Consider the following 98,397-nt stretch of genomic DNA (forward strand, 5'->3'; position numbering starts at 1 on the left):
GGGCGCCGGATCGCGCAGCAGCGCGGGATCGTGCGCGCCGTGGTGCGCGGGGTCGAGGAACGGGCCCTCCAGGTGCGAGCCCAGCACGCCCGGATCGGCGGCCGCGAGATCCGCGACGACCGCCGCGCGCGCGGCGAGCAGCTCGAGCGGGGCGGTCACGAGGGAGATCACCGCGCGCGTCGTGCCGTGCCGGCGGTGCAGGTCGCGGGCGGTGCGGATCGCGTCGGCGCCCTCGTCGAACGCCGCGCCGCCGCCGCCGTGGCCGTGCAGGTCGACGAAGCCGGGCGTCAGCACGGCGGCCGGGCCGGCCAGTGCCGCCGCGTCGACGACCTCGTCACCCGCCGCGACGATGCCGCGCCAGTCTCCCGATCCGGTCGCCGCGATGCGGTCGCCCTCCAGCCGGATCCACCCGTCCGCCGTCTCGGGCGCCCCCGTCACGAGGCGGGCGGAGTGGATCACGGTTCCCATGCGGAAAGCGTGCCACATCGGGCGGATCCGCCCCTTGGCAGCCGGCGCCGGTCCGTTATGATCGAGGGGTCGCGACTGGCGTTGAGGTGGGTCACCACCGGGGAGCGACCTGGACGGCATTCGACCGCGCGCCTGGGCCGAAGCGAACACCCGTAATCCGCCACGTCGTCTGGAGATCGCCATGACCGATCCGCTGTTCAACGCCCCCCTGTCCGAGGTCGACCCGGAGATCGCGCAGGTGCTGCAGCGCGAGCTCGACCGCCAGCGCGGCTTCCTCGAGATGATCGCGTCCGAGAACTTCGTGCCGCTGTCGGTGCTGCAGTCGCAGGGCTCCGTGCTCACGAACAAGTACGCCGAGGGCTACCCCGGCCGCCGGTACTACGGCGGCTGCGAGGAGGTCGACGTCGCCGAGGAGCTCGCCATCGCCCGCGCCAAGGAGCTGTTCGGCGCCGAGTTCGCCAACGTGCAGCCGCACTCGGGCGCGTCGGCCAACGCCGCCGTGCTGCACGCCATCGCCCGCCCCGGCGACACGATCCTGGGCCTGTCGCTCGACCACGGCGGCCACCTGACGCACGGCATGAAGATCAACTTCTCGGGCCGGCTCTACGACATCGTCCCCTACGAGGTCGATGCCGAGACCTCGATGGTCGACATGGACGAGGTGCGCCGCCTCGCGCTCGAGCACAAGCCGAAGGTCATCATCGCCGGCTGGTCGGCCTACCCCCGCCAGCTCGACTTCGCCGCCTTCCGCGCGATCGCCGACGAGGTGGGCGCGTACCTGTGGGTCGACATGGCGCACTTCGCCGGCCTCGTGGCGGCGGGCCTGCACCCCAGCCCCGTGCCGCACGCGCACGTCGTCTCTTCCACCGTGCACAAGACGATCGGCGGCCCCCGCTCGGGCTTCATCCTCACCAACGACGCCGACATCGCGAAGAAGATCAACTCGGCCGTCTTCCCCGGTCAGCAGGGCGGCCCGCTCATGCACGTCATCGCCGCCAAGGCGACGGCGTTCAAGCTCGCGGCGACCCCGGAGTTCCGGGACCGCCAGGAGCGCACGCTCCGAGGCGCGCGGATCCTCGCGGATCGCCTGACGCAGCAGGACGTGAAGGACGCGGGCATCACGATCCGCTCGGGCGGCACCGACGTGCACCTCGTGCTCGTGGACCTGCGCGACGCGGCGATCGACGGCAAGCAGGCCGAGGACCTGCTGCACGAGATCCGCATCACCGTGAACCGCAACTCGGTGCCGAACGACCCGCGCCCGCCGATGGTCACCTCGGGCCTGCGCATCGGCACGCCGGCGCTGGCCACGCGCGGCTTCGGCGACGCGGAGTTCACCGAGGTCGCCGACGTCATCGCGCTCGCGCTGCTGCCCGATCCCGACCTCGCGGCGCTGCGCGAGCGCGTGGCGACGCTCGCCGACGCGTTCCCGCTCTACCCGGGCCTCGAGCAGGCCGGCCAGGGCTACGCGGGCGTCTGATGGTCGCGCGGGTTCTCGACGGGAAGGCCGCATCGGCGGCGATCAAGGCCGAACTCGCCGAGCGGGTGGCGGCGCTCAAGGAGCGCGGTGTCGTGCCCGGCATCGCCACCGTGCTCGTCGGCGCCGACCCGGCGTCGCAGCTGTACGTGGGCATGAAGCACCGCCAGTCGGAGGCGATCGGGATGAACTCGATCCAGCGCGAGCTGCCCGCCGACGCCACGCAGGAGCAGGTCGAGGCGCTGATCGACGAGCTGAACGCCGATCCCGCCTGCCACGGCTACATCGTGCAGCTGCCGCTGCCGAAGCACCTCGACACCGACGCGATCCTCGAGCGGATCGACCCCGCCAAGGACGCCGACGGCCTGCACCCGACCAACCTCGGTCGCCTCGTGCTGAACGTGAACGCGCCGATCCACACACCGCTGCCGTGCACGCCGCGGGGCGTCATCGAGCTGCTGCTGCGCCACGACTACGACCTGAAGGGCAAGCACGTGGTCGTCGTCGGCCGCGGCGTCACGATCGGCCGCTCGATCGGGCTGCTGCTCACCCGCCGCGAGATCAACGCCACCGTCACGCAGGTGCACACGGGCACGGTCGACATGGGGCAGTACCTGCGCCAGGCCGACGTGATCGTCGCCTCGGCGGGCGTGAAGCACCTGATCAAGCCCGAGGACGTCAAGCCCGGCGCGGCCGTGCTCGACGTGGGCGTGACGCGCGAGGACGACCCCGCCACGGGCAAGCAGAAGGTCTACGGCGACGTCGACCCGGCCGTGGCGGAGGTCGCGGGCTGGCTCTCGCCCAACCCGGGCGGTGTCGGCCCCATGACCGTCGCGCTGCTCATGACGAACGTCGTCGAGGCTGCGGAGCGCGCCACCGCTTGACCCGGAATCCGGGGTGTACCCGGCGTAGGTAAGGCTCACCTATGCCGGGTGTATCCTGGGGGCGATGTCCGTTCACACGCACGAGGGCTCCGTCCGGGAGCACAGCGACGCCGCCTGCCGCGCCCCGCGGCACTCGCGCGTCCAGCACCTCATCACCGCCGACGAGTCGTCGCTTACCGAGCTCGAGACGCTGCTGGCGACCCTGCCGATCTGCTCCACCGGTCGCGTGTTCGTGGAGATCCCCGACGCGACGTGGGTCTGCGACATCCGCGTGCCCGCCCGCATGACGCTGACCTGGCTCGACCGCTCGGCCCGCACGGGGGCGCCCGGGACGGGCCGCGCGTGCCCGACCGGTCGCGCGCTCGCCCGCGCCGTCACGGCATGGGCCGACGAGATGATGTGCGACGAGGGCGATGCCACGCGCGTGCACCTGCTGGGCGGCTACCTCGGCACGGCCGACATCGTGGACCACCTCACCGAGCACCTCGGCGTGCCGGCGGACGCCATCCACGCGCCCGAGCGCTACCGGCTGCTCGCCCGCGACTGACGGGCCGGCGGGCGCTCCGCGCGCACGTAGCCGCCGTCCTCCAGCCCGGCCTCGATCTCGAAGCGATTGCGCATCGGATCGGTGCCGGCCAGCAGGTAGAGGATCGGCAGCAGCAGCCCGTAGCGGCGCCACTGCCGCACGTGCACGAGCTCGTGGGCGCGCACGCGCGCGCTCTCGGCGTCGCGGTGCGTGAGGTAGCAGCGGCCGACGCACACGCCGCCGCGCGCATGCGTCCAGCGCGGCATGCGGCGGAACACGAGCAGCTCGCCGTGGCGCTCGACCTCTCCCGTGCTCCACAGCCCGCCCCACGCGATGCCGAACGCGGTCGCGATGTGGAAGCCGGCGCGGCTGATCCACGAGTCGAGCAGGATGGACGGGATACGCCGGTCGAGCGTGCGGCCGTGCTCGAGGCGGAGCGCCGCGATCTCGCGCCAGTTGCCCGGGCGCGGCGGGGAGGGGAACGAGACGCTCACGCGAGCGCCCCCACGAGCCGCAGGATCGTGCCCATGTCGTCGACGGCGTCCGCCGGCGTCGCGGGCGCGAAGCCCGCGATCGTCGCCCCGGCCAGCGGCATCCGGGCGCGCAGCGCGCCGATCGCCGCCAGGAGCGCCACGGGCGAGAGCCCGAACGGAGCGGCCCGCGAGACGCCGGCGAGGTGGGCGGGATCGAGCACGTCCAGGTCGATGTGGACGAACACCCGCGTCGCACCCGTTGCCGCGACGGCCTCGGCGAGCGCTCCGGCGCCGGCCTCGATCTCGTCGCACGCGAGGCGCGCGAGCCCCGCCTCCGCGGCGTGATCCGCCTCCGCGGGCTCGAGATCGCGGGCGCCGGCGAGGATCACCCGCCCGGGCGCGATGCGCCCGGGCTCGAGGGCCAGGCCCGCGGCGCCGCCGCCCAGCACGGCGCGCAGCGCCATGCCCGAGAACGCACCGGACGGGCTCGTCTCGGGGGAGTGCAGGTCGCCGTGCGCGTCGAGCCAGACGACGGCGAGGTCGTCGGCGGCGAGGGCGTCGATGACGGGCACCGAGACCGAGCAGTCGCCGCCGATGACGATCGCGGGGGAGTCCTCCGCGGCCACGGCGGAGGCGATGCTCTCGCGCACCCGCAGCAGGGAGCTGGCGCGCTGCACGCCGGTCTCGAGCTGCTCGCCCGCCTCCAGCGGCACCGCCACGCGCGTGCAGGCCGCGCTCGGCAGGTCGCCGGCGATCGCCTCTGCACCGTCGACGAGCGACATCGCGCGCGTCGAGGGCGAACCCTGCCATTGCGGAACCACGACGAACCGGGCCATGGGGCCATTCTCTCCCGCGCGACGCGCGTTCGCCCCGCGTGGGCTCATCTTCGTCGCCCGGAGCCGCTTCGCGCCCGCCGCACACGCGACGGCGCCGCCCCGGATGATCCGGAGCGGCGCCGCGCGCGAGTGGGGGCGTCAGGAGGTGATGGCCTGCGTGTTCCCCGACTTGAGGGCGGCCAGGCGCGCCTCGACCTCGGTGAGCTGGCCCATGTCGTTCAGCTCATCGAACTGCGCGTCGAGCGACGACGCGGCGAGCTCGGCCTTGCCGGCGGCGAGCGCCTCCTGGCGGCGGATCTGCTCCTCGAAGCGGCCGAGGTCGCTCGTCGGGTCGAGCACGTTGATCGACTTGACGGCGTCGTGCACCTTGTTCTGGGCCTCGGCCGTCTTGGCGCGGGCGAGCAGCTCGCTGCGCTTCGACTTGAGCTCCTCGAGCTTCTGCTTCATGCCGTCGAGCCCGCCCTTGAGCTTCTCGACGACCTCGGTCTGCGCGGCGATCTGCGGGGCGACGGCCTTCGCGTCGTTCTCCTCCGCGATCTGGCGCTGCAGGGCGACCTTGGCGAGGTTGTCGAACTTCTCGGCGTCGGCGGTGTTGCCCGCCGCGCGCAGCTCGTCGGCCTTGCGGCTCGCCGCGAGGGCCTTGTTGCCCCACTCCTTCGCCGTCTCGAGGTCCTCGGCGTGGTCGCGCTCGAGCAGGCGCAGGTTGCCGATCGTCTCGGCGATCGCGGCCTCGGCGTCGGCGATGTTGTTCGTGAAGTCGCGCACGAGCTGGTCGAGCATCTTCTGCGGATCCTCGGCCTGGTCGATCAGCGCGTTCACGTTGGCGCGGATCAGGGTCGAGATGCGGCCGAAGATCGACTGCTTGGTCATGGTGGTTCCCTTCGTGGATGGTGCAGAGCGTCGAGTCGGTTCGTGAAGGTCTATGGCGAGTCTAGGAGCGCCGGCTATGGGTGCGCAGGACGAATTCGGCAGGTGGGACCGCTCGCTCGCGGAGGCGGATGTGCACCCGCGCCACGTCAGAACCTGCCGCCGCCGCGGCGCCCGCTGCGGCCGCCCGAGCGACCGCCGCCGAGGCCGCCGCCGCGCAGGCCGCCGCCGAAGCCGCCCCCGCCGAAGCCGCCGCCGAGCCCGCCGCCCCAGCCGCCCGAGCGCCGCGAGCCGCCGCCGGAGAGCAGGCCGCCGATGATGCCGCCGATGATCGCGCCGCCGATGTCGCTGCCGCCCGACGAGCGGTAGCCGCCCGATCCGCCCATCATGCCGCCGCCCATCATGCCGCCGCCCATCATGCCGCTCAGGTCGGACCGCGCCAGCTGCGAGGCCGACTCGGCCAGCTGCAGCGCGCGCTGCGCGTGCGGCAGCGCCTGCGCCGCGTCGGCGGCCTGCAGCGCCTCGGCGCGGGCGAGGGACGAGGCCGCCTCGGCCAGGCGCGTGCGCGCGTCGGCCCCGACGGCCCCGCGCCGCGCAGCGATGAAGTCCTGGGCGGCGGTCACCGCGCTGCGGGCCTGCAGGATCGTCTGGCCGAGCAGCTGCTGGGCCCGCTGGCCGTTCACGATGACGGCGTCGATCTGGTCGTTGGCGGCCTGCAGGTGCTGCAGCAGCACGCGTGGGCGCCGGGCGGAGCCCGACAGGTTCTGCCTGGCCAGCGCGATCGCCTGCTCGGTGGCGGCGATCGCGGGTGCCGCGTCGGCGGCGCCCGCGAGGTCGCGCGCCCTGGCCACGTCGCCCTCCAGCTCGGTCACGAGGGCGACGGCCTGTCGCTCGGCGGCCGTCAGCGTCGCGCCCAGCTCGGTGACGGCGCGCTCGAGGGCGACGGCCTGGTCGGCGGCCTGCTCGCCCACGACGATCGCGGCGGCCGCCTCGCCCGTGTCGCCCGCCGCCAGCAGCAGCTCGGCCTCCCTCAGCTCCGCCTCGGCCGTCGCCAGCCGGTCGCGGGCCTGCGCCGGGTTGTCCGCCACCTCCTGCAGGGCCTCCGGCGCGTACGTGGCGCGCAGCGACTCGAGGGCGGCGGCGGCGCGCTGGTCGGCGCCGGTCGCCGCGGTCAGCGCCCGCCGGGCGTTCTCGAGCGCGGCCGGCGCGTTGCGCTCCACCTCGCGCAGGGTGCGGAACGTCTCGGCCTTCTCCTCGAGCGACTGCGCGGCGGCCTCGCAGAGGCGCAGGATCTCCTCGTTCCACGCGCGGGCCTGCCTCTCGCCGTCCGGCTCGGCGTCGCCGAGGCGCTGCCGCAGCTCGAACGCCTTCGCGAGGTTGCGCTTCGCCGCCTCCAGTGCGCGACGGAACTCGCCCGTCGCGTCCTCGCCGAACTGGGCGATCGCGAAGCCCAGCTCCTGCTCGCTCGACTTGACGGCGTCGTCGGTGGCCACCAGCGCCGAGGCGGCGCGCTGCTCGAGCTCGTCGAGCGGCACGGCGCCCGGCTCCGCGTCGTCCCTGGCCCGCGATCGGCGCACGAGCCGCAGGATCAGCACCGCTCCGCCGATGAGGACGACGATCCCGATGATCCACGGGAGGGCACCCGATCCGCCCCGCGTCCGCTCCTCGACGGCGTCGGCCGCCGCATCCGCCACACCCGCCCAGTCGTCGGCGCGCAGGGGCTCCTCCACCGCGGTCTCGATGCGCGCGAGGTCGTCGTCGCTCAGGGGGCCCTCCAGGTCGGAGGAGACGTAGTACTGTCGGGCGTCCACGGCGATCGCCAGGAGGTACTGATCGGTGCCGAGCCCGTTCTCGGTCGCGACGGCGTCGGCCCAGGCGACACGGTCGCTCGGGGCGTCGAACTCGTCGACGTACACGATCCACAGGTCGATTCCCGTGTCCTCGCGCAACTGCTCGAGGCGCTCGTCCGCGGCGCGCTCCTCGGCGTCGGTGAGCGCGTCGACGGCGGGCAGGTCGAAGACGAACGAGTCGCCCAGGGTCACGGGCTCCGCCGCGCCCGCCGGCGATGCCGCCCCCATGAGCAGCGCCCCGGCCGCCACCGCCATCCACGTCGCCAGCCTGCGCATCGCGCCCCTCTCGCTCGGGGCGCGCCGGCTCTGCGCACGGCGGTCGCCCCGCCACGATCCTATTCACGGCCACGGACACGGGAAAGCGCGGCGGACGCGGCCCGGTCGGCGCCGACATCCAGGCGCGGGAACATACGCTGACAGGGATGGACGACAGGTACGGACCCGACGTGCTCGCGACCGGGTGGCGCGATCGCGGCACGAAGCAGGCCGAGCGCGTGCCCGCGCAGATCGACCTCGTGGTCGAGGTGGCGGGCGACGGCTTCACCGGCGCGATCACGCGCCGCGAGGGGCCGCACGTGGAGCTCGAGGACCGCAAGGGCCGCAGGCGGCTGTTCCCGCTCGGCAAGGGCTTCCTCATCGACGGCGAGCCGGTGGAGCTCGTCGCGCCCTCCGCCCAGCCCCAGGGGCGGCGGCGCACGGCGTCCGGCTCGTTCGCCGCGGAGGACCGGCGGGCGCGCGTCGCGCTGCCCAGCCGCATCCTCGTGGAGGGCAAGCACGACGCCGAGCTCGTGGAGCGCGTGTGGGGCGACGACCTGCGCGCCGAGGGCGTGGCGGTGGAGTTCCTCGAGGGCATCGACGTGCTGGACGACGTGCTGCGCGCCGAGCCGCCGTCGGCCACGCGCCGCTACGGCGTGCTCGTGGACCACCTCGTGCCGGGATCGAAGGAGCAGCGGATCGCGGATGCCGTGGCGCGCGGACCGCACGGAGCGCACGTGCGCATCGTCGGGCACCCGTTCGTCGACGTGTGGCAGTGCGTCAAGCCGCAGGCGCTGGGCATCGAGGCGTGGCCCGTGGTGCCGCGCGGCACCGACTGGAAGACGGGCATCTGCCGCGGCCTCGGCTGGCCGGCCGAGGACCAGGCCGACATCGGCCGCGCGTGGCAGCACATCCTCTCGCGCGTCACGACCTTCCGCGACGTCGAGCCGGAGCTGCTCGGCCGCGTCGAGGAGCTCATCGACTTCGTGACGGCGCCGTAGCGGGGATCGGGCGATGCGGACACGGCGGCAGCGGCTCGCGCTGCGCGGAGCGGGGGCGTCGTTCGCGGCGAACCTCATCGCCGCCGTCTCGCACACCCTCGGCGGCGAGGACGCGCCCGCGCCGCTCGTCGTGCTCGGCATGATGGCGCTGCTGTGGGCGCCGGCCATGGTCCTCATGGGGCACCGGCCGCGTGCCGGCCGCATCGGGGCCACCGTGATCGTCGCGCAGGCGGCGTTCCACTCGGTCTACGCCGCGCTCGGCTTCCCCACGGGCGGAGCCGCGGGGCACGCCGGCCACGCGGGGCACGGGGCGCCGCTCGAGCTGGGATCGCTTGGCCCCGGCATCGAGGTGAGTCCGCTCATGGTGGCCGCGCACGTCGCGGCCGCGGCCGTCACCTTCGCCGTGCTGATGTTCGGCGAGCGCATGCTGCGGGCGATCCTCGAGTGGACGATCGCGTCGCTGCGGGCGCGCCTCGCCGCTCCCCGGCCGCGGATCGCGCCGCGCCGCGGCATCGTCACCGGGATCGTGCGCGCGCCCCGATCCGGCCGTGCCTTCGCGCTCATCGGCCCGCGCGGGCCGCCCCTTCCTTCCCTCTGAATCCCCAACCATTCCGCGGTCCCGAGGGGACCGCGGGTTCCGCATGCTCAGAAGGAAGAACACATGAACACCCACCGCACCACCCGCCCCGTCGCCCGCCCGCTGCGCCGCCTCGGCGCCGGCGTCGCCGTCGGCGCCGCGCTCGTCCTCGGCCTGCCGCTCGCCGCCGCCGCCCACGTCACCGTCTCGCCCGAGCAGGCGACCGGCGGATCGTACGAGGTCCTCACCTTCGCGTTCAGCCACGGCTGCGACGGCTCGCCGACCACCGCGCTGCGCATCGAGATGCCCGACGGCGTCGGCGCGGTCTCGCCCACCGTGCAGGCGGGCTGGGACATCGCGCTCGAGCACGACGAGGCCGACGGGCTGCCGAGCGCCGTGACGTTCACGGCCGAGCAGCCGATCCCCAACGAGCTGCGCGCCGCCGTGCAGCTGCAGATGCAGCTCTCCGCCGACGCGGAGGGCGCCCTCGCGTTCCCCGTCGAGCAGCGCTGCGCCGAGGGATCGGTCTCGTGGAGCGAGATCGCCGAGGAGGGGCAGGATCCCCACGCCCTCGACGCGCCCGCCCCCGTCGTGGCGGCCGCGGCCGGGGACGACGCGCACGGCGCGCACGCGGAGGAGGAGGCGGCCTCGGGCGATGAGGCGGCCTCGGACGCGGCGGGCTGGGGCCTCGCGCTGGGCGCGGGCGGCGCCGTGCTCGGCGCGGCGGCGCTGGCGACGTCGATCGTGGCGCTGCGGCGTAAGTGATTTTCTGAGTCTGCGGGCGCATGAGCGCCCGCACGCTCGCTTCGCTCGCACAGTGATCGGTTTCTGTGGGAGGGCGCCCGATCGGTGACGCTCATCGGTTGCTGAGCGGAGCGGCGCAGCCGCGGAGATGAAGCGACCACCCCAACCGGTCGGCGGGCGCGGGCCGACTACCCTGGGAGGCATGCCCGACGCACCCCGATACCGCGATCAGCCCGTGTCGTTCGTGCGGCGGGGCGGGCGGATGTCGGAGGCCCAGGAGCGCGCGTGGGCCGAGCTCTCGCCCTTCTACCGCTTCGACGTGCCGCGCGATGCGGCGTCGACGTCGGTGCACCCGGACGCGGTGTTCGATCCGGCCACGGAGTTCGGGCGCGAGGCACCGCTCATCGTCGAGATCGGATCGGGCCAGGGCCACGCCATCGTGAACGCCGCGGTGAACAATCCCGGCACCGACTTCCTCGCCGTCGAGGTGTACGTGGGGGGACTCGCCCGCACCATGCTCGACGCCGACAAGGCCGGCGCGCGCAACCTGCGCGTGATCGAGGCCAACGCGCCCGAGGTGCTCGAGACGCTGCTGCCCGAGGGCTCCGCCGCCGAGGTGTGGATCTTCTTCTCGGATCCGTGGCACAAGAAGCGCCACCACAAGCGCCGCATGATCAAGGAGGGCTTCGGCGCCACCGTCGGCCGCGCCCTGCGCGACGGCGGCGTGCTGCGCCTCGCCACCGACTGGGAGGACTACGCGCTGCAGATGCGCGAGGTCATGGACGCCGCCGCCGAGTTCGAGCGCGCGTTCGACGGCGAGTGGGCCCAGCGCTTCGAGGGGCGCGCCATGACGGCCTTCGAGCGCAAGGGGATCGAGAAGGGCCGCGACATCCGCGACCTGGCCTACCGGCGCGTGCCCCGGCGCTGATGGGACACGTCGCCGCCGCGCCGCGCCCGCTCCTGTCGTGGGGCGTGCTCCCCGCGCTGCTCGTGTGCCTCGCGGCGCCGGCGATGTTCGTGCTCGAGTCGCGCCCGCTCGGCTACGCCCTGCTCGTGGCCGGGCTGGTGGCGGCCTCGACTCCATGGCTTCGCCATTCCGCTCGGCCCGTCTCGGCTCCCTTCGGTCGCTCGACGACCCGCGAGACGAACGGCTCGTCGACCGAAGCGGCGCAGCCGCGCAGCGGAGACGGGTTGAGCGACACTTCGACGTCGCTCAGTGCGGGTCTGCGCGAGTCGAAACCTCGCACGCCCTCCCTCGCGCGCGATCTGCTGCTCATCGCCCTCGGGCTCGTGTGCGCCTCGGCGATCCGCCTCGAGGCGAAGCTCGACGACCTCTCGATGCTCGCCTTCACGCTGGCGCTCGGGGGCGCGGTTGCCGTGCCGTACGTGCTCAGCCGCTTCGTCTTCCGCGATCACGCGATCCGCTTCCCGTGGCGCGGCGGCGGCCGCTGGACCGCGTGGCAGTGGACCTGGCTCGTCGCAGTGATCGCGCTGGGGTGGCTGATCCTGCCGTACTACTTCATCACGAGCGGCGTGTACCTCAACTGGCCCGTGGTGGACGACGCGAACCTCATCGCGCGGCTGTTCGTGGGCGTCGGGGCGGTGGGCATCTGGGACGAGCTGTTCTTCATCTGCACCGTCTTCGCGCTGCTGCGCCGGCACTTCCACGTCGCCACGGCGAACGTGCTGCAGGCGATCGTGTTCGTCTCGTTCCTGTGGGAGCTCGGCTACCGCGAGTGGGGCCCGGTCCTCACGATCCCCTTCGCCCTGCTGCAGGGCTTCATCTTCCTGCGCACCCGCTCGCTCGCCTACGTCGTGACGGTGCACCTGCTCTTCGACGCCGTCGTGTTCCTCGTGCTCGTGCACGCGCACAACCCCGGGGTGCTCGACCCCCTCTTCCTCGTCTGAGCCGGCCGCCCCGGCCCGCCGGATCGCGATCCGCTTCGCGCGCACCCTTTCGCCGGGCCGGATCGTCCCCCTAGAGTGACGCGCAAGGGGGCGGGACCCGCGGAACCAGGAGGACTGGGATGACGGCGGTTCAGGATCGGCGCACGACGGCGCGGCGCCATCGCGTGCCGCTGTCGAACTTCTGGGCCAAGGTCATCATGGCCGTTACCGGCTTGATCTTCACCGCCTTCGTGTTCGTGCACATGTACGGCAACCTGCACATCTTCCAGGGGCAGGAGGAGTTCGACCACTACGCGCACTGGCTGCGCGAGGTGCTCATGCCGCTGCTGCCGTACGAGGGCCTGCTGTGGATCCTGCGCGTCGTGCTGCTCGGCTGCCTCGTGCTGCACGTGGCGTGCGCGGTGCTGCTCATCGTGCGCGCGCGCCGCGCGCGCGGCCCGCACCGCCGGCGGGGGCTCTCGGGCGTCGACGCGTGGTTCGCGCGCAGCATGCCGATGACCGGCGTGATCATCCTGCTGTTCGTCGTGTTCCACATCCTCGACCTCACGCTCGGCGTGGCGCCGGCCGCCACCTCGGAGTTCGAGGCCGGATCGGCGTATGCCAACCTCGTCGCGAGCTTCCAGCGCCCGCTCGTGGCGGCGTTCTACGCGATCACGATGCTCGTCCTGTCCGTGCACGTCTTCCACGGGGTGTGGACGGCGGCGCACGATCTCGGCGCCACCGGAAAGCGGCTGCGGCAGATCGCGCTGTGGGTCGGCGGCGGGCTCGCCGTGGCGATCTGCCTCGGCAACGTCGCCATCCCGCTGCTCGTCCTGGGAGGAGTGATCGCATGACGACGACCGACACCGGCGCGCCGCGCGTGCGCCCCGCATCGGAGGCGCAGCTGCTCGACGGCCTGCGCTCCATCGGATCGGACATCGCCGGCCTCGTGCCCTCGGACGTGCCCGTGTCGGAGTACTGGACCGACCGCAAGCTGCACTACAAGCTCGTCAGCCCGCTGAACCGGCGCAAGTTCTCGGTGATCGTCGTCGGCACCGGCCTGGCGGGCGCCGGCTGCGCCGCCGCACTGGGCGAGCTCGGCTACAACGTCGAGGCCTTCACGTTCCACGACGCGCCGCGCCGCGCGCACTCCGTGGCCGCGCAGGGCGGCATCAACGCCGCGCGCGGCCGCAAGGTCGACAACGACTCGCTCGCGCGGTTCGTCAAGGACACCGTCAAGGGCGGCGACTTCCGCGGCCGCGAGCTGGACGCCTGGCGCCTGGCCGAGGAGAGCATCCGCGTCATCGACCACATGGACGCCATCGGCGCCCCGTTCGCGCGCGAGTACGGCGGGCAGCTGGCGACGCGCTCGTTCGGCGGCGTGCAGGTCTCGCGCACCTACTACACGCGCGGGCAGACCGGGCAGCAGCTGCAGGTGGCGGCCTCGCAGGCGCTGCTGCGCCAGGTGGCCCGCGGCAGCGTGACGCTGCACACCCGCACCGAGATGCTCGACCTCGTCGTGGAGGACGGCCGGGCCGCCGGCATCGTGGCGCGCAACCTCGTCACCGGCGAGATCACGGCGCACACCGCACACGCCGTCGTGCTCGCCACCGGCGGCTACGGCAACGTGTTCTTCAAGTCCACGCTCGCGAAGAACTCCAACGTCACGGCCGCGTTCCGCGCGCACCGCCGCGGCGCGTACTTCGCCAATCCCGCCTTCATCCAGTTCCACCCCACGTCGCTGCCCGTCTCGAGCGAATGGCAGTCCAAGACGATCCTCATGTCCGAGTCGCTGCGCAACGACGGGCGGATCTGGGTGCCCAAGCGCCCGGGAGACGACCGCGATCCGAACACGATCCCCGAGGACGAGCGCGACTACTACCTCGAGCGCCGCTATCCCGCGTACGGCAACCTCACGCCGCGCGACGTCGCCAGCCGCGCCGCGCGCGACGAGATCGTCGCCGGCCGCGGGGTGGGGCCGCTGCGCAACGCCGTCTACCTCGACTTCCGCGACGCGATCGGCCGGCTGGGCCGCGGCGTGATCGAGGAGCGCTACGGCAACCTTTTCGAGATGTACACCGACGCCACGGGCGAGGATCCGTACACGGTGCCGATGCGGATCGCGCCCGGCGCGCACTTCGCGATGGGCGGGCTGTGGAACGACTACGACCAGATGGCCTCGATCCCGGGGCTGTTCGTCGGCGGCGAGGCCGGGTGGGGGTATCACGGCGCCAATCGCCTGGGGGCGAACTCGCTGCTGTCGGCCTGCGTGGACGGCTGGTTCACGCTGCCGTACTCCGTGCCCAACTACCTCGCCGACATGCTCGGCGCGCCCAAGCCCGCGCTCGACGCCCCGGAGGTCACCGCCGCGGTCGACGACGCGAAGGCGGGGGTCGAGCGGCTCACGGCCATCGGCGGCACGCAGGGGCCCGACCGCTTCCACCGCCGCCTGGGCGACCTGCTCTACCAGCACTGCGGCGTGAGCCGCGACGGCGAGCTGCTCGCCGACGGCATCCGCAAGGTGCAGGCCCTGCGCGACGAGTTCTGGGGCGACCTGCGCGTGCAGGGATCGGCGGGCGGCTTCAACCAGGAGCTCGAGCGGGCCGGGCGCGTGGCCGACTACCTCGACATGGCCGAGCTGATGTGCCTTGACGCCCTCGACCGCGACGAGTCCTGCGGCGCGCACTTCCGCACCGAGCACCAGCATCCCGACGGCGAGGCCAAGCGCGACGACGACAACTGGCGGTTCGCCTCGGCGTGGGAGCGCGGCGCGGACGGCCGGTACATCCGCCATCAGGAGCCGCTCGAGTTCGCGAGTGTGCCCCTCCAGACGCGCGACTACAGGTAGGGAGCGACGGATGAGGCTGACACTGCAGATCTGGCGCCAGGACTCCCCGGCGGACGACGGGCGCTACGAGGACTACGTGCTCGAGGGCGCGGGGCCCGAGTTCACGCTGCTCGAGGCGCTCGACAAGCTCAACGACCAGCTCGTCGCCGAGGGGCGCGAGCCCGTCGCCTTCGACAGCGACTGCCGCGAGGGGATCTGCGGATCGTGCGGCATCACGGTCGACGGGCGGCCGCACGGGCCCGTCGAGAAGACCCCGTCGTGCCGCCAGCACCTGCGATCCTTCCCCGACGGATCCACGGTGCGCCTCGAGCCCTTCCGCAGCGCCGCCTACCCGGTGCTCAAGGACCTCGCGGTGGACCGCGGCGGGCTCGGCCGGGTGATCGAGGCGGGCGGCTACGCCTCGATCGACGCCGGCACCGCGCCGGACGCGGACGCCCACCAACTGACGCACGAGAAGGCGGAGTACGCGCTCGACATGGCAGCGTGCATCGCGTGCGGCGCGTGCGTGGCGGCGTGCCCGAACGGATCGGCCAACCTCTACGTCGGCGCCAAGCTGCTGCACCTGGCGACGATGCCGTCGACGAAGGCCGAGCGCTCCACCCGCGCGCGCGAGATGGTGCGCACGGCCGAGGAGGAGTTCGGCCCGTGCTCGCTCTACGGCGAGTGCGTGGACGTGTGCCCCGCCGGCATCCCCATCACCGCCATCGCGGGCGTCAACCGCGAGAAGCTCCGCCAGGTGCTCCGCGGCAAGGATGATTAGGTCTTAGGGTTGCTGATCGGTTGCACCGGACCGGTTGCTGAACGGAGCGCCGAAGGCGCGGAGATGAAGCGACCACCGCAGCCGTTCTGTGCTTGCTGTGGTCGCTTCATCTTCGTTCGCTGGCGCTCACTTCGTTCAGCAACCGACGGGGTCGCACTCCGCAACCGCGCGTACGCTTGCTCGCATGAGCGAGACGGTGGGCGCGCTGCTGGCCGAGCTGGAGGGCCTCGAGGACGCGCGCATGCGCGAGATCAACGAGCGCCACGGCGATGACCACGGCGTCAACCTGTCGAAGCTGCGCGCCGTCGCGAAGCGGGTGAAGACCGATCCCGAGCTCGCGCGCGAGCTGTGGGCCACCGGCCGCACGCCCGCGCGACTGCTGGCCCTGCTCGTCTCGCGCCCGAAGCAGTACTCGGCCGACGAGGTCGACGCCATGCTGCGCGAGGCCCGCGCGCCCAAGGTGCGCGACTGGCTCGCCAACTACATCGCCAAGAAGAGCCCGCACCTCGAGCAGCTTCGCCTGCGCTGGCTCGACGACGCCGATCCGCACGTCGCCGCGGCCGGATGGGCGCTCACGGGGTTCCGCGCGCAGAAGGACCCGGACGGCCTCGACCTGCCCGCGCTGCTCGACACCATCGAGGCCGAGATGCGCGACGCCCCCGCACCGCTGCAGTGGGAGATGAACTCCACGCTCGCGTACATCGGCATCGCGCACCCGGATCAGCGCGCCCGCGCGCTCGACATCGGCGAGCGGCTCGAGGTGCTGAAGGACTACCCGACGCCGCCGAACTGCACCTCGCCCTACGCCCCGATCTGGATCACCGAGATCGTGCGCAGGCAGGGCTGATCCCGCAACCCCCTCGCGGTCGCCGCCGCGCCCCGGCACCATGGGGGCATGGACGGCGAGCGGATGTATCGGATCCAGACCGGCGCGACCCCCGAGCGCACGTGGGCGGCCCTCACCGACCCCGTGCGGGTGCGGTCCTGGTACTACGGCACGTGGCCGCGCACGACGTGGCAGGTGGGCGAGCCCATCGAGTACGTGGACGAGGACGGCGACGTGCAGCTCGCGGGCGAGGTGCTCTCGTACGAGCCGCCGCGCTCGTTCTCGCACACCTTCGTCGCGACGTGGGACGGCGGCCGGGATGATCAGGGGATCCTGACGTGGACCGTCGAGCCCGACGACGCCGGCAGCCGCGTCACCCTCATCCACACGGGCGGTCACGGCGCTGAGACCGCGGAGGGATCGCAGCGGCTCGTCGAGGCGCTCGACGACCACCTGCGGCAGCCCGACGCCTGACCGCCGGGGTCAGGACGCGGCGCGCGCCGCGAGGATCGCGTCGAGGATCGCGTCGGCGACCTCCCGCTTCGAGCCGCCCGCGCGTGCGACGACCTCGCCACCCGCGTCGACGACGATCACCGCGTTGTCGCGCGCCTCGAAGCCGGCGGTCCAGCCCACGGCGTTCGCCGCGAGCAGGTCGGCGCCCTTGCGCTCGCGCTTGCGGCGGGCGCGCTCCACGAGCTCCTCGTCGTCGGACACCGTCTCGGCCGCGAAGCCGACGACGGTCTGGCCGGCGGCGCGATCCCGTGCGAGGCCCGCGAGGATGTCCTCGTTCTCGACGAGGCGCAGCTCGAGCCCGCCGGGGGCGGACTCCTTCGTGAGCTTCGTCTCGGCCACCTCGGCGACGCGGTAGTCGGCCACGGCCGCCGCCATCACGACCACGTCGGCGCCGTCGGCGGCCGAGCGCATCGCCTCGCCGAGCTCGGCGGCGGTCCCCGCCGTGCGCACCGTGATCCCCGGCCGCGCCTGCACGTCGGCGAGCACGGCCTCCTCGACGTGCGCCGCGACGAGCGTCACGTCGGCGCCGCGCTCGGCCGCCGCCAGGGCGAGGGCGGCGCCCTGCCGCCCGCTCGAGCGGTTGCCGATGAACCGGACCGGATCGATCGGCTCGCGCGTGCCGCCCGCCGACACGACGATCCGCAGCCCGGCCAGGTCCCGCCCTCCGGAGGACTCCGCGCCGTGCGGAGGAGCGGATCCGGCGTCGGCTGCTCCGATAGCGCCGTTCTCCTCCGCTGCGCCGCCGACCACTGCGCCCGGTGCGCCGCCGCCCGCCGGCCCGCCCGCCGCGCGCAGCAGCGCACCGAGCTCGGCGTGGATGCGCTCCGGCTCCGCCATCCGGCCGGGGCCGGTGTCGTCGCCCGTGAGTCGCCCGCTGTCGGGGCCGATGAAGCGCACGCCCCGCGACCGCAGCGTCTCGACGTTCGCCTGCGTGGCGGGGTGGCGCCACATCTCGGTGTGCATGGCGGGCGCCACCACGACGGGCGCGGTCGTGGCGAGCAGGGTCGTGCCGAGCAGGTCGTCGGCCAGGCCCGCCGCCATCTTCGCGAGCGTGTGCGCGGTCGCCGGCGCGATCACGACGAGCTCGGCCGCCTGGCCGAGGGCCACGTGCCGCACGCGCGGCACGTCGTCGTGCACGGAGATCGTGACCGGGTGGCGGCTGATGGCCTCCCACGTCGGCGCGCCCACGAAGCGCAGCGCGTTCTCGGTCGGGATCACGTGCACCTCGTGCCCGTCGGTCACGAGCAGCCGCACCAGCTGCACGGTCTTGTACGCGGCGATGCCGCCCGTCACGCCCACGACGATCCGCATGACTCCACCTTCTCGCATCCGCAGCCGCCGCGCATCGCGGCCCGCGGATCGGCGGCGTGCCTAGGCTGGGCACGTGTGCACCGTCGTGATCCGCGTCCCCGAGAGCGCCGCAGACCCCGTGCGGATGCTGGCCGTGCGCGACGAGGATCCCGCCCGCGCGTGGGATCCGCTGGGGGCGTGGTGGCCGGACCGGCCCGGCACCCTCGGCGTGCGCGACCGGCTCGCCGGCGGCGCGTGGCTCGCCGCGCGACCGGCGGACGGGCGCGTGGCCGTCATCGTGAACCGGGCGGGGGATCCGGCGCTGCCGCCGGAGCGGATCGAATCGCGCGGGGCGCTCGCGCTCGACGCCGTCGCGGGCCGGGCCGTGGAGCGGCCGCGCACGCGGGGCTTCCACCTCGTCGGGATCGACGGCGCGTCGGCGACCGTGACCACGTGGGACGGCGCCGCGCTGCGGCGCCGAGATCTCGGGCCGGGCACGCACATGATCGCGCACGACGAGCCCGACGATCCCGCCACCGCCCGCATCGCGGCGTGGCGCGGCGCCTTCGCGGCCGCGTCGACGGAGGGGGAGCGGTGGTGGGAGGGCTGGATCGGCGTGCTGGCCGAGTCCGCGGCGCTCGATCCGCGGGACGACCGGGCCATCATCCGCGACAACCGCCCGCACGGCTACCCGACGCTGTCGCTGCTCGCGTGCGTCGCGTCGGTGGCGCCGGGCGCGGCGGACGTGCGCTACGCCGAGCTCGCGCGGCCCGGCGCGTGGAGCCCGCTGTCGTTCGCCGCCGCGGTCTGACGGTTAGCGCGACTCGTCGGCCGCCGCGCGCGGCTTCTGCGGTGGCAGCAGCTTCAGGCCGACGACGGAGCCGACGATCCCGAGCAGGAAGACGATCTTCCACGGCGAGACGCTCTCGGCGCCCGTCGCCATCGCGTAGGCGACCGTGAGGGCCGCGCCCACCCCCACCCACACCGGGTAGGCCGTGCCGATCGGGATCCGCGTCGCGGCATATCCGAGCCCCAGCATGCTCGCCGTCAGCGCGACGAGGAACACCGCGGTCGGCGCGGGGCGCGTCAGCCCGTCCGAGAGGCCGAGCGCCGTGGCCCACACGGCCTCGGCGACCGCGCTGAGCAGCAGCACGAGCCACGCCACTCAGCTCACCGCCTTCAGGCCGACGATCGACGTCATGAGCAGCACGAGCAGCAGCACGCGCGCCACGCTCGCCCGCTCGCGCTTCGTGACGATCGCCCACGCGACCGTGAGGGTCGCTCCCACGCCCACCCACACGGCGTAGGCCGTGCCGGTGGGCAGCGAGGTCATCGCCCACGCGAGCCCGGCCATGCTGCCCAGCAGCGAGACGGCGAACAGGACGGTCGGCTTCCACCTGCGGAAGCCCTTCGAGGCCGACAGCGCCGAGGCCCACACGGCCTCGAGCATGCCGGAGAGGATCAAGACGAGCCACGCCATGGCGTGCGACACCCCTTCCGTGGCCGTCTTGTCGTGTGCGGGTACAGCTCCCTCGTCCGCGGATCCGGTGCCGGATCCCGCCTCTCACGGTAGCAACGGCGCCGCGCGAGGCTGCCCAGCCGCCGCCCAGGGCTGCATCAGCCAGGACCCATCAGCCGAGCGGCGGAGCGGCGCCCTCCCAGAGCCCGAGCACGGCCATCCACGCACCGCCGGCGATCGTCCAGATGAGGATGACGACGACCGACATGACGAACGCGGTGCGGAACCACTCTCCGACCTTCACGTAGCCCGATCCGTAGATCACGCCCGACGGGCCGGAGGCGTAGTGCGACAGAGCGCCGAAGAGGTTGCCGATGAAGCCGAACACGAGCGCGGCGAACATCGGCGGGGCGCCGGCGGCCACGGCCGCGCCGAGGAAGACGCCGTACATCGCGACGATCTGCGCGGTGTTCGAGGCGAACAGGTAGTGCGCGTAGAAGTACACGAGCGTGAGGATCGCGAAGGCGAACACCCAGGGCATGCCGCCGACGAGGCCGCTGACGAAGTCGCCGATCCACTGGATGACGCCGAGGCGGTTCAGGTGCTCGGCCATGCCCACGAGCACGGCGAAGAAGATGAACGTGTTCCATGCCGACCCGTTGCGGGCCATGTCCTTCCACGTGAGCACGCGCGTGACGAGCATGACGGCGATGCCGACGAACGCCGCCGTCGTCGCGTCGAGCTGGATGCCCGTGCCGAGCGCGCCGTTGACGGCATCCGAGATGCTCGATCCGAAGATCCACAGCACGAGCAGAACACGAGCACGGGCGCCCACCCGGCGCGCACCACGAGGATCACGGCGCCCACCGCGCCGCCGAAGCGACGCTCCGGGTCGGTCGCCAGGTCGAGAGCCCGTTCGATCCAGTCCTCGCGCACGCGGCGGATGACGCGCGAGACCCGCGTCTTGATTCCCGCCGCGGTGAGGAGCGGGCGGGCCTGTGCGCCGTAGACGAGCGTGCCCAGCGCGAGCCACGCCAGCGGCACGACGAAGCCGATGATCGCGGCGGCCGCGACCGCGAGCACCGCCGACCACAGCCACTCGAGCGAGTCGGCGAGCGAGGGCACGTGCAGCTCGACGCCCAGCCACCAGCGATCCAGCGCCGCGCCGATGCGGCGGGAATGCCACCAGTCGCCGAAGCCGAGCGTGCCCTCGCGCAGGACCGTGGCGCTCAGGAAGATCCACACCACCTCGGCGTAGCCCACGAGCAGGCGCAGCACGGCGCGCAGGCGCTCGCGGTCGCCAGGAAGGCGCCGCACGATCATGGTGAGCCCGCGTGCGGACGCGAACGCGACGGCGGCGGTGGCCAGCACATCGGCCGTCGTGCTGCCCGCGAGGCGCGAGGCCACGTCGCCCTCGCCGTCGATCACGCTGTACGCCACGCCGAGGCCCATCGTCAGGGTGTCCTCGTAGAGGAAGCCGTAGTGCTCGTAGATGACGAGGAACGGCAGGATCACGGCGGCGCTCGCGATGAGGAGATCGGTGAACGGCCGCCCGCTCGACGCGCGAGCGCGCATGACCAGCAGCGAGGCGACGATCGTGACGAGCTGCACGAAGACGACGAGTGACATCACGAGCCGGCCGAGCACGCCGGACACGAGCGATGCGTCCACGGCCCACAGCAGCAGGTAGTGGCGCGAGACGACGGCCGCCAGCGCGAGCAGCAGCAGCGCCGGCCAGTGCCGCCCGATGAGCCGCCCGGCGTCGGCGATCATCCGCCAGCCCGCGTGGAGCACGCCCTCGGGGCGGGTGGCGACGGCGTGCTGGCTCACCCGGTCAGGGTATCGGCACGGCGGCACCCTCCCCGGCTGGTATCCTCGTTGAGCCTCCATAGCTCAGGGGATAGAGCGTTGGTTTCCGGTACCAAAGGTCGCAGGTTCGAATCCTGTTGGGGGCGCCAACCTCGAAGGGACCGTCGCGAATGCGGCGGTCCCTTCGAGGTTGTGCGAGACCATCAGCGGGTCCCCACGGCCCGAGGCTCCAGGCGTCGCGGATGCGACGTCTGGAGAGGCCCGTGGAGGCGTGGGGGCGCCAACCTCGAAGGGACCGTCGCGAATGCGGCGGTCCCTTCGACGTTGTGCGAGACCATCAGTTGGCCCCCGCGGTGTCACTCCTCCGCGAGAGGTTGCGGCGCAGATTCAAAAGAGAATCACTCCTCGACCGCCTCGACCGTGACGGGCGGGGCGTAGGGCCGCAGGGCCGCCGCGACCTTCTCGGCGAGGTAGGCGTGGCCGGCGTCCGAGGGGTGGTTCGCGCCCTTCTTGGAGGTGTCGATCACCTCGAGGTAGTTCGCGTCCGTGATCCAGCTCTCCGCGATCGGCGAGACGTAGGGCCAGTCGCGCTGGGCGGCGAGATCGGCGAGGTCGCGGTCGATGCGGGCGGTCGCGGGCTCCACCGGCAGCACCTGGGGCGCGGGGCCGAGCACGACGATCGTCGTGTCGGGGTAGGTGGCCGACAGGGCGTCCCACGCCGCGGCCACGGCGTCGCGGTACCCCGTCTCCGGCAGGCGCCGGTCGTTGATCGATCCCTGCACGAGGACGACGTCGGGGGCGAGCGACGGGTCGAGCGCGGCGATGCGCTGCCCGAAGGTCGTGCCGTACCAGCCCGTCTTGAGGTAGCCGCTGCCCGGTTCGCCGTCGACCACCATCTCCCAGCCGCCGACGGCCGCCAGGCGATGCGCGTAGCCGAGCTCGGGGCGGGTGGCCGCGGCGCCGTACGTCCACGAGTCGCCGATCACGAGCACGCGAGGAGCCCCCTCGTGGGCGCCGTCGACGACGACCGCTTCGGCGGCGAGCGGCTTCGCCTCGCTCGCGGGCGTGCGCGGGCGCGTCACGATGAGCGTCGCCACCAGCACGACGGCGGCGAGCGCGGCGAGCAGGACGAGCACCGTGCGGATCGGGTGAGCCTCGGGGCGCATGGGGTCGAGGATAGGCGCTCGAGGTGGCCGGCACGTGAGCAGGCCGTCACGGTGCCGTAACGGTCGCTCAGGCGCCGGTGATGCGCGGATGGGACGATGGAGCCATGGATGCGGGAGAGCTGGTCGAGCTGGACATCACGGGCGTGGCCCACGGCGGCGTCTTCGTGGCGCGCCACGGGGCCGACGGCGATGCGCCGGGCCGCGTGGTGTTCGTCTCGGACACGGCGCCCGGCGAGCGCGTGCGCGCGCAGATCACCGAGGTGAAGAAGACCTTCGCGCGCGCGGTGACGGTCGATGTGCTCGAGGCATCGCCCGATCGCGTGCCGCACGTGTGGCCGCAGGCCGACGTCGCGGTCGCGCCGGAGGATCGGCCCGGCGGTGCGGACCTCGGTCATCTCGCCCTGCCGGCCCAGCGCGCGCTGAAGGCGCGGGTGCTGCGCGAGGCGTTCGAGCGCTTCGCCGGTCTCGAGGTCGACGTGCCCGTGCGGGGCCCCGAGGGGGTGCTGGGCGCCGATCACCCGGAGGCGGCGGCGACGCTCGACGGCACGGGCTACCGCACCCGCCTGAGCCTGCACGTCGACGACGAGGGTCGGATCGGCCCCTACGCCGCCCGCTCGCACCGCGTCATCGAGGTGGGGGAGCACCCGCTCGCGGCGCCGCGCGTCGCCGAGGTCGCCCTCGCCGTGCGGAAGGCGCCTCCCGGCCGCCTGGATCTCGTGCTGCCGGCGGACGGCGTCGTGCGCACGATCCGCCGGCCCGACCGCAAGGATCGCCGCGCGCCCCGCCCCGAGCCCGAGGTGGTCGCGGAGTTCGTCGGCGAGCGCGAGTTCCACGTCGATGCGGGTGGCTTCTGGCAGGTGCACCGCGCCGCGGCCGCGACGCTCGATCGCGCGGTGCGCGACGCGCTGGGGGAGCTGTCGAGCGACGCCTGGCACCTCGACCTCTACGGCGGGGTCGGGCTGTTCGCCGCCGCGCTCGGCGAGCTGGCCGCGCCCGCGCGCCTCACGACGGTCGAGGCGGACGAGCGCGCATCCGCGCACGCCGGGGACAACCTCGCCGACCTCGGCGTGGAGGCGGTGAACATGCGCGTGGACCGGTTCCTGTCGCGCCTCGACGCCCAGGCGAGCCTGCTCGATCGCGAGATGCTCACGCGCGGCGTGGCGCTGCTCGATCCGCCGCGCTCGGGGGCGGGGCGCGACGTGGTGGCACGCCTCGCGGACCTCGGCCCCTCGCGCATCGCGTATGTCGCGTGCGATCCGGTGGCCCTGGCCCGCGACGTCGGCTGGTTCCGAGAGCTCGGATACGAGCTGGCGTCGCTGGATGCGTTCGACCTGTTCCCGCACTCGCACCACATCGAGGCCGTCGCCGTCCTCGCGCGCTGAGCGACAGCGCCCGCGACCCGGCCGGGCTGGTCGCCGCGCCCGCATGCCCTAGGCTTCGATCATGATCCGCGTGGCCCTCGTGGACGATCACGAATCCGTTCGTCTCGGACTGGAGGCGTCGATCCGTCGTGCCGAGCAGGAGGTCGTCTTCAGCGGCGCGACGGTGTCGGAGTACCTCGCGAGCCGGGCGTCCGAAGGCTGGCCCTCGCCCGATGTCGTGCTGCTCGACCTCACGCTGGGCGACGGCACCACCGTCACGGAGAACGTCGTGCGGCTGGCCGCCGACTCGGCCGTGATCATCCACTCCGTCGCCGACCGCCCCGCCGCGGTCCGCGAGGCGCTCGCCGCCGGGGCCGTGGGGGTCGTGAGCAAGTCGTCGCCGATCGACGAGGTCATCGACGCGATCCGGGCCGCCGCCCGCGGTGAGCCCCTCAACAACGTCGAGTGGGCCAGCGCGGTGGAGGGCGATCGCGCCTTCGCCGACGCGCAGCTGTCGAGCCGCGAGCGCGAGGTGCTGCGGCTGTACGCCGCCGGGCTGCCGCTCAAGGTCGTGGCGGACCGGCTCGGGGTGGCCTACTCCACCGCCAAGGAGAACATCACCCGCGTGCGGGTGAAGTACACGGAGGTGGGCCGCCCGGCGCCCACCAAGGTCGATCTGCTCAAGCGCGCGATGGAGGACGGGTTGGTCGAGCCGGCCGGGGAACCCGGTGCCCGATAGCCAGAGGATCGTCGAGGAGGCCTGGCGGCACATCCCCCAGGTGTCCTCCCCTCGCGAGACGCCCGGCCGCTTCACCCGCGCACGCTTCGAGCGCATCCTGCAGGTGCTCACGGGCGTGGGCGGCGCCGTGCAGGGCACCCAGGCGCTCATCGTCTCGCTGACGGACGACGACCCGAGCGATCCGCTGCTGCTCGCGGCCGTGTACCTGCCGCTCGCCCTCATGATCGTGGCGTGCCTGTCCGGCTTCGGCGCCCGCATCGCGGCCGGCGCCTTCGCGGCGCTGTTCCCCGTGCTGATGGTCGCGTGGGCCGTCACCGACCCCGGCCCGTCCGAGCCCCCGCTGCAGCCGGCCCCGTTCTACCTGCTCACGGTGGCCTCCGCCGCGGGGGTGGTCGCCTTCCCGCCGCACTGGCAGATCGTGCTCGTCGCCGGCATCCACTGGCTCTGGGCGAACATCCGCCTCATCAGGGGCGGATGGTCTCTGGAGGCCTGGGAGTCGACGGTCTACGACGTCTCCATCGCGCTGCTGCTCGGCATCCTCGTCGTCGTGCTCGCGTGGATGTACCGGGGGATCGCCGGCGGCGTGGACGAGGCGCGCGCGGAGGTGGTCGAGACGTTCACCGCCGCGAGCGTGGCGGAGGCGGCCGAGAGCGAGCGCGTCGAGATCGCGGCCCTCATGCACGACAGCGTGCTCGCGGCGCTGCTGGCCGCCGAGCGTGCCGACACGCCCCGGGCGCGGGAGCTCGCCGTCGCGATGGCCAGGGAGGCCCTCGGCCGCCTCGCGAACGCCGAGAGCGACGATCCGGAGGGCAGCGACGAGGAGGTCTCGGCGGAGTGGATCGCCGCGGAGCTCGAGCGGCGGGCGGCCGAGTTCGGCATCGAGCTGCGGGTGGCCAGGGCGATCGCCCCGGACGCGGGCGCGATCCCGGGGCGGCCGGCCCGGGCGGTCGCGCTCGCGGCCACGCAGGCGCTCGCGAACGCCGTGCAGCACGCCGACGCCGCGGGGCTGGCGGTCGGCATCCGCGCCGACGACAGCGGCGTGGCGGTGTGGGTCGAGGACGAGGGCCCCGGCGTGGACTTCGACGCGATCGAGGCCGACCGGCTCGGCATCCGCGGATCGATCATCGCCCGCATGCCGGCCGTGGGCGGCAGCGCCGACATCCGCACCGGCTCGCACGGCACGACCGTGACGGTGTCGTGGCGCGCGCAGGAGGAGCCGTCGTGACCGTCCGCCGCGTCATGTACGGCCTCGTGTTCGCCTTCACGGCGTACTTCCTCGTGCGCGGCCTCATCTGGATCCCGCAGTCGCCCCTTCCCGTCCTGCAGGCCGCCGCGGTGCTGCTGTGGCTCGTCGCGGCTCTCGTCGCGCTGCTGTCGCCGCCGTCGCCGGCGCGCTCGGGCGGCGAGGATCTCGCCTACCCGCGGCCCCTGCCGCTGTGGGTCGCGTTCGCGGTGCTCGCGGCGTGCGCGGCCGTCGCGCCGCTGTCGTTCCGCGCGAGCGGCGACAGGATCGAGAACCTCGCCGCGGCGGGAGTCTTCGGCGCCGTGGGCATGGTCCTCACGATCGTGTGCGTGCGCCGGCGCCCGCTGCTGGCCTGGATGGGGATCGGGGTGCTGGCGGCGGAGGCCGTGACGGCCATGGACGTGGCCCTCGTGCTGCAGCGCGGCCTGCTCGGCTCGATGCTGTGGGTCGGGCTGGCGCAGCTGCTGATGTGGTTCACGGATCGCGCGTACCGCGACACGGCGCGGCTCGCGCGGCTGCAGCAGGCGTCGTCCGCCTGGCAGGCGGCTCAGGAGGCGCGGCGGTTCGAGCGGCGCCAGCGCGTGCAGTTCGCGCTGCTCGTGGCGGGGCCGGTGCTCACGCGCGTCATCGAGACCGGCGGCGCGCTGGACGAGACCGAGCGGCTGCGGGCGCGCCTGGCCGAGGGCACGCTGCGCGACGAGATGCGCGCGCCGCGGCTGCTCGACGACGAGGTGCGGCTGGCGATCCGCGGGGCGCGCGAGCGCGGCGCCGCCGTGACGATCCTCGACGAGAACCAGCTCGACGACCTCGACGAGGCGGCGATACGCCGGGTGCGGTCGGAGCTGGCGGCGACCCTGCGCGGCACGAGCGCCGCGCGCATCATCGTGCGCACCTCAGCGGACCCGCGGGTGGCCGTGACGGTGGTGGGGAGGCGCGCGGCCGGCTCCGGCCTGTCGGAGGAGGACGCCGTCGAGCTGTGGCGGGAGATCCCGCGTCACCCGGAAGCGGAATGAGAAGGGCCCGGGGCGGCGATGCCGCCCCGGGCCAGTTGCGGACCGGTTACCCGAAAACCGTCCGCGGAAGCCGGTCTGCGTCGCCTACCCTGGGGCTTCGCACCGGCCAACGCTTCTTGCGTTTCCATAAGAAGTATCTCCGGGCGCGAGCGGCGACGTCTGTAGGAAGTTTGGGGGACACCCGCGTAATTACACGGGGAGAACTGCCCATCCAATGCCCATCAGGTACCCACTATCTGCCCGGGTGGTGCCGGGATCAGCCGGCGAAGCGGCCCCAGCGGGCGCCGGCGGGCGGTCGGCGCCGGAGCCGCCGCGAGCGCGTCCAGGCCTCGCCGGCCGGCTCATCGGCCGTGGCCGCGTCCGCCTCCTGACGATACGCCGCCGGGATCACCGCCGCCAGTGCCGCGACGTCGTCCTCGGCGGGCCGGCCGCGGACGATCTCGACGCGCGGCAGCGCGCGGGCGTCGTTCTCGAGCGGATCGCTCACAGCGGGATGTTCCCGTGCTTCTTCGGCGGCCGCTCCGCGCGCTTGCTGCGCAGGGAGCGCAGTGCCTTCGCGACCGCCACGCGCGTCTGCGCCGGCTCGATGATGCCGTCGAGCTCGCCGCGCTCGGCGGCGAGGAACGGCGAGGCCACGTTGTAGGTGTACTCGTTCGCCAGGCGCGTGCGCACGGCCGCCACGTCCTCGCCCGCCTCCTCGGCGCGCTTCAGCTCGCCGCGGTAGAGGATGTTGACGGCGCCCTGGCCGCCCATCACGGCGATCTCCGCGGTGGGCCACGCGAGGTTGATGTCGGCGCCCAGCTGCTTGGAGCCCATCACGATGTACGCGCCGCCGTAGGCCTTGCGCAGGATGACCGTCACGAGCGGCACGGTCGCCTCGGCGTACGCGTACAGCAGCTTGGCGCCGCGGCGGATCACGCCCGTCCATTCCTGGTCGGTGCCCGGCAGGTAGCCGGGCACGTCGACGAGGGTGACGATCGGGATGGAGAACGCGTCGCAGAAGCGCATGAACCGGGCGGCCTTCTCGCCCGCCTCGATGTTGAGGGTGCCGGCCATCTGCGAGGGCTGATTGGCGATCACGCCGACGGTGCGCCCCTCGACGCGCCCGAAGCCCACGACGATGTTGGGGGCGAACAGCGGCTGCACCTCGAGGAACTCGCCGCCGTCGACCACGCGCGAGATGACCTCGTGGATGTCGTACGGCTGGTTGGGGGAGTCGGGCACGACGCGGTTGAGCGCCCGGTCGGAGTCGGTGGTCTCGAACTCGAAGCCCGCCTCGTAGACCGGCGCGTCCGACATGTTGTTGTCGGGCAGGTATCCGATGAGGGTGCGCGCGTAGTCGAGCGCGTCGTCCTCGTCGTCGGCGAGGTAGTGCGCCACGCCCGAGCGGGTGTTGTGCGTGTAGGCGCCGCCGAGTTCCTCCATGCCGACGTCCTCGCCCGTGACGGTCTTGATGACGTCGGGGCCCGTGACGAACATCTGGCTCGTCTTGTCGACCATGATGACGAAGTCGGTGAGTGCGGGGGAGTACACCGCGCCGCCCGCGGCCGGGCCCATGACGATCGAGATCTGGGGGATCACGCCGGAGGCGGCCGTGTTGAGCCGGAAGATCTCGCCGTACTTGCCGAGCGCGACGACGCCCTCCTGGATGCGCGCCCCGCCCGAGTCGAGGATCCCGATGATCGGCATGCCGCCGCGGAGGGCGAACTCCATGATCTTGACGATCTTCTCGCCGGCGACCTCGCCGAGCGACCCGCCGAAGGTGGAGAAGTCCTGGGCGTACACGGCAACGTTGCGTCCGTGGATCGTGCCCGTGCCCGTCACGACGGAGTCGCCGTAGGGTCGCGACCTGTCCATGCCGAAGGCGGTCGTGCGGTGGCGCACGTACTCGTCGAACTCCACGAAGCTGCCGGGGTCGACGAGCAGCTCGATGCGCTCGCGCGCGGTCATCTTGCCCTTGGCGTGCTGCTTCTCGCGGGCCTTCTCCTCCGACTGGGTCACGGCCTCCGCGTAGCGTGCGCGAAGGTCGGCGATCTTGCCGGCGGTCGTCGAGAGATCGGGTTCGGTCACGTGTTCCACCCTAACGACGGCCCCCGCCGCACCCTTGGAGGCCACACACAACGCCTGCCGGGATCCTGTGTCCGCGGCGAACAGGGCCGCGGGTCAGGCGGGCCGCACGTGCACGACGTCGCCCGCCGAGACCGCGCGGGGCCCGTCCGCGGCCCGCACGACGAGCCGCCCCGCCCCGTCGATCGCCTCGGCCCGGCCGCGCAGCGCGGACCCGTCCGGCAGCGACACCGACACCTCCTGGCCCAGGGTGACGCACGCGCCCGAGACGGCGGCGTGGGCGCCGGAGGCGAGCGCGTCGCCGTTCGCGTCGGCCAGGCGCGCAAGGCCCTCGTCGAGGGCGCGCAGGTAGTCGGCGAGCAGGCGATCCTCGTCGCACGAGGCGCCGAGTGCCGCGAACGACGTGGCGGTGGGCACGGGCAGCTGTTCGGGCGCCATCGCCGTATTGATGCCCGACCCGACGACCACGAGGGACGGATCGGCGGTGCCCTCGGCCAGGATCCCGCAGATCTTGCGCCCGTCGACGAGCACGTCGTTCGGCCACTTCGCCCCCACCGCGTGGGTGGGCAGCTGCGCGCGCACGGCCGCCGCCATCGCCGCGCCCGCGAGCAGGGGGATCCACCCCCGCGCCGGCAGCGGGATCCGCTCGATCCGCAGCGCGACCGACACCGCGAGCGATGCGCCCGCGGGTGCCTGCCACACGCGATCGAGCCGGCCGCGGCCCGAGCGCTGGTCGCGCGTGACGAGCACGCTCAGATGGGCGGCCTCGCCGCGCCCGGCCGCGCCGACGAGATCCGCATTCGTCGATCCGGTGTGCGCCACCTCGGCGATCCGCGCACCGGTCGCCGTCGTCCTCTCCCACGCCATGCCGCCAGCGTACGCGGGAGGAGGCGGCGCCGATCCGCGCCATCTGGGTGATTCGCGGCGGCGGGTGTCGCCGGCAGGCGGCAGACTGGACCCATGACCATCGCCGGACGCGTCGACACCCCGCCGCCCGGCGTGCCCGCGCCCGAGGAGCTCGTGGTGGCCCGCTTCCGCCGTTCGGGCCGGAGGCTGTTCTGGTCGGCGCTGCTCGTCGTCGTCGTCGCGGGCGCGACCGGCTACCTGTGGGGCAACCTGCCCGAGCCGTTCGAGGACTGGATGCTGGCCGCCGCGGCCGCGGCCCTCGTGCTGCTCGGCGCGATCCTGCCGTGGATCGCGTGGCTGTCGCACCGCTACACCATCACGACGCGGCGGGTCATCGCCGCCCGCGGCCTGTTCTCGCGCTCGCGCGCCGAGCTCACGCACGCCAGGGGCTATGGCATCAACACGCGCCGCGGCCCGCTGCAGCGGCTGTGGGGCACCGGCACGCTCACGCTCGCGGACGGCATGGAGGGGCGGATCGTGCTCGCCGACATCCCGAGCCCGCGGCTGGTGGCCGAGGTGCTGACCGATCAGATCGAGGTGAACCAGATCCTCGCGCACCGCGACGCGGTGCAGACCGGCTCCGGTCCCACGGTGTGACGGCGCGGCCCCGCCCTCGATGAGAGGATGGGAGCCGACGATCGGAGGAAGCATGTCGCTGCGTGTCGGCGTGATCGGCGGGGGCCAGCTGGCCCGGATGATGATCGCCCCGGCGGTCGAGATGGGGATCGATCTGCGGGTGCTCGCGGAGGCCGAGGGCATGTCCGCCCGCCTGGCCGCCACCGCGGTGGGCGATTACCGCGACGAGGCCGCCGTGCTGGCCTTCGCGCGCGACGTCGACGTGATCACCTTCGACCACGAGCACGTGCCTCAGCCGGTGCTGCGCGCGCTCGTCGACGCCGGCGTGCCGGTGCACCCCGGGCCCGACGCGCTGCGCTTCGCGCAGGACAAGCTCGAGATGCGCGCGCGCCTGGCCGAGCTCGGCGCCCCGCAGCCCGACTGGGCGGCGGTGCGCGATGCCGGCGAGCTGCAGGCGTTCCTGGACGACCACGGCGGGCGCGCGGTCGTGAAGACGCCGCGCGGGGGCTACGACGGCAAGGGCGTGCGCGTCGTGTCGCGCGCGGACGAGGCGGCCGACTGGCTCGCGGACTTCGCGGGCGAGCCGATCCTCGTCGAGGAGCTCGTGTCGTTCGCGCGCGAGCTCGCGCAGCAGGTGGCCAGGCGCCCCTCGGGCGAGATGGTGGCGTACCCCGTGGTCGAGACCGTGCAGCGCGACGGCGTGTGCAGCGAGGTCTTCGCCCCCGCGCCGCGAGCGTCGGAGCGCCTCGTCGAGGTCGCGGCGCGGCTGTCGAAGCAGATCGCGGACGGCCTGGGCGTGACCGGCATGCTCGCGGTGGAGCTGTTCGAGACGGACGACGAGCGGATCCTCGTCAACGAGCTCGCGATGCGCCCGCACAACAGCGGGCACTGGACGCAGGACGGCGCCGTGACGAGCCAGTTCGAGCAGCACCTGCGGGCCGTGCTCGACCTGCCGCTGGGCGACCCGTCGCCCGTGGCGGAGGCGGCCGTCATGGTGAACATCCTGGGCGGACCGCAGGGCGCGGAGATGACGGATCGGATCGCCGCGGCGGTGACGGATCACCCCGGCGCGAAGATCCACACCTACGGCAAGGATCCGCGCCCCGGCCGCAAGGTGGGCCACGTCAACGCCGTCGGCGAGCTCGACGACGCGGCCTACACGGCCCGCGCCGCCGCCGCCCACTTCGCCTGACGCCGACGGGCATGCTGGCCCCCGACCTGTTGCTGACGAGTCCACAAGTCTGTGCTAAGTCCGGCCGTTTGCACGCCCGGATTTAGCACAGACTTGCGGATATGCGGCGACTGCTCCGAAGCCCGGAATACCCCCGCGGCATCCGCCGTTAGACTGGAGTGGCCGGGCCGCAGCAAACCCCGGGCTCCAACATCTGCCGCTTCGAGCGGACCACGCGCCGAGAGGCGTTTCTGCGGCCCGGTTCATCGTCTCCGCGCGAGGCGCGCGCCGTAGGCTCTGACCATGACGTTCCGCCTCGCGTACCTCATCGACACCGTGCCGGCCGACGATCCGCGCACGGACTTCTCCGGCACCTTCGCGCCGATCGATCCCGACGCGCCGGCGCTGAGCGTGAGCGACCTGAGTTCCAACCGCGGCGACGGCATCTTCGAGTCGATCGCGGTCGTCGACCGCCACCCGCAGGAGACCCGCCCGCACCTGGAGCGTCTCGCGCACTCGGCGCGGCTGAGCGACCTGCCGGCGCCGAATCTCGCGCAGCTGCGGGCGGTGGTCGAGGAGGCCGCGGCGCAGTGCCCGCCGGGGGAGTGCACGATCCGGCTGCTCATGAGCCGCGGCGTGCAGCACGGCGGTCCCGGTCAGGGCATCCACGGCCCCACCGCGTGGCTCACCGCCGCGCAGGCGCCCGACAGCACCGCGGCGAGGGAGAACGGCATCCGCGTGGTCACGCTCGACCGCGGCTACGACAGCGGCGCCGCGGCCCGCGCGCCGTGGCTGCTGCTCGGGGCCAAGACGCTGTCGTACGCCGTGAACATGGCGGCGCTGCGCGAGGCCCGGCGGCGCGGGGCGGATGACGCGGTCTTCGTCACGAGCGACGGCTACGTGCTCGAGGCGCCCACGGCCACCGTGATCCTGCGCCGCGGCGACACCTTCCTCACCCCCGAGCCGACCGGCGGCATCCTGCAGGGCACGACGCAGCTGAGCGCATTCGACTGGCTCGAGGAGAACGGGCACCCCACCGGATACGAGCACGTGCCCGTGGCCGCGCTGCGCGACGCCGACGCCGCGTGGCTCGTCTCGAGCACGCGCCTGGCCGCGCCCCTCACACACGTCGACGGCCGTGAGCTCCCGGTGGATCGGGACCTCACGGCCGCCCTGAACGCCTACCTCCTCAGCCCGCGCGACTGAGCGCCGCCGAGGAGCGGGGGATCACCCGAAGCGGCCGGAGACGTAGTCCTCGGTCGCCTGCACCGACGGCGTGGTGAAGATCTTCGTCGTCTCGTCGTACTCGATGAGCTTGCCGGGCTTGCCCGTGCCCGCGATGTTGAAGAACGCGGTCTTGTCGCTCACGCGCGAGGCCTGCTGCATGTTGTGCGTCACGATCACGACCGTGAAGTCGTTCTTGAGCTCGGCGATCAGCTCCTCGATCGCGAACGTCGAGATCGGGTCGAGTGCCGAGCACGGCTCGTCCATGAGGATCACGTCGGGCGACACCGCGATCGCGCGGGCGATGCACAGGCGCTGCTGCTGACCGCCCGAGAGGCCCGAGCCGGGCTTGTCGAGGCGGTCCTTGACCTCGTTCCACAGGTTCGCGCCCTGCAGCGACTTCTCGACGAGGTCGTCCTGGTCGCTCTTCGACATGCGGCTGTTGTTCAGCAGCACGCCCGCCAGCACGTTCTCGCGGATCGACATCGTGGGGAACGGGTTGGGGCGCTGGAACACCATGCCCACCTGGCGGCGCACGAGCACGGGGTCGACCCCGGGGCCGTACAGGTTCTTGCCGTCCATCAGCACCTCGCCCTCGACGCGCGCGCCGGGGATGACCTCGTGCATGCGGTTCAGGGTGCGCAGGAAGGTCGACTTGCCGCAGCCGGACGGGCCGATGAAGGCCGTCACGGTGCGGGGCTGGATGTCGATCGACACGCCCTCGACGGCCAGGAAGTCGCCGTAGTAGACATTCAGGTCGTTGACTTCGATGCTCTTGGACATCTGGGGGTTCTCTCTCTCAGCGGGAAGCTCGGGCGGCGGCTCAGCGGCCGGTCATCTTGGGGGCGAAGGTCTTCGCGATCAGGCGGGCGGCGAGGTTGAGCACCATCACGATGAGGATGAGCGTGAGGGCCGACGCCCAGGCGCGCTCGATGAACGCGTCCGCGGGCAGTCCGGGGTACTTCGCCTGCATGTAGGAGAACACCGGCAGCGTCGCCATCTGGCCGCTGAACATGTTCAGATTCATGCTCTGCACCATGCCGACCGTCAGCAGCAGCGGCGCGGTCTCGCCGATCACGCGGGCGACGGCCAGCATGATCGACGTCGTGATGCCGGCGATGGCGGTGGGGAGGACGACCTTGACGATCGTGAGCCACTTGGGCACGCCGAGCGCGTACGCCGCCTCGCGCAGCTCGTTCGGCACGATCCGCAGCAGCTCCTCCGAGCCGCGCACGACGACCGGGATCATGAGCACCGACAGGGCGAGCGATCCCATGATGCCCATGCGCGTGCCGGGGCCCACGATGAGCGCGAACACCGAGTAGATGAACAGACCGGCGACGATCGAGGGGATGCCCGTCATCACGTCGACGAGGAACGTGATGCCGCGCGCGAGCTTCTTGCCCTGGCCGTACTCGACGAGGTAGATCGAGGTCATGAGGCCGATCGGCACCGAGATGATCGTGGCGCCCAGGGTGATCAGGAGCGTGCCGTAGATGGCGTGGACGGCGCCGCCGCCCTCGCCGACGATGTTGCGCATCGAGAAGCTGAAGAACTCGCCGTCGAAGCGGGCGAGGCCGTTGACGACGACGGTGAACAGCAGCGAGACGAGCGGCAGCAGCGCGATCACGAAGGCCGTCGACACGAGGGCCGTCATGAGGCGATCCGTCGCGTGGCGGCGGCTCTCGGCGACCGACGAGATCACGAAGATCAGCGCCATGTAGAGCAGCATGCCGACGACGAGCGTCATGGCGATGTTGAAGTCGGCGGGGTCTCCGCCCATGTTCAGCAGCGCGAAGACACCCGCGGAGACGACGAACGATCCGGCGAGCAGCGCCCAGGGCGCCCACTTCGGGAGATGACCGGCGGTGAGGCTCTGCGGCGCGGCCACGGCGGCGGCCGGGGGCGTGGCGGTGGTGGTCATGTCAGTTGGCTCCCGAGAACTCGGCGCGGCGCGAGACGACCCAGCGGGCCACGAAGTTGACCGCGAAGGTCACGATGAACAGGACGAGGCCCGCCGCGATCAGCGTGTTCACGCCCTCGTCGTGCGCCTCGGGGAACAGGAGCGCGATGATCGCGGGGATCGTGGTGGGGTTCTCGGGGTTCAGCAGGTTGAAGGTGACGATGCCGAGCGGCGACAGCACGAGCGTGACGGCCATCGTCTCGCCGAGCGCGCGGCCGAGGCCGAGCATCGCGCCCGAGACCATGCCGCTGCGGGCGAACGGCAGCACGGCCATGCGCACCATCTCCCAGCGCGTGGCGCCGAGGGCGAGGGCGGCCTCCTCGTGCAGCTTGGGCGTCTGCAGGAAGACCTCGCGGCAGATGGCGGTCATGATCGGCAGGATCATCACGGCGAGCACGAGCGAGGCGGTGAAGATCGTCTTGCCGGTGCCCGACGGCGTGCCCGAGAAGATGGGGATCCAGCCGAGATACTCGTTCAGCCACCGGTAGAACGGCACGAGCATCGGCGCGAAGGTGAGCGCGCCCCACAGGCCGAACACGACCGAGGGGACCGCGGCCAGCAGGTCGATGATGTAGCCCAGCACGCCGGCCAGGCGGCGCGGCGCGTAGTGCGAGATGAACAGCGCGATGCCGATGGCGAGGGGCGCCGCGATGACGAGCGCGATGATGCTCGACCACAGCGTGCCGAAGACGAAGGGCCACACCCACGACAGGAACGGCTGGCCCTCGAGGATGTGGTTGCCCGAGGTGTCCGGTCGGAAGGCCGGGATCGCCTGGATGATGAGGAACAGCGCGACGAGCGCGAGGGTGACGAGGATGATGATGCCCGCCGCCAGCGCCGTGCCCGAGAAGATCCTGTCGCCGGGCCGCATCACGGGCTTCGGCGGAGCGGACGAGGGGGCCTCAGCGGGCCCCGTCGTGGTGGTGGTCATCGGAGCGGCTCCTCGAGTGCTCTGGGTCGGGCGGGAGATGAGGGGTGACGCGCGGCGGTGCCCCCGCGTCCTTCCCGAAGGGAAGGATCCCACGGGAAGGAGCGCGAGGGCACCGTTGCGGTCAAGCGATCGGTCGGATCACTCGGTGACGATGGCGTCGATCGCGGTCATGACCTGCTCGCGCAGGCCCTCCGAGATCGGCGCGTTGCCGGCGACCTCGGCCGAGGCCTCCTGGCCCTCCGCCGAGGCGACGTACTCGAAGTACGCCTTGACGAGCGTAGCGACCTCGGGGTCCTCGTACTCGACGCAGCCGATGAGGTAGCTCACCAGCGCGATCGGGTAGGACTCGGCCGGAGCCGAGGCCGGGTCGACGGCGAAGGCGAGGTCCTGGGCCTCGCGGCCCTCCTCGAGCGGCGAGGCCTCGACCAGGGCCGACGCGGCCTCGGCGGAGTACGCGACGTACTCGCCCTCGACCTCGACGGCGACCTGGCCCAGCTCGCCGGCCTGCGAGGCGTCGGCGAAGCCGATGTAGCCGTTGCCCTCGGTGATCGCGGAGACGACGCCCGAGGTGCCGTCGGCGGCCTCGCCACCGAGGTCGCTCGGCCACTCGTCGCTGGCCTCCCACGTCCACACGTCGGGAGCGGTCGACTCGAGGTACGTGGTGAAGGTCTCCTGCGTGCCCGAGGCGTCGGCACGGTGCACCGGCACGATGGCCAGGTCGGGCAGCTCGGCGTCGGGGTTCTGCTCGGCGATGGCCGGGTCGTTCCAGTTGGTGATCTGGCCGGCGAAGATGCCCGCGATCGTCGCGGCGTCGAGGTTCAGCGTGTCGATGCCCTCGAGGTTGAACGCGACGGCGACGGGGGAGATGTAGACGGGGATCTCGACGATCGAGTCCGTGGCGCACGAGCCGAAGCCGCCGGCGGCGATCTCCTCGGCGTTGAACGCGCGGTCGGAGCCGATGAAGTTCGACGAACCGGCCTGGAAGTTCTCGCGGCCCGTGCCCGAACCGGTCGAGGTGTAGTTGACGGTGGCGTCCGGGTTGATGCCCTGGAAGCCGGCGACCCAGGCCTGCTGAGCGGCCTCCTGCGACGACGCGCCGGTGGCCTCGATGGTGCCGCTGAGCGACGACTCGCTGGGGGTGCTGCCGCCGCCGGCGTTGTTCGGCTCGTTCGCGGCGCAGCCGGCGAGCGACAGAGCGGCGACCGCGCCGAGGGCGGCGATGCTCGAGAAACGGGTGATCTTCACTGTGTATCCGTTCGATCGGTGATCAGGGATGCCCTTCGGGACTTTCAGGGCACACCGAGACGCTAGGACCGTGTGCTTAAGAGACTGCGGTCTGCAGGTGAACGGAAGGTGAACAACCCTGGGCGCGCGCTTCATGGTCGTGATCTCCGTGTGATCTTCGCGCGGCGGCAGGCACGCGGGACATCCGTGACGTGGCCCGCTGTCGGATCGGTTCCCGCGTCAATATGCTCCCACCATGGCGAAGACGACCAAGCCGGAGCGCAAGGCGTTCGAGGCGCTCGACGAGGCGGCGCGTGCCGCGAAGAAGGCCGAGAAGGCCGCGAAGGACCTGTCGGGCAAGCGCGCGAAGAAGGTCGCGGCGCTCGCGGAGGCGGCGCGCGAGGTCGCGGAGACCGGGGCGAAGAAGGTGCGCAAGCACCCGAAGCGCGTGCGCGCGAAGGCCGAGGACGCCGTTGAGGCGCTCGAGAAGGCGGCGAAGAAGGCGCGCGCGAAGGCCGAGCGCGACGCCGAGGCCCCGCGCGCCGAGGCGGAGGCGCTCGCGGCGGTCCGGGGCCTCCCGAAGGACGACGCCCCGCAGGCGCCAGCCGTCGCGGCACCGGCGGACGGGGAGCTGGCAGGGCTCACGGTGGCCCAGCTGCGCGAGCGGGCGCGCGCGACCGGCCGGCCCGGCTACTCGCGGCTCACCAAGGCGGGGCTCATCGAGTTCCTCGGCGGCTGAACGCCCGGCGCGCTCAGACGGACGGCGCGTGCGTCTCGATCGCGGCGATGCCCGCCTCGGGCGCGCCGGCGTTGATGTGCGCGACCGAGAACGAGCCCGTGGCGAGCGCCGCGGCCTCGTCGAGGGCGGAGGTCCGCCTCGTCCCCGTCGCGCGGGCGAGCTCGTCGAGGACGACGGGCAGGACCGGACCGTGCGTGCAGAGCACCGCGGGCTTGCCCGACGCGAGTCGCTTGCCCACGATCGTGCGGACGTCGGCGAGGCCGTCCTCCCACGCGTCCTGACTGATCGCGTCGGTCTCGGTGATGCGCGTGTCGATCGCCCTCGCCAGCGGCGTGACGGTCTGCACGCATCGCGTGGCGGTGCTCGAGACGATCTTCTTCACGCCGAAGGCACGCAGGCCCCCGACCACGGCCTTCGCCTGCTCCCGGCCCTTGGGAAGGAGCGGCCGCAGGTAGTCGGCGCGCTCCCAGTCGCCGCGCGGCACCGCCTTGCCGTGTCGCAGGGCCACGACGGGGAAGGTCGCCCGCACGCCGTCGTCGAACAGCGTGAGGAAGGTCTCGAGGATCTCCTGGTCGACCGGATAGCTCAGCCGCGCCATGGCCTGCCGCGGCCCCGCCCACTCCACGGCCGAGATCTCGCGGTTCGGCACGAAGGTGCTCTCGCGGAGGGCGCGGTCCTTGGCGCGGATCGCCCAGTAGTGCACGACCTTCCGCCGGCCGCTGGCCAGCGTGTAGTTCGACACGCCCAGCGGCACCCCGAGCGCCGCGCGGACACCCGTCTCCTCGTGGACCTCGCGCGCCGCCGTCTGCGCGAGCATCTCGCCGGGCTCGACCTTGCCTTTCGGCAGCGTGACGTCGCGGTACTTCGTGCGATGCACGAGAGCCACGCGCAGTCGGCCGTCCGCGACGCGCCAGAGCACGCCGCCGGCGGCGTAGACAGCCCGTTCGGTCACCGCGTCGCCCTCGGCTGCCGCCGCCGCCGGATGATGTTCATGGTGCGGTCCTGCAGGTCGAGCAGCGGGCGACCGTCGGCGTCGCGGTGGTGCCGGGTCCAGACCGCATCGGGCCCGAGGTGCCAGGTCGCGGTGCCGTCGTCCATCGCGAGATCGAAGAACGCCATGAGCTCGCGCACATGCTTGGGCGTGGTGACCTTCACGAGCGCCTCCACGCGGCGGTCGAGGTTGCGGTGCATCATGTCGGCGCTGCCGATGTAGACCTCGGGCGAGCCGTCGTTGTCGAACGCGAAGATGCGCGAGTGCTCCAGGTACCGGCCCAGCACGCTGCGGACCGTGATGTTGTCGGAGACGCCGGGCAGATCCACGCGCAGGCTGCAGATGCCGCGCACCCAGACCTCGACCTTCACACCTGCCTGGCTGGCGCGGTAGAGGGCGTCGATGATCTCCTCGTCCACCATCGAGTTGACCTTGATGCGCACCCGCGCCGGCTTGCCCGCCAGCGCGTGGCGGCGCTCGCGCTCGATGAGCTTCAGCAGACCCTTGCGCAGGTGCAGCGGTGCGACGAGCAGGCGCTTGAACTTCTTCTCGATCGCGTAGCCGCTCAGCTCGTTGAACAGGCGGGTCAGGTCGAGGCCGACCACGGGGTCGCACGTGAACAGGCCGAGGTCCTCGTAGATGCGGCTCGTCTTCGGGTTGTAGTTGCCGGTGCCCACGTGGCTGTAGTGGACGAGCTCGCCCTTCTCCTGGCGGATCACGAGGGCCGCCTTGCAGTGGGTCTTCAGGCCCACGAGGCCGTAGACGACGTGCACGCCGGCCTTCTCGAGCTGGCGCGCCCACTCGATGTTGTTCGCCTCGTCGAAGCGCGCCTTCACCTCGACGAGCGCGAGCACCTGCTTGCCGTTCTCGGCCGCGTCGATCAGCGCCTTCACGACCGGGCTGTCGCCCGAGGTGCGGTAGAGCGTCTGCTTGATCGCGAGCACGTGCGGATCGCGCGCCGCCTGCTCGAGGAAGGCCTGCACGCTCGTGGCGAAGGACTCGTAGGGGTGGTGCACGAGCACGTCGCCCTTGCGGATCGCGGCGAACACGTCGGCCCTGGCGTGCTTCGAGTCGGCGTCGAGCGGCTGCAGCGCGAGCGCCGTGACGGGCACGTGCTTCTTGTAGCGCAGGTCGGGGCGATCCAGCCTTCCCAGCTCGAACAGCGCGCGCAGGTCGAGCGGCGCCGGCAGGCGGTACACCTCCTGCTCGGAGATGTCGAGCTCGTCCAGCAGCAGCCGCAGCGTGACGTCGTCCATCTCCTCGGTGATCTCGAGACGGATCGGCGGACCGAAGCGGCGACGCAGCAGCTCCTCCTCGAGCGCCTGGATGAGGTTCTCGGACTCGTCCTCCTCGATCACCATGTCCTCGTTCCGCGTGAGGCGGAACGCGTGGTGATCCAGCACGTCCATGCCGGGGAAGAGGTCGCTGAGGTTCTCGGCGATGAGGTCCTCGAGCGGCAGCATGCGCACCCGCTCGCTGAGGGGATCGCGCTCGGGCACCCGCACGGTGCGCGGCAGCATGGGCGGCACCTTCAGGCGCGCGAACTCCTCGCGCCCGGTGCGGGCGTTCCGGATCCGGATCGCGAGGTTCAGCGACAGGCCCGAGATGTAGGGGAACGGGTGCGCGGGATCGACCGCCAGCGGCATGAGCACGGGGAACACCCGCGACTGGAAGTACTCGTACAGCTCGGCCTTCTCGTCGCCGTCGAGGTCGTCCCACGTCACGAGCGAGATGCCCTCGTCCGCCAGGGCCGGCTTGACCTGCTCGTGCCACACCGCGGCGTGCCGGGCCTGCAGCTCATGTGCCTTGTGGCTGATGCCCTCCAGCACTTTGGCCGGGGCCGTGCCGATGTTGCTCGGCACCGCCAGGCCCGTCACGATGCGGCGCTTGAGCCCCGCCACGCGCACCATGAAGAACTCGTCGAGGTTGCTCGCGAAGATCGCAAGGAAGTTGGCGCGCTCCAGCAGCGGCACGTCCGGGTCCTCGGCCAGCTCCAGCACGCGCTGGTTGAACGCGAGCCAGCTCAGCTCGCGGTCGGTGTAGCGGCCGTCGGGCAGGTCGGACTCGTCGAACTCGACGAGCTCGTCGAAGTCGTCGTCCGCGTCGCCCAGACCGGTGTCCACGATGGTCGTGTCGCTCATCCCCCCATCCTGGCACTGCGCGGTTTCCCGGAGGTGAACGGAACGGAGCGTGTCAGCGCGCGGTCAGCGCTGCGTCGCCTCCGCCTTGGCGGGCGGCAGCTGGTCGTCCTCGTACACGTTGAAGCGGTACCCCACGTTGCGCACCGTGCCGATCAGCTGCTCGAGGTCGCCGAGCTTGGCGCGCAGCCGCCGCACGTGCACGTCGACCGTGCGCGTGCCGCCGAAGTAGTCGTAGCCCCACACCTCGCTCAGCAGCTGCTCGCGCGTGAACACCCGCGAGGGGTGCGTCGCGAAGAAGTGCAGCAGCTGGAACTCCTTGTAGGTGAGGTCGAGCGGCTTGCCGTGCACCTTCGCCGAGTACGACGACTCGTCGATCGTGATGCCGGAGGTCTGCACGCGCCCCGACGGCTGCTCCGTCGTCTGGCGCCCCACCGCGAGTCGCACGCGCGCATCGACCTCGGCCGGCCCGGCCGTCGACAGGATCACGTCGTCCACGCCCCAGTCGCTCGAGACGGCGGTGAGCCCGCCCTCCGTGACGACGAGGATCAGCGGGGCGTCAAGTCCCGTCGTGTTGAGGATCTTGCACAGCGATTTCGCACCCACGAGGTCGATGCGCGCGTCGACGAAGATCACGTCGGCGTTCGGGGCGTTCACCAGCTGCGCCGGCTCGGCGGGGATCTGGCGCACCCGGTGGCTCAGCAGCTCGAGGGCGGGCAGGACCGCTCCGCCGCCTTGGGCGGAACTCAACATGAGCAGCTGGGCCAAGCGAACGTCCTTTCCGGGCGGCGGGGTCCCGCGCCGGGTGCACCCATAATAGGCCGTCCTGAAAGCGGCCTGTGACGACGCTGCGCCTTGCCGCACCGGCCCGGTCGGCGGATGCGAGAGAATGGGGTGCATGACGACGCCCGCGCTCGCCCCCCGCTCGCCCGTCGGCGCGCTCGCGATCACGTGGGTCTTCGCCGTGCTGGCCTCCGTGGCCGTCGGACTGTTCGTCCCCTACGACCTGCGCTTCGCATGGATGGCGATCGCCGCCGGCGGCACGCTCATCGTGGCGTTCGTGGCGAACCTGTGGTCCGGCCGCGCCGAGGGCTTCATCGTGCGCACCGCCGGCTCGGTGCTCGGCGGCCTGCTGCTGATGGGCTTCATCTCCCTCGGCTTCGCGCTCGCGGCGATCGTGCCTTCTTTTTAGAAGAGACTGCGCGCGCTCGGGCACTGTTCTTTTCAGAAGCGTCTGCGCCGCTCGGGCACCCGCTGCGCGGGTGCCGCTCGCGTGCTCGCGCCGGCGCTTCCGCGCCGGCGAGGCGGCGCTTTGCGCCGCGGGACGGCCGCATTGGCGGCCGCACGCTCGCGCTTCGCGCTGTTTCTTTTCAGAAGCGTCTGCGCCGCTCGGGCACCCGCTGCGCGGGTGCCGCTCGCGTGCTCGCGCCGGCGCTTCCGCGCCGGCGAGGCGGCGCTTTGCGCCGCGGGGCGGCCGCATCGGCGGCCGCACGCTCGCTTCGCTCGCACCGTGATCGGTTTCTGTTGAGCTGTGCCTCATCGGTTGCTGAACGGAGCGCCGCAGGCGCGGAGATGAAGCGACCAGCGCAACGGTCGTCGTCCGGGCGGCGCAACGGGGCGGCGGGCGGGACGGAGTAGAGTGGGGGCATGGATCTCGTCGCCCTCGAACTGTTCTTCGTCGGACTGCTCGGTCTCGCGAGCCTGGCGATCGCGTTCATCTCGGGCGCGGTCATTGTGAACCTCTTCCGCGGCCAGCGCTGACCCGCCGCCGGTCCGCGCGGCGCCGATCCGGCGCCCCGGAGCCGGCCCCGCGCCGTGCCTGGGCGGATACGCTGGAGGCACCATGATCGAGATCCCGACCGACCTTCCGGCGGACATCGTCCCGCTGTCCTGGCTCCTCGGCGTGTGGGAGGGAAGCGGCGTCATCGACTACGCCGTCGGTGACACGCGCTACCAGGGCGAGTTCACGCACCGCGTCAGCTTCAGCCACGACGGCGGCGGCTACCTCAACTACTCGGCCACCGCGATGCTCGCCGCCGACGGCGACCGCCCCTCGCAGCGGCTGAACGCCGAGACCGGGTTCTGGCGCCTCGCGCGCCCCGCCGTCGCGGCCGACGCCGGCCCCGCCCTGCTGCCCGCGCTCGAGGACGCCGCGCCGCGCACGGCCGACGACGTCGAGACCCTGCGCAACGCCGAGGGCGGATTCGACATCGAGGTGTCGCTCGTGCACTCCGACGGCGTGAGCGAGCTCTACGTCGGCGAGGTCAAGGGCCCGCGGATCGACCTCGGCACCGACGCCGTGATGCGCTCCGCCAGCACGAAGACCTACGCGGCGGCCACGCGCATGTACGGCCTCGTCGACGGCCACTTGCTGTGGGCGTGGGACATCGCGGCGCTGGGGCGCGAGCTCGGCTCGCACGCCTCGGCGCGACTGGCCAAGGTGCAGTGATGGACGAAGGTGCCGCCGTCGACCCGCTGCGCGCCGGGATCGCCGAGCACGCGCCCGAGTGGGTGCGCACGCACTACGGCGATCCGATGCGCGAACAGCGCACCCTCGCGCGCGGCGAGGCGGCCGCGCCGCTCGGCGACCGCGCCGTCGTGGGCGTCTCGGGCGAGGACCGCCTGAGCTGGCTCGACTCCATCACCTCGCAGCAGGTGGCGGCCCTCGCGCCGGGGCAGAGCACCGAGCTGCTGATCCTCGACCCGCAGGGCCGGATCGAGCACGCCGCCGCCGTCGTGGACGACGGTGCGACGACGTGGCTCATCGCCGACGCCCCCGACGCCCCCGGCCTCGCGAAGTGGCTGACCATGATGCGCTTCCGCTCGCGCGTGCAGGTCGCCGCCCGCGACGACCTGCTCGTCGTCGGATACGTGCCGGGCGGATCCGCCGAGTCGGCGATCCGCGAGGCGGCGGACATCGTGTGGACGGATCCGTGGGGCGGCGTGACGCCGGGCGGATGGCAGTACGCCGCCGTCGCCGAGCACCCCGGCGCCGAGCGCGCGTGGTGCGAGGCGCTCGTGCCGATCAACGGGGCCGAGGCCGTGCGCGCGCTGCCGCTGGCCGGCACGATCGCCGCCGATGCGCTGCGCGTGGCCGCGTGGCGCCCGCGCTGGAACGGCGAGGCCGACGAGCGCGCGATCCCGCACGAGGCCGACTGGCTGCGCACGGCGGTGCACCTGAGCAAGGGCTGCTACCGCGGCCAGGAGACCGTGGCGAAGGTGCACAACCTCGGCCACCCGCCGCGCCGCCTCGTGATGCTGCACCTCGACGGCTCCGACAGCGTGCTGCCCGCGCCGGGCTCCACCGTGTTCACGGGCGAGACCGAGGCCGGGCGCGTCACGTCCTCGGCGCTGCACCATGAGCTCGGCCCCATCGCGCTCGCGCTCGTCTCGCGCCGCACGCCCGGCGACGCGGCGCTGGAGGTCGAGGCCGAGGGCGTCCGGATCGCCGCGGCGCAGGAGATCATCGTCCCGGCGGACGCGGGTGCCACCGCCGACGTGCCGCGCCTCACGCGCCTGTCGCGGCGGCCGCTCGCGCAGGACCGCTGAGCGCCGCGCGACACCGCCCCGTCACACGCGGCCGATAGCCTCGAGACGTGGCCGAATCCGATCCGCTCACCCAGGTCGTGCCCGCGCGGTGGCACTCCGGCTACCGGCCGCGGGCGGGCCTCGTGCGGCTGCGGGACTCGTGGGCCGCGATCACGCAGATCGTGGCGGCCACGACGGCCGCGTTCGTGCTCGCGCACGTCCTGTTCGGCCACGAGACGCCGCTGCTCGCCGCGACCGTGACGATCTCGAGCCTCGGGCTGCTGCGCGACGCGCGGCCGTCGAAGGTGCTGCAGACGGTCGCCGGCATGCTCACGGGCATCGCGATCGCCGAGGTGCTGCTGCTCGCCCTCGGCCCCGGATGGTGGCAGCTGGCGATCGCGCTGGCGGTCACGCTCACCGTCGGCCGGTTCCTGTCGCCGTCGCCGCAGTTCCCGATCTCGGCCGCCGTGCAGACGGCGATCGCGTTCATGCTGCCGCTCGGCCAGTACCCGGGCGAGCGGCTGCTCGACGGCGCGATCGGCGGGGCGCTGGCGTTGATCGTGACCTCGCTGCTGCCGCGCAACCCGATGCGGGCGGTGGTGCGCGACGCGCGCGAGGTGTTCGACGGCTTCGACCGGGCGCTCGCGCGGGTGGTGCAGGGGCTGCGCCGCGGCGACCGGCTGCGCGCCGAGCGCGGCCTGGCGCGGGCGCGCGAGCTGCAGCAGCCCGTGCAGGTGTGGGCGTCGTCGCTCGAGTCGGGGCAGGCCATCTCGCGCATGTCGCCGTTCCTGCGCGGCCGGCGGCAGGAGCTGGCACGGCTGCAGGCCATGCAGCAGGCGATGGATCTCGCCACGCGCAACCTGCGGGTCGTGGCGCGCCGCGTGCACTACGCCGTCGACGACGGCGAGCCGCGGCCCGAGCTGGCCGACGTGCTCGCCTCCGTGCAGCGCGCCGCCGCGCTCGTGTCGACGGCGGTGGACGATCCGGATCGCGACGGCGAGGCGCGGGCGGCGCTGCGCGAGATCGCCGCCACCCTCGATCCCGCCGCCCTGCTGCCGCGGGCACGGCTGGGCGACCAGAACGTCGTGGCCTCGCTGCGGCCCATGGTGGTCGACCTGCTCGTCGCCGCGGGCGAGCCGCGCGACGCCGCGGCACGGGCCCTCCCGCGCGTGTGACGGCGGCCGGGGCGACCGCGCGTGTGAGCCTCAGGCGGGCGCGACCGCGCTCCACGGCACGGTGAGCTCGCCGAGGCGCCAGCGGGCGCGCGTGCCCTCGACCGGCCAGCCCGCCGCCCGCAGCGCCGCCGCCATCGCGAGCCAGCGCTGCACCGGCCCGAACACCGCGTGGCCGGCGGCGCGCTCCCACTCGGCGTCGAGCGCCGCGAGCCAGGCGTGCACGCGCTCGCCCGGCACGTTGCGGTGGATGAGCGCCTTCGGCAGGCGCTCGGCGACGACCGAGGGGCGCTCCAGCCCGCGCAGCCGCAGCGAGACCGTGAATCGCAGCGGGCGCCCGTCGGCCGCGACGTCGACCCACGAGGCCACGCGCCCGTTCTCGTCGCACGTGCCCTCGACGAGCACGCCGCCCGGCGCGAGTCGCGCGGCCATCTGCGCCCACGCGGCGGGCACGTCGGCCTCGTCGTACTGCCGCAGCACGTTGAAGGCGCGGATGACGGCGGGTCGCCGCGGGGCCGGCACCTCGAAGCCGCCGCGCGCGAAGACGACGCGCGCGGCGGGGGAGAAGATCGTCTCGCCGCGGCGCGTGCGCTCCAGCTGCCCTCGGGCGGTCGTCACGCGCTCGGGGTCGAGCTCGAGGCCGAGCACGTCCGCCCCCGTCCCGGCGCGGTGCAGGCGCGCCTCGAGCTCGAGGGTCGTGACGCCGTTGGCGCCGTAGCCCAGGTCGACGACGAGCGGGTCGGGCGCGGCGCGCAGCGCCGGCAGCTGCGCGATCCAGCGGTCGACGCGGCGCAGCCGGTTCGTGCCGGTGGTGCCGCGGGTCGGGCGACCGATCACCTGAGTCCCCGCGCGCACCGCACCATCCTGCCCAGTCGTCGGTGAACGGAAGCCGAACGGGCGGGTGTGCGACGGCCTCACGGCCTAGCATGGGCATCATGACGTACACGCTGATCCTGCTCCGCCACGGGCAGAGCGAATGGAACGAGAAGAACCTCTTCACCGGATGGGTGGACGTGCGCCTGACGGAGAAGGGCCGGGCCGAGGCGCGGCGCGGCGGCGAGCTTCTCAAGGAGCAGGGCGTGCTGCCGGACATCCTGCACACGTCGGTGCTGAGCCGCGCGATCCAGACCGCCGACATCGCCCTCGACGCGGCCGACCGCCTCTGGATCCCCGTGAAGCGGTCGTGGCGCCTGAACGAGCGTCACTACGGCGCGCTGCAGGGCAAGGACAAGGCGCAGACGCTCGCCGAGTTCGGCGAGGAGAAGTTCATGGAGTGGCGCCGCTCGTTCGACGTGCCGCCGCCTGCGATCGACCCGGCCGACGAGTACGCGCAGACCGACGACCCCCGCTACCAGGGCATCGACGGCGAGCTGCCGGCGACCGAGTCGCTCAAGATCGTCATCGACCGCATGCTGCCGTACTGGGAGGGCGAGATCGTGCCCGACCTGCGCGCCGGCAAGACGGTCATGGTCGCGGCGCACGGCAACTCGCTGCGCGGCCTCGTGAAGCACCTCGACGGGATCGGCGACGACGAGATCGCCGCGCTGAACATCCCCACCGGCATCCCGCTCGTCTACGAGCTGGGCGAGGACATGAAGCCCACCGGTCCCGGCCGCTACCTCGACCCCGAGGCCGCCGCCGCCGGTGCCGCCGCCGTGGCGGCGCAGGGCAAGAAGTAGCACCCGGCCCCGCAACGCGGAAGGCGCCGCTCCCCGAGGGGGCGGCGCCTTCCGCGTTGCGGGCGGGGGTCAGGCCCCGGGCTGCTGCTGCTCGCCGCCGTCGCTCCAGTCGCCGGCGGCGAGGTCGCCCGAGCCGCTCCAGTCGCCGGTCGCGAGGTAGACCATCTTCTTGGCCACGCCGACCGCGTGGTCGGCGAAGCGCTCGTGGTAGCGGCTCGCCAGCGTGGCGTCGACGACAGCGGCGGTGTCGGCGGCGGTCTGCGCGCTGAGCACCTTCTCGAACACCGAGGCGTGCAGCTCGTCGATCTCGTCGTCGGCGTCGCGGATGGCCGCGGCGATCGCGACGTCCTGCGTGCGCAGCAGCTCGGTGAGCTGGCGCGCGACCTCGACGTCGCGGGCGCCCATCTGCTCGAAGGTGCTCTTGAAGCCCTTCGGGATGGCGCGCTCCGGGTAGCGCATGCGGGCGAGCTGCGCGATGTGCTCGGCGAGGTCGCCCATGCGTTCCAGCGAGGCGCTCGTGCGCAGCGCGGCCACGACGATGCGCAGGTCGCGGGCGACCGGCTGCTGTATCGCGAGGATCTCGACCGCGAGCTCGTCGAGCGCGAGGGACTTCTCGTCGATCAGCGCGTCGCCCGCGATGACCTCCTCGGCGAGGGCGACGTCGCTCGTGCCGAACGCCTTGGTCGCCTTGTCGATTGCGACGGTGACGAGCTCCGCGATCTCGACCAGGCGCGACTGCACCTCTTCGAGGGACTGGTGGAAGACTTCGCGCATCGGTGGGGACCTTTCGTTCGGGTCGTGTGCCGGCACGCGCGGAGACCTCCGCATGCGCACCGCTCACGATTCTCGTCAGCGAAGGTTAACGGATGGTGACACGGCTGGGAACACTCGCCCGCGGGGTCACCGCCAGGTGCACATCCGGTGAACTCGTCGGCGCGGGGCGTTCTACGCTGTGGGCATGGATTCCACGCAGCTCGTGCTGCTCGCCCTGCTTCTGGGGGTGCTCATCGGCGGCGGGATCACGCTGCTGATCGTGTGGGCGATGCGCGTGCGCGAGCGGCTGATGCGCGAGCACCGCGGGGCGCTGCCCGAGGGCTTCACCGCCGTCCTGGCGGCCATGGACGAGGCGGCCGCGGTCGTGGACGCGTCGGGCACGGTCGTCGAGGTGTCACTGCCCGCCGGGGCGCTGGGCTTCCACGCGGGCACGCCGCTGGCCACCCAGGGCCTGCGCGACCTGCTCAAGACCGCGCGCGCGGCGGGCACGGCCGTGGAGTCCATGCGCCTGCGCACCGGATCGCTCAAGGGGCAGGAGCGGCTCATCTCGGCGCGGATGTCGCGCATCACCGAGCGCTGGTACCTGCTCATCGCGCGCGACCTGTCGGAGCGCGAGCGCCTGGAGCAGATGCGTCACGACTTCGTCGCCAACACGAGCCACGAGCTGAAGACCCCGGTCGGCGCGATCACGCTGCTGGCCGAGGCCATCGACTTCGCCGCCGACGAGCCCGACGAGGTGCGCCGCTTCGCCGCGCGGCTCACGGCCGAGGCCGAGCGGCTGGGCCAGCTGACGGGGCGCATCATGCACCTGTCGCGGCTGCAGGCCGCCGACGAGCTCACCGACATCGGCGACGTGGCGATCGACGAGGTCGTCACCGCCGCCGTCGAGTCCAACGCCGTGCAGGCCGACTCCGCGGGGGTCGAGCTCGTGCGCGGCGGCGACCGCGGCGTGTTCGTGCGCGGCGACGCGCAGATCCTCATCGAGGCCGTGGGCAACCTCATCGCCAACGCGATCGCCTACTCGCCGCGCGCCTCGCGCGTCGGGGTCGGCGTGCGCGCCGACGAGGAGGCCGTCGAGATCGCCGTGACCGACCAGGGCATCGGGATCTCCGAGGCCGACCAGGAGCGCATCTTCGAGCGCTTCTACCGTGCCGACCAGGCCCGCTCCCGCCGCACCGGCGGCACGGGGCTCGGCCTGTCGATCGTCAAGCACGCCATCTCGCGGCACGGCGGCGAGATCCGGCTGTGGTCCCAGCCCGACCGCGGCTCGACGTTCACCATCCGCCTGCCGCGGACGGACCCGCCGGCGCCCGATCCGGAGGCCCGCCCGACATCCCTCGCCCGCAAGCCGGGCCGTTCCCCCAAGAAGGAGAAAGCATGACTCGCGTGCTCCTCGTCGAAGACGAGCCGGACCTCGCCGATCCGCTGGCGTACCTGCTGCGCAGGGAGGGCTTCGAGGTCGAGATCGCGGAGGACGGCGATGCCGCGCTGACGGCGTTCCGCGAGCGTGGCGCCGACATCCTGCTGCTCGACCTGATGCTCCCCGGCATGCCCGGCACGGAGGTCTGCCGCCAGGTGCGCACGACGTCCGGCGTGCCGATCATCATGCTCACGGCCAAGGACAGTGAGATCGACATCGTCGTGGGCCTCGAGCTCGGCGCCGACGACTACGTGACCAAGCCCTACTCGGCCCGCGAGCTGCTCGCCCGCATGCGCGCCGTGCTGCGCCGCGCGCAGCAGGATGAAGCCGACCTCGAGGAGCGCGTGCTGCAGGGCGGGCGCGTGACGCTCGACATCGACCGGCACACGGTCGCGATCGACGGCGAGCCGATCAGCATGCCGCTGAAGGAGTTCGAGCTGCTCGAGGTGCTGATGCGCAACGCGGGCCGCGTGCTCACGCGCGGGCAGCTGATCGACCGCGTGTGGGGCAGCGACTACTTCGGCGACACGAAGACGCTCGACGTGCACATCAAGCGCATCCGCTCGCGGATCGAGGAGCATCCGAGCGAGCCGGTCATGCTCGTGACGGTGCGCGGCCTCGGCTACCGCTTCGAGGCGTCCTGACCGGATCGCGTGCCGGCACGAGAAAGGCGCCCCCGCTCTCGCGGTGGGCGCCTTCGTCGTGTGCGGCCGGTCACTCGGAGGGCGCGAGGCCCTCGAGGTACTCCAGCGTCTCGTCGAAGACCTGCACCTGCGTCTCGATCGGCTCGCCGCCGGCGTTGAACACGATCGGCATCGTCGCGCCGGCCGGGGTGTCGATGTTCTCGAGGAGCAGCGGCTCCTCGTCCACGCCCAGGCTGACGGTCGATTCGGCCGGCACGGTCAGCTCGCCCGCGCCGCCTCCCCAGTCGAGCGAGACGGACTCGCTCGCGTCGCTCGTGTTCACGATCGTCGCGACGAAGCCGCCGTCACGGCCGTCCTCGTCGGTCACGACGAGCGCGTTGAGGATCTCGACCGGCGAGTCCTCCGGCAGCGGCACGTTCACGCCGTCGGAGGGGGAGTAGTCGATGGTCGTCGCCTGCGGGGTGATGGCGGCGCAACCGGCCGTGCCGAGCACGACGAGGCCGCCGAGAGCGAGGGACGCGAGAGTGCGCGAGTTCACGGATCCTCCAGGTGGTGCGGGACAGCCGCCGGACGGCGGGCCCTGTCGTTCAGTCTAGAGGGTCGCGCGGAAGGCCCCGTCAGGATGGGGAGCTCGCGGGGCGCGGCTGGGAGCGGCGGAACCTTAGTGCATGCCGGGCTGTGATATCCTGAAGAACGCCGAAAGGATATAAATCTATGCTTTTTGAGGTTGGCGAGACCGTCGTCTACCCCCACCACGGGGCCGCGACGATCACCGAAGTCAAGACTCGCAAGATCAAGGGCGAAGAGAAGGTCTACCTCAAGCTGAACGTCACGCAGGGCGACCTCGTCATCGAGGTTCCCGCCGAGAACGTCGACCTGGTCGGCGTCCGCGACGTGATCGGCCAGGAGGGCCTCGACAAGGTCTTCGAGGTCCTGCGTGCCCCGTTCACCGAGGAGCCCACCAACTGGTCGCGCCGCTACAAGGCGAACCTGGAGAAGCTCGCGTCGGGCGACGTGATCAAGGTGAGCGAGGTCGTGCGCGACCTGTGGCGCCGTGACCAGGACCGCGGCCTCTCGGCCGGCGAGAAGCGCATGCTCGCCAAGGCCCGCCAGATCCTGACGAGCGAGCTCGCGCTCGCCGAGAAGATCGACGAGGAGAAGGCGGCCGCCCTCCTCGACGAGGTGCTCGCGTCCTGAGCCGTCGCGGTTCGCGCGAGACGCGATCCAGACCACACCGCCGGGTGTCCGCAAGGGCACCCGGCGGTACGTTTATGGGGTGACCGAAGTCCTCGCGCCGCGCATCGCGGTGATCGTCGTCGCCGCCGGATCGGGAACCCGCCTGGGTGCGGGCGCCCCCAAGGCGTTCGTGGGGCTCGATCGGCACACGATCCTGCGTCACGCGCTGCGCGGGGTGTTCGCCGGGCCTCTCGCCCAGGTCGTGGTCGTCGCGCCCGCCGATCGCGTGGGCGAGGCGCTCACCGACGCGACGGAGGCGGCCGGCGATCGCGCGCAGCTCGTGTCGGTCGTGCCGGGCGGCGCGACCCGCCAGGAGTCGGTCTCCGCGGGACTGGCGCGGGTGCTGCCGGGCATCGAGGTCGTGCTCGTGCACGACGCGGCGCGCGCGCTCACCCCGCCCGCCGTCTTCGACCGCGTGATCGACGCGATCGAGCGCACCGGCTGGGGAGCGGTGCCGGTGCTGCCCGTCATCGACACGATCAAGCGCGTGGAGGGCGAGCGGATCACCGGCGTGGTCGACCGCGCGCAGCTCGGCGCGGCGCAGACGCCGCAGGGGTTCCGCCGCGAGGTGCTGGATGCGGCGTACGCCGCCGCAGACGGCGAGTTCACCGACGACGCCGCGCTCGTGGCCGAGGCGGGGCATCCGCTCGCGGCCGTGGAGGGCGACGCCCTCGCCTTCAAGATCACCACGCCCGCCGATCTGGAGCGGGCGCGCGCGCTCGTGGCCGACTCGCCGGTGGAGCCGGTCGGCGGTGGCGGCATCGTGATGGGCGACGGCGCGACGGTCTCCGGAGCGTCGGGATCGTCGGACGCGGCTCCCGCGCTCGCGGCGCCGCGCGTGGGTCTGGGCACCGACGTCCACGCCTTCTCGGACGGCGGCACGCTCTGGCTCGCCGGCCTGGAGTGGCCGGGGGAGCCGGCGCTGGCGGGGCACTCGGACGGCGACGCCGTGGCGCACGCCGTCGTCGACGCGCTGCTGTCGGCGGCGGGCCTCGGCGACATCGGCTCGCGGTTCGGCACCGAGCGGCCGGAGTTCGCCGGCGCCCACGCCGACGCCTTCCTCGCCGAGACACACCGCCTCCTCGGCGAGGCCGGATGGACGATCGGAAACGTCGCGGTGCAGATGCAGGCGCAGCGCCCGCGCTTCGCCGCGCGCCGCGCCGAGGCGCAGGCGGCGCTGTCGCGCGCGCTGGGAGGCGCGCCGGTCTCCGTCTCGGCGACGACGACCGACGGCCTGGGCTTCACGGGCCGAGCCGAGGGCGTGCAGGCGCTCGCCGTCGCCCTGCTCCTGCCCGCCGCCTGATTCCGCTCAGGCCTCGAGGGGGATCGGGCTCGGGTCGCGGGGAGGGCGCGAGCCCCAGGCCAGCAGCGCGAGGCCGGCACCGAGCAGGATGAGGCCGGCGACGGCGAGCGGGGCCAGCTGCTCGCGCAGCACGACGAGCCCGAGAACGCTGGCCGTGAGCGGCTCGGCGAGCGTCAGGGTCGCCGCCGCGGCGGCGCTGAGACCGCCAAGCCCCCACGTGAACAGCGCGTAGGCGATCGTGACGGTGCCGATCCCGAGCCAGACCGCCATGACGAGACCGCGCGGATCGCCCAGCCACGACAGGTCGCCGCCGAGCAGCAGCGGGATCGCCAGCACGGCGGATCCGCCGCCCATCGCGCCGACCACCGTGAACGGGTGCCAGCCGTCGTCGAGCAGGCGGCGCTGCGCCACGGCGAGCACGGCGAACGAGGCGCCGGCGCCGATCGAGCCGAGCACGCCGAGCGGATCGGCCGCGACCCGGCCGCCGCCTCCCACGCCGAGCAGGATCACGCCGACCGTCGCGAGCCCGGTCGCGGACATCCAGGTGGCGCTCGGCACGCGGCGGTGCAGCACGCCCTCGATCACGCCGGCGATCACCGGCGCCGAGCCGAGCGCGATGACGGTCCCGGCGGCGACGCCGTTGCGGGCGGTGCCGAGGAAGAACAGCGGCTGGTACGCCGTGAGGCACACCGCGGTGACGGCCAGGAGCGCGGCCGGCCGCGCCGTGAGCCGTGGGCGAGCGTCGCCGGGCGAGCGGCGCCGCCGCAGCCACGCGGCAGCGGCCGTGAGCGCCGCGAGCACGGTGCCCCCGATGACGAGCCGCGACCCGCCGACCGTGAACGGCGTGGTGCCGTCCGGGCCCAGCGCCTGCGCCGTGCCCGTCGTGCCGAAGAGGACGGCGGCGGCGAGGACGGCGATCACGGGCACCACACCGTTCTATCCCACGCGTGCGACGGATGTGTGTCGCCGTGTCCCGACCGTAACGTTCAGCGCGCGGTCAGTAGTCTTGTGTGGTGACTCTCCGGCTCTACGACACGCGCGCCCAGGCGCTGCGCGACTTCGCGCCCCTCGACCCGGGGAACGTCACGATGTACGTCTGCGGGCCCACGGTCCAGTCCGGGCCGCACGTCGGCCACCTGCGGGGCGCGCTCGCATTCGACGTGCTGCGCGGCTGGCTCGAGTACCGGTACGGCCGCGTGACGTTCGTGCGCAACGTCACCGACATCGACGACAAGGTGCTCGCGAACGCGAGCGACGCCGAGCCCTGGTGGGCGCTCGCCTACCGCATGGAGCGGGAGTTCGACGCGGCATATGCCGCGATCGGCATCCAGCCGCCCACGTACGAGCCGCGCGCCACCGCCTCGATCCCGCAGATGCAGGAGCTGATCGCGGAGCTCATCGCGCGCGGCCACGCGTACGCCGCGGCGGGGGACGTGTACTTCGACGTGCGCTCGTGGCCCGAGTACGGCTCCCTCACCCGCCAATCGGTCGACGACATGGACGACGCCCCCGACGCCGATCCGCGCGGCAAGCGCGATCCGCACGACTTCGCGCTGTGGAAGGGCCGCAAGGCCGACGAGCCCGCCGACGCGTCGTGGGAGTCGCCGTGGGGCCCCGGCCGCCCCGGCTGGCACATCGAGTGCTCGGCGATGGCGCGGCGCTACCTCGGCGCCGAGTTCGACATCCACGGCGGCGGCCTCGACCTGCGCTTCCCGCACCACGAGAACGAGCTCGCGCAGTCGCACGCCGCGGGCGACCCGTTCGCCCGGTACTGGATCCATAACGGCCTCGTCACGGTCGAGGGCCAGAAGATGTCCAAGTCGCTCGGCAACTTCACGCTCGCGCGCGACCTGCTGGCCGCCCGCCCCCCGCACGTCGTGCGCTACGCGCTGCTGGCCGCGCACTACCGATCCAGCCTCGACGTGTCCGAGCGGGCGCTCGACGAGGCCGCGGCCGCGCTCGACCGGGTCCACGGCTTCCGCTCCCGGGCCGAGCGGGCCGGGATCGCCGCCGACGCGGGCGGACCGCTGCCGGCGGCGTTCGAGGCGGCCATGGACGACGACCTCGGGGTGCCGCAGGCGCTCGCCGTCGTGCACGAGACCGTGCGCGAGGGCAACACGGCCCTCGACGCGGGCGACGCGGCGGGCGTGTCCGGCGCGCTCGGCGGCGTCATCGGCATGCTGCGCATCCTGGGTCTCGACGCGCCGGCGCGCGAGGGTGGCGCATCGGGCGCCGCGGAGGCGACGCTCGACACCCTCATGACCACCCTCATCGCCCAGCGCGCCGAGGCGCGCGCGGCGAAGGACTGGGGCACCGCCGATCGGCTGCGCGACGCGTTCGCCGCCGCCGGCATCGCCCTCGAAGACACACCAGACGGCACACATTGGAGCATCGATGGCTAAGCCCGGACGCCCCGGCGCGAGCAGGGGCAAGAAGAAGGGTCCCACCAAGGGCACCGGCGGTCACAACCGCAAGTCGCTCGAGGGCCGCGGACCCACGCCCAAGGCGGAGGACCGCCCGTACCACAAGGCGCACAAGGCCAAGGCGCTCGCCGAGCGCGCCGCGGCGAAGCGGCCGGTCGCCGGTCGCACCCCGCAGCGCCGCCCGAACGACGACAACGAGTACGTCACGGGCCGCAACTCGGTGCTCGAGGCGCTTCGCGCCCGCATCCCCGCCACGACGTTCTACATCGCGCAGCGCGTGGAGATGGACGACCGCGTCAAGGAGATGCTGTCGATCGCCGACAAGCGCGAGATCCCCGTGCTCGAGGTGACGCGCCCCGAGCTCGACCGCATGGCCGGCTTCGACGGCGTGCACCAGGGCGTGGCGCTCAAGGTGCCGCCGTACGAGTACGCGCACCCGCAGGACCTGCTCGAGCGGATCGTCGACGCGGGGGAGACGCCGCTGCTCGTCGCGCTCGACGGCGTGACGGATCCGCGCAACCTCGGCGCGATCATCCGCTCGGCCGCCGCCTTCGGCGGCCAGGGCGTGATCCTGCCGCAGCGCCGCTCGGCGGGCGTGAACGCGGCGGCATGGAAGACGAGCGCGGGCGCCCTGGCGCGCATCCCCGTGGCGATGGCGTCGAACCTCACGAGCACCCTCAAGGACCTCAAGAAGCAGGGCGTGTTCGTGCTGGGGCTCGACGGCGACGGCGACGTGTCGCTGCCGGAGCTGCAGCTGGCCGACCGCCCGATCGTCGTCGTCGTGGGCAGCGAGGGCAAGGGCCTGTCGCGCCTCGTGACGGAGAACTGCGACCAGGTGGTGTCGATCCCGATCTCGGCGGCCACGGAGTCGCTCAACGCGGGCATCGCCGCCTCGGTCGCGCTCTACCAGATCGCCACCACCCGCGCCGCCCAGCAGTAGCGAACCGTCCCCTCGGTGAGACAGCATTCTCGCGCCGAGACAGCGTGCACGCGCCGCTGTCTCGGAGCGCAGCTGCTGTCTCGCGGGTCGGATCAGGCGGTCGCGGCGCGCTCGTCCGGGCGCGGCTCCCAGCGCTGGGCGTAGCGGGCGAGGGGCTGCATGGCCGTGAGCAGCTCGGCGCCGCGCGGCGTGAGGCCGTAGCGCACCGTGACCGGCGTGGTCGGCTCGACGGTGCGCGCCACGAGGCCGATCTGCTCCAGCTCGCGCAGCCGCACCGACAGCATGCGGTCGGACAGGCCGTCGACCATGCCGCGGATCTCGCGGAAGCGCGTGGCACCGCGGCCGATCGCGAGCAGGATCGCGCTGCTCCACCGGCGGCCGATGAGCTCGATCGTGGCGGTGGCCCTGCGGCACTCCTCATCGTCGATGAGGGGCCAGGCGGAGGACGAGCGCGCGGGAGAGGTCACCTACGAATAGTAAGCCGCTCACGGGGCTGTTGAGGTCGATCGGGCCAAGGCCGAGGCTGGAGGCATGCCCGACTATGGCCACCCCCTCCGCTTCGGCACCTTCATCACGCCCCGCAACGCGCCGCCCGAGCGCCCCGTCGAGCTCGCCGTGCGCTCCGAGAGCCTGGGCTTCGACCTCGTCACCTTCCAGGACCACCCCTACCAGCCCGGCTTCCACGACACGTGGACGCTGCTGACCTGGGTCGCCGCCCGCACCTCGCGCATCCACGTGTCCGGCAACGTGCTCAACCTCCCGCTGCGACCGCCGGCCGTGCTCGCGCGGTCCGCCGCGAGCCTCGACCTGCTCTCGGGCGGGCGCTTCGCCCTGGGCCTCGGCGCCGGCGGCTTCTGGGACGCCATCGAGGCGATGGGCGGGCGGCGCCTCACGCCTGGGCAGGGCGTCGACGCGCTGAGCGAGGCGATCGACATCGTCCGCGGCATCTGGGACGCGCACGGCCGCGGGCCGCTGCGCGCGGGCGGCGAGTGGCACCGCGTCGACGGCGCCAAGCGGGGGCCGGCTCCCGCCCACGAGATCCCGATCTGGCTCGGGGCCTACAAGCCGCGCATGCTGCGCCTGACCGGGCGGAAGGCGGACGGATGGCTGCCGAGCCTCGGCTACCTCGAGCCGGGAGCGCTCGCCGCGGGGAACCGCGCCGTGGACGCCGCCGCCGAGGACGCGGGACGCGACCCGCGCGAGATCACGCGGCTCCTCAACATTCCGCCGCAGGTGCCCGCCGAAGAGCTCACGAGGATGGTTCTCGAGGACGGCGTGAGCGTGTTCATCGTGGCCAGCGACGACCCCGCGACCCTGGAGCGCTTCGCCGGCGAGGTGGCGCCCGCCGTGCGCGAGGCGGTCGAACGCGAGCGCGGGGCACGGGGCGTCGTGACGACCGGTCGCGTCCGCGGCGCGGCCGCGCGATCGCTCCGCAAGCCGGGCATCGCGTACGACGACGTGCCCGCCTCGCTCGCCGATGTCGCGATCGAGCCGGGCGATGCCGCGTACGGGCGCTACCGGTCGACGTACCTGCGCGGCGCCGAGCCCGGCCTCGTCCTGGCGCCGCGCTCGGTCGACCAGCTGCGCGACGCCGTCGGCTTCGCGCGCGAGCACCGCGGCGTGCCGCTCGGCGTGCTGAGCGCCGGGCACGGCATCTCGGGCCGCTCGATCAACGACGGCGGCCTTGTGCTCGACGTGAGCGGCTTCGACGAGATCGCGCTGGTCGACGCCGCGACGGGGCGCGTGCGGATCGGGCCCGGTGCCCGCTGGGCGGATGTGGCGCGCGCGCTCGCCCCGCACGGCCTGGCGATCTCCAGCGGCGACTACGGCGGCGTGGGCGTCGGGGGACTGGCGACGGCGGGCGGCATCGGCTGGCTGGCGCGCGAGCACGGCCTGACGATCGACCGGATGCGCGCGGTGGACGTGATGCTGGCCGACGGCCGCCTCGTCCACGCGAGCGAGACCGAGGAGCCCGACCTGTTCTGGGCGATGCGCGGGGCCGGCGCGAACTTCGGCATCGCCGTGTCGTTCGAGTTCGACGCCGTGCGCGTGGGGCGGGTCGGCTTCGCGCAGCTCGTGTTCGAGGTCGACGACACCGCCCGCTTCCTGCAGGACTGGGGCGCGTACATCGAGGGGGCGGATCGCGCGGTCTCGGGCGAGGTGATCCTCTCGTCCGCCGGAGCGGGCGGCCGCCGCGCCGCCCAGGTGCTGCTCGTCGTCGACAGCGACGACCCCGAGCGGATCGTCGCCCATCTGCAGCCGATCGCGCAGCTGGCGCCCCTCGTCGATCAGTCCGTCGCCCTCATCTCGTACGACCAGCTCATGACGTCCTTCGCCTCGGACGGACCGCAGCAGGGCCGGGGCGAGCCCGTGTCGCGCTCCGGATTCGTGCGTCACCTCACGCCCGAGTTCGCCGCGGCGGCGCAGGAGATCCTGGATGCCGGAGCGAGCCACTTCTTCGCGATCCGCGCCGTCGGGGGAGCGGTCTCGGACGTGCCGGCCGACGCGACGGCGTATGGATGGCGCGACGCGGGGTTCTCGGTCGCGGCGTTCGGCTCGCCCCGCTCCGGGCTCGATGAGCGCTGGGGGCGGCTGGTGCCGTTCTTCGAGGGGCTGTACCTCAGCTTCGACTCGACCATGCCGCCGCCGGTGGATCGGGCGTTCCCGCCGGCCCACCTGCGCCGGCTGCGGGAGCTGAAGCGCCGCTACGACCCCACCGGCCTGTTCCGCGACAACTTCTTCATCGATCCCACGGCCTGATCGTCAGACGGATCAGACGGTGTCTCGCCAGTCGCGCTCGGGCGACATCGTGCCCTGCGGGGCCGTGACGGCCTCGGTGGGCGGGCCCATGATCGTGGCCTCGTCGCGGCGGTGGCGCAGCACGTTCTCGATGTAGCTCGAGAGGGTCTCGGCCAGCGGCACCCACTGCTCGCGCTGCTCGGAGATGAGCCAGCGATGCTCCAGCACCTGGTGGAACACCTCGGCCGGCTCGAGCTTGGCGCGCAGCTCGATGGGGATCGCGCGGACGACGGGCTCGAACACGCGCGTCAGCCACTCGTGGGCGGCGATCTCCTCCTCGTCCTCGCCCCGATCCGTGCGGACGCGGTACTCGTCGAGGTCGTTGAGCAGGCGGCGGGCCTGGTTCTCCTGCACGTCGAGGCCGGTCAGCCGCAGCAGGCGGCGCTGGTGGTGCCCCGCGTCGACGACTTTCGGGGTGATGGAGATGTGCGCGCCGTCCGGCGCCGTCTGGATGGCCATCTCCCCGATGTCGAAGCCGAGCTCGTTCAGGCGCCGCACGCGCTCGGTGATGCGCCACGACTCCGACATGTCGAACGACTCGGGCGCCGTCAGCTCGGCCCACAGCGAGCGGTACGCCGAGACGATGCCGTCCGCGATCCGGACCGCGTCGACATCCTCGTCGATCCGCCCGCTCGCGGCGAGATCCATGATCTCGCCGGCGATGTTCGTGCGCGCCAGGTCGAGGTCGTGCTCGCGCTGGCCCTCGCTCAGCTCCGTGCCCCCGGCGCCCTCGTGCAGCTCGGCCGTCTCGGCGTCGACGAGGTACGCGGCGAACGAGCCGGCGTCGCGGCGGAAGAGCGTGTTCGACAGCGAGACATCGCCCCAGTAGAAGCCCACGTTGTGCAGGCGCACGAGCAGCAGCGCCAGCGCGTCGACGAGGCGGGTGAGCGTGTCGGGGCGCAGCGTCTGCGTGAACAGCGCGCGGTAGGGCATCGAGAAGCTCAGGTGCGCGGTCACGAGTGCGGCGGGCAGCGGATCGCCGGAGGGCGTCGTGCGCCCGGCGATCACGGCGACGCGGCGCACGCAGGGGATGTCGAGCCGCTGCAGGGCGCCGAGCATCTCGTACTCGCGGCGCGCCATGTGCTCCGTCGTCTCCTTGACGGCGACGACCTGGCCCGACAGCTCGCTGAACCGCACCACGTGGCGCGAGATGCCCTTCGGCAGCCGCACGATGTGCTCGCGGGGCCACTCCTCGAGCGGCGTGCGCCAGGGCAGCGCGAGCAGCTGGGGGTCGATCTCGCTCGCCGTGATGCGGAGGGAATCGGGCATCGCCAGTCCTGTCAAGACGCCGCGACGCGGGCCGGCCATCGGGCCGGCCCGCGCCGTCGTGATTCGTTCCGGATCAGACCGACGCGGCGACCGCGGCCTCGGTCAGACGCGCGCCCGTCTCGATGTCGAACACGTGCACGTGGTGCGGCACCGGGGTGAGCGTGACCTTCTCGCCGGCGTTCGGGTGCGTGCGGCCGTCGACGCGCGCGACGATGTCGGTGCGCTTGCCCTCGATCTCCGAGTGGCCGTACAGGTAGCCGTCGGCGCCGAGCTCCTCGACGAGATCCACGATCACCTCGAGGCCCTCGCCGGTGGCCGGGCCCACCTGGATGTCCTCGGGGCGGACGCCGACCGTGACCTCGGAGCCGTGCGCCTTGGCGAGCGCCGCCGCCTCGACCGGCACGACCTTCGAACCGAAGCGGATGCCGCCCTCGGCGATGTCGGCCGGGAAGAGGTTCATGGCCGGCGAGCCGATGAAGCCCGCGACGAACACGTTCGTCGGCTTCTCGTAGAGGTCGCGCGGCGTGCCCACCTGCTGCAGGACGCCGTCCTTCAGCACGGCGATCCGGTCGCCCATCGTGAGCGCCTCGGTCTGGTCGTGCGTGACGTACACCGTGGTGACGCCCAGGCGGCGCTGGAGCGAGGCGATCTGCGTGCGGGTCTGGACGCGCAGCTTGGCGTCGAGGTTCGAGAGCGGCTCGTCCATGAGGAACACCTGCGGCTCGCGCACGATCGCGCGGCCCATCGCCACACGCTGACGCTGACCACCCGAGAGGGCCTTCGGCTTGCGGTTGAGGTACGGCTCGAGGTCGAGCAGCTTGGCCGCCTCCTGCACGCGCTTGGCGCGCTCGTCCTTGTTCACGCCGGCGATCTTGAGCGCGAAGCCCATGTTCTCCGCCACGGTCATGTGCGGGTACAGCGCGTAGTTCTGGAACACCATCGCGATGTCGCGGTCCTTCGGCGGCACATCGGTGACGTCGCGGTCGCCGATGAGGATGCGGCCGTCGTTGACCTCTTCGAGGCCGGCGAGCATGCGCAGCGAGGTGGACTTTCCGCAACCAGAGGGGCCGACCAGGACGAGGAACTCGCCGTCGCCGATCTCGAGGTCGAGCTTGTCGACCGCGGGGCGCGTGCCGCCCGGGTAGACGCGCGTGGCGTTGTCGAACGTGACGGATGCCATGTCATTTCTCCTTCACCGGCAGGTACGTGCCGGACGATCCGTAGTGAATGGAACGGCGAGCGTGCCCGCCGCGACCCGCCTTTGGGTCGCCCTCAGTATGGCATGCGGGCGTGTCGCCTGGGGAGAATCCGCGGCGGGCCAGGACGAGCGCGGCGCGATGCGGAGGCGGCCGGGGAGAGCCGGAGGAGCGCATTCCCAGGCCGCGGGACTATCCTCTGGAAGGTTGTGGAGGCCGCACCCGCGGCGAGGGAGGACCATGTCGAGCGACGAGACGTCGAACGCGCCGGCACCGGACGAGCGCCCGGACGGCGAGCCCGTCGACCCCGCCCAGGCGCCGGACGCTCGGGAGGCAGCCGAGACGCCCGCCGAGGTGAACCGCCGCGAGGCGCTGCGCGCGAAGGCGAAGCAGGTCTCCGCGCGGCAGACGCGACGGCGCCTGCTGACGCGCGCCGGCATCGGCGTGGGCGCGCTCGCCGTGGTCGCCGCGGCCGCGATCGCGATCACGAACACGGTCGTGCCCGAGGTGACCTCGGAGACCCGGGTCCCGGCCGGGTTCGTCGACGGCGGCTTCTCGGTGAACGGCCGCGACCTGTCCGCCATGATCGCCTCGGCTGAGGCGACGCCCACACCTACCCCCACGCCGACCGAGCAGGCGGAGCAGACGCCCGAGACCGAGCCGGTGCAGATCCGCGTCTACGTGGACTACCTCTCGGCCGAGTCGGGCGAGTTCGAGCGCGCCAACGCCGCGCGCCTGGCGCGCTGGGTGGAGGGCGGCACCGTCTCGCTCAGCTACCACCCCGTCGCGCTGCTGACCCCCAAGTCGAACGGCACCAAGTACTCGCAGCGTGCGGTCGCCGCGGCCGCGTGCGTCGCCACCCATGCGCCTGACGCCTTCCCGTCGTTCAACCACGCGCTGCTGCTCGACCAGCCCGAGCCGGGCACCGCGGGATACACGGACGAGCAGCTTGCCGACCTGGCGGTCGCGGCCGGCGCCGCCAACGAGCGCAACGTGCGCGAGTGCATCGAGCTGGCCCCGTACCTCGACTGGGCGCGCGAGACGACGGCCCAGGCGCTGGACGGATCGCTTCCCGGCACCGACGACGTGACGCTCACGGGTGCCCCGCTGATCCTCGTGGACGGCGAGGTGTACGTCGGGTCGCTCGACGATCCGGCCGAGTTCACGCAGTTCGTGCTCACGGTCGAGAGCGACGCCTACCTGTCGACGCCCACGCCCACCCCGACGCCGACCGAGAGCGCGACGCCGTCCGAGTGAGGCCGACGGCGGGCACCCTAGGATGGATCCCGCGCCGGCTTAGCTCAGTTGGTAGAGCACCGCTCTTGTAAAGCGGGGGTCGTGGGTTCGAGCCCCTCAGCCGGCACCTTCTGGCGCATCACCGCAACAACCGCGGCTTCGAGCGTCCTGATCCGGGCCGGCTGGCTCGCGCTGCTCACAGGCATTCTCATCCCCACCGGCGCATCGCTGGGTGCGTTCTTCCTTCACGCGCTCAACGAACGCTGCATGCAGCCGAAGCTGTGGGGGTTCGCGCCGCTTGTCTACAGCTGCGGCGAACCGAACTGGCTCGAGTCGGCGGTCGGCTGGACGGGCACGGCCCTGACGCTGGCGGGACTTGCGGCAGCGGTGACGACGGTTGTCGCCGTCGCGGCCGTCGGAGGCCTGAAGCGAGCGGACGGCATCCACCTAGTGGCTACGACGCTCGCCGTCTGCCTTGCGATCGGGGTGGTCCTTGCAAGCCGGCCGGATCAGCGCGCCAACCTGGGCGGCGCGTGGATCTACCTGGCGTCGTTCGCGGCGGTGAGCACGCTCACCGTGGTCGGCGCGCTCGGCGGGATCATCCGAGCACGAGTGACGCGGCTGAATTCGAAGCGCGGGATGAGGTCGCACCGGAACGGCTGCTGAACGTCAGCGGCCGAAGGGACGCGGAGATAACGATCACCGCGATCCGCGGGCTCAGGCGTCGTCGGTGTCCCAGCCGGGGCCGGCTGAGCCCGCCGGGTACTCCTCGAGGGGCACGCGGCCGTCGCGCCAGGCCTTCAGGATCGGCTCGACGATCCGCCACGACTCCTCGGCCACGTCGCCGCGCACCGACAGCAGGGGGTCGCCGTCGAGGATGCCCTTGAGCACCTGGCCGTAGGGGAGCAGGTCGCCGGGCTTCTTCTCGGTCTCGAGCACGCTCTGCTCGAGCGTGAACGCGTCGCCGCTGCCGTTCATCGTCACCGCCAGCGCGACGTCGCCGGTCATGAGGTCCATCGTGATCTCGTCCGGGCGCGGCGTGCCCGTCAGGCCCTCGATCGGCTCGACGGGGCGCATCCGCACCGTCACGGTCGTGCGGTCCGCGGCGATCGCCTTGCCCGAGCGCAGGACGAAGGGCACGCCGCGCCACCGGGGCGTGTCGATCTCGCACGTGATCTGGGCGAGCGTCTCGGTCTCGCGGCTCGCGTCGACGCCCTCCTCGTCGGCGTACGACGGCAGCTCGCGCGATCCGACCTTCCCGGCGGTGTACCGCGCCCGCCGGCTGTCGGCGACCGGATCCGCGACGCGCGTGCTGCGCAGCACCTGCGCGATGTTCGAGCGCAGCTCGACCTCGTCCAGGCGCGGGATCGGCTCCATCGCGACGAGCGCCATCACCTCCAGCAGGTGGCTCTGCAGCATGTCGATGAGTGCGCCGGCCGCGTCGTAGTAGCCGCCGCGGCCCTCGAGGCCCAGCGTCTCGTCGAAGACGATCTCCACCCGCTCCACGCTCTCGCGCTGCCAGGCGCCCTCGAACATCCGGTTCGCGAAGCGCATGCCGAGGATGTTCAGCACCATCGACATGCCGAGGAAGTGGTCGATGCGGTAGATCTGCGTCTCCGGCACGAGCTGCGCCAGCAGCCGGTTGAGCCGGCGGGCCGAGGCCTGGTCCGTGCCGAACGGCTTCTCGAGCGCGAGCCTCGTGTCATCGGGCAGATCGACCTCGCGCAGCGCCTCGCAGGCGGAGATCGTCACGCTCGGCGGCAGCGCGAAGTAGATCACGGGGGTGTGGCGGCACTCCGCGAGCACGCGCCGCAGATCGTCGGCGCTCGTCGCGTCGGCGCGGATGTAGGTGGCCGACTCGAGGATGTCGGGCGGGCCGTCGCCGCCGCCCTCGACCTTCGCGAAGCTGTCGGCGATCAGCCGGCGCCAGTCGTCGTCGCTGCTCTCGCCGGTGCTCGCGCCGATCACCTGCACCTCGTAGTCGTGGCGCACCAGCAGGCTCGCCAGTCCCGGCAGCAGCAGCCGCTCGGTCAGATCGCCCCCGGCTCCCAGGATCACCATGCTCGCGCTCGGCCCGCCCATGCCCCGAGGCTAACCGCCGCCCGGTGCGCGCGTCGAGGGGTTGCCGGGGCGAGGGCCGAGGGGTTGCCGGGGCTCGGGCCGAGGGGTTGCCGGGGCGAGGGTCGCCGACGCGGCAGGCGGGGCGGGATGCGGGCGTAGGCTTGATCGGTGACCGTCGCTCCTCCCGCCGCCCGCTCCTGGATGCCGGCGGTGCTCGCGATCGGAGGCGCCGTCGCGGTCGGCGTGCTCGCCGCCCTGCAGGCGCGCATCAACGCGCAGCTGGGCGTCGCGCTCGACGACGGACTCGTCGCCGCCGTCATCTCCTTCGGCAGCGGGCTGGCGATCCTGCTCGTGCTCAGCGCGCTGCTGCCCGCCGGGCGCGCGGGCATCCGCTCGCTCCTCGCGGCCGTCCGATCGGGCGCCGCGCCGTGGTGGATGCTCATCGGCGGCGCGGCCGGCGCCCTCACCGTCGCGACGCAGGGCCTCACGGTCGCGATCATCGGCGTCTCGCTGTTCACGGTCGGCATGGTCGCGGGGCAGACGCTCATCGGGATCGTCGTGGACCGCATCGGCTACGGGCCCGCGGGCGTCACGGCGGTGACGATGCCGCGCGTGATCGGCGCGGCGCTCGCCCTCGTGGCCGTCGCGTTCTCGCTCGGCGGCGACGCGGTCTCGCGCGCCCCGCTGTGGATGCTCGTGCTGCCGCTGCTCGTGGGATTCGCCGTGGCATGGCAGCAGGCGACGAACGGCCGGCTGCGCGCGGCGGTCGGCTCGGCGCTCGCGGCCACGACCGTGAACTTCGTCGGGGGCACGGCGGTGCTGGCCGTGGCCGCCCTCGTGCACGTCGGGGTGGTGGGCGCCCCGGAGCCGCTGCCCGCCGCGCCGTGGCTCTATCTCGGCGGCGCGATCGGCTGCGTGTACATCTTCATGAGCGCCGCGCTCGTCGCGCGCACGGGGGTGCTGCTGTTCGGGCTCGCCTCGGTGCTGGGCCAGCTGCTGGGATCGGTCGTGCTCGACGCGATCTGGCCGCCCGAGGCGCCCGCCGCGGCGTGGCAGTCCGCCACGACCGTCGCGCTCGCGTCGATCGGCGTCGTGATCGCGGCGGTGCGCTGGCGCCGGCGCCACGCGGCCGGCGCGCCGGCTACTCCGGCAGCCGAGTGAGGAACGCCTCGGCGTCGATCGTCTTGCGGTGGCCGCCGCGCTCGCCCTCGGGCTTGCCGCCCACGTAGAGCCAGCCCAGCAGGCGCTCGTGCTTCTCGAGGCGATGCGCCTTCGCCACGGCCTTGCTGCGCGTGTAGTGGCCGGTGCGCCAGATGACGCCCCATCCGGCCTCGTCGAGCAGCAGGCTGAGCGTGTGGGCGACGCCGGAGGCGACGGCCTCCTGCTCCCACGCCGGCACCTTCTCGCTCGCGCGGATGCACGCGACGATCGCGATCAGCAGCGGCGCGCGCAGCGGCTTGGTCGAGGGCTCCCGCTCGTCCTGCGCCTTCGCGATCGCGCGGCCCAGTCTCTCGCGATCCGCACCGCGCAGCTCGATGAGCCGCCATGGGCGCAGGCCGGAGTGATCCGCCACGCGCGAGGCGGCGGCCACGAGCTCCAGCAGCTCCGCGCGGGTGGGCGCCTCGTCGGTCACCTTGGAGTACGAGCGCCGGGCGCGCACCGCGTCGCGGGCGGGATGCGCCGAGTCGGCGCCGGCGGCGCTCACGACTCGGGCGTGAAGTCCAGGGCGATCGAGTTCATGCAGTAGCGGTCGCCGGTGGGGGTGCCGAAGCCGTCGGGGAAGACGTGCCCCAGGTGCGATCCGCACTTCGCGCAGCGCACCTCGGTGCGCACCATGCCGTGGCTCGTGTCCTCGAGCAGCTCCACGGCCTCGGGGCGCACCGACTCGTAGAAGCTCGGCCAGCCGCAGTGGGAGTCGAACTTCGTGCCGCTGACGAACAGCTCGTTGCCGCACGCCGCGCACGCGTAGATGCCCGCGCGCTCCTCATCCAGCAGCTCGCCCGTCCACGGGCGCTCGGTCGCCGCCCCGCGGAGCACCGCGTACTGCTCCTCGCCGAGCTCGGCGCGCCACTCGTCCTCGGACTTCTGCACTTCGTAGGCCATGCCTCAAGGGTACGCGGATCGGGGGTGCCGGGCGCGTGAGAGGCAGACTGTGACGCATGGATCCCGAGGTCGCCGCCGTGCAGGAGCGCTACGCCCGTTTCGCGCGGGATGAGGCCCCCGGCCGCAGCGCGCTGTACGCGCAGTGGGCGGCGGGCGTGGCCGCCGACGAGGCCGTGGCCGCGGTGCTCGCGCGGCTGGACCCGCCCCACCGCCAGCCGCCGCTCGTCTTCGCCGTGACGCGCATGCTCGGCGCCGCCGAGGGTGACTATGACGCGTGGGCGCGCTTCGTCCTCTCGCACGCGGATCGCGTGGTCGCCGAGTGCGCGGCGCGCGGCATCCAGACGAACGAGCCGGGGCGGTGCGCGCCGCTGCTGTACGCGTTGCAGCGCGTACCGGGGCCGATCGCGCTGCTCGAGATCGGCGCGTCGGCCGGGCTGTGCCTCTACCCGGATCGCTACGCGTACCGCTTCCGCAGCGACGACGGATCGGTGCGCGAGGTGGGCAGCGGAGCCTCGGTCGTGCTCGACTGCGTGCTGCGCGGTGGGACGCCCGTGCCCGGGGCACTGCCGGAGATCGTGTGGCGGGCGGGCATCGACCCCGCGCCGCGCGATGCGGCCGACCCCGTCGACCGCGACTGGATCACGGGGCTCGTCTGGCCGGGCGAGCGCGGCAGGGCCGCGCGGATCGCGGCGGCCCTCGACATCGCGGCGGCCGACCCGCCCCTGCTCGTTGCGGGCGACGCCAGTGCGCCGGGCGCGCTCGAGGCGCTCGCGGCTCGGGCGCCCGCCGGCGCGACCCTCGTCGTGACGACCCCCGGCGTGCTGCCGCACGTGCCGCGCGCGGCGCGGGAGCGCCTCATCCGGCAGATCCGCGCGCTCGATGCCCGCTGGATCACGCTCGACGCTCCCGGCCTGCACGACGCGTGGACGCGCCGGCCCGATCCCGACGGCTGGGACGGCTTCGCGCTCGCGCTGGACGGGGAGATCCTGGCCGCCGCCGACCCGCTGGGCGCGTGGATCGAGGAGCGCACGCCGTAGGGGTCCTCGGCCGATCAGCCGCCCGTGCGGTGCGCCTCCTGGGCGACCCGAGCACGCCGCCTACCGTGGAGGACGTGGCACTGACCGAGACCGACCGCGCGATCCTCGCCTTCGAGGCGGAGTGGACGAGGCATGCGGGTGCCAAGGAGGAGGCGATCCGCGCCACCCTCGGCATGACGCCCGCCCGCTACTACCAGCTGCTGGGTCGGCTCATCGACACCGCCGAGGCTCTCGAGCACGATCCGCTGCTCGTGAAGCGCCTGCGCCGCGTGCGCGACGAGCGCCTCGCGCGCCGCGCCGCCCTGCACGCCTGACGCGCGGAACCGGAGACCGCGGCACTCAGAATCGGCGTCGCGGCGCCGGGTAGCATCGTCGGGTGCCGAACGAGACGTACCCCCGCGATCGCTTCGACGACGTGCCGCGACAGCGCGACCGCGTCGGCGCGCACCGCGCGGAGAACCCGCGCCTGCGGGTGGGCGTGGCGCTGCTCTGGGCCGGTGTCAGCGCGGTCGTGCTCTTCTGCGTGGGGGTGGTGACGTTCCTCGCGCTGTCACAGCAGCAGCCGGACGTCGTCGCGGGCCCAGACCCCGTGCCCACGGTCGAAGCCGTCGTAGACCCCTCCTACCAGGTGCTCATCCTGAACGGGACGGCGTCGCAGGGCATCGAGGTGCGGGCCGAGGAGCAGCTCGTCGCGGCCGGCTGGAACGGCGACGACGTCTCGGCGAGCGCCTCCAGCGCGACGGACATCCCCGAGACCGTCGTGTACTACGCCGCGCCGGAGCACGAGGCGGCCGCGGCCGGCGTCGCGGAGGCGCTGGGCGGCGGACGCCTCGAGGAGAGCACCGCGTACGTCGCCGACGCGGAGACGAAGGTCGTCACGGTGGTGCTCGGCCTGGATCGTGTTTCCGCCGGGTAAACGTTCGGCATCGCGCATGTCAAACCTGCTCTGAACCCTCTCGCCCGCGTGTGGCGCGTGGCTACGCTGTCGCTGTCGATCCCCCGCAGCACCAGGAGAGTTCCAGCATGACCCAGGGCACCGTCAAGTGGTTCAACGCCGAGAAGGGGTACGGGTTCATCACCGTCGCCGACGGCAGCCAGGACGTCTTCGTCCACTACTCCAACATCGAGATGGGCGGTTTCCGCGTGCTCGAGGAGGGGCAGGCCGTCGAGTTCACCGTCGGAACCGGCCAGAAGGGCCCGCAGGCGGAGGCCGTCCGCCCCGTCTGACCCTCCCTCATCCCGCAACGCCCCGGACCCCTCGGTTCCGGGGCGTTCCCGCGCGCCGGGAGCCCGCGCCACGCGGCTTGCACTCCCTGGGGTCGAGTGCCAGAATGGCGTTAGCACTCGCAGGATTTGAGTGCTAAACCCATACGCCTACGTCCGGGAGGGACGACACACACATGGCAAAGATGATCGCTTTCGACGAGGAGGCCCGGCGCGGCCTCGAGCGCGGCCTCAACCAGCTGGCCGACGCCGTCAAGGTGACGCTCGGCCCGCGCGGTCGCAACGTCGTGCTCGAGAAGAAGTGGGGCGCTCCCACCATCACGAACGACGGCGTCTCGATCGCCAAGGAGATCGAGCTCGACGACCCGTACGAGAAGATCGGCGCGGAGCTCGTCAAGGAGGTTGCGAAGAAGACCGACGACGTCGCCGGTGACGGCACGACGACGGCGACCGTGCTCGCCCAGGCGCTCGTGCGCGAGGGCCTGCGCAACGTCGCGGCCGGTGCCGACCCGATCAGCCTGAAGCGCGGCATCGAGAAGGCCGTCAAGGCCGTCACGGACGAGCTGCTCGCGAACGCCAAGGAGGTCGAGTCGAAGGACCAGATCGCCGCCACCGCGTCGATCTCGGCCGCCGACCCGGAGATCGGCGCGCTCATCGCCGAGGCCATCGACAAGGTGGGCAAGGAGGGCGTCGTCACGGTCGAGGAGGCCCAGGCGTTCGGCACCGAGCTCGAGCTCACCGAGGGCATGCGCTTCGACAAGGGCTACCTGAACCCCTACTTCGTCACGGACCCGGAGCGCCAGGAGGCCGTCTTCGAGGACCCGTACATCCTCATCGCCAACCAGAAGATCTCGAACATCAAGGATCTGCTGCCGGTCGTCGACAAGGTGATCCAGTCGGGCAAGGAGCTCGTCATCATCGCCGAGGACGTCGAGGGCGAGGCCCTGGCCACGCTCGTGCTGAACAAGATCCGCGGCATCTTCAAGTCGGTCGCCGTGAAGGCCCCCGGCTTCGGCGACCGTCGCAAGGCCCAGCTGCAGGACATCGCGATCCTCACCGGCGGCCAGGTCATCACCGAGGAGGTCGGCCTCAAGCTCGAGAACACCGAGCTCGACCTGCTCGGCCGCGCGCGCAAGGTCATCGTCACGAAGGACGAGACGACCATCGTCGAGGGCGCGGGCGACGCGGGCCAGATCGAGGGCCGCGTGACCCAGATCCGTCGCGAGATCGAGAACACCGACAGCGACTACGACCGCGAGAAGCTGCAGGAGCGCCTCGCCAAGCTCGCCGGCGGCGTGGCCGTCATCAAGGCGGGTGCGGCCACCGAGGTGGAGCTCAAGGAGCGCAAGCACCGCATCGAGGACGCCGTGCGCAACGCGAAGGCGGCCGTCGAGGAGGGCATCGTCCCCGGTGGTGGCGTGGCCCTCATCCAGGCCGGCGCGACCGCGTTCGACAAGCTGCAGCTCCAGGGCGACGAGGCGACCGGTGCGGGCATCGTGCGCATCGCCATCGAGGCGCCGCTGAAGCAGATCGCGCTCAACGCCGGCCTCGAGCCGGGCGTCGTGGCCGCCAAGGTCGCCGAGCTCCCCGCCGGCCAGGGCCTCAACGCAGCCACGGGTGAGTACGTCGACATGTTCGGCGCGGGCATCATCGACCCGGCGAAGGTGACGCGCTCGGCGCTGCAGAACGCGGCGTCGATCGCCGGCCTGTTCCTCACCACCGAGGCCGTCGTCGCCGACAAGCCGGAGAAGAACCAGCCGGCGCCGGCCGACGCCGCGGGCGGCATGGACTTCTGATCCACTCCCCGCGAACGGCCCCTCCTCGGAGGGGCCGTTCGTCGTCTTCGGCGCGGGTCAGCGGAACATGGCCATCGCCGCGTGCTCGGTGTCGGCGTAGTGCGTGCCGGCGGCGCGCAGCGACTCGCCGAGCGCCGCGAGCGCCTGCTCCACCTGCGCCTGCACGGCGCGCCACTCCTCGGCGCTGGACTGGAAGGCCCCCGCGGCCATGCCGGTCCACGAGCCCTGCAGGTCGCGCAGCTGGGCCTGCAGGGTGGCGGTCTCTGCCTGCAGGCGGCCGACCGTGCCGCCGACGGCGGCGGCCTTCTCCATGACGATGTCGCTGTCGACGGTGTAGACGGGCATCCGATCCTCCTCGGGTCTTCGGTGATTCTGTGGGGCTCGTCGGTGGTGACGGGTCGGCATCGACGCTACGGGCGCGGGTCGCGACGCGGAGCGCGCGTGCCGGATCCGTGGACGGATGGCGCCCGACCGCCGCCTGTGGACGAGCCCGGTCGGTCGTCGCCGTGCACGCGCGGGAGTGAGCGCCTCCGCGGCGGCGGCGCGCCCCGCGCGCGTAGGCTTGTGCGGTGGCCAAACTGTACTTCCGATACGGCGCGATGAACTCGGGGAAGTCCACCGCCCTGCTGCAGGCGGCCTACAACTACGAGGAGCGTGGCCAGGCGGTGCTGCTGGCCAAGCCGGCGATCGACACGAAGGGCGCGGATCAGATCGAGTCGCGCCTGGGCGTGACGCGCACGGTCGACTTCCTGATCGCGCCGGACGCCGACGCGCGCGCCCTCTTCCGCACGCACCGCGAGCGGGTCCGCGCGGCGGTGGACGACGCGCTCATCCCCGGCCGCCCGCGTGACGTCGCGTGCCTCCTCGTGGACGAGGCGCAGTTCCTCACCTCGCCGCAGGTGGACGACCTGTTCCGCATCGCGGTGGAGGACGGCATCCCCGTCATGGCCTACGGGATCCGCACGGACTTCCGCACCGCCGCCTTCCCGGGATCCGCTCGCCTGCTGGAGATCGCGCACTCGCTGGAGGAGCTGAAGACGATCTGCCGCTGCGGACGCAAAGCGCTGTTCAACGGCCGCGTCGTGGGCGGGCGGTTCGTGTTCGACGGTGATCAGGTGGCGATCGACGCCGCCACGGCCGCCGTGCGCGACGACCACTTCGTCACCTACGAGTCGCTGTGCGGCGCCTGCTACCTGGAGGAGTCCGGGGGAGCGCTCGGCGCGCGCTGACGCGCGGGTGCGCGCCCGCGACGGCCGTAGGCTGGGGGCATGCGAGTACTCCTTGCCGGCGGCGCCGGATACGTCGGGACCCACACTGCGATCGCCCTCCTCGAGGCCGGCCACGAGGCGGTGCTGCTCGATGACCTCACGAACACGAGCGGTGTCGTCACCGAGCGGATCCACCAGATCACCGGAAAGCGCGCCCCGCTTGTCGCCGGCAACGCCGCGCACGTGGAGGACGTGGAGCGGGCGTTCGACGAACACGGTCCGTTCGACGCGATCATGCACTTCGCGGCCAAGAAGGCCGTGGGCGAGTCGGTGCAGAAGCCGCTGCTGTACTACCGCAACAACCTCGACACGACGTACACGCTCATGAAGGTGGGCCTCGAGCGCGGCATCACCTCGTTCATCTTCTCGAGCACCGGCACGGTCTACTCCGATCCGGCGGACCTGCCGTTCACCGAGGAGGCCACGCGCGACCTCGTGCACCTGTCGAACCCGTACTCGAAGTCGAAGCTCATGAACGAGGTCGTGCTCGCCGACGTGCAGCGCGTCAACCCCGAGCTGAACGTCACGCTGCTGCGCTACTTCAACCCGGTCGGCGCGCACGAGTCGGGCCTGGTGGGCGAGGACCCGAAGGGCATCCCCAACAACCTCATGCCGTTCGTGGCGCGCGTGGCCGTGGGATCGCTGCCCGAGATCAACGTGTACGGCAGCGATTACGACACCCCCGACGGCACGGGTCTGCGTGACTACATCCACGTGGTCGACCTGGCGCAGGGGCACGTCGCGGCGCTCGAGAAGGCGCAGCCCGGGCTGGTGGCCTACAACCTCGGCACGGGCAGGCCCGTGAGCGTGCTCGAGCTGATCGCCTCGTTCGAGAAGGCCGTGGGGCGCGAGCTGCCGAAGGTCATGGCCGAGCGCCGGGCGGGCGACCTCGCCGCCACCTACTGCGACCCGTCGAAGGCGCAGCGGGAGCTGGGCTGGGCGGCCACCCGCACGATCGACGACATGACGCGCGACGTGTGGAACTGGCAGCAGCGCAATCCGCGCGGCTACGACGGCTGACCCGTCGGGGCGGGCGCGGGACCCGGTGCCCGCCCCGCGTCAGGCGCGCGGCGGCAGGGTCGGGATCAGGGCGTCCAGCTTGTCGGCGGTGTCCTGCCAGCCGGTGACCGAGACGCACGCGACCTCGCCCATCGCGAGCACGGGGTAGTCGTTGCCGTCCGGATCGAGGCGGTCGCCGTAGAAGAGCATGTCCGACAGCGCCACGCCGGTCTGCTCGGCGAGGCGGCGCATCCCGTATGCCTTGTCGATGCCCTTGCGCGTGATGTCGACCGACGTCGATCCGCCCGAGCGCACCTCCAGGTCGGGCACGCGGGCCGCGACGGCGTCGCGCAGGGCGGACTTCTTCGCGCCCGTCGGGTCCCACGCGCGCTTGGCGTCGACCGGCGCGGCCTGGCCGAGGGCCGAGAACGTGATCTGCGAGCCGCGATCCTCCAGGATCGGGCCCCACGTGTCGCTCTCCCAGTAGCCCAGGCGCCGGGCCTCCTCCTCGACGGCGACGAGCGCCCGCTGCTTCTCGTCCTCGGTGAGGTCCTGCGCGTACAGCACGGCGAAGTCGGTGCCGTCGTACCGGAAGTACTGCGTGCCGCAGGTCGGCAGCAGGTGGACGTGCTCGAGCGCGCCCGGCGCGTGCGGCAGGCGCTCGACCAGCTGCGAGCGGAACTGCCCGATCTGTCCGCCGGAGATCACGGCGACCTCGACGCGGTCTGCGAGCCGGATGAGCAGCTCGCCGATGCGCGCGTCGATGGGGCTCTTGGAAGGGGCCAGGGTGTCGTCGAGGTCGAAGACGACGACTAGCGGGGTCTTCTCTGTCACCCCCCAAGCCTACGTGTCCGTTCGCGCCGGTTCGGGCACCGGTTCGTCGCAGCCCGCGGCATCAGGTAGACTTGCAGGGTTGCAAAACGGGGTGTGGCGCAGCTTGGTAGCGCGCTTCGTTCGGGACGAAGAGGCCGCAGGTTCAAATCCTGTCACCCCGACGTAAATGACTGAGGGACCCGCCGAAAGGCGGGTCCCTCAGTCATTTGCTCGCGGTGACCAAGGCGGGTACCCGCCGCCGAGGCTCCGCGCAGCGCGAAGCGATGCGTGGAGAAGCGGTGGGTCGCACCCCGACGTAAATGACTGAGGGACCCGCCGAAAGGCGGGTCCCTCAGTCGTTTGATCGCGGTGATGAAGGCGGGCCCCGCTCGCCGGAGGCTCCGCGCAGCGTGAAGCGGTGATCAGACGCGCGGAGCGAGGGTGAGGAGCGAGGCCTCCGGGCGGCACGCGAAGCGCACCGGCGCGTAGATCGAGTGGCCGAGCCCGGCGCTGACGTTCAGCGGGACGGAGCGCCCGTCGTGCGTCCACGTCGACAGCCCGCGCACCTGCGAGAGCGGCAGATCGCAGTTTCCCACGAGGGCGCCCACGAACGGCACACGCACCTGGCCGCCGTGCGTGTGGCCGGCGAACAGCATGTCGGCTCCCGCACCGGCCAGGGCGCTCAGGATGCGGCGGTAGGGCGCGTGCGTCACGCCGATGGTCGGACCGTCCCCGCCGAGGGCGGCGAGCGCGGCGAGGGTGTCGTCGACGCGATCGCTGCCGTGGTGGGCGTCGTCCGTTCCGGCGAACCGCAGGTCCGATCCGGCCACGGTCATGCGGACCGCGGTGTTGTCGATCCGCCGCCAGCCCAGCTCATCCGACAGATACGCGTCGAGCGCATCCGTGTCGAGCCGCGTGGGCTCGCTGTGCCGCCGCGACGGCCCGGCGAGGTACTGGAACGGGTTCTTCGGCGTGGGCGCATAGAGATCGTTCGAGCCGTGGACGAAGACGCCTGGCACGCCCGCGAACGGCGCGAACGCCGCTCGGATGCCGCGGAGACCGTCGGGGTGTCCCAGGTTGTCTCCGGTGTTGACGATCAGATCCGGCCGCAGCCCGGCGAGCCGGGCGATCCAGTCCTGCTTGCGGCGCTGCCACGGCGCCATGTGCGCATCCGAGAGGTGCAGGACGCGGATGGGGCGGGCGTCGGGCTCCAGAATGCGCACGACGTGGTGACGCACCGTGTACAGGTGGCGCTCGATCCCGACGCCCCACGCGGCGGCGAGGGCGCCGGCGGCGGCACCGGCGCCCACGACGCCGGCGACGCCGCGGGTGAGGCGGCCGATCATGCGAGGAGTCCGATCATTCAATCGTCGTCGTTGCCGCCGCCGTTGTTGCCGCCGCCGTTGCCGCCGCCGTTGTTGCCGCCGCCGCAGTCGTCGGCCTGGTAGTCGACGGTCACGCGCGTGCCCGGTGCGACGAGCTCGTCCGCCGCGGGCGCGGTGCCGGTGGCCTTGCCGCTGCCGGCGCCCTTGGCCTCCGAGCAGGAACCCCGCGCGGGGTCGAGGCCGGCCGACTGCAGGGCGCCCAGCGCCGCCGCCACGGCCGCGCCCGCCACGTTCGGCACGCGCACGCCCTGCCCGTTGCTGGGGCTGATGGTCACGACGGTCCCCACGGCGACGCGTCCGGCGCCCGGCTCCTGCGTCTGCACGGTGCCGTCGGGCTGGTCGCCCGTGACGGGCTCGCCGACGTTCGCGTCGAAACCGGCGGCGCTCAGGATGCGCGTGGCCTCCTCGACCGTCTTGCCCGTGACATCGGGGAGGTCGGCCATCGGCGTCACGAGCAGGTTGCGGTCCGCCTCGGGGAACGGGTCGCCGCCGTACTTCGCGTTGGCCGCCGACTGCAGCGCCGGCGCGATCCTGTGGCGGATGTCCGACAGCCTGATGCCGTTCGCCCACTGGCGCGACATGCTCTTGCGCACCCACTGGCCGTTCTCCTGCACGGAGTCGACGTTGCCCACCCAGACGGCGGTCGCGACCTTGGTCGACGACTCCACCATGAAGGTCTGGTCGTCCTCGTGCGTGCCGGTCTTGCCGATGAGCGGGACGCCGTCGCGGGTGTTCGATGTGTAGCCGGTGCCTCCGGGCTGCATGACGCCCTGCAGCACGTGCGCCGCCGTGGCGGCGACGTTCGGCTCGATGACCTTCTCGCAGTTGGGCTCGGGCACGGGCTGCTCGACGCCCCCGGAGTCGACGACGCGGTCGATCGCGATGGGCTCGCAGAGCACGCCGCCGTTGGCGACGGCGGCGTAGGCGGCCGCCATGTCCATCGGGGCGATGTTCTTCGACCCGAGCACGTCGTAGGGCACGTTCGTCTTGGTCACCGACTCGCCGTTCGCCAGCGTCACGCCCATCCGCTCGGCGACCTTGTTGATGTCGCAGATGTCGAGCTGCTCGGCCATCGCGAGGTAGCCCGTGTTGAGCGAGTCGCGCGTGAACGTCATGGGCGTGCCGTAGTACCCGCCGCTGCCGCCGTAGTTGCCGATCTGGCCCGTGTCCTTCGCGGACGGCGAGATCTGGCCGCAGGCCTTCATCCTCGAGAACGTGTGCTTGGTGCCGTTGAGGCGCTGGTTGACGGACTTCCCCTTCTCGAGCCAGTCGATCAGGGTGAAGAGCTTGTACGAGGAGCCCACCTCGAAGCCCGTGGAGGCGCCGTGCGCTGCATCCGCGGCATAGATGATGGAGGTCTTGCCGGGCTCGTCGCTGTTCTCCGTGAACTCCGTGTTCTGCACCATCGCCAGGATCCGGCCGGTCTGCGCCTCCAGGGAGACACCCGTAGCGCCGAAGTTCATGCCGTCGATGTGGCTGGGAGCCCAGTCGCGCATCGCGTCCTCGCCGGCGCGCTGCACGCTCAGGTCGAGCGTCGTGTAGATGTCGAGGCCGCCGCGCTGCAGCTTCTGCGCGCGCTCCGTCGGGGTCGCGCCGAAGGCCTCGTCCGTCAGGATGACCGACCTCACGTACTGGCAGAAATAGGCGGACCCGCCGGCCGCGCGACAGCCCTGGTCCGTGGGCGTGATGTCCGGCACGATCGGCTCTTCCGCCGCCTCGTCGTGCTGCTCCTGCGTGATCTTGCCGTCCTCGAGGAGGCGCTTGAGCACGTACAGCTGGCGGCCCTTGGTGAGCGAGTAGCCGTCGGCCTCGCTGTTGATCGGGTTGCCGTCCCTGTCGACGGTCGATCCGTCGCGCATGTCGATGCGGTAGATGTTCGGGTTCTGGACGACGCCGGCGAGCACCGCCGCCTGGCCGACCGTGACATCCTTGGCGCTCGTGTTGAAGTAGTAGCGCGCGGCGGCCTCGATGCCGTACGTCTGGCCGCCGAAGTTCGCGATGTTCAGGTACCCGAGCAGGATGTCGTCCTTCGAGTACTCCTTCTCGATCGCGATGGCGTAGCGCATCTCCTGCAGCTTGCGCTCATAGCCCTCCACGCCCTCGGAGTTGGTGTGCTTCATGAAGCACTCCCGCAGCTCCTCGTCGTCCGCGGCCTCCTGCTCGCACTGCTGGATGAGCACGTTCTTCACGTACTGCTGGCTGATGGACGATCCGCCCTGTGTGGTGCCGCCGGAGGCGTTGTTGAGCAGGGCGCGCGTGGTGCCGATGAGGTCGACGCCGCCGTGCTCGTAGTAGCGCGGGTCCTCGCTCGAGAGGATCGCGTCGTAGATGTGGCGCGAGACCTGGTCGTACTCGACCGGCTGGCGGTTCTGGTCGTAGAACGTCGCCAGCTGCACATCGTTGCCGGCCTCGTCCTTCGCGTAGATGGTGCTCGGCTCCATCGGACGATCCACCTTGAGGATGCCCGGCAGGTTCTCGAACAGGCTGATCGCGCTCGAGGCGGCGGCACCGCTCATCGCGATGGCGGGGGTGACAGCCGCGGTGACCAGCAGGCCCGCGACGGCGCTCAGGCCGACGAGGCCGAGCACGCCGCTGAGCACGCCGCTCGGCGTCCTTTTCGCGTTGGGCATATGGTGATGGTAGGCGAGTTCCCTGGGGGACGCCTCACATGCGGCGGCGGCACGCGGAGGGCCGCGCACATGGTTCGCGCGGACGCCGGGGACTCGCGATGCGCCGCTCGATGACGGGAGAGTCATGACCACGTGGGAGTACCTCACGACGCCGCTGCTGATCCACAACACGGCAGCGATCCTGAACAACTGGGGCAAGCAGGGCTGGGAGCTCGTGCAGGTCGTCCAGGGCCCGGAGGGCGGCCTCGTCGCCTATCTGAAGCGCCCGGTCGGATCGGGCGAGGCCAACGCCGGCCTCGGCGCGGCCGCGGAGGCGGCCAAGCAGTTCGAGGACGAGCGGTGACCGTCTCCGCGCGCCTGCGCGAGCTGGGCCTCGAGCTGCCCTCCGTCGTGCCGCCTGTGGCCGCGTACATCCCCGCCAGGGTGCACGGTGACCTCGCTTGGACCTCGGGTCAGCTGCCGATGGTGGCGGGCAGCCTGCCGGCCACGGGCAAGGTGGGCGAGGGCGACGGGCTCGTGCCCGCCGCCGAGGCGAAGGACCTGGCCCGCACCTGCGCGCTGAACGCGATCGCGGCCGCCGCTGCGGCCGTGGGCGGCGTCGACCGCCTGACCGGCGTGTTCAAGGTGACCGGCTTCGTCGCCTCCGATCCCGCGTTCACCGGTCAGCCCGGCGTCGTCAACGGCGCGAGCGAGCTGCTCGGCGAGATCTTCGGCGAGGCCGGGGCGCACAGCCGCTCCGCGGTCGGCGTCGCGGTGCTGCCGCTCGACGCGCCCGTCGAGGTCGAGGTGGCCTTCACCTTCGCGTGAGCGGTTAGTCCGCAAGTCTGTGCCAAGTCCGCGTGCTCGCCCGCCCGGAGTTGGCACAGACTTGCGGATATAGCGACGTCAGCGCACCTGGGCGCTGATGATGCTCATGACGGCGGTGTCGGCCAGCGTCGTCGTGTCGCCGACCTCGCGGCCCTCGGCGACGTCTCGCAGCAGGCGCCGCATGATCTTGCCGGAGCGGGTCTTGGGCAGCTCGCCCACGATGTAGACGTCGCGCGGCCGGGCGATCGGCCCGATCTGCTCGCCCACCCAGGCGCGCAGGTCGTTCGCCAGCCCCTCGGCGCTGTGCGCGCGCAGGAAGCTCTCCTTGAGGATGACGAAGGCCACCACCGCCTGGCCGGTCGTCTCGTCCGAGGCGCCCACGACCGCGGCCTCGGCCGTGGCCTCGTGCGCCACGAGCGCCGACTCGATCTCGGCGGTCGAGAGGCGGTGTCCCGAGACGTTCATGACGTCGTCGACGCGGCCCAGCAGCCAGATGTCCCCGTCGTCGTCGAGGCGCGCCCCGTCGCCGGCGAAGTAGTAGCCCTTGTCCTGGAACATCTTCCAGTACGTCTCGACGAAGCGATCCGGGTCGCCCCAGATGCCGCGCAGCATGCTGGGCCACGGCTCGGTGATGACGAGCAGCCCGCCGTTGCCCTCGCCGACCGGCTCGCCCTTCTCGTCGACGACGGCGGCCGAGATGCCGGGGAGGGGCACCTGCGCGGACCCGGGCTTGGTCTCCGTGATGCCGGGCAGCGCCGACACCATGATGGCGCCCGTCTCGGTCTGCCACCACGTGTCGACGATGGGCGTCTTGCCCGCGCCGATCACCTCGCGGTACCAGATCCACGCCTCGGGGTTGATGGGCTCGCCCACCGAGCCGAGCAGGCGCAGGCTCGACAGGTCGCGCGCCTGCGGGATCTGTCGGCCCTGCTTCATGAAGCCGCGGATCGCGGTGGGGGCGGTGTAGAAGATGGTCACCTTGTACTTCTCGATGACGTCCCACCACCGGCCGGGCTCCGGGAACTCGGGCGTGCCCTCGTAGAGCACCTGCGTGGCGCCGTTGGCCAGCGGGCCGTACACGACGTAGGAGTGACCCGTGATCCAGCCGATGTCGGCCGTGCACCAGTACACGTCGCTCTCGGGGTGCAGGTCGAACACGTTCCGGTGCGTGAACGCCGCCTGGGTGAGGTAGCCGCCCGAGGTGTGCAGGATGCCCTTCGGCTTCCCGGTGGTGCCCGAGGTGTAGAGGATGAACAGCGGCGACTCGGCGGGGAACGCCTGCGGCTCGTGCTCGGCGGCCGCCTGCGGCACGACGTCGTGGTACCAGATGTCGCGGCCCTCGACCCAGTCGACCTCGTTCTCGCCGCGGCGCACGACGAGCACGTGCTCGACGGTGGCCTGCGGGCCGAGACCGCCGCGATCCTCGAGGGCCTGATCGACGGCCGGCTTCAGGGGCGAGACCTTGCCCTTGCGCCAGCCGCCGTCGGCGGTGATGACGAGCTTCGCGCCCGCGTCGTCGATGCGCGAGCGCAGGCTGTCGGCGCTGAAGCCGCCGAAGACGACGGAGTGCACGGCGCCGATGCGGGCCACGGCGAGCATCGAGGCGACCGCCTCGGGGATCATCGGCAGGTAGAGCGCGACGCGGTCGCCCTCGCCGATGCCCAGGTCGGTGAGCACGTTCGCGAGGCGCTTGACCTCGTCGGTGAGCTCCGCGTAGGTGACGGCGCGGGAATCACCGGGCTCGCCCTCGAAGTGCAGGGCGACGCGGTCGCCGTTGCCCGCCTCCACGTGGCGGTCGAGGCAGTTGTAGGCGACGTTCAGCGCGCCGTCGGCGAACCACCTCGCGAATGGCGGGTTCGACCAGTCGAGCACCTGCGTGAACGGCGTGCTCCAGTGCAGCAGCTCGCGCGACTGCTCGGACCAGAAGCCCTCGCGGTCGGTCTTGGCCCGCTTGTAGAGCTCGGGCTTCGCCACGGCGTTCGCGGCGAAGGCCGGATCGGGGGCGAAGCGGCGGTCCTCGTCGAGGAGGTGGTCGATCTGACTGCTCATGCAGCGCGCTCCTTTGCGGATATCGATCGCCGGCGGACGAAGCGCCGGGCGTGCGTCGTCGCACGTTGCTCCCGAATCTACGTCGGGCGTCGGACAGGGGCTACCTCCGAAAGTCGGTGGGCTCGCTCACAGGGCGCTTTCTCGCGTCGGCGGCGGATCGGCGCTGTGGAATCGGGGCGCGCGCGGGGCGGGCAGACCTAGCGTCGGGGCATGCCCGATCCGTTCGTCGTCCGCCCCCGCCGCACCGCGGCCGCGGGGTCACGCCGCCTCCCGCCCGTCCCGGGAATCGGCGCGCTCGCGCCCTACCTCGAGGACCCGCGGGTCACCGATCTGTTCGTCAACGGCGCCGACGGTCTCTTCGCCGACCGCGGCGCCGGCGCGGAGCACGATCCGTCGTGGCGCGCCTCGGAGCGGGAGGTGCGCGACCTCGCGACGGCGCTGATCGCCGCGGGCGGCCGCCACGTCGACGACGGCACGCCGTGCGTCGACGTGCGGCTGTCCGGCGGCATCCGCGTGCACGCCGTGCTCCCGCCGGTCGCCCGCCGCGGGACCGCGCTGTCGATCCGGATCCCCGCGCTCGGCGAGGCGACGCTCGACGCGCTGAGCGCCGGGGGCGCGTTCCCCGACACCGTGCGGGCGTGGCTGGTGCGCATGGTGCACGCGCGCGAGAACCTGCTCGTGACCGGCGCGACGGGCACGGGCAAGACGACCCTGCTGGGCGCGCTGCTCTCGCACGCGCCCGAGCGCGAGCGCATCGTCACGATCGAGGACGTCGCGGAGCTGCGGATCGACCACCCGCATCACGTGTCCCTCGAGGCCCGCCAGGCGAATCTCGAGGGCGCGGGAGGGATCGGACTCGCGCGGCTCGTGCGCGAGTCGCTGCGGATGCGCCCCGACCGGATCGTCGTGGGGGAGTGCCGGGGCGAGGAGGTGCGTGAGCTGCTCACCGCGCTCAACACCGGGCACGACGGCGGGGCGGGCACCCTGCACGCGAGCGGTCTGGCCGAGGTGCCCGCGCGGCTGGAGGCCCTCGGCGCGCTCGCCGGGATGGACGACCACGCCGTCGCGCGGCAGGTCGCCAGCGCGATCGCCTGGGTGCTGCACCTGGAGCGCGGCCCGGACGGCGGCCGCCGCCTCGCGAGCGCCGGCCGCTTCCGCGTGGGCGGCGACGGGCGGCTCGCGATCGAGGAGGTGCGGCCGTGGCACGCGTGAGCGCGCAGGCGCCGGCCGCCGTCGCGGCGACGCTGCTGAAGGTGGCGGTCCTGCTCGAGGCCGGCACCGCTCCCGCTGCCGCCTGGCGGCACGTCGGCGAGGCGGGCGACGAGGCGGCGCGCCGCATCCACGAGCGGCTCGAGGCCGGAACGCCCGCGCCGCAGGCGATCGAGGAGCAGGGCGCCGACGCGCCGCGGGCGGGCCAGGCGCGCGGAGGCGAGGCGGCGGCCTGGCGGCAGGTGGCGGCCGCGTGGGAGATCGCCTCCACAGTCGGCGCGCCGCTGGCTCCCTCGCTGCGCGGGACGGCGCTCGCGCTGCGCGACGCCCAAGAGGCGATGGACGACGTGAGGATCGCGCTCGCCGAGCCGGCGGCGACCGCACGTCTCATGACGTGGCTCCCGCTGTTCGGCGTGGCGGTGGGCGCCGCGCTCGGCTTCGACACCCTCGGCGTGCTCGTCACGCATCCCATCGGCATCGCCTGCCTCGTCGCGGGTGTCGGCCTGCTGGTGCTCGCCCGCCTGTGGACCGCGCGCCTCGTGCGCGCGGCGCAGCCGCCGGCCGCCGTCCCCGGCATGCACGCGGAGCTCACGGCCATCGCGCTGGGCGGCGGGGCGTCGGTCGACCGCGCTCGCGGCCTCGTGCGCACGGCCGCGGAGGAGACGGGAGCGCCAGCACCAGAGGAGGGCATCGGGGGCGACGGCGAGGGCGCCGCCGAGCGCGAGATCGACGGGGTGCTGGAGCTGTCGCGTCGCGCCGGCGTGCCCGCGGTCGATCTGCTGCGCGCCACGGCCGTGCAGCAGCGGCACGACGCGCGCACCGAGGGGCGGCTGCGCGCCGCCCGGCTCGGCGGGCGGCTGCTGCTGCCGCTGGGCGTGTGCACGCTGCCGGCCTTCCTCTGCCTCGGCGTGGCGCCGATGCTGCTGGCCGTGCTGTCGACCTCACCGCTTCCCGACCTCCCGTGAGCGTCCATCCATCCACCCCCATAAGAAGAAGGAGTCACCATGAACACCGCATCACCGCACACCGCCTCCGCACAGGGCGCCGAGATCCTCGCGTTCCCCGGCGGCGGCCCCCTGGCCCGCGGCGGAACCCGCGGTCTCGCCGCACTCGCCGCCGACGAGCGCGGAGCGTCCACGGCGGAGTACGCCATCGTCACCCTCGCCGCGGTGGCCTTCGCCGGGCTGCTCGTCGCCGTGCTCCGCTCCGGCGAGGTGCAGAGCATGCTCAGCGACATCATCCGCCGCGCCCTGAGCTCGGCCTGACCGGAGCCGGGCGATGAATCGGACGCAGCGGCGGCGCGCACGGGGCGCGTGGCGCGTTCTCCCGTGCCGCGACGCACCCGCGGTCCGGACGGGAGGGGAGGGCGAGCGCGGTTCGGTCACGGCCGAGCTCGCCCTCGCCCTTCCGGCGGTCGCGCTCATCGTGGCGCTCGGCATGACGGGGCTGCTCGCGGCCTCCACGCACGTGCGGCTGCAGGACGGCGCGGCCGATGCCGCCCGGCTCGTGTCCCGCGGGGAGCCGGGCCGCGCGGGCGAGGCGGTGGCGGCCGCCGTGCCGGGCGGCGACAGCTCGGTCACGCACCGCGGCGACCTCGTGTGCGTCACGGCCTCGGCCGGCGTGCGCATCGCCTCGATCGAGGTGCCGCTGCGCGCGACGAGCTGCGCGCTCGCGGGAGGCCTGTGATGGCCGGGTCGATCGTCGCGGCCGCCGCGGTGGCCGGCACCTCCGCGCTCATGGTGGGGCTGCTGGCCGTCGGCGGCGCGGGCGTGGCGAGCCAGCGGATCGCGGGGGTCGCCGACGCGGCGGCCCTCGCCGCGGCGGATGCCGCCAGCGGCGCGATCTCCGGCGACCCGTGCGGCCGCGCCGCAGAGGTGGCCGAGGCGCAGGGCGCGGCCGTGGCGGAGTGCGCCGTCGACGACATCGTCGTGACGCTCGCCGTCGAGGGTCGCTACGCGGGGCTGGTGGTGGCCGGGCGGGCGCGGGCGGGGCCTCCGCCGTGAGTCGCGCGGCGCGGCGCGTCGACGCCCGGCCGGGCCGGGCCGCGCCGCCGCGCCCGAGCGGTGGCGGGCCATACCGGAAGCGGCGGGCGGCCGAAAGTGTTGCACAGATGGCGGTGTGTATGGTGTGCAACGAAGAAAGGACGCCCCTTGGCATCAGGTAAGAAGCTCGTCATCGTCGAGTCGCCGACGAAGATGAAGTCGATCCAGAGCTACCTCGGCGACGACTACGAGGTGCTCAGCTCCGTCGGTCACATCCGCGATCTCGCGGACAAGCGCGACATCCCCGAGAAGGATCGCGCCGCCTACGGCAAGTACTCGATCGACATCGAGAACGGCTTCGAGCCCTACTACGTCGTCAGCGACCGGAAGACGAAGACCGTCGCCGAGCTCAAGCGCGCCGTGAAGGGCGCGTCCGAGGTCCTGCTCGCCACCGATGAGGACCGCGAGGGCGAGGCCATCGCGTGGCACCTGCTCGAGACGCTCAAGCCCAAGGTGCCCGTCAAGCGCATGGTCTTCCACGAGATCACGAAGGACGCCATCCAGAAGGCCGTCGAGAACACCCGCGAGCTCGACACCGCGCTCGTCGACGCGCAGGAGACCCGCCGCGTGCTCGACCGCCTGTACGGCTGGGACGTCTCGCCGGTGCTGTGGCGCAAGGTCGGCAGCGGCCGCGACGGCCAGACTCTCAGCGCCGGGCGCGTGCAGTCCGCCGCCATGCGCATGGTCGTGGACCGCGAGCGCGAGCGCATGGCGTTCGTCGCTGCCGACTACTGGAGCATCCAGGCCATCGCCGCGCGCGCAGCCGAGGGCTTCGCCGTGAAGGTCGTGCGCATCGACGGCTCGCCCATCGCCGTCGGCCGCGACTTCGACGACCTCGGTGCCCTCAAGCGCGCCGTCGTCGTGCTCGGCGAGAAGGAGGCCACCGAGCTGGCCGCCGCACTCGACCGCGCCGGCTCGGCCACCGTGACCAAGGTCGAGGCCAAGCCCGGCACCCGCCGACCCTACGCGCCGTTCACGACGTCGACGCTGCAGCAGGAGGCCGGCCGCAAGCTCGGCATGACCGCGAAGACCACGATGTCGGTCGCGCAGAGCCTGTACGAGCGCGGATACATCACCTATATGCGCACCGACTCGACCAACCTCAGCGCGCAGGCCGTGCAGGCGGCGCGCGAGCAGGCCGTGAGCCTGTACGGCGACAAGGCCGTGCCGCTCAAGCCGCGCGTGTACGCGTCGAAGAGCCGCAACGCCCAGGAGGCACACGAGGCCATCCGCCCGTCGGGCGACCGATTCCGCACCCCGAGCGAGGTGTCCGGGCAGCTCGGCCGCGACGAGCAGCGGATGTACGACCTCATCTGGAAGCGCACGATCGCCAGCCAGATGTCCGACGCGAAGTTCGAGACGACGACCGTCACGCTCGAGGCCCAGGCCGACGGCAAGCGCGTCGAGCTGACGGCGGCCGGCACCGTCTACACCTTCAAGGGCTTCCTGGAGGCGTACGAGGAGGGTCGCGACGAGAAGCGCGGCGACGCCGACCAGGTCGAGGACCAGTCGCTGCCGCAGGTGGCGGAGGGCGATGCGCTCGACCTGCGCGAGGCCACGCCCAAGGGGCACCAGACGAGCCCCAAGCCGCGCTACACCGAGGCCAGCCTCGTCAAGGCACTCGAGGAGCGCGGCATCGGCCGCCCCTCCACCTTCGCGAGCATCATCGGCGTGATCCTCGACCGCGGCTACGTGGTCAAGCGCGGTCAGGCGCTCGTGCCCACGTGGCTCGCCTTCAGCGTCACGCGCCTGCTCGAACAGCACTTCGCCGAGCTCGTCGACTACGACTTCACGGCCGAGCTCGAGGACGACCTCGACGCTATCGCCCGCGGCGAGCAGCGCCGCGCCGACTGGCTCAAGGCGTTCTACTTCGGCGGCGACGGCCACCCCGGCCTGCGCAACATCGTCGACGACCTCGGCGAGATCGACGCACGCGAGATCAACGCCACCAAGCTCACCGACACCGCCACGCTGCGCTTCGGCCGCTACGGGCCGTACCTCGAGGTCGTCGATCCCGAGAACCCCGAGGCCAAGCCCCGCATCATCAACGTGCCCGAGGAGCTCGCGCCGGATGAGCTGACGCCCGCCAAGGTGCAGGAGCTGATCGACGCCCCCGTCGCCGGCAACCGCGTGCTCGGCGAGAACCCGGTAGGCGGCAAGCTCATCGTCGTGAAGGACGGCCGCTTCGGTCCCTACCTGGAGGAGGAGGACCCGGTCGATCCGGACGCCGCCGACGCCGAGACGGGCGAGGTCGCGGACGAGAAGCCCAAGAAGCGCACGGCCAAGAAGGACGAGCCGAAGCCGCGCCGCGCGTCGCTGTTCAAGAGCATGTCGCCCGAGACGATCGACCTCGACACGGCGCTCAAGCTGCTCGACCTGCCGCGCGTGGTGGGCACCGACCCCGAGTCGGGCGAGCCCATCACGGCGCAGAACGGCCGCTACGGCCCGTACCTGAAGAAGGGCTCCGACTCGCGTTCGCTCGAGACCGAGGACCAGATCTTCGACATCACGCTCGAGCAGGCCCTCGAGATCTACGAGAAGCCGAAGTACGGCGCCCGCCGCGCGGCCAGCGCGCTCAAGGAGTTCGACGCCGACCCCGTCAGCGGCAAGCCGCTGCGGGTGCGCGACGGCCGGTTCGGCCCGTACGTGACCGACGGCGAGACGAACGCCACGATCCCGCGGGGCGAGTCGGTGGACGACATCACGTTCGAGCGGGCGGTCGAGCTGATCGCCGAGAAGCGCGCGAAGGGACCGGCGAAGAAGCGCACGACCGGCAGGTCCAGCGCCGCCGGCAAGTCGACCACCACCCGCAAGACGACCACGACGCGCAAGAGCGCCCCCAAGAAGAAGTGAGCGCGACCGAGGCGTCCGGCTCGCGGAAGCGGGGCCTGTGGATCACGCTCGAGGGCGGCGACGGCTCGGGCAAGACCACCCAGGCGGCGCTGCTGCAGGAGTGGCTCGAGCATCGCGGGCGCACCGTCGTGCGCACCCGCGAGCCCGGGGGCACCGAGGTGGGGCGGCTGATCCGCGAGATCGTGCTGCACCACAGGGGTGAGGTCGGCGCGCGGGCCGAGGCGCTGCTGTTCGCGGCGGATCGCGCACACCACGTCGCCGCGCTCGTGCGGCCGGCGCTCGAGCGCGGCGATGACGTCATCCAGGATCGCTACCTCGACTCCTCGGTGGCCTACCAGGGCGCGGGGCGCGTGCTCGGCGCCGACGAGGTGCGCGACCTGTCGCTGTGGGCGACGGAGGGGGCCCTTCCCGACCTCACCGTGCTGCTCGACCTCGATCCGGCCGCCGCGCGTGCCCGGCTCGACGCCGACGACAAGCCGTTCGACCGGCTCGAGGCCGAGAAGGACGAGTTCCACGCGAGGGTGCGGGAGGCGTACCTCGCGCTCGCCGCGGCCGAGCCGGAGCGCTTCCTCGTGCTCGACGCCTCCCTGCCGGCGGAGGACCTGGCCGCGCGCATCCGCGAGCGCGTGGCGCGCGCCCTCTGATCCACCGGGCAGGTCCGATCCGCACGGCACCCCATCCGTCCGGCACCGTCGCACCCCGCCGTTAGGCTGAGAGCATGACCGCCGTCGCCGCCCCCGCGCTGCCCTGGGGGGATGTGTGGGGCCAGGACGACGCGGTCGCGACCCTCTCCGCCGCGGCGCACGATCCGTCGAGCCTCGCCCATGCGTGGCTGCTCACCGGCCCGCCCGGATCCGGCCGCTCCACGCTCGCGCACGCGTTCGCGGCCGCGCTCATCGCCGAGGGGCCCGACGACACGGCGACCATGCGGCAGGTGATCGCGGGCACGCACCCCGACCTCCTCGCGCTGCGCACCGAGGGCGTCATCATCACGATCGCGCAGGCGCGCGCACTCGTGGAGCGCTCCTACTTCGCGCCCTCGCTCGGGCGCTACCGCGTCATCGTCATGGAGGACGCGGACCGCATGACGGAGCGCACCTCGAACGTGCTGCTGAAGGCGCTCGAGGAACCGCCCGAGCGCACCATCTGGATCCTGTGCGCCCCGAGCGACGCCGACCTGGTGCCCACGATCCGCTCGCGCGTGCGCACGCTGCGGCTGCGCGAGCCCGATGTCGACGACGTCGCCCGGCTGCTCGTCGCGCGCACGGGCGTGGACGAGGCGGCCGCCGAGCAGGCGGCGCGGCACGCGCAGCGGCACATCGGCATGGCGCAGCGACTGGCCACCGACGAGGCCTCCCGCCGTCGCCGCGAGGAGACGCTGCGCGCGGTGCTGCGGGTGCGCAGCATCGGCGACGTCGTCGAGGTCGCCGGCGAGATCGTGCAGGCGGCGACCGACGACGCCAAGGCGCTGACGGCCGAGCGCGACGAGGCCGAGCGGGCCTCGCTGCTGCGCACGGTGGGCGTGCCGGAGGGATCGCGCGTGCCGCCGGCCGTGCGGTCGCAGCTGTCCGCGCTCGAGGACGAGCAGAAGCGGCGCGCCACGCGCAGCCTGCGCGACGGGCTCGACCGCGTGCTCACCGACCTGCAATCCCTCTTCCGCGACGTGATCATGCTGCAGTTCGGTCGCCACGACGGGATCATCAACGTCGAGCTGCTCGACGAGCTCCGCGCGCTCGCCGAGGCGTGGCAGCCCGAGCGCACCCTTCTCGTGCTCGACCACCTGGCCGAGACGCGCGCGGCGATCGAGCAGAACGCGCAGCCGGCCCTCGCCCTCGAGAGCCTGCTCGTCACCGTCGTGAGCGGGGCGCGGGCATGACCCGTCGGCACCGCGGCACGGGTCGCGCGCGGGCCGCCCTCGCCGGCCTCGCCCTCGCCGCCCTCGCGCTCGCGGGGTGCACGGCGCTCGAGCCGCGCCCGGAGGATCCCGCGCCGGTGACGGACGGCGTGCCCGACGAGCTGCTGCCGTTCTACGACCAGCCCCCGCAGTGGGAGTCGTGCGGCGAGCGCCTCGAGTGCGCCACGGTGAGCGCGCCGCTGGACTGGCACGATCCGGATCGCGGAGAGATCGAGCTCGCGCTCGTCCGCCACCTCGCCACCCAGGGCGGCGCGCCGGAGGGGGCGCTGCTGGCGAACCCGGGCGGACCGGGCGCGAGCGGCGTCGACCTCGTGCGCACCGGCCTCGAGTCGTCCTTCGGCGAGGCGCTCGTGGAGGCCTACGACATCGTCGGCTTCGACCCGCGCGGCGTGGGCGAGTCGACCGCCGTGCGCTGCTACGACGACGCGCAGATGGACGAGTTCCTCTACGGCATCCCCGAGGCGCCCCGCGGCACGGCGGAGTGGGAGGCCGAGCTGACGGTGCGCTCGGCGGACTACGCCGAGGCCTGCGCGGCGAACTCGGGCGAGCTGCTGCCGTTCGTGACGACGGAGCAGGCGGCGCGCGATCTCGACCTGCTGCGGGCGGTGCTGGGGCAGGAGCAGCTGACGTACCTCGGATTCTCGTACGGCACCTTCCTGGGCGCCACGTACGCCGAGCTGTTCCCCGAGCGCGCCGGGCGCCTCGTGCTCGACGGCGCCATCGATCCGTCGGTCTCGGGCGATGAGGTCGGCACGGTGCAGGCGGTCGGCTTCGAGGCCGCGCTGCGCACCTACCTGGAGTGGTGCCTCGACAGTAGGCAGTGCCCGTTCGCGGGCTCGGTCGACAACGCCCTCGCCGATCTGGCGGCGCTGCTCGCCGAGGTCGACGCGCGCCCCCTGCCTGCGCAGGACGGGCGCCTGCTCGGCGCCGACACCCTCGTGACGGCGATCGTGGCGGCGCTGTACGCCGAGGCGAACTGGCCGTACCTGGACGACGCCCTCGTCGGCGTGCTCGAGGGCGACCCGACCGACGCGTTCTTCCTCGCCGACTTCTACAACGGACGCGGCGAGGACGGGCGGTACCTCGACAACAGCACCGACGCCTTCAACGCCTACAACTGCATGGACTACCCCGCCACGACGCCCGAGCAGCAGGAGGCGGGGCAGGCGCGTCTGGAGGAGCTGGCGCCCACGATCGCCCCGTACTGGACGGGCCCCGACCTGTGCGCGCAGTGGCCGTACCCGCCCACCGGCACCCGGACCGCGCTGACGGCGGAGGGCGCCGATCCGATCCTCGTCGTCGGCACGACGGGCGACCCCGCCACGCCGTACGAGTGGGCGCAGTCGCTGGCGGATCAGCTCTCCAGCGGCGTGCTCGTCACGTACGAGGGGGAGGGGCACACGGCCTACAACGGCACGAGCGCGTGCGTCAACGACGCCGTGGAGGAGTTCCTGCTCGAGGGCGCGGTGCCCGAGGACGGGCTCACCTGCGAGTGAGTTCCGCGCGCGGCCGGGCCGGCGACTCGTGACGGCGGGGCCGATTCGTCGCCGCGTCGCCGATCCGGTATGCTTGTTCCTCGTGCCGCGCAGCGCGCACACGCCGCCTTAGCTCAGTCGGCAGAGCGATTCACTCGTAATGAATAGGTCGTCGGTTCGATTCCGACAGGCGGCTCGGCAGGACCCCCGGACTCCACTCCGGGGGTCTTTCCATTTGCCGTGAGTATGCCCCGCCCCGTATGCCTCGTCGCGTAGCGTGGCACGCAGCGATCGGCGACCGCCTTTGGCTCAACAGGTCGCCGTGCGGCCGCCCGAACGATGGGAAGCCGATCATGGCCACCACCGCTCCGTTCATCTCGACCTCCTCGCAGGCCCGGCTCGGCCCCGTCCGCCAGACCTATGCCGGGCCCGAGAGCTTCCCGCCGATCACGCACTCCTATTCCAAGGTGTCGCAGGTCGTGCGCGAGACCGGCCTGCTGCGCCGCGCGCGCTGGTTCTACGCGCTCGTCGGCTCCGCCCTCGCCGTCGGCTTCGGCGGCGCCATCACCGGATTCGTGCTGCTGGGCGACAGCTGGTTCCAGCTGCTCATCGCCGCCGCGCTCGGCATCCTCTTCACCCAGGTCGCGTTCATCGCGCACGAGGCTGCGCACCGGCAGGTGTTCACGAGCGGCAAGGCGAACGACCGGCTCGCCCGCGTGCTCGCCGCCGGCGTCGTCGGCATCAGCCTCTCGTGGTGGGACAACAAGCACTCCCGCCACCACGCCAACCCGAACCGCGTCGGCAAGGACCCCGACATCGACGTCGACACCGTGTCGTTCCTCGACGAGGACGCCGCGCAGGCGCGCGGCCTGCGCCGCGCGATCACCCGCCGTCAGGGCTGGCTCTTCTTCCCCCTGCTCACGCTCGAGGGGCTCAACCTGCACTGGCTCGGCCTGCGGCACCTGCTCTCGCGCGGCCCCGTCAAGGGCCGCTGGATCGAGCTCGGCCTGATCACGCTGCGCTTCGCCGTCGTGCTCGTGCCGCTGTTCCTCATGCTGCCGCTGGGCATGGCATTCGCCTTCCTCGGCGTGCAGCTGGCCGTGTTCGGCGTCTACATGGGCGCCTCGTTCGCGCCCAACCACAAGGGCATGCCGGTGATCGCGCCCGACGCGAAGCTCGACTTCCTCTCCAAGCAGGTGCGCACCTCGCGGAACATCCGCGGCGGCTGGTGGGCCACGGCGCTCATGGGCGGCCTGAACTACCAGGTGGAGCATCACCTGTTCCCCAACATGGCGCGCCCGTACCTGGCCCGGGCCAGCGAGATCGTGCGCGACTACTGCGCCACGCACGGCGTGCCCTACACCGAGACGAGCCTGCTGCGCTCGTACGCGATCGTCGTGGAGTACCTCAACCGCGTGGGTCTCGCGGCGCGCGATCCCTTCGACTGCCCCGCCGCCGCCCAGCTGCGCCGCGCCTGACCCGCCCGGCGGCGCCCCGGCGAGCCGCTCCGGCGCCGGGGGCGCGGATCCGACGTAGCGTGGAGGGACGGATCCCGTCGAGCAGGAGGCACACATGGCACGCATCGTCGTCATCGGAGGGCACGGGAAGGTCGCGCTGCGCCTGGCCCCGCTGCTGAGCGCGCGCGGGGACGCGGTGACGGGCGTCATCCGCAATCCCGATCACGCCGCCGAGGTCGCCGCCGCCGGCGCCGCGCCGCTCGTCGCCGACATCGAGACCATGGACGTCGACGCCATCGCCGAGGTGCTCACCGGGCACGACGCCGTCGTGTGGTCGGCCGGAGCCGGCGGGGGAGACCCCGAGCGCACCTACGCGGTCGACCGCGACGCCGCGATCCGCTCGATGGAGGCGGCGGCGCAGGCGGGCGTGCGTCGCTACGTGATGGTGTCGTACCTGGGCGCGGGGCCCGATCACGGCACCCCGCCCGACAGCTCGTTCTTCGCCTACGCCGAGGCGAAGGCCGCCGCCGACGAGCACCTGCGCGGCACCGACCTGGACTGGACGATCCTCGGCCCCGGGCCGCTCACGCTCGACGAGCCCACCGGGCGCATCGAGGTGCGCGAGCCCGGCAGCGGCAGGGTCAGCCGCGCCGATGTGGCGGCGGTGATCGCCGCGGCGCTCGCCGAGCCCGCGACGATCCGCCGCACCATCGGGTTCGGGAACGGCGACGTGCCGATCGCCGAGGCGCTCCGGGCCTGAGCCGCGGAGCGCCCCGGCGCCGGTCACGCGCCCGCGGCGGCCTCGCGCACGAAGCGCGCGACGTTGGCGCGCAGCGCCTCCATCCTCGCCTGCCGTGCGGCCTCGACGTCGAAGTCGACGTAGGCCAGGGGCGGGCGCTTGCGCGCGTTCGCGTTGCACTCGAACGCGGCGCACACGAGGGTGCCGATCGCGTCGCCGCGGCGGCCGGCGGCACCGGCGCGGCGCGTGCTGAAGAGCACGACGTCGTTGGGCAGGTGCACGTCGGCGCACCACGAGCACTGGGTGCGCTGGCGCGGCGTGGCCTCGGCCTGCTTCAGCAGCAGGCCGACCGGCTCGTCGTCGACGATCGCGACGACGTAGCCGACGAGGGGCAGCTTGGGGTCGCGCCAGCCGAGGAAGTCGATCCGGTCCCAGTCGGTGCGGTCGAGGTCGGGCAGGGTGATGCTCTTGCGCTCGCGGACGGTGACGTTCGCGAACGACGCCCGGATGCGGGCGGCGTCGAGGGGAAGCATGAGACAGCTCTCTTCGTGTGTGAGAAGGATGAGGACGCGCGGAACCCGAGGGATCGCGCGGATGAGGCGGGCGGGCACGGCAGGCGCCGGCGCCGCACCGTGAAGGAACGGGCCGTCAGGCTCTCGCGGTCGCCGACGCAGAGCGCGTCGACGGCCTCCTCACTCCCCGGGGGGATCCTGTCTCGAACACGCGTCCATCCTACGCCGACCCGTCGTGGGCGCCGGTGGGGGGACGATCAGCCGCGGCGGCCGGTCAGGGAGCGGCGGCCCGTCAGGCGAGTGCGAAGAGGGCCGCCGCGCCGAGCGCGAGCGCGAGGCCGACGCCCTGCGCGGGCGAGAGGCGCTCGCGCAGCACGAGGGCGGCCAGCAGCACCGTGCCGGCGGGGTAGAGGGCCTGCAGCACCCCGACGACGGCGAGGTCGCCCGTGCGCAGCGCGACGAGGATGAGCACGTTCGCCGCCGCGTCGCACACGCCGGCCGCCAGCGCGATCCTGACCCCGCTGCCACCGGGCGCGGCCCCGCCGCCGCGGCGGCGCAGCGCGAGCACGCCGATCCCCGCGGCGCACAGCGCGGCCAGCACGACGCGGCTGGCGACGAGTGGCGTGAGCCCCGAGGCGGCGGAGGTCTGGTCGAGCGCGATGACGAAGGCGCCGAACGCGACGCCGGCGACGATCGTGAGCGCGAGCGGCACCGGCCGGGGACGCGCGGCGTGCTCCCCGCGGGCGCGCGCGATGAGCACGACGGCCGCCAGGGCGCACGCGGCGCCGACCCAGGCGAGCGGCCCGGGCGACTCGCCCTCCACGAGCACCGCCCACGCCGACGGCACGACGGCCGAGAGCACGGCCGCCAGGGGCGAGAGGATGATCATGGGCCCCGCGGCGAACGCGGCGTACAGGCACACGAGGCCGACGGCGTAGAGCGCCCCGACGGCCGCACCGAGGGCGGTGTCGCGTGCCGACCACGCGCCGCCGATGAGCAGCTGCGTGGGCAGCAGCACGACGAGCGCCGCGACGCCCGTGAGGAACGTCACGCGCACGGCGGCCGTGCGCTTGGCCGCGAGGCCGCCGAGGAAGTCCGCGCCGCCCCAGATCATGGCCCCGACGAGGGCGAGGGCGGCGGCGATCACGACGCTCAGTCTCCCATGCGGTGCGGGCGCCGCCGCCCCGGCGTACGCTGGCGGGAAGCGGATCGAGGAGGCGGATCGGGATGAGCAGGGCGCTGCTGGTCGTGGACGTGCAGAACGACTTCACCGAGGGCGGTGCGCTCGGCGTGGACGGCGGCGACGCCGTGGCCGAGGGCATCACGCGGCTGCTCGCCGAGCGGGCGGGGGAGTACGCGCTGATCATCGCCTCGCGCGACTGGCACGACGCCGACAGCGACAACGGCGGGCACATCGCCGAGCAGCCCGACTTCGTCGACACGTGGCCCGTGCACTGCGTCGCCGGCACGCCCGGCGCGGAGTACGACCCGCTGCTCGAGACGGCGGCCGTCACTCACCACGTCAAGAAGGGCCAGGGCAAGCCCGCGTACTCGATGTTCGAGGGGGTCACCGACGAGGGCGCCACGGTCGGCGATCTGCTCACGGAGCACGGCATCGTCGAGGTCGACGTCGTCGGTATCGCCACCGACCACTGTGTGCGCGCCTCGGCCCTCGACGCGATCTCGCACGGCCAGCGCGTGCGCATCCTCACCGACCTCGTCGCGGGCGTCGCGCCCGAGCCGAGCGAGGCGGCGCTCGCCGAGATCGTGCACGCCGGCGGCGAGCTCGCCGCCGCGCGCGGCTGACGACGGGCCCCGTCCCGCCCGACCCCGCGGAGGGCCGCCGGCCACCGCGTAGAGTTGAGGCGGGCCTATAGCTCAGTCGGTAGAGCAGCGGACTTTTAATCCGTAGGTCGAGGGTTCGAGCCCCTCTGGGCCCACCCAATATTGGATGTTCAAACTTGCGACGTCCGCAGGTTTGATATCTTCTCCCGCACGCAGCCTGGCCTCGTAGGTCAGCGCTGCGGCGTGGAGGTTCGGATCGAGAAGCGAATCGAACGGCTCACCGGGTTCGCCTTTCACAGTGTCGACGTTCTCGACTTCGTAGACTTGGATGCGTTCGAAGAACGCCTGGTTGCAGATGCGTCGTAGCGAGTCGTCAATGCTCATGTAGATCGCATGCATGTCACCAGCCAACGTAAGGCAGTCTTCCAAGTGCGCTTTGGCTTGGTCATACTCGATCTGTCCGGCGTCGATCTGCGCGTCGAGGAAGGTCAGCCGCCTGGCGATGCGGTCCTGTTCTTCTTTGAGTAGATCAAGCGGGACTGCCCCCGCATGGTGCGCGTGCAGTAGGCTCCGGCGTTCGTCACGAAGCTTGTCGCGCTCAGCCGCGAGCGTGTGACTTTCTGCTTTGTTCGCGGCATGGAGGTCATCGAACTGGCGGACGAGCATGTGGCGCAGTGCGGTGACGATGTGCTCGGGTATCTGCACGCGCCGGTAGTAGTCTTCTACTTGCCGTTCGATGCCCTCAATGGGGCTCTTCGCAGTTGAGGGTGTAGCCCGGGACCGCCGGCTGGTTCGCGGATAGACGTCGAGGTCTTCCAGGATGGAAGTTCTCACACTCACCGACCGCCGGAAGACCTCGACTTGCACCACCCTACGTTCGCGACCCCTGACCTCACCACGTTCTGCCGCCTCGACGAGCTCGGCCTTCAAGCCGTCGGGCAGCTGCTCGAGCCCGACCGGGCAGTACTTGAGTGCCGCGTCGTCGACGACGATCCGTGGTGTCGGAAGTGCGGCGCGGAGGGCGTGCCGCGTGACACGGTGACCCGGCCGCTCGCGCACGAGCCGTTCGGGCATCGGCCGACGACGCTGCTGGTCCGCGTGCGCCGCTACCGGTGCACGCACTGCCGCCGGACCTGGCGGCAGGACACGTCGAAGGCGGCGGCGCCGAGGGCGAAGATCTCCCGCGGCGGGATCGCGTGGGCACTCACCGCGATCGTGGTCGACCACCTCACCGTCACCCGAGCCGCAGCAGGCCTCGGGGTGTCCTGGCACACCGCGAACACCGCGATCCTCGCCGAGGGCAAGCGGCGGCTCATCGACGATCCCACGAGGTTCGACGGGGTGACCACGATCGGCGTCGACGAGCACGTCTGGCGACACACCCGCCTCGGCGACAAGTACGTGACGGTGATCATCGACCTCACCCCCGCGAGGAACAAGACGGGCCCGGCACGGCTGCTGGACATGGTCGAGGGCCGCTCGAAGCAGGTGTTCAAGCAGTGGCTCGCCGCCCGACCCAAGGACTAGTCGAAGGCGATCGAGGTGATCGCGATGGACGGGTTCTCCGGGTTCAAGACCGCCGCGGCCGAAGAGCTCCCCGACGCGGTCCCGGTGATGGACCCGTTCCACGTCGTCCGCCTCGCCGGCGACGCCCTGGACCGGACCCGGCAGCGCGTCCAGCAGGACACCCTCGGGCACCGCGGTCACGCCGGCGACCCGCTCTACGGTGTCCGCCGCATCCTTCACACCGGCGCGAGCTTCCTCACCGAGAAGCAGACCGCGCGGCTCGACGCGGTATTCGCCGTCGAGGAGCACATCGAGGTCGAAGCGACCTGGGGCATCTACCAGCGCATCGTCGCGGCCTACCGCGAACCCGACAAGAACAAGGCCAAGGAGATGATGCGCGCAGTGATCGACGCCGTCAGCAGCGGCGTCCCCGCCGCTCTCACCGAGATCCGCCGACTCGGGCGGACGTTGAAGCAGCGCGCCGCCGACGTGCTCGCGTTCTTCGAACGCCCCGGCACCTCGAACGGACCCACCGAAGCGATCAACGGGCGCCTCGAACACCTCCGCGGCTCGGCCCTGGGCTTCCGCAACCTGGCTCACTACATCACACGGTCACTGCTCGAAGCCGGCGGCTTCAGACCACTCCTACACCCTCGATTGCGATGAGCCTCTTTGAGGGCGAGGTGGATTGCTACATCGTCCGCGCGGTTGCGGGCGAGCCGGTCGACTTTGTGGACGATGCAGTACGCGACCTGGCGCGTTTTGACGTACTCGATCATCCGCATCAGCTCTGGACGGTCAGCCTTGCGGGCGGATTCGCCCGCGTCGATGAACTCCTCCACGACGATCGCGTTCAGGTCGCTGGCTTTGCGGAGGTTCGCCTCCCGCTGGGCGGGGATCGAGAATCCTTCGTCGCGGCCTCCGCGCTCGGCTTGTTCCTTTGTAGAGACGCGCAGGTAGGAGACGGCAAGGGTCGCCGTCTCGCCGAGGCGGTCGAGGCCGGTGGGTGGTGCTGGGGGCGCCAGTGTCATGAGTCGTGTTTCCTCTCACCAATGGGTGGGAGCCAACGCGACGAAGGAGCGTCACGTGGTGCGACTCGTAAATGGGAAACACGACCTCCGGCACAAGCCGGGGGTAAGCCACGAGGGCAAAAGGACTGCGCACCCGACCTGGGAGGCCGTGGCGTCGAGTTCTATTCTACGTTGTCGGGTTCAGAATGCCCAGGATCGCCAGTATCGGGCACGGGGGCGTCGGAGCGCTTCGCTCTGGCGATCGCCATGCCGAGAAAGACTTGCGCGAGTTTGTGCAAATCGGGCTGACTGCGCGGATCTGCCTCAACACGGAAGTGGCGGTCCTTACGTCGGCTACGCCTCTCCTGCCGGTTCATGTCACTTTTCCAGTTTCCAGGTTGACGTCAGAAATGATGAACTCGTCCTCGATGCGGAGTCGGGCTTGTACGTCGGCGTGCATGTACTCCACGAAGTCTTCTTCACGGTTGGTGATGGCGATGTCTTCTACTGGATCGGTCGGTGCTTCACCGGGCCATGCGGTTTGACGTGTCGGCCGGTCACGGTCCAGTCTCGTGCCGGATGCTGCGACCCAGTCGCGGAGGCGTTGGCGGGCTTCGGCGAAGTCGCGGTGCCAGACGAGCGGCGCGCTGCCTTTTGCGTCCGGGTCGTAGGCGCACAGCCAGTGCAGGTGCAGTGCGGACAGCTCCCAGACGAGTTCAGGGTGCCGGTGCCAGAACGGTGGGACTACGGCGGCGGGGATCCCGTAGGTGTGGCGCAGCCAGTGCACCCATTTGTTCAGCGCGAGCCATTCCTCCTCGGCGGCTTCTCCGGTCAGGAGGTTCCAGTTGATCGGGTTGGGTGGGTAAGCGATCCTGACACGACGTGCCTCCTGACTTGCAGATCGGACAGCGACCAACCGGCCGCCTTCACAGCAGGTGCACCACTACCGCCCAGGCGATCACCGCCTGTCAGAGGCTCCGCCCGCGTCCCGAGGACGGAGCCGACGATCGTGAAGCAGCGGATGGGTCCAGCGGGTCGTTCTCGAGTCCCACCGTGCGCCGCACCGCCCGTTGTGCCCCCTCGCGCACCCCGTCAAGCAGGGCGCGAATGTCGTCGTATCCCGTGATCACGGACGCGAGCCCGTCCTGCAACAACCGGTGGCACCCCGCCGACGCGGCGCTCGTTATCTGTAGTCATGTGTGGTTGTAAGTGGTTGTCAGCGTCGGATGCAGATCGTCCTTGGATGGACACTCCCGCAGCAGTGTCAGTGACGGCAGCTACGGTGCGATCATGAGTGACCT

99 protein-coding genes, 5 tRNA genes, 1 pseudogene and 2 riboswitches (1 of these 107 only partly in view) are annotated in these 98,397 nt (G+C 72.6%); of the genes and pseudogenes, 66 read left to right on the forward strand and 39 right to left on the reverse strand.

Translation table 11 applies throughout. The features are described 5' to 3' along the window. Nucleotides 1–468, reverse strand: partial view of an N-acetylglucosamine-6-phosphate deacetylase gene (locus ACYVJ0_RS04870; RefSeq protein ID WP_460816364.1) — the 5' end (the start) only. The gene continues 684 nt to the left of window position 1, outside the view; the window shows 468 of its 1,152 coding nt (coding positions 1–468); the start codon lies at nucleotides 466–468; its stop codon lies beyond the left edge, outside the window. 61 nt (nucleotides 469–529) lie between these two features. Beyond that, nucleotides 530–613, forward strand: a riboswitch (ZMP/ZTP riboswitch). A gap of 36 nt (nucleotides 614–649) precedes the next feature. Between ACYVJ0_RS04870 and glyA the strand changes: the two genes are divergently transcribed. From glyA to ACYVJ0_RS04885, 3 genes are all read left to right on the forward strand, one after another. Further along, nucleotides 650–1,948 (forward strand): serine hydroxymethyltransferase, encoded by a 1,299-nt coding sequence (glyA, locus tag ACYVJ0_RS04875; RefSeq protein ID WP_460816366.1) that lies wholly within the window; start codon nucleotides 650–652, stop codon nucleotides 1,946–1,948. Next, nucleotides 1,948–2,829, forward strand: coding sequence for a bifunctional methylenetetrahydrofolate dehydrogenase/methenyltetrahydrofolate cyclohydrolase (locus ACYVJ0_RS04880; RefSeq protein ID WP_460816368.1), 882 nt, complete (start codon nucleotides 1,948–1,950; stop codon nucleotides 2,827–2,829). The genes glyA and ACYVJ0_RS04880 overlap by 1 nt, the downstream gene beginning before the upstream one ends. A gap of 64 nt (nucleotides 2,830–2,893) precedes the next feature. Next, complete coding sequence (locus ACYVJ0_RS04885; RefSeq protein ID WP_460816369.1) at nucleotides 2,894–3,376, forward strand: SIP domain-containing protein; 483 nt, start codon at nucleotides 2,894–2,896, stop codon at nucleotides 3,374–3,376. On the opposite strand, the gene ACYVJ0_RS04890 is transcribed toward ACYVJ0_RS04885, so the two are convergent. The 4 genes from ACYVJ0_RS04890 to ACYVJ0_RS04905 all read right to left on the reverse strand — a co-directional run bounded on the left by ACYVJ0_RS04890 (nucleotide 3,352) and on the right by ACYVJ0_RS04905 (nucleotide 7,657). Next, a complete protein-coding gene (locus ACYVJ0_RS04890) occupies nucleotides 3,352–3,849 on the reverse strand; it encodes a Fe-S oxidoreductase (RefSeq protein ID WP_460816371.1) in 498 nt (165 codons plus the stop codon). The genes ACYVJ0_RS04885 and ACYVJ0_RS04890 overlap by 25 nt on opposite strands. Further along, nucleotides 3,846–4,664: an arginase family protein gene (locus tag ACYVJ0_RS04895; protein ID WP_460816373.1), complete on the reverse strand. Its 819-nt coding sequence runs from the start codon at nucleotides 4,662–4,664 to the stop codon at nucleotides 3,846–3,848. The genes ACYVJ0_RS04890 and ACYVJ0_RS04895 overlap by 4 nt, the downstream gene beginning before the upstream one ends. Before the next feature lie 138 nt (nucleotides 4,665–4,802). Next, nucleotides 4,803–5,534 (reverse strand): PspA/IM30 family protein, encoded by a 732-nt coding sequence (locus ACYVJ0_RS04900; RefSeq protein ID WP_449855211.1) that lies wholly within the window; start codon nucleotides 5,532–5,534, stop codon nucleotides 4,803–4,805. 146 nt (nucleotides 5,535–5,680) lie between these two features. Beyond that, complete coding sequence (locus ACYVJ0_RS04905; protein WP_460816375.1) at nucleotides 5,681–7,657, reverse strand: TPM domain-containing protein; 1,977 nt, start codon at nucleotides 7,655–7,657, stop codon at nucleotides 5,681–5,683. A 146-nt stretch (nucleotides 7,658–7,803) separates the two neighbouring features. Between ACYVJ0_RS04905 and ACYVJ0_RS04910 the strand changes: the two genes are divergently transcribed. The 10 genes from ACYVJ0_RS04910 (at nucleotide 7,804) to ACYVJ0_RS04955 (ending at nucleotide 16,753) form a co-directional block, all read left to right on the forward strand. Beyond that, complete coding sequence (locus tag ACYVJ0_RS04910; protein WP_460816377.1) at nucleotides 7,804–8,637, forward strand: DUF3097 domain-containing protein; 834 nt, start codon at nucleotides 7,804–7,806, stop codon at nucleotides 8,635–8,637. A gap of 13 nt (nucleotides 8,638–8,650) precedes the next feature. Then, a complete protein-coding gene (locus tag ACYVJ0_RS04915) occupies nucleotides 8,651–9,235 on the forward strand; it encodes a hypothetical protein (RefSeq protein ID WP_460816379.1) in 585 nt (194 codons plus the stop codon). 63 nt (nucleotides 9,236–9,298) lie between these two features. Continuing rightward, complete coding sequence (locus tag ACYVJ0_RS04920) at nucleotides 9,299–9,979, forward strand: YcnI family copper-binding membrane protein (RefSeq protein WP_460816381.1); 681 nt, start codon at nucleotides 9,299–9,301, stop codon at nucleotides 9,977–9,979. Nucleotides 9,980–10,160: 181 nt separating this feature from the next. Further along, on the forward strand, nucleotides 10,161–10,886 hold the full coding sequence (trmB, locus tag ACYVJ0_RS04925) for a tRNA (guanosine(46)-N7)-methyltransferase TrmB (protein WP_460816382.1): 726 nt from the start codon (nucleotides 10,161–10,163) through the stop codon (nucleotides 10,884–10,886). 62 nt (nucleotides 10,887–10,948) lie between these two features. Further along, nucleotides 10,949–11,866 (forward strand): CPBP family intramembrane glutamic endopeptidase, encoded by a 918-nt coding sequence (locus tag ACYVJ0_RS04930; RefSeq protein WP_460816484.1) that lies wholly within the window; start codon nucleotides 10,949–10,951, stop codon nucleotides 11,864–11,866. Between the two features lie 119 nt (nucleotides 11,867–11,985). Further along, nucleotides 11,986–12,699 (forward strand): succinate dehydrogenase cytochrome b subunit, encoded by a 714-nt coding sequence (locus tag ACYVJ0_RS04935; RefSeq protein ID WP_449855298.1) that lies wholly within the window; start codon nucleotides 11,986–11,988, stop codon nucleotides 12,697–12,699. Beyond that, nucleotides 12,696–14,693, forward strand: coding sequence for a fumarate reductase/succinate dehydrogenase flavoprotein subunit (locus ACYVJ0_RS04940; protein ID WP_449855297.1), 1,998 nt, complete (start codon nucleotides 12,696–12,698; stop codon nucleotides 14,691–14,693). The genes ACYVJ0_RS04935 and ACYVJ0_RS04940 overlap by 4 nt, the downstream gene beginning before the upstream one ends. A gap of 10 nt (nucleotides 14,694–14,703) precedes the next feature. Continuing rightward, nucleotides 14,704–15,453 (forward strand): succinate dehydrogenase/fumarate reductase iron-sulfur subunit, encoded by a 750-nt coding sequence (locus tag ACYVJ0_RS04945; protein ID WP_460816384.1) that lies wholly within the window; start codon nucleotides 14,704–14,706, stop codon nucleotides 15,451–15,453. Nucleotides 15,454–15,637: 184 nt separating this feature from the next. Further along, entirely contained in the window at nucleotides 15,638–16,300 is a 663-nt protein-coding gene (locus ACYVJ0_RS04950; RefSeq protein ID WP_460816386.1) for a DNA alkylation repair protein, read from the forward strand. Nucleotides 16,301–16,348: 48 nt separating this feature from the next. Further along, a complete protein-coding gene (locus ACYVJ0_RS04955) occupies nucleotides 16,349–16,753 on the forward strand; it encodes an SRPBCC domain-containing protein (RefSeq protein WP_449855265.1) in 405 nt (134 codons plus the stop codon). 9 nt (nucleotides 16,754–16,762) lie between these two features. Here ACYVJ0_RS04955 and ACYVJ0_RS04960 read toward each other — a convergent pair whose 3' ends face one another. Then, complete coding sequence (locus tag ACYVJ0_RS04960; protein WP_460816388.1) at nucleotides 16,763–18,103, reverse strand: bifunctional phosphopantothenoylcysteine decarboxylase/phosphopantothenate synthase; 1,341 nt, start codon at nucleotides 18,101–18,103, stop codon at nucleotides 16,763–16,765. 73 nt (nucleotides 18,104–18,176) lie between these two features. Here ACYVJ0_RS04960 and ACYVJ0_RS04965 point away from each other — a divergent pair, with 73 nt between their 5' ends. Beyond that, complete coding sequence (locus ACYVJ0_RS04965; RefSeq protein ID WP_460816390.1) at nucleotides 18,177–18,893, forward strand: NRDE family protein; 717 nt, start codon at nucleotides 18,177–18,179, stop codon at nucleotides 18,891–18,893. A gap of 3 nt (nucleotides 18,894–18,896) precedes the next feature. On the opposite strand, the gene ACYVJ0_RS04970 is transcribed toward ACYVJ0_RS04965, so the two are convergent. From ACYVJ0_RS04970 to ACYVJ0_RS04980, 3 genes are all read right to left on the reverse strand, one after another. Beyond that, entirely contained in the window at nucleotides 18,897–19,247 is a 351-nt protein-coding gene (locus tag ACYVJ0_RS04970) for a DMT family transporter (RefSeq protein ID WP_460816392.1), read from the reverse strand. Continuing rightward, nucleotides 19,248–19,562 carry a DMT family transporter gene (locus ACYVJ0_RS04975; protein ID WP_460816394.1) on the reverse strand — a complete coding sequence of 105 codons (315 nt, stop codon included), beginning with the start codon at nucleotides 19,560–19,562 and terminating at the stop codon, nucleotides 19,248–19,250. 16 nt (nucleotides 19,563–19,578) lie between these two features. Then, a riboswitch (guanidine-III (ykkC-III) riboswitch) is annotated at nucleotides 19,579–19,643 on the reverse strand. 70 nt (nucleotides 19,644–19,713) lie between these two features. Next, complete coding sequence (locus ACYVJ0_RS04980) at nucleotides 19,714–21,219, reverse strand: SLC13 family permease (protein ID WP_460816486.1); 1,506 nt, start codon at nucleotides 21,217–21,219, stop codon at nucleotides 19,714–19,716. A gap of 204 nt (nucleotides 21,220–21,423) precedes the next feature. On the opposite strand from ACYVJ0_RS04980, the gene ACYVJ0_RS04985 reads away from it, so the two are divergent. Further along, nucleotides 21,424–21,499, forward strand: a tRNA-Arg gene (locus tag ACYVJ0_RS04985). Between the two features lie 249 nt (nucleotides 21,500–21,748). On the opposite strand, the gene ACYVJ0_RS04990 is transcribed toward ACYVJ0_RS04985, so the two are convergent. Then, a complete protein-coding gene (locus ACYVJ0_RS04990; RefSeq protein ID WP_460816396.1) occupies nucleotides 21,749–22,516 on the reverse strand; it encodes an SGNH/GDSL hydrolase family protein in 768 nt (255 codons plus the stop codon). Nucleotides 22,517–22,620: 104 nt separating this feature from the next. On the opposite strand from ACYVJ0_RS04990, the gene ACYVJ0_RS04995 reads away from it, so the two are divergent. The 4 genes from ACYVJ0_RS04995 (at nucleotide 22,621) to ACYVJ0_RS05010 (ending at nucleotide 26,872) form a co-directional block, all read left to right on the forward strand. Continuing rightward, the gene (locus tag ACYVJ0_RS04995; RefSeq protein WP_460816398.1) at nucleotides 22,621–23,898 is read left to right on the forward strand and encodes a class I SAM-dependent RNA methyltransferase; all 1,278 of its coding nucleotides are present in this window, start codon (nucleotides 22,621–22,623) and stop codon (nucleotides 23,896–23,898) included. A gap of 61 nt (nucleotides 23,899–23,959) precedes the next feature. Next, complete coding sequence (locus ACYVJ0_RS05000) at nucleotides 23,960–24,616, forward strand: response regulator transcription factor (RefSeq protein WP_449855164.1); 657 nt, start codon at nucleotides 23,960–23,962, stop codon at nucleotides 24,614–24,616. Next, entirely contained in the window at nucleotides 24,606–25,841 is a 1,236-nt protein-coding gene (locus ACYVJ0_RS05005) for a sensor histidine kinase (RefSeq protein WP_460816400.1), read from the forward strand. The genes ACYVJ0_RS05000 and ACYVJ0_RS05005 overlap by 11 nt, the downstream gene beginning before the upstream one ends. Beyond that, nucleotides 25,838–26,872 carry a hypothetical protein gene (locus tag ACYVJ0_RS05010; RefSeq protein WP_460816402.1) on the forward strand — a complete coding sequence of 345 codons (1,035 nt, stop codon included), beginning with the start codon at nucleotides 25,838–25,840 and terminating at the stop codon, nucleotides 26,870–26,872. The genes ACYVJ0_RS05005 and ACYVJ0_RS05010 overlap by 4 nt, the downstream gene beginning before the upstream one ends. Before the next feature lie 256 nt (nucleotides 26,873–27,128). On the opposite strand, the gene ACYVJ0_RS05015 is transcribed toward ACYVJ0_RS05010, so the two are convergent. The 3 genes from ACYVJ0_RS05015 to ACYVJ0_RS05025 form a co-directional block, all read right to left on the reverse strand. Then, nucleotides 27,129–27,359, reverse strand: coding sequence for an acyl-CoA carboxylase epsilon subunit (locus ACYVJ0_RS05015; protein WP_460816404.1), 231 nt, complete (start codon nucleotides 27,357–27,359; stop codon nucleotides 27,129–27,131). Then, complete coding sequence (locus tag ACYVJ0_RS05020; protein WP_460816405.1) at nucleotides 27,356–28,951, reverse strand: acyl-CoA carboxylase subunit beta; 1,596 nt, start codon at nucleotides 28,949–28,951, stop codon at nucleotides 27,356–27,358. Before ACYVJ0_RS05020 ends, ACYVJ0_RS05015 begins: the two co-directional genes overlap by 4 nt. Before the next feature lie 84 nt (nucleotides 28,952–29,035). Further along, entirely contained in the window at nucleotides 29,036–29,806 is a 771-nt protein-coding gene (locus tag ACYVJ0_RS05025) for a biotin--[acetyl-CoA-carboxylase] ligase (protein ID WP_460816407.1), read from the reverse strand. A gap of 93 nt (nucleotides 29,807–29,899) precedes the next feature. Here ACYVJ0_RS05025 and ACYVJ0_RS05030 point away from each other — a divergent pair, with 93 nt between their 5' ends. The 3 genes from ACYVJ0_RS05030 to ACYVJ0_RS05040 all read left to right on the forward strand — a co-directional run bounded on the left by ACYVJ0_RS05030 (nucleotide 29,900) and on the right by ACYVJ0_RS05040 (nucleotide 32,798). Then, nucleotides 29,900–30,442, forward strand: a complete 543-nt coding sequence (locus tag ACYVJ0_RS05030; RefSeq protein ID WP_460816408.1) for a PH domain-containing protein — start codon at nucleotides 29,900–29,902, stop codon at nucleotides 30,440–30,442. 52 nt (nucleotides 30,443–30,494) lie between these two features. Next, entirely contained in the window at nucleotides 30,495–31,613 is a 1,119-nt protein-coding gene (locus ACYVJ0_RS05035) for a 5-(carboxyamino)imidazole ribonucleotide synthase (RefSeq protein WP_460816410.1), read from the forward strand. A 282-nt stretch (nucleotides 31,614–31,895) separates the two neighbouring features. After that, the gene (locus ACYVJ0_RS05040) at nucleotides 31,896–32,798 is read left to right on the forward strand and encodes an aminodeoxychorismate lyase (RefSeq protein ID WP_449855171.1); all 903 of its coding nucleotides are present in this window, start codon (nucleotides 31,896–31,898) and stop codon (nucleotides 32,796–32,798) included. Between the two features lie 21 nt (nucleotides 32,799–32,819). On the opposite strand, the gene pstB is transcribed toward ACYVJ0_RS05040, so the two are convergent. The 4 genes from pstB to ACYVJ0_RS05060 form a co-directional block, all read right to left on the reverse strand. After that, nucleotides 32,820–33,599: a phosphate ABC transporter ATP-binding protein PstB gene (pstB, locus tag ACYVJ0_RS05045; RefSeq protein ID WP_449855172.1), complete on the reverse strand. Its 780-nt coding sequence runs from the start codon at nucleotides 33,597–33,599 to the stop codon at nucleotides 32,820–32,822. A 40-nt stretch (nucleotides 33,600–33,639) separates the two neighbouring features. Continuing rightward, entirely contained in the window at nucleotides 33,640–34,740 is a 1,101-nt protein-coding gene (gene pstA / locus ACYVJ0_RS05050) for a phosphate ABC transporter permease PstA (RefSeq protein WP_460816411.1), read from the reverse strand. 1 nt (nucleotide 34,741) lies between these two features. Beyond that, complete coding sequence (gene pstC / locus ACYVJ0_RS05055; protein ID WP_460816413.1) at nucleotides 34,742–35,710, reverse strand: phosphate ABC transporter permease subunit PstC; 969 nt, start codon at nucleotides 35,708–35,710, stop codon at nucleotides 34,742–34,744. Nucleotides 35,711–35,848: 138 nt separating this feature from the next. Continuing rightward, nucleotides 35,849–36,955 (reverse strand): phosphate ABC transporter substrate-binding protein PstS, encoded by a 1,107-nt coding sequence (locus ACYVJ0_RS05060; protein WP_449855175.1) that lies wholly within the window; start codon nucleotides 36,953–36,955, stop codon nucleotides 35,849–35,851. Nucleotides 36,956–37,190: 235 nt separating this feature from the next. Here ACYVJ0_RS05060 and ACYVJ0_RS05065 point away from each other — a divergent pair, with 235 nt between their 5' ends. Next, nucleotides 37,191–37,673 carry a hypothetical protein gene (locus ACYVJ0_RS05065; protein WP_460816415.1) on the forward strand — a complete coding sequence of 161 codons (483 nt, stop codon included), beginning with the start codon at nucleotides 37,191–37,193 and terminating at the stop codon, nucleotides 37,671–37,673. Nucleotides 37,674–37,686: 13 nt separating this feature from the next. Here the strand turns inward: ACYVJ0_RS05065 and ACYVJ0_RS05070 are convergent, their stop codons facing one another. The 3 genes from ACYVJ0_RS05070 to ACYVJ0_RS05080 form a co-directional block, all read right to left on the reverse strand. Then, on the reverse strand, nucleotides 37,687–38,625 hold the full coding sequence (locus ACYVJ0_RS05070; protein ID WP_460816417.1) for an NUDIX hydrolase: 939 nt from the start codon (nucleotides 38,623–38,625) through the stop codon (nucleotides 37,687–37,689). Beyond that, on the reverse strand, nucleotides 38,622–40,805 hold the full coding sequence (locus ACYVJ0_RS05075) for an RNA degradosome polyphosphate kinase (RefSeq protein WP_460816418.1): 2,184 nt from the start codon (nucleotides 40,803–40,805) through the stop codon (nucleotides 38,622–38,624). The genes ACYVJ0_RS05070 and ACYVJ0_RS05075 overlap by 4 nt, the downstream gene beginning before the upstream one ends. A gap of 63 nt (nucleotides 40,806–40,868) precedes the next feature. Beyond that, nucleotides 40,869–41,570 carry a response regulator transcription factor gene (locus ACYVJ0_RS05080; protein ID WP_449855179.1) on the reverse strand — a complete coding sequence of 234 codons (702 nt, stop codon included), beginning with the start codon at nucleotides 41,568–41,570 and terminating at the stop codon, nucleotides 40,869–40,871. Between the two features lie 130 nt (nucleotides 41,571–41,700). Between ACYVJ0_RS05080 and ACYVJ0_RS05085 the strand changes: the two genes are divergently transcribed. From ACYVJ0_RS05085 to ACYVJ0_RS05100, 4 genes are all read left to right on the forward strand, one after another. Then, complete coding sequence (locus tag ACYVJ0_RS05085; protein ID WP_449855180.1) at nucleotides 41,701–41,994, forward strand: hypothetical protein; 294 nt, start codon at nucleotides 41,701–41,703, stop codon at nucleotides 41,992–41,994. 651 nt (nucleotides 41,995–42,645) lie between these two features. Then, nucleotides 42,646–43,251, forward strand: a complete 606-nt coding sequence (locus tag ACYVJ0_RS05090) for a nitrobindin family protein (protein WP_460816420.1) — start codon at nucleotides 42,646–42,648, stop codon at nucleotides 43,249–43,251. Further along, nucleotides 43,251–44,351: a CAF17-like 4Fe-4S cluster assembly/insertion protein YgfZ gene (gene ygfZ / locus ACYVJ0_RS05095; RefSeq protein WP_449855160.1), complete on the forward strand. Its 1,101-nt coding sequence runs from the start codon at nucleotides 43,251–43,253 to the stop codon at nucleotides 44,349–44,351. The genes ACYVJ0_RS05090 and ygfZ overlap by 1 nt, the downstream gene beginning before the upstream one ends. 47 nt (nucleotides 44,352–44,398) lie before the next feature. Further along, on the forward strand, nucleotides 44,399–45,505 hold the full coding sequence (locus ACYVJ0_RS05100; protein WP_449855159.1) for an FUSC family protein: 1,107 nt from the start codon (nucleotides 44,399–44,401) through the stop codon (nucleotides 45,503–45,505). 30 nt (nucleotides 45,506–45,535) lie between these two features. Here ACYVJ0_RS05100 and ACYVJ0_RS05105 read toward each other — a convergent pair whose 3' ends face one another. Then, entirely contained in the window at nucleotides 45,536–46,357 is an 822-nt protein-coding gene (locus ACYVJ0_RS05105) for a methyltransferase domain-containing protein (protein WP_460816422.1), read from the reverse strand. A 71-nt stretch (nucleotides 46,358–46,428) separates the two neighbouring features. On the opposite strand from ACYVJ0_RS05105, the gene ACYVJ0_RS05110 reads away from it, so the two are divergent. After that, nucleotides 46,429–47,181, forward strand: a complete 753-nt coding sequence (locus ACYVJ0_RS05110) for a phosphoglyceromutase (protein ID WP_460816424.1) — start codon at nucleotides 46,429–46,431, stop codon at nucleotides 47,179–47,181. 69 nt (nucleotides 47,182–47,250) lie between these two features. On the opposite strand, the gene phoU is transcribed toward ACYVJ0_RS05110, so the two are convergent. Beyond that, nucleotides 47,251–47,955: a phosphate signaling complex protein PhoU gene (gene phoU, locus ACYVJ0_RS05115; RefSeq protein ID WP_460816426.1), complete on the reverse strand. Its 705-nt coding sequence runs from the start codon at nucleotides 47,953–47,955 to the stop codon at nucleotides 47,251–47,253. 184 nt (nucleotides 47,956–48,139) lie between these two features. Between phoU and ACYVJ0_RS05120 the strand changes: the two genes are divergently transcribed. Together ACYVJ0_RS05120 and ACYVJ0_RS05125 are read left to right on the forward strand one after the other, a co-directional pair. Then, entirely contained in the window at nucleotides 48,140–49,336 is a 1,197-nt protein-coding gene (locus ACYVJ0_RS05120) for a sensor histidine kinase (RefSeq protein WP_449855155.1), read from the forward strand. Next, the gene (locus ACYVJ0_RS05125) at nucleotides 49,333–50,019 is read left to right on the forward strand and encodes a response regulator (RefSeq protein ID WP_449855154.1); all 687 of its coding nucleotides are present in this window, start codon (nucleotides 49,333–49,335) and stop codon (nucleotides 50,017–50,019) included. The genes ACYVJ0_RS05120 and ACYVJ0_RS05125 overlap by 4 nt, the downstream gene beginning before the upstream one ends. A gap of 70 nt (nucleotides 50,020–50,089) precedes the next feature. On the opposite strand, the gene ACYVJ0_RS05130 is transcribed toward ACYVJ0_RS05125, so the two are convergent. After that, nucleotides 50,090–50,557, reverse strand: coding sequence for a DNA modification methylase (locus tag ACYVJ0_RS05130; RefSeq protein WP_460816428.1), 468 nt, complete (start codon nucleotides 50,555–50,557; stop codon nucleotides 50,090–50,092). A 176-nt stretch (nucleotides 50,558–50,733) separates the two neighbouring features. Between ACYVJ0_RS05130 and ACYVJ0_RS05135 the strand changes: the two genes are divergently transcribed. Continuing rightward, on the forward strand, nucleotides 50,734–51,216 hold the full coding sequence (locus tag ACYVJ0_RS05135) for a CarD family transcriptional regulator (protein WP_261165933.1): 483 nt from the start codon (nucleotides 50,734–50,736) through the stop codon (nucleotides 51,214–51,216). Nucleotides 51,217–51,295: 79 nt separating this feature from the next. Continuing rightward, on the forward strand, nucleotides 51,296–52,558 hold the full coding sequence (gene ispD / locus ACYVJ0_RS05140; RefSeq protein ID WP_460816430.1) for a 2-C-methyl-D-erythritol 4-phosphate cytidylyltransferase: 1,263 nt from the start codon (nucleotides 51,296–51,298) through the stop codon (nucleotides 52,556–52,558). Nucleotides 52,559–52,564: 6 nt separating this feature from the next. On the opposite strand, the gene ACYVJ0_RS05145 is transcribed toward ispD, so the two are convergent. Next, complete coding sequence (locus tag ACYVJ0_RS05145; RefSeq protein WP_460816432.1) at nucleotides 52,565–53,485, reverse strand: DMT family transporter; 921 nt, start codon at nucleotides 53,483–53,485, stop codon at nucleotides 52,565–52,567. Between the two features lie 86 nt (nucleotides 53,486–53,571). Here ACYVJ0_RS05145 and cysS point away from each other — a divergent pair, with 86 nt between their 5' ends. Both cysS and rlmB read left to right on the forward strand, forming a co-directional pair. Continuing rightward, nucleotides 53,572–54,960: a cysteine--tRNA ligase gene (gene cysS, locus ACYVJ0_RS05150; protein WP_460816433.1), complete on the forward strand. Its 1,389-nt coding sequence runs from the start codon at nucleotides 53,572–53,574 to the stop codon at nucleotides 54,958–54,960. Beyond that, nucleotides 54,953–55,921 carry a 23S rRNA (guanosine(2251)-2'-O)-methyltransferase RlmB gene (rlmB, locus tag ACYVJ0_RS05155; RefSeq protein WP_460816435.1) on the forward strand — a complete coding sequence of 323 codons (969 nt, stop codon included), beginning with the start codon at nucleotides 54,953–54,955 and terminating at the stop codon, nucleotides 55,919–55,921. Before cysS ends, rlmB begins: the two co-directional genes overlap by 8 nt. 92 nt (nucleotides 55,922–56,013) lie before the next feature. Here the strand turns inward: rlmB and ACYVJ0_RS05160 are convergent, their stop codons facing one another. Then, nucleotides 56,014–56,388: a winged helix-turn-helix transcriptional regulator gene (locus ACYVJ0_RS05160; protein WP_460816437.1), complete on the reverse strand. Its 375-nt coding sequence runs from the start codon at nucleotides 56,386–56,388 to the stop codon at nucleotides 56,014–56,016. A 64-nt stretch (nucleotides 56,389–56,452) separates the two neighbouring features. On the opposite strand from ACYVJ0_RS05160, the gene ACYVJ0_RS05165 reads away from it, so the two are divergent. Continuing rightward, a complete protein-coding gene (locus ACYVJ0_RS05165) occupies nucleotides 56,453–58,681 on the forward strand; it encodes an LLM class flavin-dependent oxidoreductase (protein WP_460816438.1) in 2,229 nt (742 codons plus the stop codon). Nucleotides 58,682–58,693: 12 nt separating this feature from the next. Here ACYVJ0_RS05165 and ACYVJ0_RS05170 read toward each other — a convergent pair whose 3' ends face one another. Continuing rightward, nucleotides 58,694–59,989, reverse strand: a complete 1,296-nt coding sequence (locus tag ACYVJ0_RS05170; RefSeq protein ID WP_449855146.1) for a DUF4032 domain-containing protein — start codon at nucleotides 59,987–59,989, stop codon at nucleotides 58,694–58,696. A gap of 73 nt (nucleotides 59,990–60,062) precedes the next feature. Continuing rightward, on the reverse strand, nucleotides 60,063–61,169 hold the full coding sequence (locus ACYVJ0_RS05175) for an ABC transporter ATP-binding protein (protein WP_460816440.1): 1,107 nt from the start codon (nucleotides 61,167–61,169) through the stop codon (nucleotides 60,063–60,065). A gap of 256 nt (nucleotides 61,170–61,425) precedes the next feature. Here ACYVJ0_RS05175 and ACYVJ0_RS05180 point away from each other — a divergent pair, with 256 nt between their 5' ends. The 3 genes from ACYVJ0_RS05180 (at nucleotide 61,426) to ACYVJ0_RS05190 (ending at nucleotide 63,087) form a co-directional block, all read left to right on the forward strand. After that, the gene (locus tag ACYVJ0_RS05180) at nucleotides 61,426–62,442 is read left to right on the forward strand and encodes a DsbA family protein (RefSeq protein WP_449855144.1); all 1,017 of its coding nucleotides are present in this window, start codon (nucleotides 61,426–61,428) and stop codon (nucleotides 62,440–62,442) included. Between the two features lie 33 nt (nucleotides 62,443–62,475). Next, a tRNA-Thr gene (locus tag ACYVJ0_RS05185) sits at nucleotides 62,476–62,548 on the forward strand. Then, nucleotides 62,524–63,087: a hypothetical protein gene (locus ACYVJ0_RS05190; RefSeq protein ID WP_460816442.1), complete on the forward strand. Its 564-nt coding sequence runs from the start codon at nucleotides 62,524–62,526 to the stop codon at nucleotides 63,085–63,087. Before ACYVJ0_RS05185 ends, ACYVJ0_RS05190 begins: the two co-directional genes overlap by 25 nt. Nucleotides 63,088–63,138: 51 nt before the next feature. Here the strand turns inward: ACYVJ0_RS05190 and ACYVJ0_RS05195 are convergent, their stop codons facing one another. Then, a complete protein-coding gene (locus ACYVJ0_RS05195; RefSeq protein WP_460816444.1) occupies nucleotides 63,139–64,503 on the reverse strand; it encodes a glucose-6-phosphate dehydrogenase in 1,365 nt (454 codons plus the stop codon). A gap of 147 nt (nucleotides 64,504–64,650) precedes the next feature. Here ACYVJ0_RS05195 and ACYVJ0_RS05200 point away from each other — a divergent pair, with 147 nt between their 5' ends. Further along, entirely contained in the window at nucleotides 64,651–65,643 is a 993-nt protein-coding gene (locus ACYVJ0_RS05200) for a DMT family transporter (protein WP_460816446.1), read from the forward strand. Here ACYVJ0_RS05200 and ACYVJ0_RS05205 read toward each other — a convergent pair. Next, nucleotides 65,624–66,187 carry a nitroreductase family protein gene (locus tag ACYVJ0_RS05205; protein WP_460816447.1) on the reverse strand — a complete coding sequence of 188 codons (564 nt, stop codon included), beginning with the start codon at nucleotides 66,185–66,187 and terminating at the stop codon, nucleotides 65,624–65,626. The genes ACYVJ0_RS05200 and ACYVJ0_RS05205 overlap by 20 nt on opposite strands. Next, nucleotides 66,184–66,585, reverse strand: coding sequence for a peptide-methionine (R)-S-oxide reductase MsrB (gene msrB / locus ACYVJ0_RS05210; protein ID WP_449854653.1), 402 nt, complete (start codon nucleotides 66,583–66,585; stop codon nucleotides 66,184–66,186). Before msrB ends, ACYVJ0_RS05205 begins: the two co-directional genes overlap by 4 nt. Before the next feature lie 56 nt (nucleotides 66,586–66,641). Between msrB and ACYVJ0_RS05215 the strand changes: the two genes are divergently transcribed. The 5 genes from ACYVJ0_RS05215 to groL all read left to right on the forward strand — a co-directional run bounded on the left by ACYVJ0_RS05215 (nucleotide 66,642) and on the right by groL (nucleotide 70,642). Continuing rightward, entirely contained in the window at nucleotides 66,642–67,622 is a 981-nt protein-coding gene (locus tag ACYVJ0_RS05215; RefSeq protein WP_460816449.1) for a DUF2332 family protein, read from the forward strand. A 74-nt stretch (nucleotides 67,623–67,696) separates the two neighbouring features. After that, nucleotides 67,697–67,936, forward strand: a complete 240-nt coding sequence (locus ACYVJ0_RS05220) for a DUF3263 domain-containing protein (protein ID WP_449854651.1) — start codon at nucleotides 67,697–67,699, stop codon at nucleotides 67,934–67,936. A gap of 62 nt (nucleotides 67,937–67,998) precedes the next feature. After that, the gene (locus tag ACYVJ0_RS05225) at nucleotides 67,999–68,538 is read left to right on the forward strand and encodes a LytR C-terminal domain-containing protein (protein ID WP_449854650.1); all 540 of its coding nucleotides are present in this window, start codon (nucleotides 67,999–68,001) and stop codon (nucleotides 68,536–68,538) included. Between the two features lie 107 nt (nucleotides 68,539–68,645). Further along, complete coding sequence (locus ACYVJ0_RS05230) at nucleotides 68,646–68,849, forward strand: cold-shock protein (protein ID WP_449854649.1); 204 nt, start codon at nucleotides 68,646–68,648, stop codon at nucleotides 68,847–68,849. Between the two features lie 173 nt (nucleotides 68,850–69,022). Beyond that, the gene (groL, locus tag ACYVJ0_RS05235) at nucleotides 69,023–70,642 is read left to right on the forward strand and encodes a chaperonin GroEL (protein ID WP_449854648.1); all 1,620 of its coding nucleotides are present in this window, start codon (nucleotides 69,023–69,025) and stop codon (nucleotides 70,640–70,642) included. Nucleotides 70,643–70,699: 57 nt separating this feature from the next. Here the strand turns inward: groL and ACYVJ0_RS05240 are convergent, their stop codons facing one another. Continuing rightward, entirely contained in the window at nucleotides 70,700–70,987 is a 288-nt protein-coding gene (locus ACYVJ0_RS05240) for a WXG100 family type VII secretion target (protein WP_449854647.1), read from the reverse strand. Nucleotides 70,988–71,211: 224 nt separating this feature from the next. Here ACYVJ0_RS05240 and ACYVJ0_RS05245 point away from each other — a divergent pair, with 224 nt between their 5' ends. Beyond that, entirely contained in the window at nucleotides 71,212–71,871 is a 660-nt protein-coding gene (locus ACYVJ0_RS05245; protein WP_460816451.1) for a thymidine kinase, read from the forward strand. A 39-nt stretch (nucleotides 71,872–71,910) separates the two neighbouring features. Beyond that, nucleotides 71,911–72,930 (forward strand): UDP-glucose 4-epimerase GalE, encoded by a 1,020-nt coding sequence (gene galE / locus ACYVJ0_RS05250; protein WP_460816453.1) that lies wholly within the window; start codon nucleotides 71,911–71,913, stop codon nucleotides 72,928–72,930. A 39-nt stretch (nucleotides 72,931–72,969) separates the two neighbouring features. Here the strand turns inward: galE and ACYVJ0_RS05255 are convergent, their stop codons facing one another. After that, nucleotides 72,970–73,743: an HAD-IIB family hydrolase gene (locus ACYVJ0_RS05255; protein WP_460816454.1), complete on the reverse strand. Its 774-nt coding sequence runs from the start codon at nucleotides 73,741–73,743 to the stop codon at nucleotides 72,970–72,972. A gap of 87 nt (nucleotides 73,744–73,830) precedes the next feature. On the opposite strand from ACYVJ0_RS05255, the gene ACYVJ0_RS05260 reads away from it, so the two are divergent. Then, nucleotides 73,831–73,904: transfer RNA gene (locus tag ACYVJ0_RS05260), tRNA-Pro, on the forward strand. 240 nt (nucleotides 73,905–74,144) lie between these two features. Here ACYVJ0_RS05260 and ACYVJ0_RS05265 read toward each other — a convergent pair. Together ACYVJ0_RS05265 and ACYVJ0_RS05270 are read right to left on the reverse strand one after the other, a co-directional pair. After that, nucleotides 74,145–75,068 (reverse strand): metallophosphoesterase, encoded by a 924-nt coding sequence (locus tag ACYVJ0_RS05265; RefSeq protein ID WP_449854641.1) that lies wholly within the window; start codon nucleotides 75,066–75,068, stop codon nucleotides 74,145–74,147. Between the two features lie 17 nt (nucleotides 75,069–75,085). Then, nucleotides 75,086–77,737 carry a transglycosylase domain-containing protein gene (locus tag ACYVJ0_RS05270; protein WP_460816456.1) on the reverse strand — a complete coding sequence of 884 codons (2,652 nt, stop codon included), beginning with the start codon at nucleotides 77,735–77,737 and terminating at the stop codon, nucleotides 75,086–75,088. Between the two features lie 124 nt (nucleotides 77,738–77,861). Between ACYVJ0_RS05270 and ACYVJ0_RS05275 the strand changes: the two genes are divergently transcribed. Both ACYVJ0_RS05275 and ACYVJ0_RS05280 read left to right on the forward strand, forming a co-directional pair. After that, nucleotides 77,862–78,080, forward strand: a complete 219-nt coding sequence (locus ACYVJ0_RS05275) for a DUF4177 domain-containing protein (RefSeq protein WP_449854639.1) — start codon at nucleotides 77,862–77,864, stop codon at nucleotides 78,078–78,080. Further along, the gene (locus ACYVJ0_RS05280; protein ID WP_449854638.1) at nucleotides 78,077–78,544 is read left to right on the forward strand and encodes a RidA family protein; all 468 of its coding nucleotides are present in this window, start codon (nucleotides 78,077–78,079) and stop codon (nucleotides 78,542–78,544) included. The genes ACYVJ0_RS05275 and ACYVJ0_RS05280 overlap by 4 nt, the downstream gene beginning before the upstream one ends. 78 nt (nucleotides 78,545–78,622) lie before the next feature. Here the strand turns inward: ACYVJ0_RS05280 and acs are convergent, their stop codons facing one another. Beyond that, entirely contained in the window at nucleotides 78,623–80,593 is a 1,971-nt protein-coding gene (gene acs / locus ACYVJ0_RS05285; RefSeq protein WP_460816458.1) for an acetate--CoA ligase, read from the reverse strand. Between the two features lie 210 nt (nucleotides 80,594–80,803). On the opposite strand from acs, the gene ACYVJ0_RS05290 reads away from it, so the two are divergent. The 12 genes from ACYVJ0_RS05290 (at nucleotide 80,804) to ACYVJ0_RS05345 (ending at nucleotide 92,304) form a co-directional block, all read left to right on the forward strand. Continuing rightward, nucleotides 80,804–81,805, forward strand: coding sequence for a TadA family conjugal transfer-associated ATPase (locus ACYVJ0_RS05290; RefSeq protein ID WP_460816459.1), 1,002 nt, complete (start codon nucleotides 80,804–80,806; stop codon nucleotides 81,803–81,805). Then, nucleotides 81,793–82,767, forward strand: a complete 975-nt coding sequence (locus ACYVJ0_RS05295) for a type II secretion system F family protein (RefSeq protein WP_460816461.1) — start codon at nucleotides 81,793–81,795, stop codon at nucleotides 82,765–82,767. Before ACYVJ0_RS05290 ends, ACYVJ0_RS05295 begins: the two co-directional genes overlap by 13 nt. A 39-nt stretch (nucleotides 82,768–82,806) precedes the next feature. Continuing rightward, complete coding sequence (locus ACYVJ0_RS05300) at nucleotides 82,807–83,067, forward strand: DUF4244 domain-containing protein (protein ID WP_449854632.1); 261 nt, start codon at nucleotides 82,807–82,809, stop codon at nucleotides 83,065–83,067. A gap of 13 nt (nucleotides 83,068–83,080) precedes the next feature. Further along, nucleotides 83,081–83,488 (forward strand): TadE family type IV pilus minor pilin, encoded by a 408-nt coding sequence (locus tag ACYVJ0_RS05305; protein ID WP_460816462.1) that lies wholly within the window; start codon nucleotides 83,081–83,083, stop codon nucleotides 83,486–83,488. Continuing rightward, nucleotides 83,488–83,805, forward strand: coding sequence for an Rv3654c family TadE-like protein (locus ACYVJ0_RS05310; protein ID WP_460816464.1), 318 nt, complete (start codon nucleotides 83,488–83,490; stop codon nucleotides 83,803–83,805). The genes ACYVJ0_RS05305 and ACYVJ0_RS05310 overlap by 1 nt, the downstream gene beginning before the upstream one ends. A 147-nt stretch (nucleotides 83,806–83,952) precedes the next feature. Beyond that, nucleotides 83,953–86,697 (forward strand): type I DNA topoisomerase, encoded by a 2,745-nt coding sequence (gene topA, locus ACYVJ0_RS05315; RefSeq protein ID WP_460816465.1) that lies wholly within the window; start codon nucleotides 83,953–83,955, stop codon nucleotides 86,695–86,697. Continuing rightward, nucleotides 86,694–87,341 carry a dTMP kinase gene (gene tmk / locus ACYVJ0_RS05320; RefSeq protein ID WP_460816466.1) on the forward strand — a complete coding sequence of 216 codons (648 nt, stop codon included), beginning with the start codon at nucleotides 86,694–86,696 and terminating at the stop codon, nucleotides 87,339–87,341. Before topA ends, tmk begins: the two co-directional genes overlap by 4 nt. Nucleotides 87,342–87,415: 74 nt before the next feature. Further along, nucleotides 87,416–88,573 carry a DNA polymerase III subunit delta' gene (locus ACYVJ0_RS05325; protein WP_460816468.1) on the forward strand — a complete coding sequence of 386 codons (1,158 nt, stop codon included), beginning with the start codon at nucleotides 87,416–87,418 and terminating at the stop codon, nucleotides 88,571–88,573. Then, a complete protein-coding gene (locus ACYVJ0_RS05330) occupies nucleotides 88,570–90,108 on the forward strand; it encodes an alpha/beta hydrolase (protein WP_460816469.1) in 1,539 nt (512 codons plus the stop codon). The genes ACYVJ0_RS05325 and ACYVJ0_RS05330 overlap by 4 nt, the downstream gene beginning before the upstream one ends. A gap of 102 nt (nucleotides 90,109–90,210) precedes the next feature. Next, nucleotides 90,211–90,283 (forward strand) — tRNA-Thr (locus ACYVJ0_RS05335). Nucleotides 90,284–90,440: 157 nt separating this feature from the next. Next, the gene (locus ACYVJ0_RS05340) at nucleotides 90,441–91,565 is read left to right on the forward strand and encodes a fatty acid desaturase family protein (protein WP_449854625.1); all 1,125 of its coding nucleotides are present in this window, start codon (nucleotides 90,441–90,443) and stop codon (nucleotides 91,563–91,565) included. A 94-nt stretch (nucleotides 91,566–91,659) separates the two neighbouring features. Next, nucleotides 91,660–92,304 (forward strand): NAD(P)H-binding protein, encoded by a 645-nt coding sequence (locus tag ACYVJ0_RS05345; RefSeq protein WP_460816471.1) that lies wholly within the window; start codon nucleotides 91,660–91,662, stop codon nucleotides 92,302–92,304. Between the two features lie 23 nt (nucleotides 92,305–92,327). On the opposite strand, the gene ACYVJ0_RS05350 is transcribed toward ACYVJ0_RS05345, so the two are convergent. After that, the gene (locus ACYVJ0_RS05350; protein WP_460816472.1) at nucleotides 92,328–92,816 is read right to left on the reverse strand and encodes an FBP domain-containing protein; all 489 of its coding nucleotides are present in this window, start codon (nucleotides 92,814–92,816) and stop codon (nucleotides 92,328–92,330) included. 271 nt (nucleotides 92,817–93,087) lie between these two features. Then, nucleotides 93,088–93,942, reverse strand: a complete 855-nt coding sequence (locus tag ACYVJ0_RS05355; protein WP_460816473.1) for an EamA family transporter — start codon at nucleotides 93,940–93,942, stop codon at nucleotides 93,088–93,090. Between the two features lie 80 nt (nucleotides 93,943–94,022). Here ACYVJ0_RS05355 and ACYVJ0_RS05360 point away from each other — a divergent pair, with 80 nt between their 5' ends. The 5 genes and pseudogenes from ACYVJ0_RS05360 (at nucleotide 94,023) to ACYVJ0_RS05380 (ending at nucleotide 96,752) form a co-directional block, all read left to right on the forward strand. Beyond that, complete coding sequence (locus tag ACYVJ0_RS05360) at nucleotides 94,023–94,601, forward strand: isochorismatase family protein (protein WP_460816475.1); 579 nt, start codon at nucleotides 94,023–94,025, stop codon at nucleotides 94,599–94,601. 61 nt (nucleotides 94,602–94,662) lie between these two features. After that, nucleotides 94,663–94,735: transfer RNA gene (locus tag ACYVJ0_RS05365), tRNA-Lys, on the forward strand. A gap of 238 nt (nucleotides 94,736–94,973) precedes the next feature. Continuing rightward, nucleotides 94,974–95,108, forward strand: coding sequence for a hypothetical protein (locus ACYVJ0_RS05370; RefSeq protein ID WP_460816477.1), 135 nt, complete (start codon nucleotides 94,974–94,976; stop codon nucleotides 95,106–95,108). Nucleotides 95,109–95,216: 108 nt separating this feature from the next. After that, nucleotides 95,217–95,345, forward strand: a complete 129-nt coding sequence (locus ACYVJ0_RS05375) for a hypothetical protein (RefSeq protein ID WP_460816479.1) — start codon at nucleotides 95,217–95,219, stop codon at nucleotides 95,343–95,345. A 96-nt stretch (nucleotides 95,346–95,441) separates the two neighbouring features. Then, a pseudogene (locus tag ACYVJ0_RS05380) lies at nucleotides 95,442–96,752 on the forward strand (ISL3 family transposase). Here ACYVJ0_RS05380 and ACYVJ0_RS05385 read toward each other — a convergent pair. Beyond that, the gene (locus ACYVJ0_RS05385; RefSeq protein ID WP_460816481.1) at nucleotides 96,686–97,117 is read right to left on the reverse strand and encodes a recombinase family protein; all 432 of its coding nucleotides are present in this window, start codon (nucleotides 97,115–97,117) and stop codon (nucleotides 96,686–96,688) included. The pseudogene ACYVJ0_RS05380 and the gene ACYVJ0_RS05385 sit on opposite strands and share 67 nt — an antisense overlap. Before the next feature lie 352 nt (nucleotides 97,118–97,469). After that, complete coding sequence (locus ACYVJ0_RS05390) at nucleotides 97,470–98,012, reverse strand: hypothetical protein (protein WP_460816483.1); 543 nt, start codon at nucleotides 98,010–98,012, stop codon at nucleotides 97,470–97,472. Between the last annotated feature and the right edge of the window lie 385 nt (nucleotides 98,013–98,397).

Source organism: Microbacterium petrolearium (genome assembly GCF_054782875.1).

Bases quoted from the DNA above. Each gene is read 5' to 3' on its own strand.
- glyA (WP_460816366.1), top strand. From the start codon at position 650: ATGACCGATCCGCTGTTCAACGCCCCCCTGTCCGAGGTCGACCCGGAG.
- ACYVJ0_RS04880 (WP_460816368.1), top strand. From the start codon at position 1,948: ATGGTCGCGCGGGTTCTCGACGGGAAGGCCGCATCGGCGGCGATCAAG.
- ACYVJ0_RS04885 (WP_460816369.1), top strand. From the start codon at position 2,894: ATGTCCGTTCACACGCACGAGGGCTCCGTCCGGGAGCACAGCGACGCC.
- ACYVJ0_RS04895 (WP_460816373.1), bottom strand. From the start codon at position 4,664: ATGGCCCGGTTCGTCGTGGTTCCGCAATGGCAGGGTTCGCCCTCGACG.
- ACYVJ0_RS04900 (WP_449855211.1), bottom strand. From the start codon at position 5,534: ATGACCAAGCAGTCGATCTTCGGCCGCATCTCGACCCTGATCCGCGCC.
- ACYVJ0_RS04905 (WP_460816375.1), bottom strand. From the start codon at position 7,657: ATGCGCAGGCTGGCGACGTGGATGGCGGTGGCGGCCGGGGCGCTGCTC.
- ACYVJ0_RS04910 (WP_460816377.1), top strand. From the start codon at position 7,804: ATGGACGACAGGTACGGACCCGACGTGCTCGCGACCGGGTGGCGCGAT.
- ACYVJ0_RS04915 (WP_460816379.1), top strand. From the start codon at position 8,651: ATGCGGACACGGCGGCAGCGGCTCGCGCTGCGCGGAGCGGGGGCGTCG.
- ACYVJ0_RS04920 (WP_460816381.1), top strand. From the start codon at position 9,299: ATGAACACCCACCGCACCACCCGCCCCGTCGCCCGCCCGCTGCGCCGC.
- trmB (WP_460816382.1), top strand. From the start codon at position 10,161: ATGCCCGACGCACCCCGATACCGCGATCAGCCCGTGTCGTTCGTGCGG.
- ACYVJ0_RS04935 (WP_449855298.1), top strand. From the start codon at position 11,986: ATGACGGCGGTTCAGGATCGGCGCACGACGGCGCGGCGCCATCGCGTG.
- ACYVJ0_RS04940 (WP_449855297.1), top strand. From the start codon at position 12,696: ATGACGACGACCGACACCGGCGCGCCGCGCGTGCGCCCCGCATCGGAG.
- ACYVJ0_RS04945 (WP_460816384.1), top strand. From the start codon at position 14,704: ATGAGGCTGACACTGCAGATCTGGCGCCAGGACTCCCCGGCGGACGAC.
- ACYVJ0_RS04950 (WP_460816386.1), top strand. From the start codon at position 15,638: ATGAGCGAGACGGTGGGCGCGCTGCTGGCCGAGCTGGAGGGCCTCGAG.
- ACYVJ0_RS04955 (WP_449855265.1), top strand. From the start codon at position 16,349: ATGGACGGCGAGCGGATGTATCGGATCCAGACCGGCGCGACCCCCGAG.
- ACYVJ0_RS04960 (WP_460816388.1), bottom strand. From the start codon at position 18,103: ATGCGGATCGTCGTGGGCGTGACGGGCGGCATCGCCGCGTACAAGACC.
- ACYVJ0_RS04975 (WP_460816394.1), bottom strand. From the start codon at position 19,562: ATGGCGTGGCTCGTCTTGATCCTCTCCGGCATGCTCGAGGCCGTGTGG.
- ACYVJ0_RS04990 (WP_460816396.1), bottom strand. From the start codon at position 22,516: ATGCGCCCCGAGGCTCACCCGATCCGCACGGTGCTCGTCCTGCTCGCC.
- ACYVJ0_RS04995 (WP_460816398.1), top strand. From the start codon at position 22,621: ATGGATGCGGGAGAGCTGGTCGAGCTGGACATCACGGGCGTGGCCCAC.
- ACYVJ0_RS05000 (WP_449855164.1), top strand. From the start codon at position 23,960: ATGATCCGCGTGGCCCTCGTGGACGATCACGAATCCGTTCGTCTCGGA.
- ACYVJ0_RS05025 (WP_460816407.1), bottom strand. From the start codon at position 29,806: ATGGCGTGGGAGAGGACGACGGCGACCGGTGCGCGGATCGCCGAGGTG.
- ACYVJ0_RS05030 (WP_460816408.1), top strand. From the start codon at position 29,900: ATGACCATCGCCGGACGCGTCGACACCCCGCCGCCCGGCGTGCCCGCG.
- ACYVJ0_RS05035 (WP_460816410.1), top strand. From the start codon at position 30,495: ATGTCGCTGCGTGTCGGCGTGATCGGCGGGGGCCAGCTGGCCCGGATG.
- ACYVJ0_RS05040 (WP_449855171.1), top strand. From the start codon at position 31,896: ATGACGTTCCGCCTCGCGTACCTCATCGACACCGTGCCGGCCGACGAT.
- pstB (WP_449855172.1), bottom strand. From the start codon at position 33,599: ATGTCCAAGAGCATCGAAGTCAACGACCTGAATGTCTACTACGGCGAC.
- pstA (WP_460816411.1), bottom strand. From the start codon at position 34,740: ATGACCACCACCGCCACGCCCCCGGCCGCCGCCGTGGCCGCGCCGCAG.
- pstC (WP_460816413.1), bottom strand. From the start codon at position 35,710: ATGACCACCACCACGACGGGGCCCGCTGAGGCCCCCTCGTCCGCTCCG.
- ACYVJ0_RS05065 (WP_460816415.1), top strand. From the start codon at position 37,191: ATGGCGAAGACGACCAAGCCGGAGCGCAAGGCGTTCGAGGCGCTCGAC.
- ACYVJ0_RS05075 (WP_460816418.1), bottom strand. From the start codon at position 40,805: ATGAGCGACACGACCATCGTGGACACCGGTCTGGGCGACGCGGACGAC.
- ACYVJ0_RS05085 (WP_449855180.1), top strand. From the start codon at position 41,701: ATGACGACGCCCGCGCTCGCCCCCCGCTCGCCCGTCGGCGCGCTCGCG.
- ACYVJ0_RS05090 (WP_460816420.1), top strand. From the start codon at position 42,646: ATGATCGAGATCCCGACCGACCTTCCGGCGGACATCGTCCCGCTGTCC.
- ygfZ (WP_449855160.1), top strand. From the start codon at position 43,251: ATGGACGAAGGTGCCGCCGTCGACCCGCTGCGCGCCGGGATCGCCGAG.
- ACYVJ0_RS05110 (WP_460816424.1), top strand. From the start codon at position 46,429: ATGGGCATCATGACGTACACGCTGATCCTGCTCCGCCACGGGCAGAGC.
- phoU (WP_460816426.1), bottom strand. From the start codon at position 47,955: ATGCGCGAAGTCTTCCACCAGTCCCTCGAAGAGGTGCAGTCGCGCCTG.
- ACYVJ0_RS05120 (WP_449855155.1), top strand. From the start codon at position 48,140: ATGGATTCCACGCAGCTCGTGCTGCTCGCCCTGCTTCTGGGGGTGCTC.
- ACYVJ0_RS05125 (WP_449855154.1), top strand. From the start codon at position 49,333: ATGACTCGCGTGCTCCTCGTCGAAGACGAGCCGGACCTCGCCGATCCG.
- ACYVJ0_RS05135 (WP_261165933.1), top strand. From the start codon at position 50,734: ATGCTTTTTGAGGTTGGCGAGACCGTCGTCTACCCCCACCACGGGGCC.
- rlmB (WP_460816435.1), top strand. From the start codon at position 54,953: ATGGCTAAGCCCGGACGCCCCGGCGCGAGCAGGGGCAAGAAGAAGGGT.
- ACYVJ0_RS05165 (WP_460816438.1), top strand. From the start codon at position 56,453: ATGCCCGACTATGGCCACCCCCTCCGCTTCGGCACCTTCATCACGCCC.
- ACYVJ0_RS05170 (WP_449855146.1), bottom strand. From the start codon at position 59,989: ATGCCCGATTCCCTCCGCATCACGGCGAGCGAGATCGACCCCCAGCTG.
- ACYVJ0_RS05175 (WP_460816440.1), bottom strand. From the start codon at position 61,169: ATGGCATCCGTCACGTTCGACAACGCCACGCGCGTCTACCCGGGCGGC.
- ACYVJ0_RS05180 (WP_449855144.1), top strand. From the start codon at position 61,426: ATGTCGAGCGACGAGACGTCGAACGCGCCGGCACCGGACGAGCGCCCG.
- ACYVJ0_RS05195 (WP_460816444.1), bottom strand. From the start codon at position 64,503: ATGGGCGGGCCGAGCGCGAGCATGGTGATCCTGGGAGCCGGGGGCGAT.
- msrB (WP_449854653.1), bottom strand. From the start codon at position 66,585: ATGGCCTACGAAGTGCAGAAGTCCGAGGACGAGTGGCGCGCCGAGCTC.
- ACYVJ0_RS05215 (WP_460816449.1), top strand. From the start codon at position 66,642: ATGGATCCCGAGGTCGCCGCCGTGCAGGAGCGCTACGCCCGTTTCGCG.
- ACYVJ0_RS05230 (WP_449854649.1), top strand. From the start codon at position 68,646: ATGACCCAGGGCACCGTCAAGTGGTTCAACGCCGAGAAGGGGTACGGG.
- groL (WP_449854648.1), top strand. From the start codon at position 69,023: ATGGCAAAGATGATCGCTTTCGACGAGGAGGCCCGGCGCGGCCTCGAG.
- ACYVJ0_RS05240 (WP_449854647.1), bottom strand. From the start codon at position 70,987: ATGCCCGTCTACACCGTCGACAGCGACATCGTCATGGAGAAGGCCGCC.
- galE (WP_460816453.1), top strand. From the start codon at position 71,911: ATGCGAGTACTCCTTGCCGGCGGCGCCGGATACGTCGGGACCCACACT.
- ACYVJ0_RS05265 (WP_449854641.1), bottom strand. From the start codon at position 75,068: ATGATCGGCCGCCTCACCCGCGGCGTCGCCGGCGTCGTGGGCGCCGGT.
- ACYVJ0_RS05270 (WP_460816456.1), bottom strand. From the start codon at position 77,737: ATGCCCAACGCGAAAAGGACGCCGAGCGGCGTGCTCAGCGGCGTGCTC.
- ACYVJ0_RS05275 (WP_449854639.1), top strand. From the start codon at position 77,862: ATGACCACGTGGGAGTACCTCACGACGCCGCTGCTGATCCACAACACG.
- acs (WP_460816458.1), bottom strand. From the start codon at position 80,593: ATGAGCAGTCAGATCGACCACCTCCTCGACGAGGACCGCCGCTTCGCC.
- ACYVJ0_RS05290 (WP_460816459.1), top strand. From the start codon at position 80,804: ATGCCCGATCCGTTCGTCGTCCGCCCCCGCCGCACCGCGGCCGCGGGG.
- ACYVJ0_RS05300 (WP_449854632.1), top strand. From the start codon at position 82,807: ATGAACACCGCATCACCGCACACCGCCTCCGCACAGGGCGCCGAGATC.
- ACYVJ0_RS05305 (WP_460816462.1), top strand. From the start codon at position 83,081: ATGAATCGGACGCAGCGGCGGCGCGCACGGGGCGCGTGGCGCGTTCTC.
- ACYVJ0_RS05310 (WP_460816464.1), top strand. From the start codon at position 83,488: ATGGCCGGGTCGATCGTCGCGGCCGCCGCGGTGGCCGGCACCTCCGCG.
- ACYVJ0_RS05325 (WP_460816468.1), top strand. From the start codon at position 87,416: ATGACCGCCGTCGCCGCCCCCGCGCTGCCCTGGGGGGATGTGTGGGGC.
- ACYVJ0_RS05330 (WP_460816469.1), top strand. From the start codon at position 88,570: ATGACCCGTCGGCACCGCGGCACGGGTCGCGCGCGGGCCGCCCTCGCC.
- ACYVJ0_RS05340 (WP_449854625.1), top strand. From the start codon at position 90,441: ATGGCCACCACCGCTCCGTTCATCTCGACCTCCTCGCAGGCCCGGCTC.
- ACYVJ0_RS05345 (WP_460816471.1), top strand. From the start codon at position 91,660: ATGGCACGCATCGTCGTCATCGGAGGGCACGGGAAGGTCGCGCTGCGC.
- ACYVJ0_RS05350 (WP_460816472.1), bottom strand. From the start codon at position 92,816: ATGCTTCCCCTCGACGCCGCCCGCATCCGGGCGTCGTTCGCGAACGTC.
- ACYVJ0_RS05360 (WP_460816475.1), top strand. From the start codon at position 94,023: ATGAGCAGGGCGCTGCTGGTCGTGGACGTGCAGAACGACTTCACCGAG.
- ACYVJ0_RS05370 (WP_460816477.1), top strand. From the start codon at position 94,974: ATGCATGTCACCAGCCAACGTAAGGCAGTCTTCCAAGTGCGCTTTGGC.
- ACYVJ0_RS05375 (WP_460816479.1), top strand. From the start codon at position 95,217: ATGGAGGTCATCGAACTGGCGGACGAGCATGTGGCGCAGTGCGGTGAC.
- ACYVJ0_RS05385 (WP_460816481.1), bottom strand. From the start codon at position 97,117: ATGACACTGGCGCCCCCAGCACCACCCACCGGCCTCGACCGCCTCGGC.